The sequence below is a fragment of the Brassicibacter mesophilus genome (assembly GCF_050433385.1).
Taxonomy (GTDB): Bacteria; Bacillota; Clostridia; order Tissierellales; family Proteiniboraceae; genus Brassicibacter; species Brassicibacter mesophilus.
This window is the reverse complement of record NZ_JBNPXI010000015.1, coordinates 1-107477: the sequence shown is the minus strand read 5'-3', so window position 1 is coordinate 107477 and position 107477 is coordinate 1. Positions and strand designations below refer to the sequence as shown.

At 30.9% G+C, this 107477-nt stretch carries 97 protein-coding genes, 1 CRISPR repeat array and 3 riboswitches; of the genes, 27 read left to right on the top strand and 70 right to left on the bottom strand.

All coding sequences use genetic code 11. The features are described 5' to 3' along the window. Positions 1–608 precede the first annotated feature (608 nt). The 4 genes from HNR33_RS15265 to HNR33_RS15250 are packed head-to-tail and all read right to left on the bottom strand — an operon-like array spanning position 609 to position 4250. Positions 609–1577, bottom strand: coding sequence for a siderophore ABC transporter substrate-binding protein (locus HNR33_RS15265; protein ID WP_429084880.1), 969 nt, complete (start codon positions 1575–1577; stop codon positions 609–611). Between the two features lie 26 nt (positions 1578–1603). Beyond that, positions 1604–2359: an iron ABC transporter ATP-binding protein gene (locus tag HNR33_RS15260; protein WP_429084879.1), complete on the bottom strand. Its 756-nt coding sequence runs from the start codon at positions 2357–2359 to the stop codon at positions 1604–1606. Then, complete coding sequence (locus HNR33_RS15255) at positions 2356–3306, bottom strand: iron chelate uptake ABC transporter family permease subunit (protein ID WP_429084877.1); 951 nt, start codon at positions 3304–3306, stop codon at positions 2356–2358. The genes HNR33_RS15260 and HNR33_RS15255 overlap by 4 nt, the downstream gene beginning before the upstream one ends. After that, on the bottom strand, positions 3306–4250 hold the full coding sequence (locus HNR33_RS15250) for an ABC transporter permease (protein WP_429084875.1): 945 nt from the start codon (positions 4248–4250) through the stop codon (positions 3306–3308). Before HNR33_RS15250 ends, HNR33_RS15255 begins: the two co-directional genes overlap by 1 nt. A gap of 307 nt (positions 4251–4557) precedes the next feature. Here HNR33_RS15250 and HNR33_RS15245 point away from each other — a divergent pair, with 307 nt between their 5' ends. The 3 genes from HNR33_RS15245 to HNR33_RS15235 all read left to right on the top strand — a co-directional run bounded on the left by HNR33_RS15245 (position 4558) and on the right by HNR33_RS15235 (position 6368). Then, the gene (locus HNR33_RS15245; protein WP_429084874.1) at positions 4558–4914 is read left to right on the top strand and encodes a helix-turn-helix domain-containing protein; all 357 of its coding nucleotides are present in this window, start codon (positions 4558–4560) and stop codon (positions 4912–4914) included. 565 nt (positions 4915–5479) lie between these two features. After that, a complete protein-coding gene (locus HNR33_RS15240; RefSeq protein WP_429084873.1) occupies positions 5480–5863 on the top strand; it encodes an IS3 family transposase in 384 nt (127 codons plus the stop codon). Between the two features lie 139 nt (positions 5864–6002). Beyond that, positions 6003–6368: an ABC transporter permease gene (locus HNR33_RS15235; protein ID WP_429084888.1), complete on the top strand. Its 366-nt coding sequence runs from the start codon at positions 6003–6005 to the stop codon at positions 6366–6368. 78 nt (positions 6369–6446) lie between these two features. Here HNR33_RS15235 and HNR33_RS15230 read toward each other — a convergent pair whose 3' ends face one another. Both HNR33_RS15230 and HNR33_RS15225 read right to left on the bottom strand, forming a co-directional pair. Beyond that, positions 6447–7211 (bottom strand): acyl-CoA dehydratase activase, encoded by a 765-nt coding sequence (locus HNR33_RS15230; protein ID WP_429084872.1) that lies wholly within the window; start codon positions 7209–7211, stop codon positions 6447–6449. Next, positions 7211–8356: a double-cubane-cluster-containing anaerobic reductase gene (locus HNR33_RS15225; protein WP_429084870.1), complete on the bottom strand. Its 1146-nt coding sequence runs from the start codon at positions 8354–8356 to the stop codon at positions 7211–7213. The genes HNR33_RS15230 and HNR33_RS15225 overlap by 1 nt, the downstream gene beginning before the upstream one ends. A gap of 425 nt (positions 8357–8781) precedes the next feature. On the opposite strand from HNR33_RS15225, the gene grxC reads away from it, so the two are divergent. Beyond that, the gene (grxC, locus tag HNR33_RS15220) at positions 8782–9036 is read left to right on the top strand and encodes a glutaredoxin 3 (RefSeq protein ID WP_429084869.1); all 255 of its coding nucleotides are present in this window, start codon (positions 8782–8784) and stop codon (positions 9034–9036) included. A 62-nt stretch (positions 9037–9098) separates the two neighbouring features. On the opposite strand, the gene HNR33_RS15215 is transcribed toward grxC, so the two are convergent. Beyond that, on the bottom strand, positions 9099–9362 hold the full coding sequence (locus HNR33_RS15215; RefSeq protein WP_429084867.1) for a hypothetical protein: 264 nt from the start codon (positions 9360–9362) through the stop codon (positions 9099–9101). Between the two features lie 237 nt (positions 9363–9599). Here HNR33_RS15215 and HNR33_RS15210 point away from each other — a divergent pair, with 237 nt between their 5' ends. Next, positions 9600–10343, top strand: a complete 744-nt coding sequence (locus tag HNR33_RS15210; RefSeq protein WP_429084866.1) for a DUF881 domain-containing protein — start codon at positions 9600–9602, stop codon at positions 10341–10343. Here HNR33_RS15210 and HNR33_RS15205 read toward each other — a convergent pair. The 14 genes from HNR33_RS15205 to HNR33_RS15140 all read right to left on the bottom strand — a co-directional run bounded on the left by HNR33_RS15205 (position 10338) and on the right by HNR33_RS15140 (position 27839). Then, complete coding sequence (locus HNR33_RS15205; RefSeq protein WP_429084864.1) at positions 10338–11051, bottom strand: M48 family metallopeptidase; 714 nt, start codon at positions 11049–11051, stop codon at positions 10338–10340. The genes HNR33_RS15210 and HNR33_RS15205 overlap by 6 nt on opposite strands. Before the next feature lie 184 nt (positions 11052–11235). After that, entirely contained in the window at positions 11236–12960 is a 1725-nt protein-coding gene (lpdA, locus tag HNR33_RS15200; protein WP_429084862.1) for a dihydrolipoyl dehydrogenase, read from the bottom strand. Between the two features lie 76 nt (positions 12961–13036). Next, a complete protein-coding gene (locus HNR33_RS15195) occupies positions 13037–13390 on the bottom strand; it encodes a carboxymuconolactone decarboxylase family protein (protein WP_429084861.1) in 354 nt (117 codons plus the stop codon). 114 nt (positions 13391–13504) lie between these two features. Further along, complete coding sequence (locus tag HNR33_RS15190; protein WP_429084886.1) at positions 13505–13888, bottom strand: MarR family winged helix-turn-helix transcriptional regulator; 384 nt, start codon at positions 13886–13888, stop codon at positions 13505–13507. 192 nt (positions 13889–14080) lie between these two features. Continuing rightward, positions 14081–15130, bottom strand: coding sequence for a [FeFe] hydrogenase H-cluster radical SAM maturase HydE (hydE, locus tag HNR33_RS15185; protein ID WP_429084859.1), 1050 nt, complete (start codon positions 15128–15130; stop codon positions 14081–14083). Between the two features lie 313 nt (positions 15131–15443). After that, complete coding sequence (locus HNR33_RS15180; RefSeq protein ID WP_429084858.1) at positions 15444–15977, bottom strand: metalloprotease family protein; 534 nt, start codon at positions 15975–15977, stop codon at positions 15444–15446. Positions 15978–15996: 19 nt separating this feature from the next. Then, complete coding sequence (locus tag HNR33_RS15175) at positions 15997–17037, bottom strand: tetratricopeptide repeat protein (protein ID WP_429084857.1); 1041 nt, start codon at positions 17035–17037, stop codon at positions 15997–15999. A 93-nt stretch (positions 17038–17130) separates the two neighbouring features. Then, positions 17131–17215, bottom strand: a riboswitch (cyclic di-GMP riboswitch). 212 nt (positions 17216–17427) lie between these two features. Next, on the bottom strand, positions 17428–17574 hold the full coding sequence (locus tag HNR33_RS15170; RefSeq protein ID WP_429084884.1) for an oleate hydratase: 147 nt from the start codon (positions 17572–17574) through the stop codon (positions 17428–17430). A gap of 190 nt (positions 17575–17764) precedes the next feature. Further along, positions 17765–18277, bottom strand: a complete 513-nt coding sequence (locus HNR33_RS15165; RefSeq protein ID WP_429084856.1) for a hypothetical protein — start codon at positions 18275–18277, stop codon at positions 17765–17767. Positions 18278–18374: 97 nt separating this feature from the next. Beyond that, positions 18375–18462: riboswitch (cyclic di-GMP riboswitch) on the bottom strand. Positions 18463–18868: 406 nt separating this feature from the next. Then, complete coding sequence (locus tag HNR33_RS15160) at positions 18869–20950, bottom strand: methyl-accepting chemotaxis protein (RefSeq protein WP_429084854.1); 2082 nt, start codon at positions 20948–20950, stop codon at positions 18869–18871. Between the two features lie 371 nt (positions 20951–21321). Next, positions 21322–22038: a helix-turn-helix domain-containing protein gene (locus HNR33_RS15155; RefSeq protein ID WP_429084852.1), complete on the bottom strand. Its 717-nt coding sequence runs from the start codon at positions 22036–22038 to the stop codon at positions 21322–21324. A gap of 183 nt (positions 22039–22221) precedes the next feature. After that, positions 22222–24306, bottom strand: coding sequence for a methyl-accepting chemotaxis protein (locus tag HNR33_RS15150; RefSeq protein WP_429084850.1), 2085 nt, complete (start codon positions 24304–24306; stop codon positions 22222–22224). 344 nt (positions 24307–24650) lie between these two features. Further along, positions 24651–26783, bottom strand: a complete 2133-nt coding sequence (cooS, locus tag HNR33_RS15145; RefSeq protein ID WP_429084848.1) for an anaerobic carbon-monoxide dehydrogenase catalytic subunit — start codon at positions 26781–26783, stop codon at positions 24651–24653. A 123-nt stretch (positions 26784–26906) separates the two neighbouring features. Then, positions 26907–27839, bottom strand: coding sequence for a tetratricopeptide repeat protein (locus tag HNR33_RS15140; RefSeq protein ID WP_429084846.1), 933 nt, complete (start codon positions 27837–27839; stop codon positions 26907–26909). Positions 27840–27945: 106 nt separating this feature from the next. Between HNR33_RS15140 and HNR33_RS15135 the strand changes: the two genes are divergently transcribed. Continuing rightward, on the top strand, positions 27946–28650 hold the full coding sequence (locus tag HNR33_RS15135) for a DUF421 domain-containing protein (RefSeq protein WP_429084844.1): 705 nt from the start codon (positions 27946–27948) through the stop codon (positions 28648–28650). A 4-nt stretch (positions 28651–28654) separates the two neighbouring features. Beyond that, complete coding sequence (locus HNR33_RS15130; protein ID WP_429084842.1) at positions 28655–29362, top strand: YetF domain-containing protein; 708 nt, start codon at positions 28655–28657, stop codon at positions 29360–29362. A 28-nt stretch (positions 29363–29390) separates the two neighbouring features. On the opposite strand, the gene HNR33_RS15125 is transcribed toward HNR33_RS15130, so the two are convergent. From HNR33_RS15125 to HNR33_RS15115, 3 genes are all read right to left on the bottom strand, one after another. After that, complete coding sequence (locus HNR33_RS15125) at positions 29391–29633, bottom strand: SHOCT domain-containing protein (RefSeq protein WP_429084841.1); 243 nt, start codon at positions 29631–29633, stop codon at positions 29391–29393. A gap of 123 nt (positions 29634–29756) precedes the next feature. Continuing rightward, a complete protein-coding gene (locus tag HNR33_RS15120; RefSeq protein WP_429084839.1) occupies positions 29757–31175 on the bottom strand; it encodes a sensor histidine kinase in 1419 nt (472 codons plus the stop codon). A gap of 1 nt (position 31176) precedes the next feature. Beyond that, complete coding sequence (locus HNR33_RS15115; RefSeq protein ID WP_429084837.1) at positions 31177–31869, bottom strand: response regulator transcription factor; 693 nt, start codon at positions 31867–31869, stop codon at positions 31177–31179. Between the two features lie 217 nt (positions 31870–32086). On the opposite strand from HNR33_RS15115, the gene HNR33_RS15110 reads away from it, so the two are divergent. Both HNR33_RS15110 and HNR33_RS15105 read left to right on the top strand, forming a co-directional pair. Then, entirely contained in the window at positions 32087–32899 is an 813-nt protein-coding gene (locus HNR33_RS15110; RefSeq protein WP_429084835.1) for a DUF2935 domain-containing protein, read from the top strand. Between the two features lie 181 nt (positions 32900–33080). Next, on the top strand, positions 33081–33818 hold the full coding sequence (locus HNR33_RS15105; RefSeq protein WP_429084833.1) for a 4Fe-4S binding protein: 738 nt from the start codon (positions 33081–33083) through the stop codon (positions 33816–33818). Positions 33819–33848: 30 nt separating this feature from the next. Here the strand turns inward: HNR33_RS15105 and HNR33_RS15100 are convergent, their stop codons facing one another. The 4 genes from HNR33_RS15100 to HNR33_RS15085 form a co-directional block, all read right to left on the bottom strand. After that, a complete protein-coding gene (locus HNR33_RS15100) occupies positions 33849–34445 on the bottom strand; it encodes a helix-turn-helix domain-containing protein (RefSeq protein ID WP_429084831.1) in 597 nt (198 codons plus the stop codon). Positions 34446–34480: 35 nt separating this feature from the next. Next, positions 34481–35737 carry an MFS transporter gene (locus HNR33_RS15095; RefSeq protein WP_429084829.1) on the bottom strand — a complete coding sequence of 419 codons (1257 nt, stop codon included), beginning with the start codon at positions 35735–35737 and terminating at the stop codon, positions 34481–34483. 178 nt (positions 35738–35915) lie between these two features. Continuing rightward, positions 35916–36599, bottom strand: coding sequence for an anaerobic ribonucleoside-triphosphate reductase activating protein (locus HNR33_RS15090; protein ID WP_429084827.1), 684 nt, complete (start codon positions 36597–36599; stop codon positions 35916–35918). Between the two features lie 24 nt (positions 36600–36623). Beyond that, the gene (locus tag HNR33_RS15085) at positions 36624–38735 is read right to left on the bottom strand and encodes a ribonucleoside triphosphate reductase (protein ID WP_429084825.1); all 2112 of its coding nucleotides are present in this window, start codon (positions 38733–38735) and stop codon (positions 36624–36626) included. A 227-nt stretch (positions 38736–38962) separates the two neighbouring features. Between HNR33_RS15085 and HNR33_RS15080 the strand changes: the two genes are divergently transcribed. Next, entirely contained in the window at positions 38963–39520 is a 558-nt protein-coding gene (locus tag HNR33_RS15080) for a hemerythrin domain-containing protein (protein ID WP_429084824.1), read from the top strand. 23 nt (positions 39521–39543) lie between these two features. Here HNR33_RS15080 and HNR33_RS15075 read toward each other — a convergent pair whose 3' ends face one another. Continuing rightward, positions 39544–40752, bottom strand: a complete 1209-nt coding sequence (locus HNR33_RS15075; RefSeq protein WP_429084822.1) for an MFS transporter — start codon at positions 40750–40752, stop codon at positions 39544–39546. Between the two features lie 480 nt (positions 40753–41232). Continuing rightward, a riboswitch (TPP riboswitch) is annotated at positions 41233–41343 on the top strand. A 95-nt stretch (positions 41344–41438) separates the two neighbouring features. Here HNR33_RS15075 and thiW point away from each other — a divergent pair. From thiW to thiE, 5 genes are read left to right on the top strand one after another with little or no spacing between them, the layout of a single operon-like run. Continuing rightward, positions 41439–41924, top strand: a complete 486-nt coding sequence (thiW, locus tag HNR33_RS15070; protein WP_429084820.1) for an energy coupling factor transporter S component ThiW — start codon at positions 41439–41441, stop codon at positions 41922–41924. A gap of 15 nt (positions 41925–41939) precedes the next feature. Next, the gene (gene thiD, locus HNR33_RS15065; RefSeq protein WP_429084818.1) at positions 41940–42746 is read left to right on the top strand and encodes a bifunctional hydroxymethylpyrimidine kinase/phosphomethylpyrimidine kinase; all 807 of its coding nucleotides are present in this window, start codon (positions 41940–41942) and stop codon (positions 42744–42746) included. Further along, a complete protein-coding gene (gene cytX / locus HNR33_RS15060) occupies positions 42739–43974 on the top strand; it encodes a putative hydroxymethylpyrimidine transporter CytX (RefSeq protein WP_429084816.1) in 1236 nt (411 codons plus the stop codon). Before thiD ends, cytX begins: the two co-directional genes overlap by 8 nt. Next, positions 43935–44744 (top strand): hydroxyethylthiazole kinase, encoded by an 810-nt coding sequence (gene thiM, locus HNR33_RS15055; RefSeq protein ID WP_429084814.1) that lies wholly within the window; start codon positions 43935–43937, stop codon positions 44742–44744. Before cytX ends, thiM begins: the two co-directional genes overlap by 40 nt. After that, positions 44737–45369: a thiamine phosphate synthase gene (thiE, locus tag HNR33_RS15050; protein ID WP_429084812.1), complete on the top strand. Its 633-nt coding sequence runs from the start codon at positions 44737–44739 to the stop codon at positions 45367–45369. The genes thiM and thiE overlap by 8 nt, the downstream gene beginning before the upstream one ends. Positions 45370–45500: 131 nt before the next feature. Here the strand turns inward: thiE and HNR33_RS15045 are convergent, their stop codons facing one another. From HNR33_RS15045 to HNR33_RS15005, 9 genes are all read right to left on the bottom strand, one after another. Next, on the bottom strand, positions 45501–46934 hold the full coding sequence (locus HNR33_RS15045) for a M28 family metallopeptidase (protein ID WP_429084810.1): 1434 nt from the start codon (positions 46932–46934) through the stop codon (positions 45501–45503). A gap of 188 nt (positions 46935–47122) precedes the next feature. Then, positions 47123–47758, bottom strand: a complete 636-nt coding sequence (locus HNR33_RS15040) for a TetR/AcrR family transcriptional regulator (RefSeq protein ID WP_429084808.1) — start codon at positions 47756–47758, stop codon at positions 47123–47125. A gap of 88 nt (positions 47759–47846) precedes the next feature. Further along, the gene (locus HNR33_RS15035) at positions 47847–49079 is read right to left on the bottom strand and encodes an efflux RND transporter periplasmic adaptor subunit (protein WP_429084806.1); all 1233 of its coding nucleotides are present in this window, start codon (positions 49077–49079) and stop codon (positions 47847–47849) included. A 12-nt stretch (positions 49080–49091) separates the two neighbouring features. Continuing rightward, on the bottom strand, positions 49092–51440 hold the full coding sequence (locus HNR33_RS15030) for an ABC transporter permease (RefSeq protein ID WP_429084804.1): 2349 nt from the start codon (positions 51438–51440) through the stop codon (positions 49092–49094). Then, positions 51440–52150, bottom strand: coding sequence for an ABC transporter ATP-binding protein (locus tag HNR33_RS15025; protein ID WP_429084802.1), 711 nt, complete (start codon positions 52148–52150; stop codon positions 51440–51442). Before HNR33_RS15025 ends, HNR33_RS15030 begins: the two co-directional genes overlap by 1 nt. 412 nt (positions 52151–52562) lie before the next feature. After that, complete coding sequence (locus tag HNR33_RS15020) at positions 52563–53201, bottom strand: amino acid ABC transporter permease (protein WP_429084800.1); 639 nt, start codon at positions 53199–53201, stop codon at positions 52563–52565. 11 nt (positions 53202–53212) lie between these two features. Next, positions 53213–54016: an amino acid ABC transporter substrate-binding protein gene (locus HNR33_RS15015; RefSeq protein ID WP_429084798.1), complete on the bottom strand. Its 804-nt coding sequence runs from the start codon at positions 54014–54016 to the stop codon at positions 53213–53215. A 126-nt stretch (positions 54017–54142) separates the two neighbouring features. Beyond that, positions 54143–54682: a phosphatase PAP2 family protein gene (locus tag HNR33_RS15010; RefSeq protein ID WP_429084796.1), complete on the bottom strand. Its 540-nt coding sequence runs from the start codon at positions 54680–54682 to the stop codon at positions 54143–54145. Positions 54683–54952: 270 nt separating this feature from the next. Next, entirely contained in the window at positions 54953–57061 is a 2109-nt protein-coding gene (locus HNR33_RS15005) for a hypothetical protein (RefSeq protein ID WP_429084795.1), read from the bottom strand. Positions 57062–57580: 519 nt separating this feature from the next. On the opposite strand from HNR33_RS15005, the gene HNR33_RS15000 reads away from it, so the two are divergent. Next, on the top strand, positions 57581–57949 hold the full coding sequence (locus tag HNR33_RS15000) for a DUF2500 domain-containing protein (protein WP_429084793.1): 369 nt from the start codon (positions 57581–57583) through the stop codon (positions 57947–57949). Positions 57950–58069: 120 nt separating this feature from the next. On the opposite strand, the gene HNR33_RS14995 is transcribed toward HNR33_RS15000, so the two are convergent. From HNR33_RS14995 to HNR33_RS14975, 5 genes are all read right to left on the bottom strand, one after another. Further along, positions 58070–59728: a hypothetical protein gene (locus HNR33_RS14995; RefSeq protein ID WP_429084791.1), complete on the bottom strand. Its 1659-nt coding sequence runs from the start codon at positions 59726–59728 to the stop codon at positions 58070–58072. A 169-nt stretch (positions 59729–59897) separates the two neighbouring features. Further along, positions 59898–61064, bottom strand: coding sequence for an ABC transporter permease (locus HNR33_RS14990; protein ID WP_429084789.1), 1167 nt, complete (start codon positions 61062–61064; stop codon positions 59898–59900). Further along, positions 61021–62409 (bottom strand): ABC transporter permease, encoded by a 1389-nt coding sequence (locus HNR33_RS14985; RefSeq protein WP_429084787.1) that lies wholly within the window; start codon positions 62407–62409, stop codon positions 61021–61023. The genes HNR33_RS14990 and HNR33_RS14985 overlap by 44 nt, the downstream gene beginning before the upstream one ends. Before the next feature lie 11 nt (positions 62410–62420). After that, positions 62421–63356, bottom strand: coding sequence for an ABC transporter ATP-binding protein (locus HNR33_RS14980; RefSeq protein WP_429084785.1), 936 nt, complete (start codon positions 63354–63356; stop codon positions 62421–62423). 1 nt (position 63357) lies between these two features. Beyond that, positions 63358–64362 (bottom strand): hypothetical protein, encoded by a 1005-nt coding sequence (locus HNR33_RS14975; RefSeq protein WP_429084783.1) that lies wholly within the window; start codon positions 64360–64362, stop codon positions 63358–63360. 326 nt (positions 64363–64688) lie between these two features. Here HNR33_RS14975 and HNR33_RS14970 point away from each other — a divergent pair, with 326 nt between their 5' ends. The 3 genes from HNR33_RS14970 (at position 64689) to HNR33_RS14960 (ending at position 67498) form a co-directional block, all read left to right on the top strand. After that, positions 64689–65702: an ABC transporter ATP-binding protein gene (locus HNR33_RS14970; RefSeq protein WP_429084781.1), complete on the top strand. Its 1014-nt coding sequence runs from the start codon at positions 64689–64691 to the stop codon at positions 65700–65702. Between the two features lie 11 nt (positions 65703–65713). Next, positions 65714–66586, top strand: coding sequence for an ABC transporter permease (locus HNR33_RS14965; RefSeq protein WP_429084779.1), 873 nt, complete (start codon positions 65714–65716; stop codon positions 66584–66586). Between the two features lie 75 nt (positions 66587–66661). Continuing rightward, complete coding sequence (locus HNR33_RS14960) at positions 66662–67498, top strand: ABC transporter permease (RefSeq protein ID WP_429084777.1); 837 nt, start codon at positions 66662–66664, stop codon at positions 67496–67498. 78 nt (positions 67499–67576) lie between these two features. Here HNR33_RS14960 and HNR33_RS14955 read toward each other — a convergent pair whose 3' ends face one another. The 6 genes from HNR33_RS14955 to HNR33_RS14930 all read right to left on the bottom strand — a co-directional run bounded on the left by HNR33_RS14955 (position 67577) and on the right by HNR33_RS14930 (position 73830). Beyond that, the gene (locus HNR33_RS14955) at positions 67577–68230 is read right to left on the bottom strand and encodes a response regulator transcription factor (protein WP_429084776.1); all 654 of its coding nucleotides are present in this window, start codon (positions 68228–68230) and stop codon (positions 67577–67579) included. Further along, entirely contained in the window at positions 68208–69398 is a 1191-nt protein-coding gene (locus HNR33_RS14950; protein ID WP_429084774.1) for a sensor histidine kinase, read from the bottom strand. The genes HNR33_RS14955 and HNR33_RS14950 overlap by 23 nt, the downstream gene beginning before the upstream one ends. A gap of 116 nt (positions 69399–69514) precedes the next feature. Further along, a complete protein-coding gene (locus tag HNR33_RS14945; RefSeq protein ID WP_429084772.1) occupies positions 69515–71050 on the bottom strand; it encodes a methyl-accepting chemotaxis protein in 1536 nt (511 codons plus the stop codon). A gap of 79 nt (positions 71051–71129) precedes the next feature. Next, entirely contained in the window at positions 71130–72134 is a 1005-nt protein-coding gene (locus HNR33_RS14940) for a ketoacyl-ACP synthase III (RefSeq protein ID WP_429084770.1), read from the bottom strand. A gap of 223 nt (positions 72135–72357) precedes the next feature. Beyond that, entirely contained in the window at positions 72358–72489 is a 132-nt protein-coding gene (locus HNR33_RS14935) for a hypothetical protein (RefSeq protein ID WP_429084769.1), read from the bottom strand. A gap of 30 nt (positions 72490–72519) precedes the next feature. Further along, entirely contained in the window at positions 72520–73830 is a 1311-nt protein-coding gene (locus HNR33_RS14930; RefSeq protein WP_429084767.1) for a tetratricopeptide repeat protein, read from the bottom strand. Positions 73831–74050: 220 nt separating this feature from the next. Between HNR33_RS14930 and HNR33_RS14925 the strand changes: the two genes are divergently transcribed. Continuing rightward, entirely contained in the window at positions 74051–74329 is a 279-nt protein-coding gene (locus HNR33_RS14925; protein WP_429084765.1) for a hypothetical protein, read from the top strand. A gap of 78 nt (positions 74330–74407) precedes the next feature. Here HNR33_RS14925 and HNR33_RS14920 read toward each other — a convergent pair whose 3' ends face one another. The 6 genes from HNR33_RS14920 to HNR33_RS14895 form a co-directional block, all read right to left on the bottom strand. Next, complete coding sequence (locus HNR33_RS14920) at positions 74408–74794, bottom strand: hypothetical protein (RefSeq protein WP_429084763.1); 387 nt, start codon at positions 74792–74794, stop codon at positions 74408–74410. A gap of 92 nt (positions 74795–74886) precedes the next feature. Further along, the gene (locus HNR33_RS14915) at positions 74887–76626 is read right to left on the bottom strand and encodes an ABC transporter ATP-binding protein (RefSeq protein ID WP_429084761.1); all 1740 of its coding nucleotides are present in this window, start codon (positions 76624–76626) and stop codon (positions 74887–74889) included. Between the two features lie 13 nt (positions 76627–76639). Further along, positions 76640–77107: a MarR family winged helix-turn-helix transcriptional regulator gene (locus HNR33_RS14910; protein WP_429084760.1), complete on the bottom strand. Its 468-nt coding sequence runs from the start codon at positions 77105–77107 to the stop codon at positions 76640–76642. A gap of 60 nt (positions 77108–77167) precedes the next feature. After that, complete coding sequence (helD, locus tag HNR33_RS14905; protein ID WP_429084758.1) at positions 77168–79465, bottom strand: RNA polymerase recycling motor HelD; 2298 nt, start codon at positions 79463–79465, stop codon at positions 77168–77170. 253 nt (positions 79466–79718) lie between these two features. Next, on the bottom strand, positions 79719–81683 hold the full coding sequence (locus tag HNR33_RS14900) for a hypothetical protein (protein WP_429084756.1): 1965 nt from the start codon (positions 81681–81683) through the stop codon (positions 79719–79721). A 15-nt stretch (positions 81684–81698) separates the two neighbouring features. Next, positions 81699–81959 (bottom strand): hypothetical protein, encoded by a 261-nt coding sequence (locus tag HNR33_RS14895; protein ID WP_429084755.1) that lies wholly within the window; start codon positions 81957–81959, stop codon positions 81699–81701. A 157-nt stretch (positions 81960–82116) separates the two neighbouring features. Here HNR33_RS14895 and HNR33_RS14890 point away from each other — a divergent pair, with 157 nt between their 5' ends. Next, positions 82117–82911: a methyl-accepting chemotaxis protein gene (locus tag HNR33_RS14890; protein WP_429084753.1), complete on the top strand. Its 795-nt coding sequence runs from the start codon at positions 82117–82119 to the stop codon at positions 82909–82911. Between the two features lie 74 nt (positions 82912–82985). On the opposite strand, the gene HNR33_RS14885 is transcribed toward HNR33_RS14890, so the two are convergent. From HNR33_RS14885 to HNR33_RS14850, 8 genes are all read right to left on the bottom strand, one after another. Continuing rightward, complete coding sequence (locus HNR33_RS14885) at positions 82986–83756, bottom strand: helix-turn-helix domain-containing protein (RefSeq protein WP_429084752.1); 771 nt, start codon at positions 83754–83756, stop codon at positions 82986–82988. A 105-nt stretch (positions 83757–83861) separates the two neighbouring features. Continuing rightward, positions 83862–84704 (bottom strand): alpha/beta hydrolase, encoded by an 843-nt coding sequence (locus HNR33_RS14880; protein WP_429084751.1) that lies wholly within the window; start codon positions 84702–84704, stop codon positions 83862–83864. Positions 84705–84816: 112 nt separating this feature from the next. After that, positions 84817–86151, bottom strand: coding sequence for a PhoH family protein (locus HNR33_RS14875; RefSeq protein WP_429084748.1), 1335 nt, complete (start codon positions 86149–86151; stop codon positions 84817–84819). Positions 86152–86272: 121 nt separating this feature from the next. Beyond that, positions 86273–86677 carry a hypothetical protein gene (locus HNR33_RS14870; RefSeq protein WP_429084747.1) on the bottom strand — a complete coding sequence of 135 codons (405 nt, stop codon included), beginning with the start codon at positions 86675–86677 and terminating at the stop codon, positions 86273–86275. 34 nt (positions 86678–86711) lie between these two features. Beyond that, a complete protein-coding gene (locus HNR33_RS14865; protein WP_429084745.1) occupies positions 86712–89129 on the bottom strand; it encodes a M28 family peptidase in 2418 nt (805 codons plus the stop codon). Beyond that, positions 89126–90115, bottom strand: coding sequence for an ABC transporter ATP-binding protein (locus HNR33_RS14860; RefSeq protein WP_429084743.1), 990 nt, complete (start codon positions 90113–90115; stop codon positions 89126–89128). Before HNR33_RS14860 ends, HNR33_RS14865 begins: the two co-directional genes overlap by 4 nt. Continuing rightward, complete coding sequence (locus HNR33_RS14855) at positions 90115–91095, bottom strand: ABC transporter ATP-binding protein (RefSeq protein ID WP_429084741.1); 981 nt, start codon at positions 91093–91095, stop codon at positions 90115–90117. The genes HNR33_RS14860 and HNR33_RS14855 overlap by 1 nt, the downstream gene beginning before the upstream one ends. 14 nt (positions 91096–91109) lie before the next feature. After that, positions 91110–92015, bottom strand: a complete 906-nt coding sequence (locus HNR33_RS14850; protein ID WP_429084739.1) for an ABC transporter permease — start codon at positions 92013–92015, stop codon at positions 91110–91112. Between the two features lie 208 nt (positions 92016–92223). Here HNR33_RS14850 and HNR33_RS14845 point away from each other — a divergent pair, with 208 nt between their 5' ends. Next, entirely contained in the window at positions 92224–94323 is a 2100-nt protein-coding gene (locus HNR33_RS14845) for an ATP-dependent helicase (RefSeq protein ID WP_429084737.1), read from the top strand. 42 nt (positions 94324–94365) lie between these two features. Here the strand turns inward: HNR33_RS14845 and HNR33_RS14840 are convergent, their stop codons facing one another. The 5 genes from HNR33_RS14840 to HNR33_RS14820 all read right to left on the bottom strand — a co-directional run bounded on the left by HNR33_RS14840 (position 94366) and on the right by HNR33_RS14820 (position 100134). Next, positions 94366–95658, bottom strand: a complete 1293-nt coding sequence (locus tag HNR33_RS14840; protein ID WP_429084735.1) for a 2-hydroxycarboxylate transporter family protein — start codon at positions 95656–95658, stop codon at positions 94366–94368. A gap of 24 nt (positions 95659–95682) precedes the next feature. After that, complete coding sequence (locus HNR33_RS14835; RefSeq protein ID WP_429084733.1) at positions 95683–96855, bottom strand: NAD(P)-dependent malic enzyme; 1173 nt, start codon at positions 96853–96855, stop codon at positions 95683–95685. Between the two features lie 116 nt (positions 96856–96971). Continuing rightward, positions 96972–97667: a response regulator gene (locus tag HNR33_RS14830; RefSeq protein ID WP_429084731.1), complete on the bottom strand. Its 696-nt coding sequence runs from the start codon at positions 97665–97667 to the stop codon at positions 96972–96974. Position 97668: 1 nt separating this feature from the next. Next, a complete protein-coding gene (locus tag HNR33_RS14825) occupies positions 97669–99174 on the bottom strand; it encodes an ATP-binding protein (protein WP_429084882.1) in 1506 nt (501 codons plus the stop codon). Positions 99175–99297: 123 nt separating this feature from the next. Next, positions 99298–100134, bottom strand: a complete 837-nt coding sequence (locus HNR33_RS14820; protein WP_429084729.1) for a DegV family protein — start codon at positions 100132–100134, stop codon at positions 99298–99300. A gap of 207 nt (positions 100135–100341) precedes the next feature. On the opposite strand from HNR33_RS14820, the gene HNR33_RS14815 reads away from it, so the two are divergent. Continuing rightward, positions 100342–100929, top strand: a complete 588-nt coding sequence (locus HNR33_RS14815; RefSeq protein WP_429084727.1) for a DUF1836 domain-containing protein — start codon at positions 100342–100344, stop codon at positions 100927–100929. A gap of 268 nt (positions 100930–101197) precedes the next feature. Here the strand turns inward: HNR33_RS14815 and HNR33_RS14810 are convergent, their stop codons facing one another. After that, positions 101198–101854 carry a tocopherol cyclase family protein gene (locus tag HNR33_RS14810; protein WP_429084725.1) on the bottom strand — a complete coding sequence of 219 codons (657 nt, stop codon included), beginning with the start codon at positions 101852–101854 and terminating at the stop codon, positions 101198–101200. Between the two features lie 405 nt (positions 101855–102259). Continuing rightward, a complete protein-coding gene (locus tag HNR33_RS14805) occupies positions 102260–102403 on the bottom strand; it encodes a hypothetical protein (RefSeq protein ID WP_429084723.1) in 144 nt (47 codons plus the stop codon). 303 nt (positions 102404–102706) lie between these two features. Here HNR33_RS14805 and HNR33_RS14800 point away from each other — a divergent pair, with 303 nt between their 5' ends. The 4 genes from HNR33_RS14800 to HNR33_RS14785 all read left to right on the top strand — a co-directional run bounded on the left by HNR33_RS14800 (position 102707) and on the right by HNR33_RS14785 (position 106140). After that, entirely contained in the window at positions 102707–103693 is a 987-nt protein-coding gene (locus HNR33_RS14800) for a methionine ABC transporter ATP-binding protein (protein ID WP_429084721.1), read from the top strand. Continuing rightward, positions 103693–104364, top strand: coding sequence for a methionine ABC transporter permease (locus HNR33_RS14795; RefSeq protein ID WP_429084719.1), 672 nt, complete (start codon positions 103693–103695; stop codon positions 104362–104364). The genes HNR33_RS14800 and HNR33_RS14795 overlap by 1 nt, the downstream gene beginning before the upstream one ends. Positions 104365–104378: 14 nt before the next feature. Then, on the top strand, positions 104379–105179 hold the full coding sequence (locus tag HNR33_RS14790; protein ID WP_429084717.1) for a DUF169 domain-containing protein: 801 nt from the start codon (positions 104379–104381) through the stop codon (positions 105177–105179). A gap of 85 nt (positions 105180–105264) precedes the next feature. Further along, the gene (locus tag HNR33_RS14785; RefSeq protein ID WP_429084715.1) at positions 105265–106140 is read left to right on the top strand and encodes a MetQ/NlpA family ABC transporter substrate-binding protein; all 876 of its coding nucleotides are present in this window, start codon (positions 105265–105267) and stop codon (positions 106138–106140) included. 476 nt (positions 106141–106616) lie between these two features. Continuing rightward, positions 106617–107308: a CRISPR direct-repeat array (repeat unit 30 nt; unit sequence CTTTACATTCTACTGTAGTTCTATTAAAAG). Between the last annotated feature and the right edge of the window lie 169 nt (positions 107309–107477).

Genomic DNA, 107477 nt, shown 5'->3' with positions numbered 1-107477 from the left:
AGTTTTTCACGTGAGATTATCTGACACCTCGTATTTTAACAGGTGGTATTTCTTTTTTCAAAGTTCATTTTTATTTATTACAGGAATGCTCCTTACTTAAAATAAATATTTTTATAACATATAAAGTAAATTATATCATGAATAGGTTGTTGAACAAATGAAAAACAAAAAAAATTGGAAAATAGATGTAAAAAGTTATTACTTTATTGTAAAATATTTTCTGTGGAAAAATAACATATAACAAAAGATAGCTGACATGATTATATCTTTTAATATTACTCGCAAAACCACTATTTTCAAATTTTTAAATATCATTGTTTCTGCTTATACATTGCTGGATGAAGTCCAGAAATCCGTCAAAGGCCGTCTACCAAATACTCCGATCAGTAGAGCATACAGCTTGTTTACTTTATCAAGTGAATTACTCTACGACGAGTATAGTCCACAACCGAGTCCTATTTCTATAAGCTTTTTACCTCCTTCAATTTTAAAACTCCACTCTACCCTTTGATAATAGTATAATTTCTATAAATTATCTACAGATTTACTAAGTAGAAGGGACGGTTATTTATATTTTTAAACCGTCCCTTCTGCTTTTATTTTAAATTTTATAAACCTGATTGTATGTCTTCTATCATTGTCATAGTTCCTGTTAACCCACCAGAACCTACATACCAAATTTGTGAGCTTAAATATACAATCTTATCATTTTTATAAGCATCCGTTTTCTTAATTATATCATTATCAAAGATTTGCTCTGCTGATACAGTACCACCAGCAACTGCTGCTCTATCAATAACAAATATATAGTCTGGATTTTTCTCTAAAATATATTCAAATGTAATAGAGTTACCATGGTTTGATGCTTCTATATTTTTATCCGCTGGTACAAACCCAAACTCTTTGTGTATAATCCCAAATCTTGAACCTTCTCCATATGCACTTATGCTTCCATCATTAGCCATTACTATTAAAGCATTTTTACCGCTATCTACTACTTTTTTATTTAAGTCTTCTATAGTCTCATTAACATTTGAAAGTTCCTTTTCTACAATATCTTTTTTTCCAAACAGTTCTCCTAAAATCTGAGTATTTTTAATAACTGACTCCATATAGTTAGCCCCATCTACCTCTAAATACACAGTAGGTGCTATTTTCGCAAGCTCATCGTACACCTCTGCCTGCCTTGCTGAAACTAATATTACATCAGGCTCAAGTTCAAATATTTTCTCAAAATTAGGCTCAAATAATGTTCCTACATCTTCATACTTGTCATCATTGTATTTTTCTAAATGTTTAGGTACATTGGATTTTGGAAGTCCTAATATTTCTATACCCATTTTCTCTAATGAATCTATAGTTGCATAGTCAAATACAATTACTTTTTCTGGATTCTTATTTACTACAGTCTTGCCTAACACATGTTCAATAGTCATACTAGAATTTTCAGTTCTCTTAGTTTGCAGCTTAACATTATCTTCGCTATTTGATGTACCTTGTGTAGCACCACAAGCAGTTAGAGCTAAAATAGTAATCATTAATAGTAGCGCTGTAAATAAACTCTTTCTTTTAAACATTTTTTCACCTCATACTTATTTTTTACTTAATAATAAACACAAATTTTACTGTTTTGTATATTTTCTATACTAAACTGTATACCATATATTTTCTCTAAAATACTCTTGTTTATTATCTCATCAACCACTCCTTTCTTTGCTATTTTGCCATTGCATAAAGCTACAATATAATCTGAATAGCAAGACGCAAAATTAATATCGTGTATGACTATTACAACTGTTTTCCCTAAGTCATCTACTAATTGTCTTAATGTTTTCATGATTTCCACAGAATGTTTCATATCTAAGTTATTAAGAGGCTCGTCCAAAAGAATATATTCTGTATCTTGGGCTAAAACCATAGCTATATAAGATCTTTGTCTTTGTCCTCCACTTAGTTGATCTAAATATTTGTCTTGTATACTTTCAAGCTTCATATAGCTTATAGCTTCATCTACATACTTTATATCTTCAGTTGTAAGCCTTCCATTGCAATAGGGAAATCTTCCAAAACTCACAAGTTCTCTAACAGTTAATCTTATATTTATATAATTTGATTGTTTTAAAATAGAAATTTTTTTAGCAAGCTCTTTACTATCCCATTTGCTAATTTCAGTACCATCAATAAAAACTTCTCCTTGGTTTTTATTAATAATCCTACTAATTATTGATAATAAAGTACTTTTACCTGCTCCATTTGGTCCAATAAATGAAGTTATCTTTCCTTTTTCTATCTTTAAACTCACATTATCTACTACTTTTTTATTGCCATATTGTTTGACTATATTAATAACTTCTATCATATTGTATTCTCCTTTAACAGTAGATATATAAAATAAATTCCACCAATAAAATTAATAACTACACTTATAGGAGTGCTGAAATTCATTATTCTTTCAACGATTAGTTGTCCTCCTACAAGAGTAATAGAGCTAACAAGCATAGAGGCTATAATTAGATACTTATGCTTATATGTATCTAAAAACTCATAAGTAATATTCACTACTAGTAACCCTAAAAAGGTTATCGGTCCAACTAAAGCAGTAGATACAGATACTAATATAGAAATAGCCATAAGCATTCTCTTTACTACTCTGTCATACTCTACTCCAAGATTAACTGCATTTTCTCTTCCTAAAGATAAAACATCTAAGCTTCGTAAATATTTGTATGTAAATCCTATAGATATCAATGCTCCTATTAATGCCACCCATAGAATATCTGTATTCATACTATTAAAGCTAGAAAACATTTTATTTTGTACAAGCGTAAATTCATTTGGATCTATTAACACTTGCATAAAAGATGATACGCTTTCGAAAAATCTACCAAATATCATACCTATAAGAAGAAGAAAAAATATATTATTATCTTCTCTTTTAAAAAGTAGTTTAAACAATATAACTGAAAAAATAGCCATAACTCCCACAGACAATATAAAGTTAAAATTTTCTCCTAGCTTGGCTAAAGTACTAGCACCAAATACAAATACAATAAAAGTTTGTATAAACATATATAAAGAATCTAATCCCAATATACTAGGGGTTAATATACGGTTGTTAGTTATTGTTTGAAATATTATAGAAGAAAAAGCTATAGAACTACCTGTCAGTATAATAGCAATTATTTTATATATTCTTCGATATAAAGCATACTCCCAATTTTTACTATTCAGCCCTAAAAAAACAAATAGTGCTACTAACACTAATAATAAACCTGAAAGGAAGTATATTTTCTTTTTAGACTTCATTATGCACTCCTCCTAAAAAGTAAGTAAAGAAAAATAAAGCTTCCTAACACACCTACAGTAAGGCTAATAGGTATTTCATACGGATATATTATTAGGCGCCCTAATATATCACAGAAAAGTAGAAATACTGAACCAAATAAAGCTGTCGATAAAATATTTTTCTCTAAATTATCTCCTTGATACATAGTAACTATATTAGGGACTATTAAACCTAAAAATGGTATCTTCCCTACTGTTATAACAACTATGGAGGATATTAAGGCCACAATAGAAACTCCTATATTTACAACCTTGTTGTAGTCTAATCCTAAATTTGTTGAAAAATCTTCACCCATACCAGCTAAGGTAAACTTATTTGCATATAATAATGCAATGAATACAAGTGGAATACTAATATATAAAAGCTCATATCTTCCCTTAATTACCATAGAGAAATTTCCTTGTAGCCAGGAAGATATATTTTGTATAAGATCAAATTTGTATGCAAAAAAAGTTGTTATAGAGTCAATTATACTTCCAAGCATTATTCCTAAAAGAGGTATAATAATTGCATTTTTGTATTTAACTTTCTTTAGTATCCCCATAAACAAAAAGCTGCCTCCTACGGCAAAAATAAAGGAAACAAGCATTTTAGTAAAAGTATTTGCTGTAGAAAACAATATAAGAGAAACTAAAATGCCCAATTTAGCAGAATCTATAGTCGCCGCTGTAGTTGGAGATACAAATTTATTTTGGGTTATTTGCTGCAATATAAGTCCACTTATACTCATACCAATACCTGCTACAATAATACTAATAAGCCTGGGGATTCTGCTTAGAATTAATATTTGAACATTATCCTCACTTAAATGAAGTATATCTGAGAAAGATATTTCTTTAACTCCAATAAATATGGAAGCTATAGATAGTATTAATAGTGCTAATATTAGATATCTCTTTTTCATAATGCCTCCTATATGACTACTAACTTATTTGACACATATTATTTAAATTTGATATAATAAAAATTCGTATGATTTTGATAATCATTTTCAATTAATATCAGTCTATCATTAAAGAAGTTATTAATCTTTAACTATATTTGTTTTTTTATAACTATATTTAGGAGGTTTTAAAATTATCTAATGCTATTCTTTTACTTCTATCCTACTTAATTAAAGTACTCACAGTACTACTGACTTTATGCTTTTTTATAACTACTTAGTCACTTATGAAATCATTCTTGCTTGCATAAATGAAGGAGGGCTTATTTTGCTAACAAAAAATACTATTAATAATGAGGTTTATAACTTTCATGTAAGAAAATCTATTGAATATACTAAGAATAATTATAAAAAGCCTTTAAATTTAAATTATATAGCAAAACATTTAGGTTTAAATAAGTGTTATTTTTGTAATTTATTCAAAAAAGAAACAGGAAAGACTTATTCCCAGTTTCTTAATCAAGTTAGAATAAAAAAAAGTAAGGATTTATTAGTAAATACAAATTTATCCATATTAGAAGTAGCACTTTCTGTAGGTTATAATAATCAAAACTATTATAATATGACTTTTAAAAGAATTACTGGTACTACACCACTTAAGTATAGGAATATGGGTGTTAATTAGATATTTACATATTACCTAACGCATACTAACTATACCTCTGTCATAAAAAAGTATTTCTATTTTAGGGCAATACTATAATTCATACTTTTGAGGCTATCAAAATATTTATCAAACTTCATAAAGATACTCTATTTATATTAACCCTCCCACCATATTCATCAATGTTGAATCCTCTAATAGAAAGATTGGATCGGCTACAGTAAACTAGACAATAAAATTAAGATCATGTAAACTGATAACAATATATTAAAAGGAGATTTGTTTATATGCCTAAAAGATAAAGAAGAACTTACACTGAAGAATTCAAAGAGCAAATGGTGAGGCTATATGAAAATGGTAAACCTAAGAAAGATATTATTGCTGAATATGACTTAATACCAACAGTCTTCAATGCTTAGATTAAAAGAAGTCAAACTACCGGCTCTTTCAAAGAAAAAGATAATAACTCTCCAGAAGAAAATGAGCTAATAAAACTAAGAAAAGAGAACCAGCAATTAAAGATGGAAAATGATATTCGCCCTAAAGGATAAGTTCTACTAAGGCAATGAATTGCCAAGTAAGTCACTTGAAAGCAAGCGGCGCTGATATTAGAACAAAAGTAAATGTGATTAATAGCAATACTCACAAGTACAGTGTATCAGCAATGTGTAAAATCCTACAACTCCCTAGAAGCACATATTACTATAAATCTAAAGTCGATCTATCAGGTGACGAAATATCTCGTAAAATCATTAAAATATTCAAATCAAGTAGAAATAACTATGGAACTAGGAAAATCAAAGTAGAGCTTAAGAAATTAGGCTATGTAGCATCAAGGAGGAAGATAGGCAGAATCATGAAGTTAAATGATTTAGTATCTAATTACACAGTAGCTCAATACAAGCCTCATATTGATAAATGTAATGAATCTAAGATAGCTAATAAACTAAATAGAGCATTCACAATATAGATAAACCTTATGCAACTGTAGTGAGCGATTTAACATACGTTAGAGTTAATAAAAGATAGAGTCGATGAATTTGAAAAAATACATAAATAAAGGATAAATCATTCAGCTAAATTTTTAATTGTATCTATATACAATCGCTGTGTCGATTGTTATAACTATAATGAATGTCTTTAACAGCTTTATCGAAGTAGATGAAGATAAAATTAAGATGCTAAAAACATTTGGAGCAACCAAATTTCAAATTCTAAAAAAAGTTGTATTTCCAGCAAGTATTCCAACTATGGTAAGTACTCTCAAAGTCAACATAGGATTAGCTTGGGTTGGTGTTATTGTTGGAGAGTTCTTGGTATCTAAAGCTGGTATAGGTTACTTGATAGTATATGGAGGTCAAGTATTTAAGCTTGATCTGGTAATGATGAGTGTTATAATTCTTGCTATACTCGCTGCCCTAATGTATAAAGGTGTAGCAATAATTGAAAATATGTTTATGAAGTGGCGTCAATAGATATATTTAAGTACAAAAAGATCAACAGGCAGATAACTAATCGAAACAATTTATCTGCCTGTTATAGTATATAAAATTTTAACATCCATAACCAATTACTGCTGCTCCAATGGCTCCTAAATATTGTGAAAGATCCGATGAAAACACTTCTACTCCTAATTTTTCGCTTAAAAGCTTACCCAGTAAATAGTTTTTAGAGACTCCTCCAGAGAAAAAGGCTTTATTTGAAACTCCCACCTTGCTTGCAAGAGTGTAAGTTTTGCTACATACTGATTGAAGAAGTCCTGCTGCAATGCTTTCTTTTGATGCCCCACTGGCCATTAAGCTTATAATTTCTGATTCTGCAAATACAGTACACATACTACTTATAGTTTGAGGTTCCGCACCTTCCGCAATGTGAGAAAGGTCGCCTACATCTATTCCTAGCGCATGAGCCATCACTTGCAAAAATCGTCCAGTTCCAGCAGCGCATTTATCATTCATAAGGAAATCAATAATGTTACCTTCTTCATCCAACTTTATAACCTTGCTATCCTGACCTCCAATATCAATAACTGTTCTGATACTAGAGTCAATAAAGTGAGCTCCTTTTCCATGACAAGTAATCTCAGTTATTTTCTTGTCTATAAATGGCAACGCTACTCGTCCGTACCCAGTTCCAACTATAGTTTTAATCTCATCTCTTTCAATATTTGCTTTTGTTGTAATCTCCTTAAATAGCTTAAGACCCGATTCTTTAGGACTCCACCCTGTAGGGATCATTTCCTTTGCAACTATTTCTTGACCATCAAATATTACAGCTTTAGCAGCGACCGATCCTACATCAATTCCAACACTATACATTATTTTATTCCCTCTAAAAATGCCTCTACTCTTACCTTTATTTGACCAACATCTGAATCAGAGTAATCTGTTTCAATTTGAAGGAAAGGAATATTTAATGTATCCTTCGCAAAGCTTTTAACTGTGAAAGATTCAATATTATATGTGTGACAAGCCTGCCACGTTAAATCTACTATTCCATCAACTTGATATTCTTTTGATAGTCTCTCGATTAAATCAAGTCTACCATTGTTATTTGTCATACAAGAGCATGGGGTAGATAAATATTTTTCAGCCAAAGCAGTAATAGGGTCTTTATCTTCATCAACCAGCACATCAAGTCCTTTGTAACCTGTACAATTCTCCAATGCAACTACACTAGCACCTGATTCCTCAAGTATTTTTAGCACTTTTTCAGAACCACTTCCTATAGGACATCCAGTTAGAAGAATACGAGGCGCTTTTTCATCAAAAGCATAGATTCCTTTTTCCATTTGTCCTTCAACTTCTTCTATCAGTTTTTCTATTAGCGTAATCCCAGCTTCTTTGTCTACATTAAATCCTTTTAGCCACTGTGCAAGCATCATATCCATTCCTGTTAAAGGTGCTGGCTTGTGAGCATTTAATTGATGAAGACGCTTCATTGCTTTTCTTTCTCTATTCATTAATTTAATAGCAGCTCTTAGTTTTTCGTCTGTTATTTCTACTCCAAACTGATTCTCTAAAAATTCTTTAAAATAAACCATTTCCTTTTCCCATAACTTCAAAGAATCTTCTGCATTAGCTGTTTGTGGTAAATTCATTACATGCATAGGTTTTATTTTCGACATCAATTCATACATTTTTTTCTTACCGTCGCAAGTCGTCTCTGCTAATAATACATCTGAAAAATAGAAATATGGACACTTATCAGTAATAGCAAATCCATAGCTTGATTTGATTAGCGGGCATAAGTTTCTTGGAAGTTCTTTTTCAGCTTCTTCTATTGGCGCCTGGCTTGTACCGCAAAGTGTAACAGAAATCGCATCTGCTGCTAGTGCAATTTCTTGTGGAGAAAAAACACAATACATTCCTACTATCTTCTTTCCAGCTTCACTTGCTTCTTTAATTTTTACTGAGTTAACACCTCTTAGTGCTTCTACTTCTGCCATGATTTCTGGTCTCATTAATTAATCCCCCTTATAATTTTTCTTTGTAAATCCTATATATTGCTTTGTTAGCAAAACCTTTATGAAGAAATTATTATTTAGTCAATTATCCTTGAGATCCTTTTTACTGTATCTCTAATGCTCAATGTTAAGTTAACACACACATTAGTAGTCTATCAAATGTTCAATCTTCAAACAATTCTTATAGAGAGTTTCCATAGATACTCAATGGTATATAGATAGTTTTTATAGTTATAGTTGATGGAGTTGGAGAAATTCTTGCAATCAAAGCTTAATAAAATAGGATTATAAAGTTGTAATCATCATATATTAATACAAATTATAAAACTAAGGTTATTTATTTAGAAAAAGGGTAATTATAATTAAAGGTTATTACATATGAAAAAATACACAAGAAAAGCTATTTTAACAGGAGGTATTTTATGAGTAAAAATATTACAATTTACACTTTTAAAACTTGTCCATTCTGTATTAAGTCCAAAGAACTTTTAAGTAAAGAAAAAGTTGATTATACTGAAATAGAGATATCTAATCAAAAATATAAGCTTGATGAGTTAGAGGAAAAGACTGGAATTGGTACTGTTCCTCAGATTTTTGTAAATAAAAGGTTTATAGGTGGATGTGACGATCTTTTGGAACTACATCGTAATGGAAAATTCAATGAAATATTTAAATAGTAATGTTAGTAAAAATTTAAACTCCTTTCCAAAAAGGAGTTTTTCTACGTATATCTTATTCTCTACATTTTAATAATTTGAATTAACCAATTTATAAATATCAAATTTATAAGTATAATACCTAAAATGCTTCCAAATTTTAAACGGTCCACTGTGAATTCAGTAGGCTCAAGATCTTCTTCGTTCTTATAAGATATTCTTCTTCCCCAGTTAATACTACCTTTAGGATTTTTAAAAGTATAAATAAATAGAATATTTAAAGGAATTCCAAATCCAATAAAAACTAAAATCCATGAAAGAACTTCAACAACTTTACTGTTCCCCATAATTGCCTCTCCTTTCCATATAATAATCACACCTAACTTATATATTCTATATTAATACTTTTTTACCTTTATTCTACATGTTGAAAAATTTGCTCATAGAAACTCATTTCTAGTTGTAATCTCAGATATCTCACTGCTTATAACTTAGTATTTATTAAAATAATTTATTTGGAAATTAAACCATATTATGTGGTAAAATGGATCTAAAGAAATAAATTATTCATTGGAGGAATACCATTGAAAGGTTTAAAAGAGAAAATAACTATGTTTATAGCTTGTATCCTATTAGGTATCATACTTTCAATACAATTTAATACAACTCAAAATGTCACAGATGGGATTAATCCTACTGTAAGAATAAAAACACTGGCATTAAACCTAGAAGCATTATCGATGCAGAAAGAACAGTTAAGAAATGAGCTAGACAACATTGAGAGCACGATTAGAATAATAGAGGAAGACTTTTCTAAAAATAATAATTTTTTCAACAAGCTTTATAATGAGTTGCAAATGTACAGTATTTTTTTAGGAAATACTGATGTATCGGGTTCTGGAATTATAATTAGAATCGATGAACTTCAAGAAGATATAACCTTCGGTGATGGTACTAATACTATTGCAGAAAACTATGATCTATTCCTTCATGTTATTAGTTCATTAAATGCAGCTAATGCTGAGGCAATATCAATAAATGATATAAGATACACTTCTTATTCAACAATATATGTTAAAAATAATGCATTGGAAATAGATGAATACATGATTAATCCACCTGTCATAATTAAAGTAATAGGAGATCCTAAAGAGCTAGAGTATATCCTTACTTTAAGAGATGGTGGACTAGATGTTTTGAAAAATATGCCAAGTATCAAAGTAGATATTAATAAGGAAAGCGATATTCAGATACCTAGAACAAGCAAAGAAATAGATTTTAAGTATGTGAAGCCTTATGTAAATCCAATAGAAGATACTAACCTATAAAAACATCCTAAAACCATTCCTTTTAAGCCATTCTTTTGCTTTTCTATAGTTTGGAATAATACTTTCTACAAGTTTCCAAAAGTCTTGTGAGTGATTCATGTGAACTAAATGACTCATTTCATGGACAACTATATAATCAATAACATAGGAAGGAGCCATAGAGCAACGCCAATTAAAAAGAATATGTCTGTTAGTGCCACAGCTTCCCCACCTTTTTTTCTGTTCTTTAACCTTTATGTATTTTGGCTGTACTGTAAAATATGGCTGATAATGTTCAACCTTTTGAAACACATTTTCATATGTCTTTTGTATATACCATTCTTTTATTGTTGCTTTAATTATTTCTTTATCATTTGTATTTGTTGTCAAACACAGCATATCATGATACAACTTTATAGTAGGCTTATTTACTGATTCGTCTATAGCAATGTGTAATGAATAATTTTTCCCCAGATACATAAAAACTTCTCCTGCTGCATATTCTCTTCTTTCTCTTACATAACCAATTTCTCTAAAAAAAGAAAGTTTTTTAATTATCCATTTTGCCTTTGATTCAACAATTTTCACAATAATATCTTCCTTTGCACCAATAGGCGCAGCAACCTTAACTATATCTGGAGGATCTATACTTATTTCAAAAGTTTTTCTTTTCCTATACTCAACTATAAATTCAATAATCTGTGAATTATACTCTATTTTTAACTTCATGTAATTATCTCCTAGTAATTTATCTATATTAGATAATTTATCTTTAAAATTATTATACATTTACTTATTATATCAGTATTTTATAGTCTTTTATATAGATACACAAGATTAAAACAAAATTAAAAAGCCTTCAATTAATCTATTTCAGATTATTGAAAGCTCATTATATTTATTAAGCAAATGCTTATTCAGCAAAATGAAGTGCTCCAAAGCTTGTTGAAGCTAATACAGCTTCATGTATCGCTTCTGATGTAGTTGGATGTGCATGAACTGTTTTTATTATATCTATATCTTTCAAACCATTTCTTATTGCTAAAGCTAATTCATGAATTAAGTCAGTTGCATGAGGCCCAATGATTGCTGCACCAATTATTTTATCTGAAGTCTTATCTTTAATAACCTTAACAAATCCTCTAGTTTCACCTAATGTAAGTGCCTTTCCATTTGCTGCAAACGGAAATTTGCCAACAGATACTTCTATGTTCTGTTTTTTAGCATCTTTCTCACTTATACCTACCACAGCTATCTCTGGATCAGTAAATATTGCGCTCGGTATTACATCATAGTTCATTTTCTCATCTTTGTCCAGTATGTTTTCTACTGCAACTATTCCCTGATGTGAGGCAATATGAGCCAGCTGTATAATATTTGTAACATCACCTATAGCATAAATATTAGGAACATTAGTCTGCATTTTTTCATTTACCTTTATTCCTCTGCCTCTGTCATTTAGCTCAATACCAAGCTCCTTAACGTCTAATCCATTAATGCTAGGTTGTCTTCCAACAGCTAATAGTATTTTATCCGCAGTTACATAATGTTTCTTATCACCTTTTGAAAATGCCACTACACTTTGTCTATCTTCTGTGTCGATAATTTCTTCAACTTTCGAACTAGTATATATTTTTATACCTTTTTCTTTAGCGATTGAAGTAATTTCACATGAAATATCATCATCTAAGGTTGCTAATATACTATCAGCATATTCTACAACTGATACTTCTACACCAAAATTTCTAAATACAAAAGCAAATTCCATACCTATTACACCGCCACCAACAACTATTAATTTCTGTGGCATTGATTTTATATCTAGCATTTCTTTGCTCGTCATTACGTTTGATGAGTCAACACCTTTTATAGGAATCAACGAAGATTCAGAGCCAGTAGCTATTATGATATTTTTAGTATGGATAGTAGTTTCCTTATTGCCATGCTTCGTAAAAACTGTATTTTTATCAAGTATCTTCCCATTTCCCTTAAATAGCAGTATATTGTTTTTCTCTATTAAATACTGAATACCACCAACTAATTGCTTTACTATTTCATTCTTTCTATCTACTACCTTATTTATATCTACTGATATATTTTCTGCAAATAATCCGTAGTTTTCCGATTCTTTCAAGTGTTTAAATACTTCTGATGATCTGACGAAGGCTTTAGTTGGGATACATCCCCAGTTTAAGCAGGTACCGCCTATGTTTTCTTTTTCAACAAGCGCTACTTTTGCGCCGGATTTAGCCGCCTGTATAGCAGCTACATATCCACCTGGACCAGCTCCAATTATAGTAATATCTACATCTATATCTTCTTTTTTTGGTTTCATTAAGCTTCCCATATAGTTAAATCCAGTCATGCTTTTAGTCTCTTGATCGTTTTCTTTTTTTATTTGCTCTCCTTCGATCTTAGCTAAAATATCGCCTTTTTTAACCATATCACCAGCTTTAACTTCTATGCTCTTAATTGTTCCACTAACATCTGCACATACCGTAATATTTCCTTTATTTGATTCTATGTCAAGAAATTCCTCTCCAGCATTTATTATGTCATTCACATTTTTATATATCTTGCCAACTTTGCCGCTATTGGCGTGACCTGAAAGCTTCTCTAGCTTGAAATCAATTATCATATCTTCAACCCCTTTTCACATATAGGAAGAAAGACAGCATTTCTACTGTCTCTCTTTAACATGATTACCAGCTATATTATTGGAAATCTTTTTCGAATTCGTCTATTGCATCTTTTAACAATGTAACGCTATAAGCTATTGATGGACCCCCACCAAATGCTACAGCAACCATAGCTGCCTCAAGTATTTCTTGTCTTGTAGCACCAGCTTCAAGTGCCTTATAAGTATGAAAAACTATACAATATTCACATCTGTTATAACATCCTATTGCAACACTTATTAATTCTTTAGTTTTTAGGTCAACTGCTCCTGGCTCGTATGCTGCTCCTAATAGATTCATAAACGCACCTATATGTTGTCCATTAGTTTCTGCCATTGTCTCTAATCCACCAGTAAAATCGCTTAACATTTTTCTAACATCTTTTGCCATCGTTTTCCCCTCCTAAAAATTAATTACTTGCTATGCTAAATATTAGTATAGCAAGTTGTTTGTTAAAAGTCAATCAATATTTTGTAAAGAGTATAAAAAATACATGCTTAGCTTTTAATCTAGCATGCACCTTTTAATATTATTTACCATCTTCTCAAGTATTAAACAAAACAACTTCATTTCTTCTTCTGTTATATTTTGGGATACAATATCATTAAACCTTTCACCTTCTGGAAGTAACTTTTTTCTATATTCATATCCCTTATCTGTAAGAACTAAATTAATAACTCTTCTATCATCTTCACTTTGTCTTCTTTCAACTAATTCTTCTCTTTCCATTCTATCTATCAGTCTAGCCACAGTTGATTCTTTAATGTGCATTCTATCCGCTAATTCTTTTTGACTTATATTATTATTTAATCCTAAATAGTAAAGTGCAATCCATTGCACCCTAGTAACTCCTTTTTTACTAAGTCTTTTCTCAAATGCTCCTGCAATAAACTTAGTAGAGTTATCCGCTATGTAAGATACTCACGTATCTAGATTAAACATCAATATCACCTCATATATATATTACAGCTTTGATCAATTTAAATCAACTGTATTGAATAAATATCCATCAGCCTAGCTGTTGGTTTTCTTTATACAATGAAAGGAGATAGATAATTATTATATCTATCTCCTGATCAGTTATGAATTTCTTTTCCAGTTAACATTATCTCCTCTTGACATATCAGCACAAAAGCCTGCATTCATTATTCTTTTTTCGATACAATTTCTGCAATGCGCTGCTTCATCACCTGTGCATATCTTACCGTCATATAAAGCATATTTTTCTCTGACATACATAGGTGTGAGGTTTGGCATAACAACATTTGCTCCTGCTTTTAGTCCCTTTTCTCTTCCAGTAGAATCTAAAGAGCCCAGAGCTGTAGTTGCTGGTAGTAGTACTTCTGAAAGAAGTAATCTAACAATAGCAAGCATAGTAGTTGTGGTATCAATAGTTCCACTAGCTTCTTTTGCTAAAGGAGTATCTTTATGAGGGATAAATGGACCTATTCCTATCATATGTGGCTCAAGCTCCTTTAAAAAAAGCAAATCCTTAACATAGTCATTATTTGATTGACCCGGTAATCCAACCATAAAACCAGCACCAACCTGATATCCTATTTTCTTTAAATCTGTTAAGCATTTTTTTCTATTTTCGAAGCTCATATTTGGATGTAGTTTTCTATATAGTTCTTCAGAGGCAGTCTCATGTCTTAATAAATATCTATCTGCTCCAGCGTCAAAATATTTTTTATATGAATCATAGGATTTTTCTCCAATGGAAAGAGTAATAGCTGATAAAGGAAATCTTTTCTTTATTTCTGATATTATCTCAACTATCTTATCATCTGTAAAAAAGCTATCCTCACCACCTTGAAGCACAAAAGTCTTGTACCCTAGTCTGTCTCCTTCTGTGCACGCGGATATAATCTCATCTACAGTTAATCTATATCTATCGGCATCATTATTTGATGCTCTAATTCCGCAATAGACACAGTTATTTTTGCAATAATTAGTAAACTCAATTAATCCTCTCATGTAAACCTTATCACCGTAGGACTTTATTCTAACTTCATGAGCCTTAGATATCAAATAATCTTTATCATTCTCTTTCATATTATCTAATAAATACAGCAATTCTATTTCATTTAGGTAATTCTCTCTATACAGTTTATCTATCAAATCTTTCATGATAGACCCCCTTTAATTTTATGCATTATATTTAGAAATCACTTTGTTAACATTCTATCAATCATTTGTTTTCATGTCAATTCCCATCATAAATGCAGCATTCCCAAATGATAGAATATTTCTTATGCAACCCTATAATATGTACTATATAAAAACGAGAACTGCATCCCAGTTCTCGTATAATTATTATGATTCTTTTTGTATCATGTGACTTACTACAATTTTGTCATAAGCTATTTTCAATATCAGATTTCAAATTTATCATTTTTTATTACCTGATTATATTTCGATACATTAAATAATTATATAATTTTTATGCAATCATTTTAATGAGTAGATTAGGAATAAGTGTAGCTACTGCTATTCCATAAATAAGATCAAGCCATGCTACTGAACCCAATGCGCATAAAAATATGATTCCCACAATCGGAGTGCCGAAAATTTTAGCTAATATAGGTGTTTCTTTTTTTCTTACGGATTTCCATATACTTTTTGCATCACCAACACTTGGAAAAGAATGCATAGTTATCGATACACCAAGCCAAATTAAAACATATTCTAAAGCATTGCCGCTCTCAAACTTTATAACTGGTATAGCGGCAGGCAATGAAATTAATGCACCAATTACTGTGTTTACTAGAAACGGGCCTATACCTATTAGAATTTGCTGCTTTGTAGTCTTTGGTTCTTCATGAATAACGTAACCTGATGGGTTACCAAATCTAAAATAGCAAACATCAAATACTGCAACTCTTGATATTTTACAAAATAATTGATGGGCAATCTCATGAACTATTACCCCAGGAAAAGTTACTATTGATATTAAAAAGCCTGGTATTAAGTACATTATATTTCACCTCGCTTATTTATCTCCATTGGTTTGTTCCATTGAAAACTGACGTAAGAAATTCAACTTCGAATTCATCATTTTTCTCTCTAAGTAAATTAAGTAAATCGTCTCTCTCTTTAATCATATCGTTGTAGTGATAAGCTAGAGAAAGACTTGAAATAGCTTGATTACTATTTTTGTCAAGCTCATATGCTTTTTTTGCTATGTCCAATGCATCATTATCATTATTTCTCTTAAGCTCTATTTTAGCCATAGATATATATGCTCCTGGGCTCTCAGCATTCATGTCAAGTACTTTTTCACAATACTCTAAAGCTTCATCATATTTGCCTTGCTCTCTATATATTGAAGCAAGAAAAAGATATGAAAAATGAAACTCAGGCATAGAATTAATAACTTCTTTTATTAACTTCTCAGCATAATCATATTCTCCAAACTCATATAAAACATCTGCTAGATAATACTTTCCTGCAGTATCATTTGGATGATTATTTACATAACTCTCTAATTGTATTAATAGCTCTTCCGAATAGTAATTCTCCTGTGGACTGTTTAATATCTTAGTTAAATCTTCATTTGGATAGTAAAAGGTAGATATATTATCTGTAACGGTATCAAGCTCTTTGATTAAATCTTCATCTACCTCTTGTCCAACAATTTTATTAATTGTCTCTACTGCTTCATCAATTTTACCATTTTGATAGTATGCAATACTAAGTTTAGCCAGAGCAAGTGTTGAATTAGGATACTTGTTTAATATTTTTTCATATTCATTCATAGTAGTGATATATCTCCTCTCCTTCTCGGCCCTAACCCCTCTTTCATGAGCAACACCTGCTTTCACTGAAGATGGAAACTTTACAAGAGATAAAATAAGAATAATAATGATTATACCAAAAAAAGCTTTTATCCATAATGGTATTGGACGGTTTGATAACTTATCTCTGCACTCCTTACACAAGGGTACCTTATACTCCGGTTCTACTAATGAGCTATTGCAATTTGTACATACAATTACATCATCAGCAATATCCATCGTTTCAATATCCTCAGTCATAATTTCATCCTCCTTTCAAATAATTCGTGTCATAAAACAAAAAATCCTTACATACCGAAATGCATGAAAGGATTTTACACTTACACGTTATAATTCGGCAACCCGGCTACCATGGTCATCTGACTTTAGATCCGCAGCTTTGTGTCCTTATCTTTCGATAAGTTTACCTTTTTCGAAAATTTGTTAGTCTGTTAGTTTTGTTTTACCACCGACGTAGTATATCAAATCTCATCCGAGAAATTTGTAGAATGTTGTCGATTAAAACATTTTTCCATCAATATTATCATTTTTAGTACTTTAATACTATAAAAAATCCACTATCTTATAACCTGCTTTAGTAGGTTAAAGATAGCCGATTCTCTCATTATCTAAATCAAGTATTCAATGCTCTTAGTAAAGTGCGATAGAGTATTCCTCAGTAAATACCATGTCCTCAGTAATTTCGACGAACTGGTTGATCATTGCAAAATTAATAGAGCCTTCAGGTACTACCTTTGGACGATCACTCATAGCACGTGGCTGGAATTGTGAATCAATGAATATATCTTTAATCTTGGTAAAAGAAAATGATCCTAATGTACCGCATTTGACTCATTTTCTAGATATTCATTGCATTCTTTTGTTGAAAATCTCAGTTAGAATGTATTTGACATTTACTTAGATATGACAACCAAAGTGTCTCTTCAGCTCCAGTTAGTGATCATTTTATTATTCTGTGACGCTAACATCATCTAGCATATCTTTGTTCGAAAAATTTCTTTGGTTCATCTCTTTTCAATTTGATAAGTACTACATATTCGATTTGACTTTTCAATAATTTTGATATTTCTTTGTTTATGCAAATATCAAATGTTCCTCCTTTTTCTTCATCTTCTTTTAAATCATACTCATCAATTATATATATTCTTAGATACCACCTGTAACATTCATCAAATAACCCTAATTTAGCATATGTTTCTCCTGAGCGACTCTTATAAAATGTTTCATTATCTTTTGTAAGTTCTAGTATGAAATCTTTTGAAATGACTTCTTTTGTAGTTAAGTATCCATCATGTTCAAACCAATCCCTTACTTTGCATATTTTCTCATTCAATAAATTGTTTTTATCTAAAACCTTCATGATTAAGTTAATACTTATTCTTAGTTCATCTAAAGATACAACTGATTCTGTATATAATATTTCTTCATTAAAACATTTGAAAGAAGAAATATACATAGCATTCCTAAGCAAAAAACTCATCTTTTTTCTTTGCTTTACTATAGTTGTCCCTCCTTGTTTTTTAAAAATAAAAAACTCTCATGCCGAAAAAGAGCATGAAAGTTTTCATACTAAGTTGTCCGGCAGCCTGGCTGTCATAGTAATCTCTTGCCTTAGATCCAATAGCTTTGCGTTCCCACATTTCTATGAGTTTGCCTTTGTCAATTTTAATTATATCTAAGAAATTTCTAGAAATTATTAAACAACCTTTTACATCAATCCCATATTCTTTATTAATTTACAATTTCTTTTTTATTTCTTTATAATATTACACATTTTGCATTTTGGGGACTTTAGTACCAATAGTTTATATTCCACATAGTACACCTCTCCCAATTTCTAACTTTCTCTATATTCTTTTTATAAAATTAGCATTACTTTGCTTTATATTTTAGTTGTATATTATATGTAATATTTTTATGAATCCTATTATTTTATATAGCCTTTAAATTGAAAATCTATCAGTATCTTAAAAGCTTGTTAGAATCAGTTTTGGGAACAATAAAAACTGTAAGCATAATAATTATAATGCCTACAGTTAAATATCTATAAAATACCATTCTATTTTTAATTTTACATCTTTATTTTAGATACTATATTGACAAGCTTAGTTGCACTTTCTAAGTTACCATTTGTTGTATTTCTGATATTGACAAGCTTTTCTACTATATTTGTCGTTCTAACTGCTATATCTTCGACTCCACTTGCCCCTTCATTCATTGTTATAGACACTTCATTCACAGCTGTTGAAATGTCTTGTATTGCAGCTCTCAGCTGTTGAAACGTAGCACTGAAATCCATAATTAGGCTATTAAATGTATCTGCGTCTTTACTGTATTGTTCTCCTACTCCAACAAGGGTTTTGTAATCTTTATTTACTTCTGTTTCTACAAACTCAAGTATTTCCCTTGAGCTTTTTACTAGATTATCTACTGATGGATTTACTATTTCCACTACTTCCTGTATATCTGTTATTGCTTGTGATGATTGTTCTGCTAATTTTCTTATCTCATCTGCTACTACTGCAAACCCTCTTCCAGCTTCTCCTGCTCTAGCTGCCTCTATAGCAGCATTTAATGCTAAAAGGTTGGTTTGACTTGTTATCTGAAGTATTGTATCTGCTAGTATATTTATTTTTTTAACTGCATCTATCTGTTCTATTGCAATATCTAGGTCTTTCTTTACATTTTCATATATCTTTTCAGATTTCTCAACTGACTCTACTGCAGTATTTTTCAGCTCTCCTGCTCTTTTGTATACATCTTGTGCTTCTAAAGCTCCTGCCTCTGCTTTCTGTGATATTGATTCAATAGCCTTTTCTATTTCTTGTACCGACGCATTTATTTCTTCTGATGATGCTGCGGTTTCTTCCATTCCTGCAGATAGTTCTTCTGTGGTAGCAGATGTTTCTGTTGCATCATCATTTAATTCTGTGGATGCTAATTCAACTATGTGTGCGTTCTCTTTTAAGATATCAGATGATTCATTTAGTTCTTTTGTAAGGTCTCTTAAGGAATTCCTTAGAACAAGCATAGATTTTGCCATAGTTCCAGTTTCATCCTTATTTTTTAACAGCTTTTCTGCCTCTGAATCATATGTCAAATCAAAATTTGCTGTTTTATTTATTAGCTCTGTCACTTTTATGACTGGCTTTGAAATCGATTTGCCTATAAATAAACTTATTAGTATGAATAGAATTATTCCAAAAACTTCAATTACAAAAATCGAATTTCTTAAGTTATTGACAGGAGCAAAAACTTCGTCTAATGGTGGTGCTATTGCTAGTATCCAACCATTATTCAACTTCGCATAGCTTAATACCTTATCGTCGCCTTTAAGCTTATACTCCACGATTCCAGTATCATTTTCATTTATTATGTCTGTTATGTATTTAAGCTTACCATCTTCTATAGTATTTAAATTATCTTCATGAGTTAGTGTTTGATGAATTAGAAAATCATATTTATCGTTTAGTAAAAATGCGTATCCATTATCATAAATCTTCATATTTTCAATTGTTTTCTTTATGTCTTCTATTTTAATATCTATACCTACTACTCCAAGTAGAATACCATCTTTATATAATGGCTGAGTGTAAGAAACCATATTTATGTTTAATGCGCTGTCTATATAAGGATCGCTCCAAACAGGTCTATTGCTTCTTATTGGCTCATAGTAATATGCCATATCTTCATTATCTATATTATAATCACTTAATTCCGTAACTTGCTGGCTAGTGTAGCTCCCGTTCCCCACCATATCAGCATACCAAACTTCATGTGCTTCATTTGTTAAAGCAGGATCAAATAATATGTAAACTCCTTGTGCTCCATCTAATGTTTCTGCGGTTTTTTTAACTACTGGTGATATCATATTCTTGTATTGATTAATATAATTACTAGGATCAGCATTAAACTGCTGCATATCAAACGAAGCCACAACATTGTTTGCTACACTATCAATAGATGACTCAATACTTGATAGATTTTCGCTAAATTTATTAGCATAGTTTCCAGCCATATATATCAGCTTATCATTAGCTTCGTTCTTTATTGCCTTAGTTCCTTGTAAAACACCTAAAATCCCCACTATTAAAGACAAACTTAATGAACATACAAGAATTCCTACAATAATCTTAAAGCTAATTTTTTTCAATTAAACTCCCCCTTATGATTAGAAAATATAGATTAGTAATTTAGTAAATATGAAAAACAGCCTCCCTTCTTTAGAAAGTCATTTTTTGTAGTTTCATGTCACTTATTGGCGAATATTTATTAACATTATAGCTGATGTTGAATTATTACTCAACATTTTTTTGTTAATTTTCAGTTAATTTAGTGGTGTAAATATTAAGTCAACAAAAAAATAGATTGAAGCAATCTGATATTTCAATCCATTTTTTATATAGTTATAGTAAACATAATTTGTTTGCGTATATCACTTTACTATCTTTATCCAAAATAGCTATACATTCTGAACTACTCTTAAGTATATGTTGAAAATATATTTTATGCATTATAAGTTCTTCACCTAACTTTTTTATCAGTAATATCTCTCGCTATTGTGATCACGACCTCTTTATCAAAAAGATCAAAACGCTGTGAGTTGATATCAAAGATAATCGCTGATCCAGCTTTAGAAATACAAATAATCTCGAAAGCAAACTCTTGGCAATTTGATATTTTACGGATAATTTCAGGGTTGTTTATGAGGAAATCTTTATCAAATAAATTCTTTAAATCTATATTTATCAATTCCTCTTTTGTGTAGCCAAGTTTTTTACAGGCTGTTTTATTTGCGTCTATTATATTGGAAATTATTCCATTATTATCTACTTCATTAAGGAAAATAGCATCATTAACATTATTAAAAAGCAGTTCATACTTCTTTTCATTTTCCATTAATGTCTTTCTTATTATTTCAGTATCTTGAATTTCGTTCAAGATAAGTTTGTTTATTCTATCTATTACGTGCCTGCTTATGTCTTTATCTTTAATTATACTTAAAAAATTTGATACCTCTGGGGTCTGCGTGATTAAGCTTTCAAATGTACTTGGTACTTTTTTAGCTTCTAATATTAGTTTTTCTGCATCAATGTCTAATTCCCTTGCAATATTTATTAATGTTTCTTCACTGGGAGGAGGTTCAACATTGTTCTCTATTTTACTTATGTAAGAATGGTTTACACCTATTCTTCTAGCTAACTCCCTCTGAGACATTTTTTTTATTCTTATATTTTTCAAATATTTCGCAAATGTCATAGTACCCTCCATTTAATCTTGTATTACTTTTTTTATGTTTTTGCAATATTTAATATTTCTAATTGTAAATTTTAAAATTGCAAAAATATTCGACAAAAAAACTGTAAGTATTATAATTATAATACTTACAGTTAAATATTACCATGTTTTTCTGTTTTGTTTTTATTACAGCTTAACTTTAGATACTATCTTAACAAGTATGTTAGCGCTTTTTAGATTACTATTAGTTGTGCTTCTAATATTTGTAAGCTTTTCTACCATGTCTGTTGTTTTAACTGCTATATCTTCGACTCCGCTCGCCCCTTCATTTATTGTTATAGACACTTCATTTACTGCTGTTGAAATGTCTTGTATTGCAGCTCTCAGCTGTTGAAACGTAGCACTGAAATCTATAATTAGATTGTTAAATGCCTCTGCATCTTTACTATATTGTTCTCCTACTCCAACAAGGGTTTTGTAGTCCTTATTTACTTCTGTTTCTATGAACTCGAGTATTCTTCTTGAGCTTTTTACTAGATTATCTACCGATGGATTTACTATTTCAACTACTTCCTGTATGTCTGTTATTGCTTGCGATGATTGTTCTGCTAGCTTTCTTATCTCATCTGCTACTACTGCAAAGCCTTTCCCAGCTTCTCCTGCTCTAGCTGCCTCTATAGCAGCATTTAATGCTAAAAGGTTGGTTTGACTTGTTATTTGAAGTATTGTATCTGCTAATATATTTATTTTTTTAACTGCATCAATTTGTTCTATTGCTAAATCTAAGTCCTTCTTTACAGCATTGTATATAGAATCAGATTTTTCTACTGCCTCTACTGCACCTGCTTTTAACTCTTCTGCTCTATTATGTACTTCCTGTGAAGTTAATGTTCCTATTTCAGCTTTTTGCGATACTGACTCTATAGCTTTTTCTATTTCTTGCACTGATGCATTTATTTCTTCTGATGATGCTGCTGTTTCTTCCATTCCTGCGGATAATTCTTCTGTTGTTGCAGATGTTTCTGTTGCATCATCATTCAATTCTGTGGATGCTATTTCAACTATGTGTGCACTCTCTTTGATACTATTAGAAGCATTCTTTAACTCTGTTGCTAGATCTCTTAAAGACTGCCTTAATGAAACCATTGCTCTAGCCATAACACCTGTTTCATCCTTACTTTTATTAACTATGTTTTCCATAGCTTTATCATAAGTCAAGTCAAAGTTAGCGGTTTTATTTATAAACTCAGTAACCATAACTATTGGCTTGGAAATCGATTTTCCTATGATCAAGCTTAAAAATATGCATAAAGCTAGTCCGAATACCTCAACTACAAAAATTGAAGTTTTAATTTTGTTTACTGGCGCAAACACCTCATCTAGTGGAGGTGCTATTGCTAATATCCAACCATTATTCAACTTCGCATAGCTTAATACCTTATCATCGCCTTTAAGCTTATACTCCACGATTCCAGTATCATTTTCATTTATTATGTCTGTTATGTATTTAAGCTTACCATCTTCTATAGTATTTAAATTATCTTCATGAGTTAGTGTTTGATGAATTAGAAAATCATATTTATCGTTTAGTAAAAATGCGTATCCATTATCATAAATCTTCATATTTTCAATTGTTTTCTTTATGTCTTCTATTTTAATATCTACACCTACAACACCTATTAGCACATTATCTTTAAACACTGGTCTTGTATATGAAACCATATTAATATTTAGCATGTTATCAATATATGGATCACTCCATACAGGTTTCTTCTCTTGTATTGGCTGATAGTAGTAAGACATATCTTCATTTTCGGGAGAATAAGCTTCTATGGAATTAGCTTCTTGTTTCATAAAAGTACCATTTCCTTTGCTGTCTGCATACCAGACTTCGTTTGTCTTACCTGTAAGCTCTGGATTAAATATCATATATGTACCTTGAACTAGTTCAAGAGATTCGGCACTTTCTTTTATAATAGGATCAATAGAGCTGGCATACTGGCTAAGATAGTTTTCAGAATCAAGGTTAAATTCCTGTAGATCAAAGGAATTTTGTATGTAGCTAGAGGCTCTATCTATAGAGGTTTGTGCTTTTATTAGACTTTCACTAAATTTACTAGCGTAGCTTTCTGACATATACAAAAGTTTGTCATTAGCTTCTTTTTTAATAGCATTTGTACTTTGTTTTATACTTAGTACTCCTATTATTAGTGAAAGACTCAATGAGCACACAAGAATAGCTGTAATTATTTTCACGTTAATTTTTTTCAATTATACTCCCCCTTCTAAATTACAATTTATATTCTATTCAACATGTACTCTATACTTTAAGTAAATTCTAGTTTGCATAAGATGACCTTATATTTAGTTATACTTATGTTCAATTCAGTTCACCCCCTTAATATAATCTAATATTTTTACATTTGTGTATCATTTATTAATCGCAAACAAAATAGCAAGTATAAAAATATATTTAAATGAATTTTTTGTCATTTTTTAAAATATTGTGTCAATTTACAGTTTATTATACACCCTGGTGAGTAAAAGCTCAACGCTTCGATAGAACTATTTAAATTAAAAAGCTGTAGGCATCATGATCCCTACAGCTTTTTATCCTAGCTCAGTCCAAGCTCTTTTCTCTTCTTTTCTATATGGTCTACATATATTTGTATTGTTTTTTCTGCATCCATTTCTACAACTACTTTCCCAAGTCCTAAGGTCTCTGTTGTTTCTGTAAGTGTTTTAACTACAACATCACTACCTGTGATTGATGGAACAGGAGCAACATGAACTAACCATCCCAAAGCTACTGCAGTACAAGCATCTGCTACTGCCTTTTGCTCTAAGTATTCGGGGGCTCCAATAACTAAAGGAAGCTTATTTGTATCAACATTTAGTGCATCTGCCAATTCTTTTGCAGTATGTGTCATTTTACCAATGTCAACACATGCTCCATAAGTCAATACAGGAGGTATACCTAGTTGTTTACATACTGCCTTTAATCCTTCTCCCGCTTCATCTGCTGCTTTTGGATTAGTAAGACCGGTGTATTCCATAACTGCTGACGTACATCCACCTGAAAGCACTAAAATATTGTTTTCAATTAAGCCTTTTGCAATTTTGAATACATTACTTCCACCTTGGCCATATCTAGCAGTAGTGCAACCAACTATTGTAGCTATCCCACGAATATTTCCATTAGCAATTTGTTCAATCAATGGGTCAAAGCTACCTCCAAGCGCCTCTCTAACAGATTCTGTACTAAATCCTACCATACAATCAGATACATGCGGTGGTATATATGTTTTTCTATCTGAAGCTTTACGCTCTTTAAATGCTTCAATTGCTTTATTTAGAGCCTTTTCAGCTTGTTCTTTCATTTTCTCAGGTACAAAATCTAAAGTTTCAGTACCCTGAAGCTTGATAACTGGATGTGTACTAAGCAGTTTAGTTCCAAAGCGCTTTGCAAATAGCGGCATAGTTGGAACTGTACAGTTATAGTCAAACATGAACAAATCTACTACACCTGTAGCAAGCAGGTATTCTTGAGAAAGCCACTCTCCCTCTTGACCACCATAACCCTTTTGATCATGTGTCCCGCTGTAATTCATCAATTGCTGTCCTTCACATACATGCCCTAGTATTTGCATACCATTTGCACCAGCATCTTTAGCTTTTTGCTGCCATTCATCTGTAGAAGCTAAATCAATAGCTACATGAGCAAGTAAAGGCATATGTCCATTTGTAACTATATTTATCATATTCTCTTTTAGTAGTCCCATATTTTGCTTTTTCATGGCAATTTTTTGAGTTCCCATTAATATTTCTTGGATTATATCCAATAAGAACAATCCTTGGTACTCATTAGCAATACCTAATCGTACGCTATTTAACAAGAATTCAACAGGGTCAGATCTAAAGTTTGTCATGCAGCTAGTTTGTGCATACGCTACCTCGCTATAACCGCCACCAGGGAATAACCCGAGCTTTTTCCACAGTTCTTTTCTTCTTGTAGGTGCAAAAGCCTCAACAGACTTTGATGGAATATGATATTCACTATGTATGTCATCAATAACCCACTGTGCAAACTCAACTGCAACCTTATTTATATCTTTATTTGCATCCAATCCTGCCATATCTGCATACTTTTTAAGCTTTTCTGGGTCTCTTATCTTAAGTCCACTTTCTGGATGCTCTCCTGCAGCCCTTAGTGTCCTTGCAGCTTGGTGGGCATGGAATATGTTAGCTGATGTACCTATTGTAACGTGCCTATACATAAAGTTTCTTGCCACCATAGTATGAGCATCAACTCCACACACTCCACGTGGAACCTTTGAGTTTATACGACACGGGCCATTGGCACATAGCTGACAAGATAACCCTTCTATGCAGAATTTGCATTGAATAGGCTGTTGCTGGCTAAAACGATCAAATACATTTGTCATATCCGCACTATGTACAACTTGATACATCTCTCTCATTGCAGGGTCAATAATAACATTTAGAGGATAACCTTCCTTAGATTGATCATTCTTTTTAATATGCTCTCTCTGCCATTTATGAATCTCTTCCATTGAAGGCATTTTATCAATAGCTTCATAGTCAACCTTTACTCTTTTATGAATATCTTCATGCAGTATCGGGTCATTATAATCTTCACTTGTAAGTTGAGAACCAAAAGTTTTGGAATCGCCTCTCATCCTTTCAGCACTTTTCTCAAATGATTTCTGTATATCTTTATCTGACATCATATACCCTCCTTAGGTTTAATATGTTCAATCATTAGTTTCTCTATAATTTAGGAGGATATACAATATAGAAATAAAAAAGATACAAATCATTTGATTTGTATCTTTTAAGATATAATTCTATTAATTTTTCATTAGTGTAACAAATTCTTCGGTATCTCTTATGCTGTTAAAGTCTTTATCAGTCTTAATCATTTCCTTGAATTCTGGATAAAGTTTAATCGACATCTTTAAATCAGCAGTACATCTGTTTATTTCTTCTTTCCTTGCATAACAGCATGCTCTATTATAATATAGAAATCCTGTTTCTGGGTTGTTTTTTATTCCTTCAGTCAATATCTCTATAGCTTCATCTAATCTGCCTTGTTCAATAAATATTACAGACTTATTAAGATATGAATATGGGTATCTAATATTTAGCGATATTGACATATCATAGTATTTAATTGCTTCATCTAAAACTCCAAGGTGCTTTTGTACTACGCCCATATTAAAAAGTGACTTAAAATACTCATCTTCTATTTCTATACTTTTTTTTATCATTTCATAAGCATTTTCATAGTCTCCTATTTCTTCATATAGTGATCCTAAATTATTAAAGGCCATGTAATCATCGGATGTTAAACTGATGACTTTTTTATAATATTCTATTGCCTTTTCCTTATCACCAGTTTCGTCATAAATATTAGCCACATAAAAATATGCTCTATCATATTCTGGATCAATATCTATAGCTTTAAAGTAGTATTTTAGAGCTTCTTTTTTTTCGCCCTTTTCATCAAATATTATTGCTATCCCATATAAGGCTCCTGCTTCACCTGGGTTTATTTCTAATATTTGTTTATATGTTTCTAAAGATCTATCCTTAATACCTAATTCATCATATAAAATAGCTATATTATACATTATTTCTATAGTGTCTATATTCTCTCCATTAAATTCAAGTGCTTTGTTATAAAATTTTAAAGCTTTTTCTTTTTTATCTTCATCATAGAAGTTTTCTGCCAATATTAGGTAATTATTTCTTCTATCAGTTTTATTTAGTTTCTGTTTCATTAAGCTTACACCTCTTATTTTTGATGTCAATTTATTATAATACAATTTTTGTATTTAATCTAGGATATTTGTAAAACTAATAATAATAAGTTTAGGAGGACATAAAATGGATTTACATGCTATTTTCTTTAAAAGTAAAGAATTAAATATTTTAGAGTTATTCATTAGAGCTTCTGTTTTATATTTTATTCTTTTTGCTTCTGCTAAGACACTAGGCTTTAGACAGCCTGGAATAATAACCCCTTATAACTTTTTAATGGCAGCAGGCGTTAGTCACATTGCTGCAGCAAGAATGGTTAATCCTGAATCAAGATTAATTGATGCTATTAGTATTATTATTATTTATACAATGATACATATTCTCTTTTCATATTTATATCTAAAATCTCCAAGAATTATAGGTCAAGACAGTAAGATATTAATAAGCAAAGGAAAGATAATAAGGAAAAACTTAGATAAATCTAAACTTACAATAGACAATGTTTTTTCAATACTAAGACAAAAAGATGCTTTTAATCTAGAAGATGTTGAGTACCTAATAGCTGAAAGTATAGGTGATTTTAGCGTAGCAATAAATTCAAACTCTTCACCTGTACTAAAATCTGACCTAGGAATTATACCATCTCAACAAGAATTATCTCATATACTGATATATGAAGGTAGAATTGATGAAAAAATACTAAAAAATCATAATATTAGCTATGATTGGATCTATGAACAGCTAGCTGCTAATCAGGTAGTTAATCTTAATGAAGTATATTTAGGTATAATAACACCTAATAAAAAGCTATATATAAACAAGTGGGAGTGATAATATGCCTCATGTTTTTGGTGTAATCAAAGATATATCACTAATAGGATATGTTATTAGAACTTTTATAGTTGGAATTATCGTCTATTTTGTTGGAAGATTTATATTTAAAAGGGCTATAAACCAGCTAACAATATATGATTTTGTTCTTGTATGGATACTAGGAGCTCTTACCGTTGCACCTTTACTTGATGGTAAAATCTCTTTTACATATATTATTATACCATTACTAACCTTGTTCTTTTGGCACTACATTATATCAATCATTTCTATGAAATATAGAAACATAGCAGAATTTTTTAATGGTAAACCTGTCATATTGATAGAAAATGGTAAAATAATTAAAAAGAATATGAAGAAACATTTTGTAAACATAGATATATTAATATCTGAACTCAGACTAAAAAATATTTTTAATCTATCAGAAGTAAAGTATGTAATATTAGAGCCTAACGGTCATTTAAGCGTTATGAAGTCAGAATCACATCAACCCGTCACTCCAAGGGATATGGATTTAACAGCAAAGCCAATTGACCTCCCTGTAGTTATAATAAATGATGGTAATTTAATAAAAGAAAATTTACATGCACAAGGAGTAGATATTAATTGGCTCTTTGATAATCTTGCTATGTACGGTATAAGCACTATCAATGAAGTCTTTCTTGCAACACTAGATAAAAATAAAAGGCTTTATGTTTCAAAAAATGATTAAAGGTCTAATAAGAATTAGACCTTTAATACTATCCTCTTAGTACTTTCTTCTTTCTGTTATATTCTTCTTCACTTATTTCACCATTTGCAAGTTTTTCATCTAGAATGTTTAATGCAACGCTATTTGAAGAAAATCTAGCATTACTATGCGAATTGACTCCCTTAAGTATAACATATATTAAAAGAACACCTAATAATATTGGAATGATCATCATAAAACCACCTCCAAACATTCCGCATCCTGCTCCAATTCCGTAACCAAATCTCATCATAAAAAATCCTCCTTTCTTCTCAGCATCAAATATGAATAAAAAAAATGTTTGCTCATATCCAAATTTTCATATGAGTCATGTATAATATTTATAATTTTATATTAAAGTTTATATGTGAAGGAATTATGAAGATTTTTGTTTTTGAGGAATTGATAATGAAAATTTTGTTCCTTTCCCTATTTCACTATCAACAGATATACTTCCACCATGTGCTTCTATTAAAGACTTAGCTATGGTTAGTCCAATACCAGCTCCACCAGTCTTTCTGTTTCTTGATTTTTCTCCTCTGTACAATCTTTCAAAAACATAAGGTAAATCCGTACTTGATATACCCATCCCTGTATCTATTATATCTATTGTAATTTGGCCATAGTTTTCTTTAAGGACAATTTTAACTGTTCCATGTTCATAAGTAAACTTTAAAGCATTTGAAATAATATTTATCATAATTTGACTTATCTTGTCTTTATCAGCTTCAACAGTAACACTTTCTTTTATATTTTTTCTTAAATTAATTCCTTTAATATCAAATTGATATCTAAAACTTTCTACTAACTGATCAATGTTTTTTGATAAGTCATACTCTTCTAACTCAAGTGTTATTTTATGGTTTTCAATGTCAGTAAGATATTTCAGCTGCTCTACAAGCTTAATCAATCTGACGACTTCATTCTTGCAGATATCTAATTTTTCATCAGTCGGCTCCCATATGCCATCATTGAAGGCATCAAAATGACTCTGCAATATTGTAAGCGGCGTTCTGAGCTCATGCGATATATCTGTAGTTAATCTTTTCCTAAGATTTTGTTGTTCATTCAATGATTTAGCTAGATGGTTAATAGAATTTGACAGTTCCTGAAGCTCTTCAGTCTTATTCTTTATATTTACAGAAGTATCTAGTCTTCCTTCTCTAATTCCATTGGCTGCCTTCGTAATTTTAAGAATAGGCTCTGACATGATATTAGCAGTGTGAATTCCTATAAAAATGGCCACAATAATTGCAATTGCAGAAGCATAAAATATAGAAGTATTTATGCCTTTTGTAAAATCTATTTCTCTTTGAGATATAATAAATGGACCTTCATATCCAATCTCTAGCGTTCCTATTCTCTTTCCATTCATCTCTAAGTCATAATTCTCTACTGTAGTATTTTCATTTCTACTAATATTATTACTCATTCCTCCCATCATACTGTGTCCCATACTTCTCATCATTTGATTATGCATTTCTATCATATCTGACTGTTGATAGTGGGTATAAATAATATTTTCATCTTCATCTTTTATAACAATGTCAAAGGCATCTATCAAAGGAGAGGCATTTATATTATTTAAAGCTTTATTGGTCCATCCACTTTCAACAGAATATGATTTATTAATCATTTCAACTATATCTTTTACTCTTTCTGCTTGCTCATCCTTCATATATAAATTAAATTTTCTAAAGATTGTAATATTCGTCACAATGCTTACTAAAGCAATCGATATAATTATTGCTCCTAAAATCATCATAATTATTCTAGTTTTCAACTTCTTAGGCATATTAATCCCCCATAAATTTATATCCGACTCCATAGACTGTTCCTATATATTTATAATTATCGTCATTTATCTTGTGCCTTATATTTTTAATATGTGTGTCAATAGTTCTATCATAACCGTCATAGTCATATCCAAGAACTTTTATAACCAGCTCGTCTCTACTAAATACTTTTCCTGGATTTTGAGCTAGAATTGATAGCAGCTTAAACTCAGTTGGTGTCAAATCTATTACTTTATTATTTTTTTCTGCTTCCATACTATTTATATCAATCAATAAATCTCCGTTATTGTATTGAATAATATCTGCCTTTATTATTGCTTCACTTACTCGTCTAAGAATAGTTTTAACTCTAGCAACTAGCTCTTTGGGACTAAAGGGTTTAATTAAATAATCATCTGCTCCAAGATAAAGTCCAGTTACCCTGTACTCTTCCTCGGTTTTCGCAGTCAACATTAATATTGGTACCTGAGATTTAGCTCTAACTCTCTTACAAATATCTTCTCCAGAAATATCTGGAAGCATCAAATCAAGTATTATAAAATCTATAGTTTCATCACTAAATAGCTTTAGCGCTTCATTCCCGCTATATGCTTTATGGACTTTATATCCTTCTTTTTGTAAATATGCACTCACTACTTCAACAATTTGTTCCTCATCATCTACTACTAGTATACTCTTAGCTATTTCATCCATGACATCACCTCAATTTAATAATACATTATTTTCTATTAATAAAATACAACTATAATATACCCTAAAAGTTTGAAGTAATTATGAAGTTAATAACAAAAAATCAATTAATTAAGTATACCTATGATTTTGAACAATATTAACTTAAATAGCATAGTATAAAGTGAAAAAATATGAATGTATTTTATTTTCTATAAACTATTAAATCGAGGTGAAGGTAGTGAATAATTATATATCAAAATCAACAGAGTTAAATCTCTTTTGGCTGAGAATCATGAAAGAACACGCAATATTTATAGCAATGGGACTACCATGCTTAAAACCCGAATTGATACAGAAAGCTAAATATTTTGAAATGCAATATGACACTTTACTAAAAAAATGGTATCAGAGAAGACTACTTACTGAAGAAGAAGTAAGAAATCTAAACAATCAAGCTATATATCTAAATAAAAACTATATTAATTATAAAACAGAAATCCTTCAATATAATCTAACATGCCAAACTCCTCTTCAAAATCTATATGCTTTATTAATAGATCATATTAGAAGAGAAGCGATTCACTTTACTAGAGAACTCGAAAAACTACAAACAGGAGTAGTTGATATTCCTGGTTATAAGATTATGTCAGAGCAAGCATTCTGGACGAGAATTATGGCAGACCACTCTAAATTTATAGTTCATCTACTTGACCCTTCTGAGCGCTTATTTGAAAAACAGTCAAGAGAATTTAGCGATCTATTCGATGATTTAAGGTGTCAGGCTGTAGATCTCAAAGGAATGATAGCACCGTCTTATATGATAATACCAACTATTGAGAGATTTACTGGACAGGTTATAGACGCTACACAAAAACTAAGAGATTTCAAAAAAACTGCAAAAGACTTAACTAGCGAATGTAAATTGCTTGGTGAAATACCAGAACTTCTTGCAGATCATGTTTTAAGGGAAGCAGAGCAATTTTTACATGAATTAGAAGAACAACAAGACTTAATAAAAGGAATTAGTAAAAAACCAAATGAGAGAAAATAAACGATATAAATAATATCTAAGCATGTCAAAATCATGACATGCTTTTTTTATAGAAATTTATAAAAAACTTTTGACAAAAAACAATCCTCTTTAGTATAATGTAATATACCCCCTCAGGGTATGTTTGCTGATAATCCATTCAGTCAATTTAATAGTATTCACAATAAGGAGGTATTTTAACATGGAATTGATTTTCACAAAAACTGATAAGACAAAGATTATTAAAAAGTACGGATGGATTTTTACACTAATAGTAGCAGTAGGAGGGCTGTGGTATCCAAAGTTGGGATTATTAGCAATACCTATTATGGCAACACTTTTTATTCTCCCAATTTTTAAGGGTAAATACTGGTGCGGTAACTTCTGTCCACACAGTAGTTTATTTGAGTCACTCTTAGGTTCTATTAGTAAAAATAAAAAAATACCAGCATTTTTTAAGTCAAATTTTCTTTCTATAGCATTTTTATTATGGTTTGGGTTTAATTTGACTAGGAAGTTAACAAAAGTATTTTCATTATACGGTACTATGCAGTTTTGGGATAAACTTGGCTTAGTATTTTCAGTAAACTTTCTGATGGTGGCTGTAGTAGGTGGTATACTTAGCATATTCATATCTCCTCGTACTTGGTGCAGCTTCTGCCCTATGGGAACCATACAGAAACTTCCTTATAAACTTGGTAAAGCAATAGGAATTGCCAAGCTAACAGACAAGAAGGTCACGATATCAGATCATGATAAATGTTTAAAATGTGGTAAATGTTCTAGAGCATGTCCAGTACAACTAAGTCCACATTCAAATTTTTCTACAAGCAAACAATTCAATCATGAAGATTGCATAAAATGTTCAGGATGCATTGAAAACTGTCCTATCAAAATACTTTCACTCGAGGCTGAACATAGCTTAAATACTACCAAATAAAAAATCTAAATCCACACGGATTTAGATTTTTTATTCATCGATAACAGGCATAATCACAGTAAATAAGTGATATTTTATAGCCTCTTCATTATCATTTTTCTTTCTATTTCCATATTTTTTATTAACTGTTTTTAATAGCTCTGACACTTCCTGTGCTTCCTCATGTGTTAAATAAATTTCGTCACTCATAAATCCACCAGTATATAAATCCTTTTTGGTGTCTTTTTCTTTATCTAATTCAGCCATACGACCTAACTGTTTTATTACCACATTTTTACTTTCATCATATATTACAGAAATAGCTCTTTCAGCCTCGCTTAAGGCTACTTTATCAATACAATTCCCATGTTTTTTATGTTTGATGATAAACTCTTCAGCAGTAGGTTCATAGTATTTCGCAACTATACCATTGATTTCTTCTGTATGTACTATGTGTAACAAACCATACTTCTCCATCTTTTTTACATGATAGTGGACTTTAGACGGTATTTCCTTCATAAGGTCTGCAATCTGCTTAACTGTAGCAGGTCTGCCAATATTCTCAAAATGAGTTAATATTTGAAGCCTGTATGGATCTGAAAAAGCTCTTATTTCCTCAAGAGTAGATAGAATCTTTTGTTCCTCCATTATTTATCACCTCTACTCTCTATTATACTAGATTTCTATGCATTTCGGAAATCCTTGTTTATAAGAGGTAAAACAGATACTATTACTATAAAGATACCCATTACAGCAAATATACTTGTTATGCTGAAAGTTTCAGAAACCAATCCTGTTAATGCACCGCCAATTGGCATAGCGCTTAAAGTCATCATTCCTGCTAATGATATAACTCTACCTAATATTTCTTTAGGTGTATTTGAGAGCATATGTGAACTCAATGGAGCAGATACTGCTGGGAAAAAGAAACCAATTATAAAAAATAATACTGCAGCTATAATAATTGATAAAGGATACTCTATAGTTAATAACCCAGGTAAACTAAATAAAGCATAGCTCAATCCAACCCCTCCTAATCCTACTGAAACAAGAGTAGAATTTCTAAATCTTGAGCCAAATTGTGCAACTGCTAACCCTCCTAAAATCATACCAATAGGAAAGCCCATAGCAATAATTCCATATCCATCAGGTCCTAAACTTAAAACATCCTTTACATATGCAGGAAGTAATACATTGATTGGTGAAAGACAGAAGTTAATAAATGCAAATAGCACCAATGAAATCATCACTATGTTTTGACTTTTAACAAATATAAATCCTTCTTTTAATTCACTAAAATAATTATTCATATTCAACGGCTCTTTATGAACTTCAGGCTCTTCAACTTTCAAAAAATATATTAATACAGCAGATAATAGAAATGTCAATCCATCAATAAATATTGCTCCTGAGTATCCCAATACCCCAATAATTAATCCTGCAGCTCCAAGCCCTAATATTTCTGCGAATGAAGTAGTTGATGTAGTAAAAGAATTAGCACTTAAAAAAAGCTCTTTAGGAAGTACTAAAGGCAATAATGATGTTTTGGCTGGTTTAGCAAATATTTCAAAAGTAGAGTTAGTAAATGTAAAAATAAACAAATGCCATGGCTCTAATTTTCCTATTAGATACAAATATGCAGTTAAAGAAACAACAAGGGCTCTCCCAATATCGCCAAACACTGCAGCTTTTCTCTTAGAAAAGCGATCAACTAATACTCCTGAGAATGGACTTAGAACAATACCTGGTATGGCATTTACAGCAAAAATTGTTCCTAATAACAATGTAGAACCTGTTAATTCATAAATCATAAGAGAATAAGCTATAGAATCAATAGAATCACCAAATCTTGAAATAACGCTTGCCAATAAAAGCTGTATAAAACTCTTATATGCAGTTAAATCCTTTAAGTCAATTTTTTTGCTAGCAGCACGATCCATAAAGAACCCCCATTAAAATTTATTTATCGTTAAAATAATTTTAACGATAAATAAATTTTAATGCCTAAGTAACTTATTTGTCAATACTAATTTTTTAAATATTTTTATTATTTTCCCACAAAAAAATACAGGATTATTCAATCCTGTATTTTTTGATCTAATTTTATATTTTAAAGTACTATCTTATTTTTAAAACATCAAAATAGTCTTTAAGATGGCTTTCTATTTCACTTAATTCATGTGCTTTAAATGCTGTAAAATTACCTTTCCCATCTAGCACAGTATCGGAATCTCTAAAGTTTTGTATTGTATATCTTTTAGCTCCTCTAATATATTCACCTATACTTAATATATCCCCAGTACTTAAAAGCTCTTTACACACTGTGGTTCTAAATTCATTGTCTATATCGGAACTTTTAATAATATCTATACTTTCTTTTATTTTATCTATGTCAACAGATATATTTGCTACTTTACTATACTTTTCTAACGGCGCCTTTATATCCATAGCAATATAATCTAACAAATTCTGTTCCAATAGCATTGTGAGAATCTTAGGATTAGTACCATTTGTATCTAGCTTAACTAAATAGTCCATAGATTTTACCTTCTTGATAAATTCTACAAGTTCATTATGAATTGTAGGTTCTCCACCAGAGATACAAACTGCATCAATCAACTTATGTCTTCTAGAAAGGTATTCAAATATATATTCTTCTGATATGTCTTCTCCATTATTATACACAATCCCAGAATTATGACAGAATGGACATCTAAAATTACACCCTCCAGTGAATAATACAGTGCATATCTTATCAGGATAATCTATAAAAGATGATTTTTGATGCCCTTTAAACTTCATACTTACACCTCTTAATATTATATATTAAACCGCTTGCTTAGCTTTTTTATTTAAGCTATCATCTACATCAAATTCTAATCTGTCTTTAAATTCTTCTTTTTTGCCCTTATTCCAAGCCTGCACAGGTCTATGGAACCCTACAACTCTAGTCCAAACCTCTGTGTCTTTTCCACATTCAGGACAAGCAAATTTCTCTCCTTTTATATATCCATGATCTGGACAAATACTATATGTTGGTGTAACAGTAAAGTATGGTATTCTACTGTTTTCAAAAGCTCTTTTTACAAGCAGCTTTGTCGTTTCAACACTATCTATTTCTTCTCCTAAGAAACCATGTAATACAGTGCCTCCAGTATACAGGGTTTGTAATCTTTCTTGTAGTTCTATTGCCTCAAAAACATCTGCAGTGTGCCCTACAGGTAATTGAGTAGAGTTTGTATAATAAGGTTCTTCAGTACCTTGAGTAACTATTTTAGGGAACATTCTCTTATCCATTCTGGCAAATCTATATGCGGCACCTTCTGCAGGAGACGCTTCAAGATTCCATAGACTTCCTGTCTCTTCTTGGAATATCTGAATAACTTTGTTCATAAACTCCATTACTTCAACAGCAAATTCATTTCCTTCTTCAGTAGTTATGTCCTCACCTAACAGATTGATACAGGCTTCATTCATTCCGTTAAGTCCTATGGTGCTGAAGTGGTTTTTGAAATATTCTCCCTCAGCATCCTTTATAGCTTGTAAATAATACTTAGAATAGGGATAAAGACCAACATCCATGTATCTCTCAAGAACTATTCTTTTTGCCTCACATATTTCTTTAGCTATCTCCATTAAATCTCTTACTCTCTTTTTAAACTCTTCTTTAGATTTTGAAATATAGCCTATACGAGCCATATTTAACGTAACAACATTGATTGACCCAGTAAGTGGATTTGCACCAAATAAGCCTCCGCCTCTTCTTCTAAGCTCTCTATTGTCCAATCTTAGCCTACAGCACATACTTCTTACATCCTCTGGGTCCAAGTCACTATTAACAAAGTTTGCAAAATATGGCGTACCAAACTTCCTTGTCATCTCCATAATATTATTAGCTACATCTGAGTCCCATGGGAAGTCTCTAGTTATATTTATAGTAGGTATAGGGAAACTAAAGCTTCTGCCTGCACCATCACCTTCCATCATAACTTCGCAGTATGCTCTATTGAACATATCCATTTCTTTTTGGAATTCACCATACTGTTTATCCATTCTTTTTCCACCAATTATTACATCCATCTTCTTAAGCATAGGATGTGGAGTAATATCTAATGTCACATTTGTAAATGGTGTTTGAAATCCAACTCTTGTTGGGATATTAAGATTAAATACAAAGCTTTGAACTATTTTCTTTACATCATCATATTCTAGTTCATCATAATATATAAATGGTGCAGCATATGTATCTAATGAGCTTACTGCTTGAGCACCTGCTGCTTCTCCTTGTAGTGTATACAACCAGTTAACTATTTGCCCCAAGAAAGACTGTAAATGTTTAGCTGGGGATGATTCAATTTTACCACTTGCACCCTTAAAACCTTTTATCAATAATGCCTCTAAATCCCATCCACAACAGTATGGAGCTAGCAGGCCTAAGTCATGTATATGTAAATCTCCTTTAATGTGAGCATCTCGCAATTCTTTTCGATATATTTTATTAAGCCAGTATTTTTTTGTAATTGATTCAACAATATGATTATTAAGTCCCTGAAGACTGAAGCCCATATTTGCATTTTCATTAATACGCCAATCATCTAAGGAAACATATTCGTCTATTAAGCTTTCAGCATCCATAAATAAGTTCTTTACATCTCTCAGTTCTTCCTGCTTTCTTCTATACAATATGTATGCTTTTGCTGTCTTTGCATGTCCTTCTTCTATTAGAACCTTTTCAACTATATCCTGTATATCTTCAACAGTAGGAATACTAGCTCCAAAAGCCTCATTTACTATGCCTTCAACCATCTCTGCCAGCTTATTAGCCTCTTCTCTGTTATCTCCTCCAACTGACTTAGCTGCTGCAAATATTGCATTTTCTATTTTTAAAATATCAAAGTCTACAATATCTCCGTTTCTCTTCTGAATCCTTGTAATCAAGCCATCAACCCCTTTATATTGTGGTAGTAATGGGCCACATACAGTATATATAGTATATGGCCCACTTTTATTATAAAATAATTATCCAATACATACAACTTATGTTCTCATATTTCTACCGCCATTTTTTTAATTTAGGACAGAAGAACTAGCGTTTATTTGAGTATGATTAATTTATCAAAATAGGGATATAAATATAATATACAAATTTTACAGAGGTGAATACTTTGAATTCAATAGACATATTGGTAAATGAGCATAAAAATATCAAAAAAATACTTAAGATTGTAAGAAAAATATGCCTAAGTATAGTTGAAGGAATAGAAATTCCTTATGATGATCTTTATTCCATAATTGATTTCATAAGAAACTATGCTGATAAATATCATCATGGTAAGGAAGAAGATATGCTGTTTAAAGACATGGATGCTGAGTTATCTGAAAAGATAGGAAAAGGACCTATTCAGGGAATGTTCATTGAGCATGACTATGGTAGGAGCTTTGTTAGAGAGCTTGAAGCTGCACTTAAAGCTCATCAAGCTGGTAATAATGAAGCAACAATTGACATAATAGCAAATGCAGTTGGATACGCAAATCTTCTTAATAAGCATATAGACAAAGAAGATAATATGATATACAAATTTGCAAGCAATAACCTTAAAAAAGAGACTCTTAAAAAGCTTGATAGGCAGTTTGAAACCTTTGAAGAAACTAAACAGCATATTGAAGTAAAGAAAAAGTATATTGAACTAGTAAATAAGCTAGAAGAAAAATATATAAAATAAGTGGTCCATATGGACCACTTATTTTATATATCTACTGGCTGCTTTCTATTTTCTAGTTTTAGCACTAATAAAAAATTTGATACAGCTAATATTGAGCCAATTACTGCTAGAAATCTAAATGCAATATTTAATGAGTATATATCACCAATTTTACCTATCATGGGAAAAATAAATATCATGAAGAAACTAAAAACCATACTAGAAAGAGATAATATAGTCGCTCTGTTTTTACTAGGAATAAGCTTATTTATATAATCACTCATTGCAACATAAATTAACCCTTCTACCGCCATCATAAGTATAAAGAATACTGAAGGATACCCACTCAAAGCAATTCCCCAAACACAACCCATACACAATATAGGCATAAAAAGCAGTATCCCTTTTTCTTTTATAAATCCTTCAATTCTGAAAGCTTGTGAAGCAATAAATGCTTCAATCAATGAAGATGCTGCAAACATTATTCCTATGTTTAACTCAGTGTATCCACTGTCTTTTAAATAATTCTGAAGGTAGAAAAATAAACTTGTTCCAAAAGCTAATATAATCTCTGTAAAGATTATAAAAAAACCTACTTTTTTATTTTCCTTTATTGCTTTAAGACTATCTGTAACTTGTTTTTTTAGTATTGTAGCAATAGTATCCTCATGCTTATGCCCAAGCTCAATATCAGGCTCAGTAAATGAAAAAGCTTGAATAATTGTTACTATAATAAAAAATGCAGTCACTGAAAATGCGAAATAGTAGCTTTTAGTAGCTAAATAACCACCTACAATATAAGCAACCACCTTTCCAAACTGAAAAAATACCTCCTGCTTACCAGCCACTTTCATATATTTTTCTTCTTCATCTACTTCTTTTAGTGAATCATATATCAGCGCATCTCCAGCACCTGACTCAAGATTATATGAAAGTGCAGAAAAAACAAATGATAATGCAAACAAATAGAACCCATCTGAAAATATCATTAGTGCTATGCTAATTAGAGAAAATAGTCTTCCACAAATACGACTAGTTTTCCTCCCATAAATATCTGCTACAAGCCCAGTTGGAACCTCCATCAAGAATGAAGTAACATGAAAAATACCTTCAAGCATCCCTAGTTGTACTAATGACATTCCTTTTGTCGCTAAATATATCATCCAAATACCCTGAGTTAAATCCAAATTTTTTAATAAAACAAATACATAGTTCTTATTAATATTGCTTTTTAATCTATTTATATAATCCATACTTTATCTCTCCTAATTCATAAATCATAGTTTTTTATTCTTAATCTCTAATTATATTTACTCCCTCCCACCAAGAATGCATACAAAAACCCCTAAGTAAAATTTACTTAGGGCCATATATCAAAAATAATATTATGCAATAACGATATATATTAGTATATATGTTTACTGAACAACAAGCCTATGTAAAGATTTCACTAGTACGTGGTTGACATAATATTTGTTTTTGGACACACTCCTCCCTTGTATACCTAACAACATGTGTTATAGACTTAACTGTATACAAATAGTCCAAAATACCAACCATACACTTAAAGTTCAATCTTTACACCTCCTTATAACCTAATACTATAATTATATAACATTTCTATTATTCGAACAATACTATTAATGTACATTATATATCAGTCAATAAAAGAATTTTTATTATTGAACAATACTGATATATGTGTTAATATTGTTATGAAAATTGAAAACGCGATTATGTACTAGGGGGGCTGGAAAGGCCAGCTGAGATAAAGACCCTATAAAGTCTTTGACCCTCAACCTGATCTGGATAATGCCAGCGTAGGAAAGTTATATATTTATGTTTAAGTTTAAGCATAAATCCTTATTCTGGGGTTTATGCTTTTTTATTTATCCCAACATCCTCTAGTACAAATATTTTTTTGAAGGGAGGGATGTTTATGAAGACAAAAAAGCTTACCTTATCTGCTCTTCTCATAGCACTCGGTACATTAACGGGTCATATATTTTATATTCCTGTTGGTGTGGCAAAATGTTTCCCTATACAACACACTATCAATATACTATCTGCAGTAATTCTAGGACCTTGGTATGCAGTTGCCAATGCATTTTTAACTTCATTACTTAGAAATATTCTTGGTACGGGCTCTTTGCTAGCTTTTCCGGGTAGTATGATTGGTGCACTTTTAGCTGGTTTCTTATACAAAAAAACTGGCAAACAATCAATAGCTTCATTAGGTGAAGTATTGGGAACTGGTTTTTTAGGTGCATTAGCTGCATATCCAGTAGCAAAGCTATTCATGGGTAAAGATGTAGCAATATTATTCTTCGTATTGCCTTTCATGGTAAGTACAATTGGAGGTACAATAATTGGTTACGGCCTATTAAAAGCTTTAGATTCAAGTAAAATACTTAAAAATATATAAAAAGAGGTGCTCATAATGAGAAATGTATTAACTATAGCTGGTTCAGATAGTAGTGGCGGAGCTGGAATACAAGCAGATTTAAAAACCTTCTCTGCTCACGGTGTTTTTGGAATGAGTGTAATAACTGCTATTACAGCTCAAAATACTCAAGGAGTTTTTGGGGTACAAGATATTTCCGTAGATATGATTGAAAGACAGATTGATGCAATATTTGATGATATCGAAGTACATGCTTTAAAAATTGGAATGGTTTCACAGATAGATACTATAAAGGCTATAGCAAGAAAGCTAAAGAAATACAATCCTCAAAATATTGTACTAGACCCTGTTATGATTTCAAAAAGTGGATATGATTTGCTTGTACCGGAAGCAAAAGAAACTCTGATAAGTGAACTTTTACCTTTAGCTACAATAGCTACGCCAAATATTCCAGAAGCTGAAGTTATATCTGGGATGAGTATAAGCAATTTAGAGCAAATGCAAGAAGCTGCCATAAAAATACATGCATTAGGGGCAAAAAATGTACTTATAAAGGGCGGCCACATGGAAAATGATGCTACTGATGTTCTATATAAGGGCACTGAATTCAAATATTTTAAAACAGAAAGAATAAATACAAAAAATACTCATGGTACTGGATGCACTTTATCATCAGCCATTGCTTCAAATCTTGCTAAAGACTATTCAATAGAAATATCAGTTGCTAATGCTAAAGATTATATAACTACAGCAATAAAGCATTCATTATCTCTAGGCAAAGGCGTTGGCCCTACAAATCATTTTTATACTTTATACAAAAGGGCTGGTGTAATAAATGAATAATACAGAAAACAGTAACCTCTCATTAATAAGTTTTTTTATGCTTTGGTTTGGTGCATCTATATCAATAGCTGAAATTCTTACTGGTGGACTATTAGCCCCAATAGGATTCAAAAATGGTTTGATTGCAATTCTTATTGGCCATTTAATTGGTACAACTATTCTGATATTAGGTGGAGTCATTGGGATAAAAGAGAAGCTGCCATCTATAATGTCTACTAGAATATCATTTGGTTTATATGGCTCATATTTATTCTCTATTTTGAATGTGATGCAGCTAATCGGTTGGACTGCAGTAATGATAATATCAGGAGCAAGATCAGTAAATCAAATAACTAAAATTCTGTGGTCATTTGACAATATAACTGTATGGAGTTTACTAATAGGTGCTCTAATATGCTTTTGGATAGTAATAGGTAAAAAAGGCTGGAAAAAGCTTAATCTTATAGCTGTTTCCCTTCTATTTATACTAACCATTGTACTAAGTACTGTTGTATTTAGAAATAGTGAATTATTTACTAAAATACCTGCTGGAAATATGACTTTTGGAACTGCTATTGAGCTTAATGTAATAATGCCTCTTTCATGGCTGCCATTAATTGCTGACTATACTAGATATGCTAAGAAAAAAAGAGATGGTATCATAGGAAGCTTTGCTGGATATTTCATTGGTAGTTGCTGGATGTACGTTATAGGACTTGGAGCAGCCATAGTAGCTGAAAACCCAGATCCAAGCGCTATGATGCTTGCTGCTAATTTAGGTGTAGTTGCTCTTGGTATTATAGTTCTATCTACAGTAACTACAACATTTTTAGATGCCTATTCTGCAGGCGTTACATTCCTAAATATTCTACCAAAGCTTGATGAAAGAAAAATAGCAATAATAATGGGTGGTATTGGGACTATAATTGCAGTATTATTACCTATTGAGCAGTATGAAAATTTCTTATATGCTATAGGTTCAGTATTTGCTCCACTGTTTGCAGTTCTTCTAACTGATTACTTTATAATCAAAAAGAATAGAAAGCTACAAGATAATCTTCTTATTAACTGGGGTGCAACAATAGTATGGATAATTGGGATCATACTATACTATCAATTTGTTAAGTTTGATTTTATAATCGGTTCTACAGTTCCTGTTATGATTATAACCTCAATAATATACTGTCTAAGTTGGAGGGTGATGTCAGGATGGAAATACTGCAAGAAGTCTCAAGACTGCTGCCAATAATAAAAGAAAGAAAGCCGCTAGTTCATCATATTACAAACTTTGTGACTATAAATGATTGTGCAAATATAACTCTAGCCATAGGTGGTTCACCAATTATGGCATATGATGAATCTGAGGTAGAAGAAGTTGTAGCTATGTCATCTTCCTTAGTTCTAAATATTGGCACTTTAAGTAAGGACTCAGTTAATTCTATGATATTAGCAGGAAAAAAGGCTAATGAATTAAAAGTACCTGTTATTCTTGACCCTGTAGGTGTTGGAGCAACTACATTAAGAAGTCAAGCAGTAAACCATATTTTAGATAACGTAAAAATATCTGTACTAAAGGGAAATATGTCCGAAATAAAATTTTTATCTGGGCTTGAAGTCAGTACTAGAGGAGTAGACTCAATAGCAAGCGACGAAGGCTGTACAGAAGTTGCAGAAAAACTGGCATCAAAGTTAGACTGTGTAGTTGCAATAACTGGCAAAAAAGATATTTTATCAGATGGAAATAAGACTTTTTATATAAATAATGGACATGAAATATTATCAAAGGTAACAGGAACAGGTTGTATGACATCTTCTTTAATTGCTTCATATTGTGGTGTAACTAGTGATTATCTCATAGGAGCTATAGGAGGGGTAGTATCGATGGGTATAGCAGGTGAAATAGCTTTCAAATCATTAAAGTGTAGTGAAGGATTAGGGAGCTTCAAAGTGAATTTGTTTGATACTATTTATAATATGACTTCAGATACTATAATGAAAGCAGGTGAAATAAGTGATTAATAAATCAGATATTGATTATGCATTGTATTTAGTTACAGATAGGAATATTCTAGGAAATAAGGATTTGTATATAAGTATTGAGCAAGCTATACAAGGTGGCGTAAGTTTAATACAGTTGAGAGAAAAAAACACAACAACTCGAGAATTTTACGATTTAGCATTAAAAGTTAAGAAAATAACTGATAAGTACAATACACCTCTTATAATCAACGACAGACTAGACATAGCTTTAGCTATAGATGCAGATGGGCTTCACATAGGTCCTGATGACATTCCAATAAATGTTGCCAGAAAACTATTAGGTCCTGATAAAATCTTAGGAGCATCTACATCAAGTCTTAATGAAGCACTCGAAGCACAAAGTCAAGGTGCTGATTACTTAGGAGTAGGGGCCATGTTCCCAACAAAAACAAAAAAAGATACTGAAAGTGTAAATTTAAATGAGTTGGAACAAATAAAATCATCCGTACGAATACCTGTAGTTGGTATAGGTGGAATCAATGAAACAAACGCAAAAAAAATAATAAATACAGGAGCTGACGGTATTGCTGTTGTTTCAGCTATTCTAGGGAAAAATGATATCTGCCTTGCGGCCAAGAACCTTCACAGCTTAATTTCAAAGTAAGCAAAAGTAAGCTCTACAAAATTTTAGAGGAGATGACTTAATAGGTCATCTCCTATTTATATAGCAACTCTTATTTGTATTTATCTAAGATTAATTATTTATAATTTATATTTGAATTTTTAACATCTATTTTAGTATGCATTCTTATCTAAGTAGAATAGTACAAGCTTAACAACTTCTTCAGCTCTTTTTTCGTCAACAGTTTCAATAGTATCTTTTGGTGTATGGTATCCATTCTTCAAATCCATGTGTATTAAACAAACTGCATCTACACCTTTTGCTGCAAATGGCGCATGATCACTTCCTTGACCTACATCTGCAATGCTCTCGACATTTAATCCCTTAGCATATTTATATAATTTATCTCTCAGTTTAGTATTAGTGCTGTCAAAGCTTTCTATACTCAAAGGTATAGGTGTTTTTGAACCGACCATATCAAGATTTATCATAACAGTCTTGTCATTTAGTGGGTATACAGGGTGGTCTGCATAATGGTGTGATCCATACAATCCCTCTTCTTCTCCATTAAAAGCTATAAAAAGTATAGACTTCTTTGGCTTAATCTTGTTTTCTTTTAACACTCTAGCTATTTCCATTATTGCTGCAGTACCAGAACCGTTATCAAATGCACCAGGATTATAGGTTTCATTTTTATTATCACCTACATGGTCAAAGTGAGCACCTATGATAATGAATTCATTTTTTAACTCCTTATCATTACCTTCCATTAACCCAATTATATTAGAAGCTGTTACATTTTCTACTGAATAGTCTGCTTTCATATATAAGTCAGAACCTTTTTTAGCAGCTGTTTTCATTTCTTTGAATGAATCTGCATCACTCATGAACATCATCGGTGCACTATTATTGAATATAGCTACGGGTTGAGCATTGGGCCCCACTACAAATGCATTATATCTATGATTAGGACTTGATATATCTACTTCACACAAAATACCCTTTACATTCATTCTAGACTCTAATATACGAGTGATTAGAGTCCTAGTGCCAATTTTATTATTTACAGCTTCAGGTATAAGCAAAATTTTGTCTTTTAGTTTTTCTGTATCCTCTGACAACTGCTCGACAGTTTCGATTACAACAGCTTTTCCTTTTATTTCTCCCTTTATACTCAAAGCAGTTATGAATGTTTGCACAGAAAAGTCCTCTAAATAACTATATTCTTTAATTAAATTCCCCTCGTTATCTAGAATACCTAACTTAGGTGCACTATTTGTAAACCTGACATTCTGTGTATAGCTCTGTCTAAAATTTTCTAGCCCTTTAGGCGATTCTAATTTAACTTTTTTAAAGTAACCTGCTATATATTCTGCTGCTAATTCGTTTCCTTTCGTACCTGCTAGTCTTCCGTTATATCTCTCTGAAGACAGCTCTTTTATTGTATTCATTATATTTTTTGAATTTAAAAGAGATACATTAATGCTGCTGAAATTTACTTCACTTTCCTTATTATTATCAGTATAACTATCATTTGTACATCCACCTAAAATAGATACTAGCATGATTAAAGACATCACTATAGCTATCCCTTTATTTTTCCTCAATAATAATCCCCCCTAATAATTAAATCATATTTACTGTTTTTTTCGTTTATTCAAACTTATGGTATTTTTGTTATACTTATATTATATAAATGTTTTTTCAGAATTTTGTTAATCTTTAATTAATTACTTATTAAGATTTATTAATAACTGTATTTTCAAATAAAAACCAGCTTATTTCAGCTGGTCATCTAGGCTTTATCGTAAAATCCCCATTTCAATATATACATATACTGATCGAATTCTTTTATAATTTTATCTGCTTCCTCAATTATATCTTTTTCTCTTCCTTTATATTCCTTAATGTATTTATTAGCAATTGCATCTAATGCAATGAATAATAGTTCAATAGCTTTTTTTTCGTTTATGTCTTTTTTTAGATTAGTAGTATCAAGCTTTTGAATCAATATTCTAAAGCTCTCATTATAAATTTGAAAATATCTATTTTTTATATCTTCTTCTATTTCTTCAGGTGGAGACAAAAAAGCATTTACCATAAACTCATAAACTATAGGGGATTGAGAAAATACTTTCATCTTCATTAATGTAACATTTTTTATTACATTGAATATATCATCGCTATCCATATTTTCGATTTGATTAAATAAAGTTTTACTAAAATTATTCATTACATGATCAACAATATATAGGTATAAATTTTTTTTATTTTTAAAGTAGTGAAACAGTATACCCTTAGATATTCCTGCTTTTTTTGTAATTTCATTAGTAGAGCCTTTTTTATATCCATGCTCTGCAAATTCCTCAATACATACATCAATTATCCTATTTCTTTTTTCTTCTGATAAATTCTCAAAGCTTTCAAACAAATCAATACACCTTCCATAATATTCTTTTCTAACATTCTATTTTTCATATTCAAATTCTGGAAATAATTATCTGCAAATTACTTCTCATCTAATATTTGACTTCTACACCTTCTTTTATCTTCTCATCTGGACTTAATATAACACGTTCTCCTGTTTTTACTCCAGATATTATTTCAATCATATCTTCACCTTCAATACCAGTCTCGACTTTTCTTAATCCTGCTGTATTTTCGTTTAATATATATACATAATCTCCATCCTCATAATCAAATACTGCACTATCAGGAACTATGATTGAATTTTTCTTTTCATTTGTTACTATCTTTGCATTTACATCATAGCCTACCTTTAGCCTATCTGTATCATTATTCAAGTCGATCTCTATTTTAACTCTTTTTTGCTCTATCCCTAGGTCTGAGATTTTGCTAAAAGCTTTTGGATATATCTTTGTAACTACTCCAGTGATGTTTTCAATATCCAAATCATCATTATACACTATAACTGGTGCATTTTCTTTTATTTCGCCTATTTCGCTTACTAAAATGTCTACCTCAAGGTATAAGTCATTTCCATTACCGATTTCTAAAACAGGCACCCCAGGCTGTAGGTATGCTCCTTCCTTTACATATGTTTCAAGAACTATTCCATCAATAGGCGCTTCAATTAAAGAATTTCCCTTATTTTTATTTAAAATATCAATCTGATAATCTATCTCAGATATCTGAGCTTCATATTGCTTCTTTATGTTTTCAGAAGGCCCTTTTTTAATACTTGCAAGTTCATTTTTTGCTACTTCTAATGCTTCCTGCTGAATCTTAAGATTGTTTAATGCATTTTGATAATTATCTTCACTTATTGCTCCCTCTTCAAATAACTTTTTACTTTTCTCTGCATCATTTTTTGCATTTTCTACTAATATTTCAATACTTCTAACATTAGCTTCTGCTTTATTAATTATCTCTTTATCAGGAAGCTTTGTAGCTTCACTGTATGAAGCTAGTAATGCGTTTTTCTTAGCCTTCAGACTTTTAATCTGTAGCTCCGCTTCCTCAGTATTTAAAACTGCAATAATGTCTCCTTTTTTTATCTCTTCTCCTGCACTAACATCTAGCTTAAGCACTTCTCCAACACTTTTCGAATATACTATTCTCTGGTTATTTGCTTTAACTGTTGCAGTTTCATCTATGAAACTTTTTATATCGTCACGCTTCGCAGTAAAAGTTTCAACCTTTACTGCACTATTACCTTTTGCAAAGTATACACCTACACCCACCATAGCTAATAATACTGTAGCAATAATGACATATTTCATTTTTTTCATTCGAAGACCCCCTTAAGAGATTCTATTTTTCAATGCTTCAATAAAATCAAGCTTATTTATTTTCTTATAGGTTGCTAATTGTGCTAATACAACAAAAACTATAGTAAGAGCCGCTGTAATTATATAACTATATAGTGATGGATTCATCTCAATGGTATATATTTCAGTACTAAATACCGTTTCTAGTGAAGTCAACATGGATTGACCTAGTGGAATACCAAATATGATTCCAGCAACAGTCATTATTGCATTTTCCTTAGACACGATTTTGAAAATCTCATTCTTTGAAAACCCCATAACCCTTAGTGATGAAAATTCTAATCTTCTCTCTGCTATATTCATGATAGTTGAATTATAAACTATTACAAATCCTAGTATTCCTGCAAATAATACCATCATACTTATAGAAACCATCATTAATCCCATAAACTGTTCAAATATTGATTTCATATCATACAGTGACTGTATAGATGATATATTTTTTATATCTTCAAGTTTTCCTTTCACATCATCAGCAGAATCTATATAAACTCCTGTAATAAGATTTTTATCTAAAAGCTCACTACTCATAGCATCAATATTCATGTATCCATTTGTCCCTAGTGATTGCTTAATGATATCCTTTACTTCAACATAAACGTCATCCTTATTAGGAATAAATGTCTTTATCTTTACTTTGTCACCTTTATGAACGCCTATAAATCTTGCTAAGCCTTCTGAAAGTACAATTCCTTCACTAGGTAGATCTATACTCTGCCCATTTATATTTTTAAATCCGTAGAACTCTGTATTACTATACACCCCTATAATATTAGCTACAATCTTACTATTTCCATATACAATTTCAAAAGGGAATTCTATTTTGGGCTCAATTTTTTCTACATCTACAATGTGTTTAATATCATTTACTGTATTAATACTTAATGGTTTACTAAAGTTAATATTATAATCCATCTTCTGGAAATCAGAGTAATGATTAATAAATATATCATCTATGGCAGCATTCATTATAGCAGGCATAAGTGTTATTGCATATGTCATTGCTATTCCTAAAGTGATAAATAGAAATCTCTTTTTATTTCTTAGTATATTTCTTAATACCATTTTCCAGCTAAAAGATAAATTACTCCATAGTATGTCTATTTTATCTAAGAAAACTCTCCCACCCTGCTTTGGAGGTTCAGGTCTCATAGACTCAGCAGGCAATATTTTAAGTACCCTTCTTGCTCCCCAAATACCTGCTATAGTACAGAAAATAATAGAAAGAGAAATAGCAGAAAATATATATCCATAATAAAATTTGAATTTAAGCATCGGAATATTAAAAAATTGAGTATATAGTTTAGCCATATTACCTGATAAAATAGTCCCCAAAACAATTCCAAATACTGAGCCAATAAGCCCTATCATAATACTATACTTGATATAATGCATAAATACACTCATGTTGCTGTATCCAAGTGCTTTAAGTACTCCTATGGACATCCTATCATTTCGTATCATCCTTGATAGCATAGCTGCAATTATAATAGCTGCAACTCCTAGAAATATCAAAGGCACTGTGCTTGATGTTTGCTTAACTCCTTTAATTTCCTCTGATACCATACGGTGACTTAATTGTTCATCACGAGTATATATTCTTTTAACACCATACTGCTTTAATACCTTTTCAACTTGGTCTTTTATCCTATCTACATGTTCTCTATCTTTTACAGTAATTAGAATCTCATTATAGCTGTCTTTGAAGCCGAAGTTTTGTCTTGCAAATTCCTGCGAGACAAAAATAATCCCAAATTTATCTGGCATAGGTAAAAAGCTCTGTTCATTCTCCATTAAATATACGTATTCAGGACTTGCCGATATTCCATTAACGTTTAGATTAAATGTTCTTCCTTCAATATACGGTTTTATAGTATCGTTAATACGTATATTTCTTGCTTTAGCAAACTGTTCAATTACTATAGCATCCTTACTTTTAGTCTCTATATTGTTTCCATCTGTGATGTATAATTTGTTTATAATACTGTTATCAGCTATTGAAACAATCCTAGTTTTAACTTTTTCATCGCTATCATCGGTTTTCATTTGTATATCAAAAACTATTCTTCCCTCTACTTCTTTGACTCCATTGACGCTCCTTACCTTATCTAAAGCAGACTCAGGAACCTTTGAAAATTGAACAAATATATCAGCAAAGTTTGTTTCGTCATAATAGTAGTTTAAAGTGTCCTCAAGATTTACTATAGCAGTACTTAATGCAGTGTAAATAGTAAGCCCGACTATTACAAGCACTGTTATAGCTATAAACTGTCCTTTAGAATTTTTAATAAGTCTTAAGAGTCTTAAATCTAACCTCTTCATTACCATGCAATCCTTTCAGGCTCTATTGGATTTGGATTTATGATATTTTCAATAATCTTTCCACTTCTCATCTTAATTACTCTATCTCCCATATTAGCAATAGGAGAGTTGTGTGTAATAATAATTACCGTTTTGTTATACTGTTTATTTATTCTATTTAATAATGACAATATAGATATTCCAGTTTTAAAGTCTAGTGCTCCTGTAGGTTCGTCACATAATAATAATAGTGGATTTTTGGCAACAGCTCTTGCTATAGCAACCCTTTGCTGCTCCCCACCACTCATCTGAGAAGGAAAATGGTCTTTTCTGTCTTGTAACCCAACATTTTCTAGTATCTCATCAATATCTAGCGGAGCTTTGCATATTTCTGTAGCTAACTCTACATTTTCTTTAGCTGTTAAATTAGCCATAAGATTATAGAACTGAAAAACAAAACCCACTTTATCTCGCCTATAGCTGGTTAATTCCTTATCATTGTAGCCGGTAATGCTTTGCTCTTGTAAAAAGACTTCTCCAGTTGTTGGTTTATCCATGCCACCAAGTATATTTAATAAAGTACTCTTACCTGAACCACTAGGACCTAATATTACAACAAATTCTCCTTCATTAATTTCAAATGAAACCTCCTGTAGTGCCCTTACTGTTACTTCTCCCATTTGATATTCTTTTGATAAGTTTTCTACTTTCATTAAAACACTTTTATCCATTATTTCACCTCAGATATAAGCTTGTTTGACCACATGGTCATCTTAGCAATATTTTATCATCTATTGACCATGTAGTCAATCCAAGACATAAAAAGTAACACTATATTTTTTTATTAATATAATGTATTAAGTAAGGAAATAAGTTATTAAATAAAGGAGGTTGTATTATGGCTGAAAATAAAGGATTATTTGGTGGCTTTGGAGATAATGGCACTGAGTTACTATTCTTTTTCTTGTTGTTAGTAGTTTTATTTATGCCTTATGGCTATGGTAGATGCTAAAAATTGCTTGTTTTTTGTTACACAGAAAATGATTATTAATTAAATATATACATTTTATCTTTATCACGAGAAAATCTCCTTTAATTGATGTTTTCATCTTTTAAAGGAGATTTTTTATTGTTGGATGTTCTCTATTCATAGGAATATCTTGCTTCTAGTTTTCTAAAGACTAAAATTATTAAAGTTGTCATCATAAGATACAATAGTGCTGCAATTATGAAAGGAGTAATGGTAAAGTCTCTTGTTACAACCTCTTTAGCAGCTCTTAACAGATCACCCATACCTATAGCAGCTACTAATGCAGTATCCTTTATTAGCGTGATGCCTTCGTTACAAGTTGGAGGTAATACTCTTCTAACAGTTTGAGGAAGTATTATATATCCCATAGTTTGTCTGTAATTGAACCCTAACGCCTTTGCTGCTTCATATTGCCCTTTATCTATAGATTCAATTCCTGCTCTAAATATTTCAGTCAAATAAGCACCATAATTAAGTATAAAAGTTAGTGTTGCGGCCATGAAAGGACTCAATGTAATTCCTAAAACAGGAAGCCCATAATAAGCAAAAAATATTTGCAATAGCAATGGAGTTCCTCTAAAAAGCCATGTATATATACTTAACAAGCTTTTTAATATTTTAGAAGATGATATTTTTCCTAGTGCCGACGCTATTCCTAAAGGAACAGAAAATAGGGCAGTAACTAGATATAATTTTATTGTAATGATACAACCTTGTAGTATATACCCTGTAACATCTATAAAATAATTCACCTTAAATCCTCCTACTTAGAAATTATATTCTCTCCAAACCATTTATTAGATATTTGTTCACCGGTTCCATCTTTTTTTATTTCATCTAAAACTCTATTCAGCTCTTCTAAAAAGCTTTTATCTTCTTTTCTTAGTCCTACACCATATGACTCTTTCCCAAAATCATCCTCTAGAACTTTATATACACCTGCTCTTTTCTCAATATAGTATCTTCCAACTACCTCATCTACTATTACTGCATCTACTCTTCCAGCAGCTAAATCCATTAATGCCTCAGTGTTATTAGAATATTTTTTTACTTCTTTTAATGAGTTTTGCGTATCTTTATCAGACGATAGTGCTGCTTCACTACTACTTCCTAGCTGTAAACCAACAGTTGTTCCAGATAAATCTGACTTAGATTTTATATCTGATTCATTTTGCACTACTATTATTTGTCTATTTTCTAAATAAACATTTGAAAAATTAATTTGCTTTTGTCTTTCTTCAGTAATAGTTAGACCATTCCATATTACATCAATATCCTTGTTTTTTAGACTTAGAACAACACCATCCCAATCAACAGGCTTAAAAACCACATTTACACCTATTCTCTTCGCAGCTTCCTTTGCTAGATCTATATCAAAACCAACTATTTCACCTTTTTTATCTCTAAATCCCATAGGTGGGAAACTATCATCTAATCCTACAACAAATTCACCTTTTTCTTTAATCTGATTTAGAGAATCATCAATTGAATGTTTTTCTCCACATCCACTAAATATCAATGACATTGATATAATCAGTACAAAAAAAATTATAATTTTGTTTTTCATAATATATTGCCTCCTCTATTTTAATAAATAATATAGATGTTATTATACTTTATTGCGCTAAAGTTGTAAAGTATTAAATTTAATATTTATTAAAAAAGAAGTATCAATCCGATACTCCCATGAATTCTAAGCCATATAATTTAAAAAATATGAATGTGTAACAAACGATGAAGCAGTTCCTAAAATAATCCCAACAAAAACATCTGAAGGATAGTGTACCGCTAGATAAATCCTTGATATACCTACTACAAACGCGGCAATAACAAAAAGCATCATCATCTGAGGCATATAAAGTGATAAAATGGTTGCCATGGAAAAACTTGCAGTTGTATGTCCAGATGGAAATGAATAGTCCTTAAGTTTAATACCAAATGTGTTTATATTCTGTAAAATATTATAAGGCCTTTCTCTTGTTAACATCCTTTTTAACAGCTGAACAAATACTTGACTTACTGACAATGAGGCTAATATTTCAATCCCTAGTATTCTTGACTTCCCTGCGTTTATGATTATCAAGAGCAGAGGAAGTATACTAGAAAATATAGCCCCTCCTAGTTCTGTAATAAAAGGCATAATTCTATTTAGAAAGCTACAGCTTATATTTTTATTAATGAAATAAAATAGTTTCTTGTCTCCAAATACAAAGCATTTTCCTAAAAATCTCATATTTGCTCATCCTTTTTATTTATTTAATATGATTATAATATAAAAATATTAAATTAATATAAAAATTAAGTTAATTTTTTCTTAATGAAATTTCCGATGACTTGTGGAATAAATTATATATCTATATATTAATGTGATACTGTGATTTAATATACATTATAAAGTAAATATTATAGTTTTGTAAAATAGTTTTTATAAAAAAACCGCTATGCCTATGACATAACGGTTTTATATAAGAACAATTTAGCTATTTCTTGTTTTGTTTTTTAACTACTTCTTACCATTTTTATTTTTTTTATGATTTTCTTTAGTTATTATTTCATAAGTAAATTCTGCTGAGCCTTTTTCTCCTGAAGGTGCAGCATACCATACGATCATGTAGTTTTCACCATCTTTAAATAATTGTCTTAATTCAAGTGCATCTTCTTCAGTAATATTAAAAGGCTTAACATTTACAACTCTGTAAACAGGATCTTTTCCACTTTTACCTAAAGTTCTTTTATTTATAAATGTTACTGCATACTCAACATAGCTCTCATTTATTTCATTCATGTTAAGAAACTCTTCTATTGAATCGCATGTGTTTTCATAACCGATTTCTGGTATTTCTATATTGTCTATAAACCAGCCTGCCTCATTTGAACCCCAATCAGTTAAATATCGGAAGCTTATATAAATCTTTTCACCAGCATATTCAGATAAATCAAATATCTCTTCAGTCCAAGCAGGTTCTTCTTCATAATTAACACCTGTAAATCCTGGAAGGTTTTCTTTAATCTTTGGATACCCTTCTTCTACAACATCACTTCTAGTATTTTCATTAGCTAAACTTACCCAAGTTTCGCCATTATCTGTAGATACCTGAACCATTCCAAAATCCCATTGCTCTTCTATCTCGTAATAATTGTCAAACTTTAGAGTTGCTGACTCAACTGATGATAAATCTGCTTCTAAAATAATCTTATTGTCAGCTTCGTCACCAGAACTACCCCAAATAACTTGATCTTGTATTCCTAATGGATCTTCAACGATTTCCCAAGGTATTGGCATGAAATCAGTTCCATCAAATATTATAGTTCTAATCTTGTCAGTTACATCTATAACCTTATAATCTCCACCCCAAGCAGGCACACCGTCTTTATCATATTCTAATGCTGATTCGTAGTTTACAGTTACATCTATACTGTCAAATTCATATATACCGTTACCTGGCTTGTTACTATCTATTGCAATTGCTATAGTAAATCTTCTAAATAACTCTTCAAAGTCTATTCCTGCTCCAAAGTCATCTAAAACTTTGTTAACACTTTCAATTCCTTGATCTTCACCATCAGTTGCTAAGGCTTTAACAAAATCTTTGCCATACTTGTCATTTAAATATAATTGTAGTAAGTATGCTTGCCCATAGTCAGCTAATGTTTCTGGACCTGAAGGAGCACTGTAATGCTCATCCCACTCAACTAGTGAATTTTCTGGGTGATCTAAAAAGAAGTTTACGTGTCCCATAGGATGCCCATATCCACATAGATATTCTGCAAAGTCAGACATTCCTTCATTTAACCAAGTTTCTTCAGCACTATCATTGTCATCATGAATTAAATGTTGAAATTCGTGTGCAGTAGTACCAAAGAATGTAGTTTCTAGTCTTTCTTCCCAATTATTAGTATCTATATTGATTATATTCCTATCAAAATATGCCTCATAAGATGATGAGTAAAATCCTGCTATAAAGAATGGATATTCAGAATCATAAAAATTTTCATCTCTTATGTTGTCAACAAGCATAATCACTCTTTCAATTCCATCGTCAGGAGTATAGTAATTTTCAGGTACATTCCCCCATGCAGATAATAAAGCGTCTTCACCTGTATGAGAATCAGGTGTACCGAAAAATTCAGTATCCTTTTGATATATATTATTGTCAAATTCATCTCTTAGCTTATCAACTTGTTCTTGAGTAACTACATGAGCAGGTCTATCGTCTTCGAATGATAAGTCATCAGCAACCCAAACTTCAACATTACTTCCTATACTTCTTAGTGTATAAGTTTTAAAATAATAGCCATTTATTGAATCATAACCTAAATAATACTTAGTTCCACCATCAAAAGTAAAATTGTTGTCAGTGCTATTTTCTTCTGTATTACTTTCTTCATCAAAGTTAAGGTTCTCTGCCATTTCTTTTATTTCATTATCTAGTCTATCTCTATAATCCTCGTCACTCTCTAAATGTCTTAAGTAAGTACCTACGTCTAATACATCTCCGTATCGCTCAGTATCCCACTCGTCCTTAGCTGCTTGAACATTGGACATACCCATTGTTGGAAGCATACCAAATACTAACGCTAAGCTCAAAACAATCGATAAAGCTTTTTTCATAAATATCCTCCTTTATATTAGTTTTTTCTATAAAACCTTTGTTTCTTTAAAATTCTTATATATCCCCCCCTTTTTAGGTCAATTTATAACAAAATTGTGTTTTTATGTCAAAATAGAACAATTATCGAGATTTTTTGTCGCTTATTGTAATATATGTATTTATTTACCTTTTACTAATATTCCATATTGCTTTGAATTTTTCCTTCATAAATTCATAAATTTTTTTAAAATTTTTAAAAAATTTATGAATAAGCCTACCATAATGAACCTAAGCATTTTATATGTTCATCTATTGAATTACATATTATTAAATATATAAGGGACTTGTCTAAAATATTACTAATATATACTACAAAATAAACTTGTACAATTTGATAATACTTTTTTAGTAACATTTCCTATAAGACGATAAATATCTTATACTTATAAAATAAAAGCATGTTAAATTTTACTAAACAAAGGAATTAAGGCTTACCTATAGAATATAGTTATGATAAAAACAATATTAGGGGGAATTACATGTTTGATACTTCATTTAATTTCATGTTTTCTATTTTCCCAATCTTTTTTCTTCTTATTTTTGGGCTTATCTTGTTTACTATTATTCGAGGAATAAAAGAATGGAACTATAACAACCATCAACCAGTTTTATCTGTGCCTGCTAAGGTTGTATCAAAAAGAACACATGTATCTCGACATACTCATGCACATGATAACCATCACCACCATAGTTCTTCAACCACATATTATGTCACATTTGAAGTTGAAAGCGGAGACCGAATGGAGCTTCATGTTCCATCTCGTGAATACGGCATGATAGTTGAAGGCGATGAAGGAAAGTTAACTTTTCAGGGAACACGGTTTCATTCATTTAATAGAAATATATAAAAAGGATAGCTACAAAAGAGGAAATAATTTTAAGAATGAACAGATCTATACAATCTAAAGGAAAAGGAGCGCTCATAAGTGATTAAATAAATACACTTTTGAGACAGCTCCTTTTATTCTTTAAACCAATATTGAGCTCATCATAGTAAAAGGGATGTATAGTAAGTTCGCGAGATACAAATCAAGTATTATAAAAAAAGCTAATAAGCCTACATAGTGTACATTTTTCTTTTCCCTATAGAAGATATATATAATAATTCCAGAAATAAAGTTCACCAGTAGTGGAACAAAGAATGCAAATATACCTGTTTTTAATAGGTCAGGAACATACGCTCTCCCAGTTCCTGAGTAATAGGTGCCCTTGAATGTTATAAGATTTAGTATAACATATGCTAATATAAATAAAGCAAACTTGATTCTATCATCTTCAATACGTAGTTTTCTAACAATAAGTCCCAATGGAAGAAATACTGCTGTGATAAAAACAACGGCCCAAAAGATTTTTAGCACAGTTCCAGCTACAGCATATAGTGGCGATGATAATGCTTTTAATATTGCACTCTTATAGTCACTTTCAGTAAATTTGAAATTCTTAAGCTTAAAGTCCTCGTTAGTACTATTCAACATGAGCTTGTATCCATCATTATTATTATCAAGCCAAGCTATATACTGATCAGATTGGATATTAAACACTGTTGCAACCTTTGAAGTGTTCTCAGTATTTGTCAGAAAAATAGGTTTAGAAATACTACCGTTTGTGCCTATATCTAGAATAAAAATATTTCTATAATCTGAGTACATGTTATCTACGTTTTCTGCAGCAGCTATGAGCTTTAAAGTATTCCCATATTTAAATATGAACTTTTCTCTCCCTAGATTATTTATTCCCTCAATACCATCTTCACCTATTCTTTTTCTAGTATTAACCTCCATACTACTAATATCTGCAATCTGTATATCAACATATTCATTTCTAAATCCACCTGTTTCAATTTTAGTAGTAGGATAAATCAAGAAAATTTTATCTTCTACATTCTCCACATATATTTTGTGAATATATGTATTAGACATGTATGAAATGCTATCAAGCACCTTTAAGCTTCCATTATCAAGCTCATTAATAGTTCCTCCAAGGATTTGGTCATTCAGCTTATCCACCTCGTTTAGAACAAATATGTACTCTTTTCCATCAATTAATCTGTAATAAATACTTTTAATATTCCATTTATTATCATAGGATTTTTGAAGTACTAACTGTTCATCCTGATAAGTATATAGATTAATGCTGTCTTCGTTAAATACTTGCATAAACGTTTTATCTTCTATTTCAATTAAGTTAAACCCAGTTATACCTGTAAGCAACTCCTTAGGCTCATTAAATATATCTTTATTATATGAAGTCATAAATAATGTAGAATCCTTAACGAAGAAAACATTATTTTTAACAAGATAAACACTATCAATACTATTCTTATTAAATACATCAATATCTGCAATGCCTTGGTTTATAATACTTCCATCTTTCTCTACTAGATAGTAGTTAATTTTCCCACCATCAGAAAAATCTAAAAATGTAAGCATAAATAATTTATTATCAAAAGTACTCATCAACGGTTGTCTATTAAATTCTCCAGTACCTATCTCTATTCCTCTACTCCAATTGTCTGTATAGGTCATAGCCTGTATTTTAAGATGACTATAGGTATGATACCCTGTAAAGCATAAAATAACTATTATAATTGCCAAAACCGTTTTAAAATAAAACCTTCTGTTATTCATAGAATCCCCCCCAAATCATAAAAAGTATATTTATTATGAATCAATCGTTAGTATATTTTATCATTTTTCAGAATATTTTTTTAATAAATTTCGAATTAATTTTATTAAAATTTCTTAATAAATTATGTAAATCAAGAATACCCTAGACTAATACACCTAGGGTACTCTCTCACTCAAATTTTACTATTCTAACTCCAAGTATAAAAAAAACTAGACCCATACCAACTAAAATAAGCGTAGGTACTATTGCTGAACTAACACCTGCCCCATACATGACTATTTTCTCCATACCTTGAATTGCCCACTTCTGTGGCGTCAAATTAGCTAGCGCTAGTAATAGCTTTGAATTTACAATATCTAATGGCCACATGCATCCACCTAACATTGAGGTGCTTGTTAGTACAACAGGGGTCACTGCGGAAAGCTGAGAATGAGTTTTTACAATTCCAGATAAAAATAATCCTAAACATGTTACTGCAAAAACAAAGGCTAAAGCAATAATTAATATCCCGCTAATACTAGACCCCATATCTAGACCAAATAGGTATTTACCTGAGAAAATCAAGATGCCTACTTGAAACACACCAATTAAAAATGTCATCACTAGGTTTCCTCCTAGTATAGACCTTCTAGATACAGGTGATATCAGCAGTCTCTGCCATGTGTTATTTTCTCTGTCATTCAATATTTCACCTATTGCAAATACGATTGTGTACATGGAAAAAAACAGTGTAAATCCTATCATCAAATGTTTATAATCATCATATTTACTCTCGCTATTAAAAACCTCTGTTTTAACAGATATAGGCTTTCTGTATTTCCAGCTTTCAATTGTATTACTATATGCTTTACTTACAATTGATTCCTTGCTAGAGTCAGAATACTGTTCTACATAATCAGCAGTAATATGTGATATATTTATATTTCCTATCATTTTGCTAGTAATACTTGATACAATACTTTCTAATGTAAATATATCTCTATCAAATTTCACCTTCATGATTCCTACCGTTGGTACTTTACCATTCTCTATGTTTTGCTTAAAATTAGACTCTATAACAATAGCTGCTAAAACTTTGTTTTTTTCTACTCTACCTACAGCATCATCATATGAAGTATTCTGATAACTAAATGCATTATTAGCATTTAACTCATTTATAAGCATTTCTGAGTATTCACTTTTATCTTTATCCACTATTAAAACAGTAGGAGTGAAATCACCACTCTGAACCATCCCCATCAAGAAGGTAAAGCCAAGAGCCATTACAGTCATAATCAGAAATACAAAAAACTCATGCTTCAATCTTATAAATCTTATTCTTATTATGCTTAACATGATTTCCCCCCTTTCCATCCCATAAAATGTATACAGATATTAGAGTAAGCACTATTCCTATAGCTATTAATCCTAAAAGCCATGATGATATCGTTCCAATACTTCCTCCCTGCATAACACTTAAGTATGACTTTAAAGCAAGTCCGTTCAGTGTAAAATTACTTAATGCTTGAAAAAATTTAGGTAGTATGTCTATGGGTATGAAGCTTCCACCTAATATAGACATCCCATTAATAATTACTGCTTGATAAACGTCAGAAGCCTTATAGTTATTATTTTTAAATGTTATTGCTGCAAGCAGCATACCTAATCCTGCTACTGAAAAAGCAGTACAAACAGTAATCAACGTAACATAAATTGGAGTTCCCCACTTAACCTTATAAATCAAGCTAGTAAATACTATTATTAAACCTGTTTGAATTATCGAAAGTAAAAAAACAGTAAAAAATTTTCCAAAAACTATTTTGCCTTTTTGTATTCCACCTATAGTCATTCTTTGATAGGTGATATTTTTCTTTTCGTCTAATAAGAGCTTTCCTCCATTACCTGCTGCAAATAGAATGAACATTGTAGCCATACCAACTGCATAGTATTGAAAACCTGTAATAGGTTCTTTACCCTCTACTTCTACATATGCAACATCAGCTAATAATTCTTCCAAGTTATCTGATATATCATCAATTACGCTTTCCATGTTGTTATAAGCTTCATCAACTCCAATGCCTTCCTCTAAAGCAGTTTCCAAAAAAACATTTTTTCCAATGATTATTGATGATATACGATCAGAGAATCCCGTCATAATACCTTCTACTATTTGACTGCTTATATATCTATCAGGATGCCCTATGACTTTAATCTCAATCTTATTCCTAAATGGTGTAAAGAAGTTAACGCTCATATTAAATATGAAATCCTGTGGTAGTATTAATACAGCAGAAACTTCGCCACTGTTTAATTGCCTTAATGCAGTCTCCTCATCAGTAACTTCGTATTCTAAAATCTTTTTAATTTCTTCATTTTGAAGAAAGTCTTTCGTAAAAACTTCGTCTACATTTAAGTCCTTTATTCCAGTTTTTATATTGTTTATATCATTCTTATCTACATTTTTGAAAATAGAGCTATTTCCAAGGAAATCTATAAACCTATTAGTCTCTTCACTAACATCATATTTTTTTACTACAGATATCTTTATAGTATTTTCATTTCCTTCTTGAATAAAAGAGCCCTTTAAAGCTGTGCCGAGTATTGCTATTAGTATCAGAGGCATAGCTATTAAAATCATTGTGGCCTTTCTGTCGGATAGGATTATCTTTAAGTCTTTAATGACTATATCTACTATTCTCATTAATACCCCTCCTAATCCCTTAGTGCTCTTCCAGTTAGATGTAGAAATACTGATTCAAGATTTGGTTTATTAATATCTATCGACAATATATTTCTCTCTGTTTCACTTACCTTTGATATTATATCTTTAAATATTTCCTTACCATTTTCAGTAGTTAAAATAATCTCTCCTTTAGTAACCTTAACTTTAGTTATATAATCTATTTCTTTCAATTTGTTAATTAATTGGTCTGTTATATCATCAAATTTGAGCTTGATTTTTTTATGACCTTTTATGATACCTATGAGCTCATCTTGTGTTCCAGACGCTATTATTTTTCCTTTGTCCATTATACTAACTCTTGTACACAAGTATTCAACTTCCTCCATATAGTGGCTTGTGTATATAATAGTCATACCTTCCTTATTAAGCTTAAGTACTGTATCTAATATATGATTTCTCGATTGAGGATCAATACCTACTGTTGGTTCATCCATTATCAAAAACTCTGGTTTGTGAAGAAGAGCAGCTCCAATATTTATTCTTCTTTTCATTCCTCCAGAGTACTTTTCTATCCTATCTTTTAATCTATCCTTCAAACCAACTATCTCAGCTACTTCATCTACTCTATTTTTAAGTTCTTTTCCTCTTAACCCATATACATGTCCCCAAAACTTTAGATTATCATATCCAGTTAAGGTAGGATATAAAGCTATTTCTTGAGGTACTATTCCAAGTTTTTGCTGTATCTTTTTAGGTTTCTTTATTATATCTTCACCTTCATATAATATATCTCCACCATTTGGCTTAATAAGAGTTGATATCATTGATATAGTAGTTGATTTGCCAGCACCATTTGGCCCTAGCAAACCAAAAACCTCCCCTTTATTTACTTCAAAGCTTATTCCATCAACAGCGTTAATATCTTTATAACTTTTGCTCAGATTTCTTACCTCTAATAAAGGCATATTAACTTTCACCTCCATCATTCTTATTGATAAGATCATCAAACATAAATGGCATTCCTTGATCAAAACTTTCTTGATCTAAAGTATTGTCTTTTGTAAGCTCTGGAAATTCAAACTTCTGCTCTTTCTCTATATTCCAGTGCTTCATTTGCATCTTTAGGTCTGTTGATAGTACTTCACCTGATTCTGCATTATCAAAATCTGCTATTAGTTCAATGTCCTCTTGTATTATATATCCGTCAATATCTATATACCCCGTATATTTGAAATCTCTTATAGTAATATCATTCATCTTATCCTTTAGGTCATTTATAAACTTTTCAACCTCTAATTTGTTTCCTTCTTCATCCGTTACTTCATTAGCTATTTCATTAACACCTTTATTGTTGACAATAATATCTAACGATTCATTTATAAGCTGCTTTATCTGCTCACCTGTAAGATTTATTGAGAACTGTGTTACCTTTATTTCTCCATCCTCAGTTGTTAATAATGTTTTATTCCCAGAAACTACATCCTTTCTATTAAGAATTTTAATCCATTTATTTTTTATCTCATCTATTGCATTTTCCATCATATCATCGTTCTGATTTTCTTTACTATTAAATTCTCGATTAAAGCCATCTAATACGACATATTTGCCTAGTATTGGCATCTTTATAAATGCAGTGTCTTCATTTTTATAAAAGGCTGAATCAAATCCCATACCTCCAAAATTAAAATAATTTCTTGACATTATTTTTGTATCTTTACTCTCTTCCTTAAACACCACACTTGTCTTAGACTCTATTTCCTTAAAATAGTTTAACTGTCTTATTGCATCAACTGATAAACCTTCTGTATTATATTCATTTTCAATAGCCAATTCAAAAGACATCTGCCCTTGCTTTATTTCATTTGTATTTTTTACTGCATCCTTATATGTCTGCAGCGCTTCTGTACCACAAGCTGATAATACGAATACCAGCAATACTAGTGTCGATATTATTAACACATTTTTTCTCATTATAAACCTCCTTTTCTCTCTCTCTTTATTTTCATTATAGTTAATTTTTTTTAAAATTTACTGTATCGTTTTTCACTATTTTCATTAACCTTATATTACTTTTTGCACTTTTTTATTTGCAATAAGTATACAATTTTAATTTTTTTGATTTCGTTATAAATTGTTATTTTTATCGTTAAATTAACTTATTTTATTTTTTAATTAATTAATTTAATATTATTATTAATTATTTTTATAAATATTATTGACTTTTTCAATATATTTATTTATCATTAAATTATACCCAATATGTGGAATAATTATTTTTATTAAGGAGGAAATTAAATATGTTAAGTTGCTCTATTGAAGTAAATAATCTCAAGAAAGAATTTGTTATAAAAAAGAAAAACAGTCCTTTTTGGAAAAAAGTAAATAAGGGAAAAGAAACCTTTATAGCAGTAGATAATGTTTCATTTAAGGTGCATAAAGGTGAAATATTCGGATTTCTTGGTCCAAACGGTGCAGGTAAAACTACTACAATTAAAATGATTTCAACTCTTCTTAGTCCTACTTCTGGTAATGTTATAGTAAATGGAATAGACGTAAGTAAGAAACCAACAAGCGTTCTAAGAAACCTGGGAACCGTTTTAACAGGAGAAAGAAGTGTGTATTGGAAACTTACAGGAAGAGAAAATCTAGAATATTTTGCTGCAATGAACGGTATGACAGGTAAATATGCTAAAGATAAAATAAACTACCTTCTTGAAAGATTTAACCTTGAAAAAAGAGCAGACGAAACTGTAGAAAAGTATTCAACAGGAATGAAGCAAAGAATAGCATTAGCAAAAGCTTTAGTTACTGATCCATCTATCGTAATTCTTGATGAACCAACCTCAGGATTGGATCCTCAGTCTGCCAGAAATTTAAGAGAGATAATATTAGAAATTAAAGAAGAAGGAAGAACTGTATTATTAACTACTCATTATATGGAAGAGGCAGATCAATTAAGTGATAGAATTGCAATTATTGATCATGGTAAAATAATCGCCCTCGACACTCCTAATAACCTAAAAAAAAGTCTTAATAAAACTAATATTATAGTTCTTGAATTAAATGACTGGAATGAAGATATTTCGAATAAAATTAAAGAAATAAAATCAATAGAGAACATAAGTTCAAGATTTAATGAGGATACTCAAAAATGGGAAATAAAAATCCATATTAGCAATGGAAGTGATACTCTAAACAGTTTAGTATCGAATGTCATTTCTTATGGAATAAATATTAGCAATTTTAGTGTTGAAGAACCAACTCTTGAAGATGTCTTTATAAGCTTAACAGGTAAATCACTAAGGGAATAGGAGGTATAAAAATGGATTGTACCGCTAAAAAAACTAATTTTGAAATAAAAAATCTAGAACCAACAATTTTTAAAGCCATAGTAATAGTCTTTAAAAAGGAATTAACTATATTCTTCAGGTATCCGTCGTGGTTTATATCATCAATAATATGGCCTATTCTCTTTCCACTTGGTTATATATTTACAGCAAAAGCTTTAGCTGGTTTAGGCAATGATTCACTAAGCTCATTTGCAGAACTTTCAGGAACGTCTGATTACACTTCTTATATGATAATTGGTACTACAATGTGGATGTGGATTAATGCAATGTTATGGTCCTTTGGAACCAGTCTAAGAACAGAACAAATAAGAGGTACTCTCGAATCAAATTGGCTGTGTCCTGTACCTAAAATAAGTCTACTTCTTGGCTATTCTCTCTTTCAGCTATTTAACAGCGTAATATTTATGCTTATTTCAGTGGTCGAATTTAAACTAGTATATAATTTCAAATTTACTGGCAGTCCTCTACTTGCAGCCGCTGTAGTATTAATATCAGTTCCGTCAATATATGGCATAGGGTTCATATTTGCAAGCCTAGTAATGTGGGCAAAAGAAACAGATGCTATGGTATTTCTAGTAAGAGGGATTATGACAGTATTCTGTGGTATCACTTATCCTCTTGCTGTACTGCCAGAATGGATGGAAAGTGTCTCCAAATTTATACCTCTAACATATAGTATCCGTTCCTTAAGATTAGTAATATCATCAGGAGCTAGCATCAATGAAATTAAGAATGATATTCTAATTCTTTTAGCGTCAGGAGCTATCTTAATGGCATGCGGTATATTAAGTTTTTATCATACTCAGAAAAAAGTAAAAGAAACTGGTTCTTTAGGTCATTATTAGGTTAATTAGAAAATTCGCAGAACATAATATAATCATAAATTCAGTGGATTATGCTAACTCGAAAGGAGAATTGATATGATTCTTGAAAGATTTAAAATGTATTTTATTGCAATATGGGCAATTACAAAAAAAGATATTAAAATTTTCTTAAGATATCCTATAAATGCTTTATTCAGAATAGTTGAGCCTATTATGTGGATAACTCCAGTATATTTTTTAGCTAAGTCATTTCAGATTGGAGGACGCAATGTAGGTTTTAGTGAATATTCTGGAACCTCTGACTATATAGCATTCTTAATTATAGGCAGTGTCCTTGGTAGTTTTGTAAGTGCTGTGTTATGGGGAATGGGCTTCTCTCTGAAAAAAGAAATGGATTCAGGTGTACTAGAGTCTAATTGGATAACTCCAATTCCTCTGTGGGTACAATTAATAGGAAGGTCTGTATTTTTATTATTTATTACCACTATTAACTCATTATTTGTTGCATTTCTTGTTTGGCTTATGTTTGGGTTTAGTATAGGTAGCGGAGTACTGCCAGCTCTTTTAACAGTAATTCCTTTATTAATAGCTTTATATGGTCTAGGTTTTGGTATTGCTTCCTTAGTTCTAATCACTAATAATGCTAATAATATAATAGATATATCAAATTTTTTGATAAATACTATATGTGGAAATGACTTCCCAGTTATTGTTCTTCCAAGGTTTGTATTAGCCATATCAGTCAGTTTGCCTTTGACTTACGGACTTGACGCAGTAAGAGGCATATTATTAGGTACTAAAACACTTCTCCCCATTTATGTTGAACAGTTTATCTTAATTGGCTTTATGATTATTGGGACACTTATAGGATATTTAATATTAAGAAAGGTTGAACGCCACTGCAAAACTATAGGGAATATTGGATATCATTAAATGAATTCCATTTTTTAATTCAGCAGGGGATATCCTCCCTTGCTCCCCCTACTATTTACATATAATTATACTAAAAAATCATAGATACAATCCATTTTTTACAGCAAAAATCGCTAATTGTGTTCTGTCTCTTAATTCTAATTTATTTAATATATTAGTTATATGGTTCTTAACAGTACCTTCACTCAAGAAAAGCTCTTCGGATATTTCCTTATTGTTCTTTCCTTCCCCAACTGCTCTACATATATCAAGCTCTCTTTCAGTCAATTCCTTTACTCTAGTGTCAATCTCATTATTATTTCCCTGACAAGCCATTTGAGAGAATTTATTTATAACTTTAGCAGCAATATCAGGTTGGATTAACGCTCCTCCATCATGCACTGTTCTTATGGCTTCAGCTATCTTTTCTGGAGTAGCATCTTTTAATATGTAGCCTGATGCTCCAAACTTTAGGGCATCAAATATAAAATCATCATCATTGAATGTCGTTAAAACAATTATTTTTACGTGAGAAAAATCACGTTTTATTAGTCTAGTAGCTTCTACTCCATTTACCTTAGGCATCTTAATATCCATTAATATAACATCTGGGAAACACTTTTTGCATATCTCGTAAGCCTCCTTGCCATCGGATGCTACGCCACACACGTTTATATCTTCTTCCATGTTAAGTATCATTTTAAGGCCTTCTCTTAAAATATTCTGATCATCAGCTATTGCTACTTTTATCATTTTTATCCACCTCCAATGGAATAAAGCCTTTAATTGTAAACACTTCATCCACAACAAACTGTATTTCTCCATTCAAGCTATATATTCTTTCTTTCATACCCTTTATTCCAAGACCTTCACTAGCTATTGGATGGCATTTTCCATTATTAGCAATCCTAAAGTCGATACTGCCAGCCTTATATTCAATATCAATATCAATTATATTTGCCGCACCATGCCTTATGGCATTTGTCAATGCTTCTTGCACGACTCGATACAAAGAAATATTGATTATAGGACTAGTCTTCACAATATCACCCTTAGTCTTAAATTGTATTTTTACTCCTGTCCTATTAGAAAACTCATCTGCTAATTCTTTGATGGATTGAACACCTAATACTAGCTTTTCATTAGGCTCTAAAGCTTCTAAAATCTCTCTAATTTGTACTAACCCTTCTCTTGCAGACTGCTTTATCTTCTTCATCATTTCCTTAGCATTTTTAGCATCAGTATCAATCAGTCTGCTTATAATTTCAAGTTCCATTATAAAAGCCGTCATATTGTGTCCTAAAGTATCGTGTATGTCTCTAGCTATTCTATTTCTTTCTTCAACTATCATAAGTTTTTTATTCTTCTCAGAATATTCTTTTAAACTCTTATGTGTACTTAAAAGCTCCGTATAAAGTTCTTCTTTCTTTTCCTTTTCCTCTTTGTGATATTGAGCAAAATTAATGGTGACTAGCACAAACACATTTATCAATGTAAAGAATGCCATTTGTGATATGTTTGAAAAATTGCTTTTATAATATATTAAAATTAAATACTTTACTAAAGAAGCAGCAACTGTTATTATTCCTATAATTATTCCTTTTTTTCTATTAAGCATAAGTGCAGCTTCCAACAATATTAAAAGGTATAATGAATGTAAAAAATAATTTATCATATATTTTGAATTATACTCAAGTAAAAAGACTATCGTTACATCAAATAAAAATAATAAAGGATATACGGAAGATCTCTTTATAAAATAACTTCTTATAATACCTACAACAATGTATAATAAAGAAGTCCCAATAAGTATAATAAGTCTCATATTGTTGGCATTCTCAAATTTTAATGCTGCCCATAAGATTATGGCTACTAATAATATTTTAAGAACATTAAATAAGTTCTTCTTTTTATTATTCATACATAACAACCTCTTATTTTTTATTATTCTTATTAAATTCTATTGATGATATATTAATACCTTTTATTCTTACATAAAAAAATCCAAACCATTAATTCGGTTTAGATTTTTTTATACTATGATAGAAGTTTATTCATATCAACAGCCATGTTATGTAAGCTTTCTGCACTAGCTGCCACTTCTTCACTCGCAGCAGCACTTTGCTGTAAACAACTTATAAGATTTGCAAAACTATTAACATTATTTTCTGTTGTTTGTATAGTATTTTCATTAGCATCAACTATATGCTTAGTTTTATCAACTTGTTCCTTGATAGAATCACTAATATCTTTTATATCTTTTCCTGCCTTCTTTAATTCATCTATCATGTATTCTATAGAGTGTACTGTTTGTTTTAGAATTTCATCACCTGCGATAATTTTGTCATTATTGTTAGTCATTAAGATTTTAACTTGATCCGTGCCAACCTTAAACTCACTTGTCAAACTTGTAACATCATCAAGAGATTTTTTAGTACTTTCAGCAAGTTTTCTTATTTCATCAGCTACGACTGCAAAGCCTTTTCCAAGCTCACCAGCCCTTGCCGCTTCAATGGATGCATTTAAAGCTAATAAGTTTGTTTGATCTGATATCTCACCTATTAGTAATAATATCTCGTCCATATGCTTAGTTTTATTCTCTAAGCTTTCCGTCGACTCTAGAGATGTTTTTATACTTTGCTTTATCTCAGCTATTATATGTAATGTTTCATTAAGTTTTTCTTCATTTTCATTAGACGAATCAATTAATTTATTAGAAATCTTTTCAGTATTAATTACTCTATCAAATATATCCTCATTTGATTCAAAAAGGACATTCAAGTTATTTCTATTATTATATGCTTCAGATAAAACTTCACTTGCAGCATCTGATACTTTCTGACTTGTATATGAAATATCCTGCATAGAATTACTTTCTTCTTCAGCAATCACACTTAAAGACTGGCTTGAATCAAGGAGCTTGCTACTAAATCCAGTAATACCTTCAAAAATCTCTGTTATTTTTTGATTTTTCTTAAAAAGCTCTTGTTCACGAGTACCAATCATGACTAGTACTCTTGAAGAAAAGAATGTCAAGATAAATATTCCGAAATACGTTATGCCCAATACAACTATTTTCATTCCCATAACCTGTACAAAATCTCCTTTATTAGAGACATATAAAGGATTAAGCATAAACGTAATTACTTGACATATAATACTTGCGCCTATAGATATTAGTAACATTTTTATATCTAAAAATAAGGCTATTAAAATTACAAAGAAGAATATACTTGCCCATACGTCTTCAGAAGGTATCTTAATTGCCATAGAAGAGTAGTTTAAACAGGATATAATAAGTATCAATGCTTTAAGCTGTGCAAATCTTTTCTCATTAAATTCATTATTTTTTATTGTGCTTTTATACATATACCATAGTGTTGCTAATTCAACTACGGCCATTGAGCAAAGTACTGCTACATCTACCCATTTCATCCCTTGTAAAGAATTGGTTGCCTTCATTGTAATAAATGTTATACTCCCTAATATTCCACTTAAAATGTAGAAAAGTATTACAAATTTTAATGTTTTCTTCTGATATTCAATGATTGAATTAGTATATTTATGTCCCATGATTTCCCCCTGTAACAATTTATTGTTAACTCTTAACATATACCGTATTTCATTTTCCTCCATAATTATACATAATTTGCTACCATTTGTAAAGTAATGCACCAGCTGTATATCCAGCACCTGCAGAGCAAAACACAATTAAATCATCTTCACAAAATTTATCGTTTTTCAGTCTATAATCTAATGCCATTATTGGACTTGCACAGCCAGTGTATCCGTATTTATCTGCTATAAAAGTAGCTTTATCTACACTATCTCCTAATAAGCGTAACGTATCTTCTATATCAGTATAAGAGAATTGAGACATGATATAATGTGATACATCGTTTGGAGAATACTGACAATCATTTAACACATCAGTTATAAGATTAGCCCATTTCTCAGATATAAAGGTGAAGTCAAAAGGAACAGATCTCATCTTCTTATCTGCTATTTGTATATTCTCATCGTAAATATTTGACATCCCACATACGGGAAATCTTACAGTATGTATAAATGAAGTATCTGCAATCATTTTAGATGATATAAATCCTCTTGATTTATTTTCTTCTACAGCCTCTAAGATAACAGCTGAAGCACCATCAGACACTGCTGAGTATACAAGAATATCATCTTCCATTGCAAAAGGACTTAAAGCTACTGAGCTTACTATAAGAACTCTTCTGTACTTTTTATTTACTTTTAAGTAATTAACTGCTATATCAATTGCATTTAACATTGCTAAACAGTCATTGTTCATATCAAAAAGACACATCACATTATCTGCTTTTAACTCATTCTTTATCATCATCGCACAGCTTGGAGATAAATACTCAGGCGTATCTGACGCTGATATTATCATATCAATATCATTAGGAGATATTTCAGCATCTATAAAGGCTCTCCTTGCAGCCTCTACAGACATTGTCAAATTATTTTCATCTTTATCAACCAATGGCATTCTATCTCTACCCAAAACATTTAATATAGCTTCAGCCTGTTTTCCTTTTTCAAACTTTTCAAAATGCTTAATAAAATGCTCTTTGCTTAAATGGTTTTTGGGACTATAACTTCCTGTCCCAATGATACAAACATTTCTTTCCATTGTAATCCCCCTAGTGTCATTTTTTCTTTAGATGTGACAGTATATATATTTTTTTGACATTCTATTACATTATACTCCTTGATTTTTTTGATGTAAATATATAGCACATTTGGATAAAAAAAATAATCTAAAGGTCCTATAAAATGTCTTTCATACTATAAAATAGAAGTTGCCCTGTTCTAGGACAACTTCTATTTCATACTTATATGTAGCTCTAACTTTTCTACATCTGTTCTTCTACTGGTTTAACAACCCAAGGTTCTGGATAATCTGGTTCTATACATAGACCCACTGTAGTACCTATGTTCAACGAAACAATAATAGCTAAAACAAAGAATAATTTTCTAAAACTCATTGTCTCACCCCCATTTTTCGTTTTTTTTGCTTATAAAGCAATTTCTAAAATGTTTTTAACTCTTTCAATATCATGTTTAATATAATATCTACACAGCTTAATGATTAGCTCCTGGGTTTCCTGTTCTTTTTTATTTTGTTTGATTAAATCAATAATATCATCATACATAATTTGCTCTAGCTCAGTACAGTTTGTATTCATAAATATATCAAGAAGGCTAGTGTATATTTTGTATTTATTTGGTATATCGTTTTTCGATTTAATTATTTGCAAAGCTCTTATTAAGTATTTTTGACCGTATTCTTTTTCTCTATTGATAAAGTAAGTTTCTGCTAGAGAAACTAAGGTAGATAACATGAATTTACTGTTAATTTTTTCCCTTATATGTAAACTTTCTGCATAGTAATAAATACTCTTATCATAATTATTTAAAATTCTATATATGTACCCTAAATTATTATTTGCCATTGCTTCTGATTCTCTATTTCCTGTATTCTTTGATATGGTAAGAATCTGTTCAAATGTATTGAGAGCCTCATAATTTTCACATTTCTCTATATGTATATTTGCCTGCAGTATTAATACCTCTGTATATTGTGGCCATTCATCATCCTTAAGCTTTGTTTTTAATTTCTCTAGCATTTCCATACCAGTCTCAAATCTTTTTAGCTTAACATTTGCCAATGCGTTATTAAATAATACTCTTTTTTCAAGTATAGGATTATCAATATTATTACTCTCTATCATATAGAGTACATGCATATTTATATAAGAAGCTTCCTCATAATTATTTTTTTTAAGGGCACATCTTGCTATTTTAGAATTAATATCTGCCATGTTATTATAATCTGATAGTCTTGAATAGTTCTCTAGCGATTTTAAGTAGTAAATCTTACTTTCTTCATTTAATGACTTTTCATAATAGTAATCTCCAGCTATTTCAAAAACCTTAGCTTTTTTTGAAGATATGTCCCATTCATTGAGTATATCTTCAATTTTCCCCAGTTCAATTTTAAAGCTTTCATCATTTGAATTCTTAAATTTAATTAATTTATCTATATATGAATCAAGTAGAAATCCTACTTGATGAGATTCATCAGCAAAAATGTATTCTCCACTAACATTGAAATCTAGTTTCTTTTGTCTTAATATCTTACCCAAGTTTAAAGCAATAATATTTGCTGTGTCTCTTGTAAGTTTTGTTTTTCCATTTTCTATATAACTTATTAAACTTCTATCAATTCTATCTCCTGCTAAGTCTTGCTGATTTATTTTTAAATATTTTCTTATAGCTTTAATTTTTTGACTTTTAGGCAAAATTAAATCTTCTAAAATATACATCAGCATTACTCCCTGTTAAAAATTTAAAAATAATAGAGTGAAATCTCTATTTCTAACTTTCACATCTTCATTTTAATTTTATCATTTTTTACCATAAATGTAAATAAGGAATTGTTTACTATCTCATGAAAGTATTGTTGTAATATATTTATTATTTTTTACAGATAATATTGATGTAAGTTAGATAATATACTTACAAATAAAATTTTGGAGGGTTACTATGAATAATTATTCAAACATGTCTGGACTTAGCTTTAAGAATTCTATAGAATCCCTAAAATTAGAAGAAGCAAAAAGAAAAATGGGAACATCTAATATGAATGCTTATAACATGGGAATGACTAGTAATACTGGAACAAGTACAATGGGTATGACAAGCACTACTATGAGTGGAACTAATATGACTTCTTATAGTAACGTACCTAGTTTAACTAACTCTACGTCTACTGGTTATTCTGAGATACAAAAAGCTAAACAGAAAATGAATCAATTTTCATAACAGACTTCTCTAAGATAAAGTAAAAGGGAGTATCGCGAAACTACTTTTTAGTAGCTAGCGATACTTCCTTTTTACATATTAATAATATCCAGGACCATAACCATGTCCCGGGTACCCATATCCCGGATAACCATAATATGGACGTCTTCTTCTTCTTAATAATTCTCTTAATAGAATTATTCCAATGATATCTCTCAACAATCTTCTTCTACCATAGAATGGCCTTTGTTGAGTATCTGCTTCATGTAAATATAGGCTTCTTCTTTCTTCTGAATCTTGATCTATTTCAGGGCACTCTTCAATCATTCTTTCATATATTTCATCGATCATCTCTTGCATTTCTTCATCGGTCATATTGGGATCAACCCGGTAATCTCCCATATATCTATCCACACAATCTTCTACCTTTGGATACAGCCTATAATACAACTCTGGATACTGTGGACCGTCATACGTATACTCCATCAAAATACCTCCTTTTTACATGTCCTCTTTCACTATCATTCTATGATAAATAATGAATTATGCTACATGTCTAAAAGGTACTAATTTCATTTTTATGCAACTTCATCAGGCATAAAACCTCTAAATTGTGACTTATAAAGCCTAGCATATAGACCATTTTGTTTTAATAGTTGATCATGCTTTCCTTTTTCTTGTATACCTTTATCTGATAAAACAACTATTTCATCTGCATTTCTTATAGTAGATAGTCTGTGAGCTATAACTAAAGTTGTACGTCCTTCAGAGAGTTTTTCTAGTGACTCTTGTATGATGATTTCAGTTTCATTATCAAGTGCAGAAGTTGCTTCATCAAGTATTAAAATAGGAGGATTCTTTAGAAATACTCTTGATATAGATATCCTCTGTTTTTGACCACCAGATAGCTTTATTCCTTTTTCACCCACATATGTTTCATATCCTTCAGGTAAAGACATTATAAAATCATGTATATTAGCATTTTTAGCTGCTTCATAAACTTGTTCATCTGAAGCAGTTATATCTCCATAGAGAATATTCTCCTTAATAGTACCCGTAAACAGAAAAACATCTTGCTGTACTAATCCCACATTCTTCCTTAAAGATTTAAGCGTAATATCTTTTATGTTTATGCCATCAATGAGTATTTCACCGTCATCTAGCTCATAAAACCTAGGAATTAAATGACATAGTGTAGTCTTCCCACCTCCTGAAGGTCCCACTAATGCTAATGTTTCACCTGGCTCAACGATATGGTTTATATTAGAAAGTACGGTCTTATTATTATCATTATATCTAAATGTAACATTTTTTAAATCTATTCTGCCTTTTACATCTTTTAGGTCTATAGCGTCTTCTTTGTCTTCTATGTCAGGTTTAATGTTCATTATCTCTACGAATCTTTCAAATCCAGTCATACCTTCCTGATACTGTTGAATAAATTGAGCCAGTCGCTTAATAGGCTGCAAGAAGAAATTAACATATAGTAGATATGCTACCAAATCTCCTATACTGATGATTTCTTTATAAGCAAAGAATCCACCTGCACTTATTGCAATTAAATTTAATATATTAGAAAAAAAGTTGATTCCAGCAGTAAATTCAGCCATTACTCTAAAAGCTGACTCTCTTGATTGTCTAAACTCATAGTTTCCGACATTGAATTTTTCTACTTCATACTCTTCATTAGTAAATGATTTAGATACTCTTACTCCTGAGATACTGTTTTCAAGCTGGGCATTAACTGATGCTATCTTTTTTCTCTGTTCTCTAAATGCATTTTCCAGTTTTTTTCTTTTAGCTATTGCAAACCATACCATGATAGGTACAAATGCGAATATTATTAAAGTTAATCTCCATTCGACGCTTAATAATATTACGAATGAACCTATTAGCATCACAAAAGAAATAAATAAATCTTCAGGACCATGATGTGCCAATTCAGATATTTCTCTAAGGTCATTCACTATTCTAGACATAATGTGACCTGTCTTAGTATTATCAAAATAGCTAAATGATAGGGTCTGGATATGTGAAAATATTTCTTTACGCATATCAAATTCCATTCTTGTTCCTACTATATGACCCCAGCAGTCAACTATAAAATTGCATATGTACCTTACTATATATAGTAGAACTAACACACCTGTAATAATAAATAACGTTCTAATCTGTCCTTTAGGTATTATTTCATCTATAACCTTACTAGACACAATTGGAAAAACCAAATCTAAAGCAGAAATCATAAATGCACATACCATATCTAATAAAAACAACTTCCAATGTGGCTTGTAATATGAAATAAACTTTCTTACCATAATGTCCCCTCCTCTAATGATCTAAATGCTCTGATAACTCTTTTAACCCTCTTATTAACCCTTCAACGGTGTTACTTTCCATTTTTATTAATGCATTAAAAATAAACTCGTTTCTTGCTTGATATCTTATAGAATCGATCATATTCTGTCCTTTTTCAGTTAACCTTACCCTGCTAATCCTTCTATCATTTTCATCTTTGATCCTTTCAACTAATCCCTTTTCTTCAAGTCTAGAAATACGTTCAGATATAGTGTTTTGAGCTTTATTAGCTTTTTCAGCTAATTGGCCAACAGTAGGCAATTTTCCATTACTTTTTAAGTGAATAAGTAAATGAAATTGATCTAATGTTAAATTATTCTGCTGCGCTATTTCATGATGCTTTAAATGTATTAAGTCACTTATTTTTCTAATTTGTCCAGTTATTTTTTCAGTTTTATCTTTAATATCAAATTTCCCTCCTTTGCATTTATATCGTATCACGATATTTTAGACACTCTAAATTATAAAACATAATTCGTCCATTGTCAATATTTAGGACTCTTAAACAGAGGTAAAGTATTCACTATCAATATCTAATAATACAGACGGCTTATCTTTGTAATAAATAAAAAGCTTATGCAAAGGTCTTGTAATCGTAACATATAAAAGTTTGATATGAAGCTCATCAGCGATGTAGTTATCTCGAGAACAGTTAAATACTATAACAGCATCAAACTCTAGTCCCTTTGATAGGTATGTTGGGATTACTACTATTCCACCTTTATAAGAGGTATCTTTATCAGTAATTAAATGTATATCCTCATGGACTATATTCTTTAGTAGTTTGTACACAGCCTTACTCTCTTGAGTTGTCTTACAAATTATAGCAAGTGATTTATGACCTTGGTTTTTAAGTTCTTTTATTCTTATAGTTATATCATTTATAATTTCATCTTCACTATTTTTTTGTATAATAAATGGTTTGTCTCCTGACCTTAATACAGGTTCTGCTAGAGTTATATCTTCTTTTCTCCATTTTTTAATAACCTCATTAGCAAAATTCATTATTTCCATAGTTGATCGATAACATTTTCTTAAATTCAGCAGTTCTTTGTCACATTCTGAGAATACGTCTTCCATTAAATCTTTCCAGTTCCCTATACCTTTATATGAGTGTATTCCTTGCGATAAGTCTCCTACTATGGTAAAAGAATCATTGCTGCTAAGCTGCCTCAATATATACATTTGAAGTTCACTATAATCTTGTGCTTCATCTACTACTATGTGATTGTATTTTCCCTTTAAGGACAGTCCTTCAAGTTTCATGTAAAGATATAACAAGGCGGCTAAGTCTTCTCTTTCTATCATTCCTCTATCAAATATACTCTTAGAATAGCTACTTATAAAAGCAATCACATCATCATCAATTTTTCCATCACTATATGTTTTAAGAACTTTATCATCTGATATTAGTTTTTTATACAATGTAATAACATCAAGGTTAGACCATTGACTAAAAAACTGTTTTACAGCTCCAGTCACTGAGCCCTCTAATTCTTTTATTAGGCTATCTCTTTCATCATATAAGCATAATAGTTCTTTTCTAATAGATGATTCATCTTCTACTGGGGCTTTTAGCAGCATTATTTTTTTATCGTATTTCTTAATAATTTTATCTTGAAATTGTTTAACTCTGTCTGATACATTTGATTGAATATATTTTCTTATTCTCTTTGATCGTGGAACAATAGGAAGGTAGCTGTAATCTTCTTTATACATATTGAATATTTCATCATATGAGTATAATGTAAAGTCTTTTATCTTAAAGTCTTTCTTAGGGATGAAGTTTAAAGATAGGTTGTCAACATATCTGTCCATTATCTGCTTAAATATCATGGAGCCTTTAAATAATGAACTTAATTGCAGTTTCTTTCTATATCCTTCAGATAAGTTATTATAGTCTAATAGCTTATAAAATTTTTCCTCAACATCAGCTAATCTATACTCTGTATTTAAGAGAGTCATTGCTAAGTCCTCAAAAGTAGATTGTTTTATTTCTTCAACTCCTAAGTCAGGTAGGACATCAGATATATAGTTTAAGAAAAGATTATTAGGTACTATGATAAGCAGCTTTTCTGCATCGAAAATCTCCTGATATGTGTACATAAGGTATGCAATTCTATGCAAAACAATTGTTGTTTTTCCACTTCCTGCTACTCCTTGTACTATTAATGCCTTACCTTTATCTGCCCGTATAATATCATTCTGTTCACTCTGTATGGTATTTACAATATCCTTAAGTCTATTGTCTTTCTTTTCCCATAGTGCCGTCTGAAGATATTCATCCATGGGAGTAAGTCCCTTGTCAAAAATATTAATTAATTCCTTTTTCTCTATCTCATATTGTCTTTTTAAATTTAAATCTCCTATTATCAGGCCGCCAGGAGCTTTATACATTACTTCCCCTATTTCTCCACTATAGTATAAACTCGCCATAGGAGTTCTCCAATCAATAACAAGTCGCTTGTCATCACTCCTTCTAGTTAAGCTTGTTTTCCCAACATAAAAAGTTTCAAACTCGAATTTCCCAAGCTCCTTAAAATCAATTCTTCCAAAATAAGGCTTCCCTTCAGCTCTTCTCAGCTGATTTAGCTTTCTCTTGTTTGCTTCGTGTATAGTAGTTTTTACTATCATGTCATCACTATAGTTACCGCCTACAGTTCTCTTCAGTTTTACTATCTCTTCATCCATTTTCTCCACTTCATTTGTAAGATAAACTATCTCACCATCCATGCATTCACAAGTATCCTTTAAGTATCTATCCTCTTCACCAAATGCTGGGTGCTTTTTAGCCTGCATAATTTACACCTCCAAAATTCAATTTCTTTTATTGATTATTTATAGTATTTATAAACAGTATATTAATTCTATATAAAACACTAAAAAAAATAAAGCCCATGTTATTCTTAAATAAATAGGACTACTACATAGGAAAAATATTATATCAAATAATCTTTATGATTCTTAATATTATAAAGATTATCTTGCACGTTTGATATTTTTATGCTATAATACACTGAGAAAAGAAGAGAAGGTAATTGTCATGGGACAATTACCTTCTCTTTATGTTATGTAAACCAACTAAGTGTGCTATTAAGTAAGTATTCATATATACAAAAGCTACGACTCCCGTATCGTTTATTATGAATGCTACAAATGAGATAACAAACATAATGTATAGTTTTTTAACCATATAGCTATCTTCATACCTTCCTTTTCGCAGTAATTCTTCTCCATGAGCAAATACTCTTCTAATATAATAAATCTGGCTAATGAAGATTATGCTCCAAGGTGGAGCTATAGACATCAATAATAGCTGTTTAACTTTCTTTATGAACATATCTATGAGCTCATAGTATCCCAATATCTTTATTCTAGCAACTAAGCTTCCAGCATGGCTACTAGATACACTATTAAAATCAAAATAAAGGTTGAATGCAAAAATACCAAACCCTATTCCAATCAATACAAGTAGGTTTTTCTTACTTATTTTTTTATTAAATAGCATTGTATAGATTAGCATTAAAAATAATGCTATAGAAGTAAGATAACCCCCAACATTAGCTCCATATCTTCCAGATAAAGCAAATATCACAATGGGATAATACACTATCAATATTAATAATGAAATAATTTTATTATCAATTCTTCTTTTTAATGCAAAAAACGTAATTATTGAGGTTATCAATAAAACACCCATAGCTTCATTATTAAGTCCATAAAACCTTCCTCCAGCAACTATATTGTTATATCCTATAAATGAATCATATAGAATATCTTTTTTAAAATAGACACCAAGAATAATAACAATATTAGTACATATCGAAAACATCTCAATAGATTTTATTCCCTTTTTACTGAATACCACAGCTAAAGCTGAGGATGAAATAATAAGCACTAAACAGTACAAAATGATATTTCTATGAATATTAAATATTCCAAGTATTATCGATAAAAATATGGTAATTATTATTCCATTCATCAAAATATTATATCTAAAATAGTCATTACGCTTTCTAATTAAAATATCAAATAAAACAAAAAACTGAATAATTATTATAAGTCCATGGAATACATACTTTATTATATTTAAATTTAAGTACTCTAATAAATTATTTCTGTTTTTTTCAATTACTCTTGAACTGCTAATGCTGTTTATTTCATGCCCAATATTTGTATTTAGCTGTATATCATAGATAGCAGCTAATTCTGAAAAAATATCCATATTAGTGACAAGTCCTTCTCTTCTAGTTGAATCACTAGTCAGCATTCCTTCTGCATTATTAGGTGTATAATATATCATAGGCACAAGTGTAGTATTCCATCTATAATTAACATCTCCACTTATATTTTTAGAAAATATAATGATATTGAGCATATCATATTTATTTATATAGTCACTTAGAACTTGAATTCTTTCATTATTTTCATCAATATCATATGAAACTACTAAGACATCTGCGTCGTTTAATATGTCATCCGTTCTGTCAATCAACCAATTGCTTTCATATTCAATTTTATTATCACCGTGATTTATAATACCATTCTTGTCAGCAGCAATAAGTGCAGAAGCGTCATTTCCTATATACCCTACATCTACTTTATTTCTTTTAAGTGTATCTGCTAAAATATCAATCTCCTCAGAGAATCCAGGATATTTATCATCTAGCTCTAATATTATATCTTTATAGCCTTCTATTACTAGCTTACCATTATCATTTCTCTTAACACCCTTAAAAAGCTCTCCTTTTACCTTGACTCTTCTACCAGATGCTATAGTCATATAATAGCTTTCATCACTATTCAGTCCATAAATGCTGCCAGTTTTTGCATTCATAAGGCCTGCTGCTATTTCATTGCCTGTATTCAACTTCTCAATAGTGCCAAAGTCAAAGTTATCTGCTACTATAACAATAGTCTTTCTTACATCATCAGCCACTGCTGGATTATATAAGTTTAAAGTTATGGCTAAGCCTAATATAAATAATAGAATAAGTTTTGTATTTTTAATTCTCATAGCTACACCCTTCAATTAGGAAAAATAGTTTATTAATGATAATATACCTATCACAATACCAAAACAACCTACAACAAATCTTAGCTTAAAATAAGAATCTACCTTGAATTTTTCTCTTCTTATTACTTTTTTATCTTTTAGTAAAGTTTTTATATCATAAATGTCATCTAATATAAGATACATACCTAAAGCAATAAAAAAAATTCCTATGTACAACAAAAAAATCACCTCATTCTCTATTTTATAGTCTAATCTACTTACTAATCTGTTATTCACTAACTATTATAATATGTGTCTCATGTATTATATCATAGAGGATATTATACTATATTTACAATACATTAATTTAATTTTCTAAATTTATTTTTTTAAAGGTTTTTTCATTTCTTTGTCGAACCTTTTAGTCGAGCACAACAATAAGGGGGCTGGAAAAATGAATTTAGCTGTAGTCGGGGCTGGCAAAGGTGGTACAAATATTATTAACTCTTTATCTTCTTTAGAAGATATAAACATAAATATAGTAGTTGATACAAACCTAAATGCTCCTGGCATAGTATTAGCAAAGCAATTAGGAATTAAGTATTCAAAATCATTAGATGACATATCAAATGAAAACGTTCACATGATAATTGAAGCAACAGGCTTAGAAAAAGTAACTAGTATTTTGACTAATAAGTATAGTGATAAGTGTAAAATAATAGATTCTCATGGTGCATTACTGATTATGAGTCTAGTAGAAAAGGACATGATAACTCTAGAAAAAATGAATAAACAAATATCAGCAATTAATGATACATCTAACCTTGTACAACATCATCTGAAAGATATATGCAGTTCAATTGAAAGCATACATATAGTTACTGAAAAGCTATTAACTTCAACAGAAGCATCAAATACATATATATCTGAAAGTGACAAGGTTGTAAAGTATGTGAACAAAATTGCAAATCAAATAAAAATACTAGGTCTTAATGCAAATATCGAAGCTGCCAGGGCTGGTGAGTATGGTAAAGGATTTGCAGTAGTAGCAAAAGAAGTTCAGAACCTTGCTGGGAATAGTGAGAAATTTGCTTCAGAAATTAATGATATATTAGGTAAGCTTTCAGTTGAAATTAGTAATATTAGTAAGGTAATAGAGAATCTTGATACTCTTTCCCAAATTCAAATAGAATCATCTCAACTAGTTAGTACTGCCATAGACACACTAAAAAAAGAAACCGTTTTATAGTACAAAAAAGCTGAAGCATATGTCTAAATTAGACATATGCTTCCTTTTATTACTCCCCATTTCCCCCTATATAGCTAAACTGCTAATACCCTATTTATTTGACTTGCTAAATCTAATAATTTCATATTTTTTGTAGTAACCTTTCCTAGCATGTTTTGTGCTGTATTATATTGTCCCATTTCGCAATAGCACAAAGCTTTATGATATTTAAGGTCTTCGATTATTTTATCTTCTACGTCTTCATAATTTTTTAAAATGCTATGTGAAAGATTAAAATAAATAAGTGCTTGTTTTAAATTTCTTTGATTGTATAATATCATTCCAAGTTTTGCATAAATATCTCCCACATATATGAAATCGTTTTCCTGAGCGTAATAAATAAGTGCATCTAGTAGTTGTGTCATCGCACAGTCATAAAGTTGACATTGTAGAGAGCTTATTCCTTTTAAGTATAGAGCTTTGGCCTTGTATCCCAAAAGTTCATATTTTGATGATACGTATATGGCTTTGTACAAATTCATATAAACCTGATTTAAGCTGAGGTCAAGATTATTTTCAACTTCATTTAGCCATCCTTCACATTTTTCTTTTGCCATATCTTCATCACTTTTAAGTAAGTATGAAGCTTTTATATTTATATCTTTCCCTCTTTGTTTTGCGAGCTCATTTATTTGCTCTGCAAGATACGTAGCATTAATTGCATTGATGGATCTTTTATTGTTTTCAAACATGGATATGTAATTCTTAGAAAACTTTCCTCCAGCTAATTCATCTTGTCTTAGCCTAAGACTCTTTCTTATTTCTTTTAGTCGCTGTCCTGGACTTAAAATGTTTACATCATCCAATTATCTCACCCCTGATTTAATTTTCCCCTATTAATTCTATCACATTTTCTATAAAACGTATAATGTTTTTTGTTAATTTACGACATTATTTATCAGAACAAAGACTTAGCTAATCCTTTCTTCCATCCAAATATGTATATCTTCAACAATATCGTCTTTTTTATCCTCGTTTATAATTTCATGATATAATGATTCATATATTATAATTTTCTTATCATCTGACTTGATAACATTATAGAAATTTTCGGAAGCTTGCTTTGATACAATTTTGTCATTGGCTCCATGAAGAATTAAGCAAGGATAATTATACTCACTCATGTTTTTGTTTAGCCACTCTATCCCTTTAACTAAGAATTCAACATAAAACTTTAGTGTTGCATATTTTAGGTTTAGTGGGTCTTCCTTATATGCCTTGACAACATCTTGGTTATGACAAATCATATTATCAAGTGAATTTTTCACTTTTATTCTTGGTACTATTTTATTTAGCACCCTAAATAAATTACTTTTCACGCCTGCAACTTGAGGTGGTTTCATCGTAGCGGCACCTGATAATATCTGTCCTCTTAGCTTTTCTTTATATCTAATACCATACGCTGATGTAATGAATCCACCCATGCTATGCCCAAACATAAAAATGGGAACTGATGGATTTTCATTTTTAGCCATTTCAACAATAGCGTCTGCATCAGTTATAAAATAATTAAAGTCCTGAAGATGTCCCTTTTTACCTCCAGATCTTCCATGCCCCCTATTATCGAATCTATACACGCCATATCCAAGATCATTTAACTTGTCTTTAAAATATTCATACCTACCAAGATGTTCTGCGAAGCCATGGACTATTATTACAATTGCCTTTGCTTGTTCAGGTATATCTTTCTCATAATATATAGCAGTACCATCATAAGCCATTATTTCACCTTTTATAGCTTCAACACTTAGCATCATCCCCCCCCTTTCATCATAAAATATAACTAAATTGCTATATAATACAATTATATAGCAATTTAGTTATAAAAATAAAGAATTTTATTAATTTCAACATTATTCTCATTCTTTATAAAATATCTGCTGCTAATTGTGCAAGTCTTGATCGTTCTCCCTTCACTAGGTTTACATGACCTGCTTCTTTGTAACTTTTAAACTTTTCAACAAGATACGTTAATCCATTGCTAGTAGAATCTAAATAAGGATGGTCAATCTGCTCAGGGTCGCCAACTAATACTATCTTACTTCCTTCTCCAACTCTAGATACAATAGTTTTTACTTCATGTTTAGTTAAGTTTTGAGCCTCATCGATAATAATAAATTGGTTTGGTATACTTCTCCCTCTAATAAATGTCAATGCTTCAACCTCTACTTTTTTTAGTCCTATCAATATATCCTGAACGTTTCCCTTCTTATATGTGCCAAAAATATAGTCTAGATTATCATAAATTGGTTGAATCCAAGGTCTAAGCTTATCATCCTTGTCTCCTGGTAAAAATCCTATTTCTTTACCCATTGGAACTACTGGTCTTGCCACTAACAGCTTTTTATACAAACCAAGCTCCTCGGTTTTAAGAAGTCCTGAAGCAAGAGCCAAGAGTGTCTTCCCAGTGCCTGCTCTTCCAGTAAGAGTAACTAGTGGTACCTCATCGTTTAACAATAACTCCAAAGCCATCTTTTGTTGGGCATTCCTTGCTCTTATTCCCCATGCATCTCTTTCACTGAATTTAAGCAACTCTAATTCATTTTTATCATTATTATATATAACAATGGCAGACTTAGATGACCCATATTCGTCCTTCAAAATAAAAAATTGATTAGGATAAAAATATATATTTGGTATTTTGTTGTTAATTGAATCTAGGTATCCATTTGCATATATTTCATCAATAACTTCTGGTCTAGTAGCTACCATCTGATAGCCTAGGTACATATCATCTAGCTGAACTATCTTTCCTTTAAGATAATCCTGAGCTAAAATTCCTAATGCATCAGCTTTTACTCTTACTAGTACATCTCTACTAACTAATATAACCTGGGCTCCAGAATTATTCTCATATTCTTCTTTCTGAAGATTAAGTGCAACTGCTAGTATCCTATTATCATTTGTTATTTCACTAAAGAATTCTTTTACACTCTCTATATGCTTATGATTGAGCTCAATTCTCAGACTCCCTCCACTTTCAAGCTTGACACCTTCTTGCAGTTTACCTGTTTCTCTTAATTTATCTAGAATTCTTGAAACACGTCTAGCATTTCTTCCTAACTCATCTCCTAATCTCTTTTTACCGTCGATTTCCTCTAATACTACTGTTGGAATTATTACATCATTATTTTCAAATGAAAATATTGAACTAGGATCCTCTAACAAAACACTTGTATCCAATACAAATATTTTTTTCAAAGTTACGCCTCCCAATAATTGATGTTAATAAATAATATTCTAAAACCAAAAAAAAATTGCTAGTATTATACTAGCATTTAAAAGTTATTAAAATATTATCATTATGTAAATTTTTAAAATTCTATTTCCCAGCCATTTTTGATAAAATTCTTTTAAGCTCTTCCGGAATATTTCTTTCTCTTATATAATAACTCTTTTTTATATTCTTTTCTGTTTGATATCTTAGAATATAAATTCCTTTTTGATGATCTGTGACAATTTTATCCTTAGGTATGGTTTTTTTCTTTTTACTATAGAACATAACTAATGAGATGTTTTGTTTATCAGCATAGACTATTTTAGGATAAATAGCTATATTAACAGTACAAATAAAAATAAATAGGATTCCTAATACTAATAACAAAAGCCACATAGAAACGTTTCCTTTTGATAGATTGAAAACTGAACCTGCAGTAAAAAAAAGCCATGCGAAAATATAAAAGACTAAAGCATAAGATATGTTTTTGTTTACCTTGAATTCCTTCATTTTTAGCCACCTTTCATATCTGGTTTAATCAATACTAATATGCAATATACACTATTGTATCTATAATAAGCTGAGCCTGTTTCTTTAGTTTTTGCTTATCTATCTGTACAATCTGATCCTGCCTCATACCTGAATATTGATACGTTTGTTCTAATCTAATTCCATCAATTAATATTCCTGAAGCTCCATCTATCTTAAATTTACTTACATCATCATTATTAACAGTTAGTTGATCATTGAAAATATTCATACCTAATTCATCACTTCTATCCTTAACATATTTCACATAACTATATGCTTCTTTAGTACTAGAAGTTATAAGTGATGTATCTATATATATATTATCATCTTTAGTACTTAAACCAAAGTAGTTTAGATAAAAATAAAATGTATTTCTATCCATTAATTTATTTAATGAAAATATACTTGCACCTTTAGATTTTAATTTTGACGAGTCTATAAACGCAAAAACAATTGTTTTTTCAGGTTTTTCCCCATGTTCAGAAAGTTTTTTTGCTATTTCTAATATAGACGCAATAGAACTCCCATTTTCATATATTCCTTTGTATTTCCCACCTTTATCAAATCCCAAATAGTCATAGTTGGTTACTAGTACTATTGGATTTTCACTGTCATTACCTTCAATAATAGCACCTATATTTTTACCTGTTATATCTCCAACAATTTCTGCATCTATTTTAAGAGTAATATTTTTACCCACACTTTCTATCATTCTATCAGTTACATCCTTTGTTGCATTAATAATATAAGGCTTTGCACCCCATCGTTTCTTGACATCATTATTTAGTTCCACATTCAACAGCTCTGGTAAAACCTTATACTCAAAGCTTTGATTATCAGTAACTGAGATTATAATTCCTTGTATAAAGTATTGATTACCTAGTTCATATACTTTTTTATTAAACTCCTGGCTGTCTTCAATATTAAGCACTGCAAAATATTTTTTATTAGTATCAAATTCTTTACTTTCATATTGAGCTAATGTCAATATTTCACCTGATATTTCATTAAGTACATTGTAATTTTTATAATTAGTTAAAACACCTGTTGGTTCAAAAAGTATCTGATTACTATTAAAATCCTCTTTATATTCAAATCTAAATAACTCTTCTTCTGATTTATCTGTCACTATAATATTTTGATCATTAATAGTTCCTAAAGGTGATCCTATATCATATTCATCTATATAGCCCTCATTATATAGAGGTTTTAAATTATATTCCTTTAATTTACTTTCGATATAATTTGCAGCTTCATCTCTACCTTGTGTTGAAACTAGTCTTCCAGAATATTTATCTGATGAAAACTCATCAACGTGGGCAAATATTGATTCTGCTTCTAGCTCATATGGACTCTTAGGTGGTGGAATAAGTGGAACAACTATAATTAATAAAATAACAAGTGTTTTTATAATAGCAGAATTCTTACGTTTTTTGAAATTCTTCATTTCATAAATATATGTTTTTGGTGATAAATGGAATGCACATCTCTTAATCCAAGTAATAACCATTGAATCTCTTTTACTAATCTCATATTGCAGTCCTTCACCTAAAAGGTTAAATCCAGTAATACTTATAAGAAAAGCTGCAGCAGGAAATAGTGCAACCCATGGTTTCATAGCAGTTATTGCATACCTAGCTGAAGCAAGCATGCCTCCCCATTCTGGATTATAGCTAGGTAATATGGCTAGTTTTAATAATCTAATGGTCTCCATATCGTGCTTATTCTTCCCCACATAAACTTCAAAAACCCCTAGTTCTGCCAACATAAGAAGTGCCTTACTCATCTCTAAAAACGCATATACAATAATAGATGCGGTAAGGTGCGGCATTACATTTTGTACCGCTATAAGAAATTTGCTCTTTCCTATTGCTATTTCACCCTGTATAAAATCCTGACTTAAAATATCTTTAATCCTGTCTTTTAAAATACTTGCAAGTCTACCCCATCCTACAAATGTAAGTACTATAGCAAAAGCTATAATGGATTCCGACAATTCAAGCATTCTTAATTGCCTAAAATTAAGAATTATTATACTTATTATCAAAGCAGGTATTGTACTGAATACAGTTGAAAAAAACCGTATGATGACATTGCTAATTTTCCCTCCAAAACCAGCAAAAAAGGCTAAAGGCAAGGCTACTAAAAATCTGAAAGCTGTAATCAAAAGTGCTATCTTCAGAGTTATACTAGCACCAGCAACAATCTGACTAAATATATCTCTTCCAAGTATATCAGTCCCAAATAAGTGCGATTCACTTGGAGGTTGAGGAGGAGTCTTAATTGTCATGACACCATCTTTATAGGTTGGCTTTCCTAAATCAACTCCATAGGGATCAAGTTTAATAATCTGTTCTTCAAATATAACTAATGAAAGAACAAATATTACAATTATCGTGCCAAATATCAATGGATAATTAAGGCGTTTCATTGGAGCTCCTCCTTTCTACATAAAAGGCAAGATACATAGTGTCCAGGAGAAACTTCGACCAACTCTGGTTCGTTAATTTTACACACGTCCTTACAATTTGGACACCTTGGATGGAATGCACAACCAGAAGGTCTATTTATTGGACTAGGAACTTCTCCTTTTAGAATAATTCTTTCTCTATTCGCATCTGGATTTGGATCTGGAAACGCTGAAATCAAAGCTCTTGAATATGGGTGTTCAGGGCGGTTGTATATACTATCAACATCACCTATTTCAACTATTTTTCCTAAATACATTACGCCAACTCTATCTGACACATGCTTAACAACATTAAGACCATGTGCTATAAACAAATATGTTAGATTAAACTCCTTCTGTAGATCTTCCATTAAATTTAATATCTGTGATTGAATCGAAACATCAAGAGCTGATACAGGCTCATCACATAATATAAATTTAGGTCTGGTAGCAATTGCTTTAGCGATACCTATCCTTTGTTTCTGTCCTCCACTAAACTCATGTGGAAACTTTCTAGCTGCGAATTTTGATAACCCAACAAGCTCAAGCAACCTGTTTACCTCTTTAGATACCTCAAATCTAGACACAATTTTATGTATAATAAGGGACTCGGCTAAAATATCTTGTATAGTCATTTTAGGATCTAGTGCGCAAGAAGAATCTTGAAATATTATCTGTAAATCCTTTCTTAGTTTCCTAAATTCCTTATCGCTATATTTCTGAATATTAACGCCATCTAAGAGAACTTCTCCATTTGTAGCAGATAATAGCCTTAATATTAATTTGCCAGTAGTACTTTTGCCACATCCACTTTCACCAACAAGTCCAAATGTCTCTCCCTCAAAGATACTGAAAGAAACTCCATCTACTGCTTTTATAATATTGCTCTTATTAAAAAAAACACCTTTTTCTATTGAAAAATATTTGGTCAGATTTTTCACTTCTATAAGTGGTATTCTTTTTTCCATCATTTCACCACCTCGCTATGTCTCCAACATCTTACAGAATGGTTATCACTTATTTTAATTAATTCAGGTCTATTTTTTTCACATATACCAAGCCTCTTATCACATCGTGGATAAAATTCACATCCATCTGCTTCAGATGATAGGTCAGGCACACTTCCTTCAATAGTATATAGCTTGCTTTTTACTTCATTCATTCTTGGAATGCACTTCATAAGTCCAACTGTATAAGGATGCTGTGGGTTAAAGTATAACTCTCTTGCTGAAGCTATCTCTCTGATTTTTCCAGCATACATTACAACTATTCTATCTGCCATTTCAGTTACTACCCCTAAGTCATGAGTTATCAGAAGGACAGATGTTTCATATTCGTCCTTTAACCTCTTTATCAAATCTAAAACTTCTGCTTGAATAGTAACATCGAGTGCAGTAGTCGGCTCATCTGCTATTAGCAGCTTAGGATTACACATAAGTGCCATCGCAATCATAACTCTTTGCCTCATTCCTCCACTTAGTTCATGAGGATAAGCATTGTATCTCTGTTCAGGTTCAGGAATTTCAACCTTCTTTAATAGCTCTATTGCTCTGTCCCTTGCTTCTTTTCCTGAAACAATTTTATGAATGGTCAAGCATTCTTTAAGCTGATATCCTATGGTAAGTCTAGGGTTAAGCGAGTTCATTGGTTCTTGATATACCATAGAGATCTGATTTCCTCTGATATGTCTTAACTCTTTTTCTGTCATTTTTAATAAGTCTTTTCCTTCAAACATTATTTTACCAGACTTTATTTTCCCTGGCGGTTGAGGAATAAGTCCCATTACTGATAACGCAGTAACGCTCTTTCCACTTCCAGATTCACCTATTAGAGCCACTACCTCTTTTTTCCTTATATCGAAGCTCACTCCATTAACTGCATATATAGTTTTATCTTCAATTGTAAAATATGTATTAAGATCAATAATATCTAATAGTTTTTCACTCACTCCAATACCTCCTGCTATCTTCTTTCTGCTTTAGGATTTAATGAATATCTCAGTCCTTTAAAGAGTAAATCAAGAATTAAGTAAATAATTCCAATTACTAGAGCTACACCGATTACTACATCTGTCTCACCTGCTAAATAGCTATTGTACATAGTCAATGTCAATCCGGGATAATAAAAGAAATATTCAACTATAACTAAGCTAGATATCAACATTGAAGCAACAGATGAAAAAGAACCCATTATTTCTACTATTGCATTCCTCAATACGTGGATCCATATCACTCTAGCTCTAGATGCACCTTTCCCAACAACAGTCCTTATATATTCGCTATTATAAATACTATCTATTGAAAAAGAAGTGATTCTAGCAATATACATTGTAGGAATAATAGATAAAGAAATCATAGGCAAAATTGCATGTCTGGCAGTTTCATATCCTGCTACAGGGAAGAATTTTATACCGTGTTTATATAACCATACTACAAAAGCCTGAATTAATATGATCACAAAAACATCAGGCATAGATAGACCTATAATAGTTGTTACTAATCTGAATGTTGAGCTAGATTGGTTATCTTTTCTACTGTCAAATATACCTTTTATGATTCCAAAAGTTATAGAAATAACAATTGCACCTAATAACAATATAAGCGATCTAAAAAAGCCTTCGCTAATGTACTTTGAGACAGGAATCCCACCTTCTCCATATCCTAAACTACCACTGAGAAGTGATTTATAATACTCTACTATCTGATCTTTCATGTAAATAAGTGAAACATTTGAGTTAATACTCATATTCTCTTTATCAAATCGAACTATTAAATCATTTGGCAGCTTTATAAGAAAAATAATAAAAGTAACTAATAAAAATACAAATATAATTGCTAAAATAACTTTATTGATTAATCTTTTATTCATATACAGCTTATACACTCCTTTCAATATACTGCTGGTTTTTTTCAGATTGTTCTGAATTATATATCACTCTTTATTTCTTGAAAATAATGAATATTCCCTTTTTTTATTACGTTTTTTTCGCAAATTTATTAATATTTCGTAATATTACAACTTGTCTACCAAATATGATAAAATAGCTTTAAGCATGTATTAGTTAGGAGGTTCCATTTTGAGTAACAATTTTTTTGACATACTAAAGAAGAAATATAATATAAACCTAAACGAACAGCAGCAATCAGCTGTATTGCATAAAGATGGTCCAGCAGTCATATTAGCTGTCCCTGGCGCAGGTAAAACAACTGTTCTAATCTCTAGAACAGCAAATCTTATAATGAATTCCAGGGTAAACCCTGAAAATATACTTTCAATAACATTTAGTAAAGCATCGGCTAAAGATATGAAGGAAAGATTTAACTCAATTTTTGCTGGAATGTCAGAGCAAAATGCTTCTTTTTCTACAATACACAGCTTTGCATACTTTTTATTAAGAGATTATGCTGCAAATACTAGAACTAGATATACATTAATTGAAGGTGATAATTCAGCTGTAAATAAAATTCAGGTGTTAAAGGAAATATACTATAAAGTTAATAAATCATACATAAATGATGATAAACTTGAGGAACTGATAAATACTATCGGTTATGTAAAAAACATGATGCTAGATGTTAACGACTCCGAGTCATACGATAGCTTCCAAGTCAAAAGATTTGATGATATATTCACTATGTATGAAGCATATAAAAGAAATAATAATTACATAGATTTCGACGATATGCTCACTCTATCTCTAGAAATATTAAGAAATAATCCCATGATACTTAACAAATATCGTAATAGATATAAATATATTCAAGTTGATGAGGGACAGGATACCTCTAATATTCAAAACGAAATCATAAGGCTTCTCGCACATCCTAACAATAATCTTTTTGTTGTAGCTGATGATGACCAAAGCATCTATGGATTTAGAGGAGCTTCGCCCGAATCATTACTAAACTTTAAGGATACATATAAAAACGCTAAAATATTTTTTATGGAAGAAAACTTTCGATCAACTAATAACATAGTAACTGTCAGTAATCAATTCATTATGCAAAATATATCCAGATACAAAAAGCAGCTTTTTACAAATAGTCCAAATAAAAGACCCGTTACTATTGTTAAAGTAAAAGATGAAGATAGTCAGTACGACTATATAATAAAAGAACTCAAGCAAAAAACAGTTTTTTCAGACACTGCCATACTGTATAGAAACAACATATCATCTATAGGTCTGATTGAAAACCTGACTAAAAACAACATTCCGTTTTACATGAGAGATACAAAACTTCATTTCTTTAAACATTGGGTAGTTCAGGATATACTATGTTTCTTTAATCTTGCTTTGGATAACTGTAATATATCATCATTTGAAAAGATATATTTTAAGATGAAAGGATATATTTCAAAAGCTTCAATAAAGTACATAATGACAGAAAGCGATTCGAAATCAGTTTTTGATAGGCTAATTAGTTTTCCTGACTTTCGTAGTTTTCAGATTGAAAATATTAAGCGACTTAAGCATGACTTTAAAGTTCTTGCAAAAAAGAAACCTTATGAGGCAATAACATTTATTGAGTATGAGTTAGAATATACAAAATACTTACAAGATAATTCTAAAAACTTTGGATACTCTTACGAAAATATTAAGTCTATATTATCATGTCTTAAAATTATGGCTAGAAACACTAACTCTATAATAGGATTTATAGCCAAACTTGACGGCATTCAAAATGAAATTGAGAAAGCCAAGTTTAACAAGAATAAAAATGCAGTTGTCTTATCTACTATACACTCTGCAAAAGGATTAGAGTTTAATAATGTGTATATGGTAGATCTTGTAGATGGAGAATTTCCTTCTACAGGTAGTATAGAACTATTTGAGTGTGGTAACAAGAAAGCTATGGAAGAAGAGAGAAGACTTTTCTATGTGGGCATGACTAGGGCTAAAGAGGTGCTTGATATAATAACGCTAAACAATAAAAATGGTGAGAAAGTTTTTAACTCTAGATTTGTTAGCGAACTTGAAAGAATTATTGCCCCTACTAATGAAGCTGCTGCAAAACAAAAATATAAAGCCGGGGCAGAGGTAATACATAAAAAGTTTGGAAAAGGTAAAATCAGAGCTATCGAAGACAACTCTATTTTAATTGCTTTTGATAATGCTGGAATAAAGCAACTATCTTTAAATCTATGCTATGAAAAAAACCTCCTTCAAGTCATATAAAAGCTACTGCCATGGCAGTAGCTTTTATTATATAATCTATCGTTAGGAAAAAATCTGTAATAATGCAGTTGCAAGTATTAACATGAATGCTCCACCAATACGAGATGAAATCTGAGCAAATGGCATGAGATTCATTCTATTTGCTGATGATAGTACTGCAACATCTCCTGTTCCTCCCATGTTTGCCATACATAGTCCACCTGTTATTGCTGCCTCAATAGGATAGAACCCTAGAAGCTTTCCTACAAAACCAGAACCTATTATAGCTCCTATAACCGTAACCCCAACCAATATCAAATAAGTGATAGATAAAGATGCAATTACTTGCTTAAGGTCAGTATAAGCTACACCTATTCCTACAAGCAATGCTGGAGTTAAGTTAGTCATTACAAATCTAAACCATTGGAAAGCACCAACTTCATACTTTTTAGGAAGAAGTCCTAATGCTTTAACCACAGCTACAGATATTATCATAAGTGCATAAGAATGAAGAGGTATATAATTCCCTAATAAACTACCAAATACGAAAAACGTTGTAGAAATTAGCAAGCCCATTCCCATTATTTTATAATCAATAGACACATTCTTTTCTTTTCCATCTGGTTCATTCATTTGACTTTTCATTAATTTTCCATTACCTGATAAATTGGACTTATTTTTACCGTATCTATCTAATAATCCAGCAAATACAATCGAAATAGCATTACCTAGTGCAAGTGCTGGAACCATTTTTGATAGAACACTAGCAGGATCAACATTTAAAGCTGAACCGAACATTTGTGACAATGGCACAGCTCCTGCACCCATTCCTCCTCCCATAATTGGTAAGGCTATATAAAGCACTGCTTCCTTTGCTCCATAGCCCATAGCTAGTCCAACTAATGCAGTCAGACCAAATGAAACTGTAACTCCTCCTATTATTACAGGTAAATATCTTACAGCAGCTTTAATTAAAAGATTTCTGTCCATGCCAAGTATACTACCAGTTATCAATGCTGCTATATAGAAATCTAGGAAGCCCTCACCTTTCATGAAGCTCTTCATAATTTCTGCTGAAGACTCTGGAAGAACTCCATATGCAATAAGCGCAGCTGATCCAAAAATTACAATAATAGGTCCACCACCTAAATAATCCTTAACTATCGGAAGCTTGTTTCCTATCTCATTAAGAACTGCACCTAAAACTATCATTAAAGGAAAAGCACCTATCATTCCTTTCGGCAATACTCCTAGAAACGTTGCTGCAAATACCACTATAGCTATCAATGCAAACATACCAATAGAAATTCCCATGATTTGATACTTATTGCTTGATTTTAAAGTTTGATCATTCATAAGTTACCTCCTCATTTTTTTACTCTATATTCTTGCAACTCCTGAGTCCTTTGCTGCTTTTGCGACTGCATTCGCAACCTCAACTGATACTCTTTCGTCGAATGCATTAGGAATAATATATTCTTCACTAAGCTCTGACTCATCAACAATATTTGCAATAGCGTAAGCTGCAGCAACCTTCATTTCTTCATTTATATCCCTTGCTCTTACATCAAGTGCTCCTCTAAATATTCCAGGAAAAGCTAAAACATTATTAATTTGATTTGAGAAATCAGATCTACCTGTGCCAACAACTCTTGCTCCAGCGTTTAAAGCTAAGTCAGGCATAATTTCTGGAGTTGGATTAGCCATAGCAAATATAATAGCGTCCTTGTTCATACTCCGAACCATATCCTCATCTACAACGTTTCCAGCAGAAACGCCTATAAACACATCTGAATGTTCCATGGCTTCTCTTAATGTTCCTTTTTTCATTTCTTTATTTGTTATTTCAGCCAATTCTGCTTTTGCTTGATTACTATGAGGCATATCTTTTGATAAAATTCCTTCGCGATCACATATTAGGATATCTTTTGCCCCCATGTTAAACAGCATTTTCACAATTGCACTGCCAGCTGCACCTGCTCCATTAACTACAATACGAATATTTCCCATTTTTTTATCAGTTATCTTTAGTGCGTTTATAAGTCCAGCACATACAACTATAGCAGTTCCGTGCTGATCGTCATGGAACACAGGTATGTCTAGCTCTTTCTTTAAACGGTTCTCTATTTCAATACATCTTGGAGCAGAAATATCTTCAAGATTGATTCCACCGAATGTAGGTGCTAGTCTTTTAACTGTTTCAACAATTTCATTGACATCCTTAGTATCTAAGCATATCGGAAAAGCATCAACGTCACCAAATTCTTTGAAGAGAATTGCTTTTCCTTCCATTACAGGCATAGCAGCCTCTGGTCCAATATCCCCTAATCCTAATACCGCTGTTCCATCACTAACTACAGCAACTAAGTTTCCTTTAGATGTATATTTGTAAACGTTTTCTTTGTTTTTGTGTATTTCTCTACAAGGTTCAGCAACACCTGGAGTATATGCTGTGCTCAAATCATCCTTTGTTTTTACTTCAACCTTTGATACTACTTCTATCTTTCCTTTTTTCTGTTCATGCAATCTTAAGCTTAATTCTGAATAGTTCATATTTATCTCCCTTCTGCGTTTATTTATCATAATTATACTTGCACAAAGACAATAAAAAAATGTTTAGAAAGTAATCTAAACATTTAATAATTAAAAAATATTTTGCTATTTTTTTATCATTCATTATTGTTTTTTCTACAACTTAAATATTGATAACGATGGGATGGTCTCCCTATCGCACCGTACTCAATTATAAGCTTTACAGTTCCTATTCTCTCAAGATAATCTAAATACCTCCTGATTGTAACCTTAGTGACTCCTAACTTATCAGAGATTTCATCACTGGTTAGCAATCTATCGTCGCTATTTTCAAGATATCTGATAATTCTCTCCAAAGTGTTTTTATTCAGTCCTTTAGGAAGTCTATCATCAAGGCTAAAAGTGCACCTCATCATGATCTGATCAATATCCTTCTGATCAATTAAGCTCCCATATTTCAGAACCCTAGTTCTCAACAGGTAATCCTCCAGTGATTTTTTAAGTCTTTCATATTCAAATGGTTTGACTAAATAATCTACAGCTCCTAGCTTTAATGCATCATCAATTTTGTCAGCATCTTTCGCTGCAGTTACTAATATAACATCACTCATAATATGCTTTTGTCTCATTTTTTTTAAAACAGTTATACCGTCAAGCTTATAAATATATATGTCTAATATTACCAAGTCAACCTTAGTTCTTTCTAAAAATTTCAAAGCTTCATCACCATTTGGTATAACATTGATTACCTCAAATCCCTCAATGCTCTCAATATATTTTTTATTTATTTGGGCTACCATTGGATCATCTTCTACAATCAAAACTTTGACCATATTATTCCTCCTTCGGAATAATTGCTAGAATCGTTGTTCCTTTCCCAACTACAGAGGAAACCTTAATCTTTCCACCTAAATTATCTATTTTATCCTTAATTAATGATAAGCCTATGCCACCTTCTTTAGATTTTGTACTAAACCCTCTAATAAATATTTTATTTAGATTTTCCTCCTCTATTCCAATACCACTATCACTAACTTCTATCTCGAGTCTATCATCATAATCCTGTATCCTGATAATGACCTTTTTTTCTATTTTATCATCTTGAACAACCGCTTCCATGGCATTCTCGATGAAATTACCTACAATTGTAACTATAGTATTACTATCAATTTTAAGTGATTTTTCAAGATAAGTATCTTCATCGATCTCCAGCTTGATGCCTAATTCTTTTGCCCTACTGAACTTGCCAAGCAACAACCCTGCAACCATTGAATCTTTTATTTTATTCATAACTATACTAGTTATAAGCTGCTGCTGTTCTCTGACATTAATTATATATTTTTTAGCTTGCTCTAATTCACCAATCTGTATCAAGCCTAATATAACATGAAGCTTATTCATAAATTCATGAGTATTAGCTCTAAGTGCATCTACTATCTGATTAACTCCAGTGATCTCTTCAGCAAGTCTTGTAACTTTAGTTTTATCACTAAAGGTAGCCATAGCCCCTATAATTTTCCCTTCATGTATGATTGGAACCCTGTTAGTAAGGATAACTGTATCATTAATAATTTGCTCTCTATTAAATTCACTTTTCCCTGCTTCCATCACCTCAGGAAGCCTACTTGTTGGAAAAACCTCTAGTACCTTTCGTCCAATCACGTTTTTATACTTAATTTTAAGAATTTTGATTGCAGAATCATTGACCATAGTAACATTTTGCTCAGTATCAATAGCTATTATACCCTCGTGAACTGCTTGAAGCATACCTTCCTTTTCCGTATAAAGCTGAGCAATCTGGTAGGGCTCCAAACCAAATAGACTTCTCTTTACGTTTTGTGCTAATATCAATGCTCCAATAATTCCTAGTAGCAATCCCGTCAAAGCATAATACATAACCTTCATTACTGCCCTTTTTTCTTCTGCAATTACTCCTTTTACTAAAGAGCCCGCCATAACAAAACCAATTTGAGTACCATTTTCATGAATTGGAACAAAAGCCCTTATTGATGTTCCAAGGGTCCCCTTCGCTTCAGAAATATAAGTTTCACCTTTATCTATGACCCTTTTATCATCTCCACCAACAAAACGTTCTCCAATACGATTTTCATTAGGATGTGCATAGCGAATCCCGTTCATATCTGCAACTACAACAATATCTATATCTTTTATTGAATTTAGTGCTGTTTTTACATATGGTTGAATGATTTTTTCAGGATCTCCCTGGCTAAGTGCATTAGCAATACTAGGTGAATTTGCAACTATATGAGCAATATTCATTACATTTGTTTCAGCCTTTTGTCTTGTATTATAAATAGACCATTTCGATATGAATATCATTATAGTGAAAACAGACAAAAACAGTATAATAATAAACAACAGCATAATTTTGCTTTGTAATTTTAAACGCGCTCTCTTCATAATTTCACCTTATCTAACGTCTTTATGAATCATTCATTTATTCTAAAATGCTATAATCAGCCCTCCATCATTTGCGTAAACTGTACTAATTCCAGCTGTTTCAACAATTATTATATCTTTAAAATTATATCTTTTAAGCGCTTCTTCTTTGAATTTAAGTGCCTTATCTAGACAATTACAATGAGCTATTCCTAGTATCTTATCCTCAAGCATTTCTCCATGTTCACCAATTACTTCAACCAATCGGCTAAACGCCTTTTTTGATCCTCTTACTCGCTCAACTAAACCAATTTCACCTTTTTCGGTACCTTTCATAATAGGTTTTATGGATAATAAAGAAGCTATTTTACCCTTTAATGTACTTATTCTGCCTGCTTTAATAAGATTATCAAGTGACTCTAGCACGAAAAAGGTTTTCATATCTTTAATATATTCATTAACTTTAGTGACAACTTGAGTATTATCATGACCGTTTTTGGCAAGTTCAAAAACCTTCATGCTAACAAGTGTTTCTCCAACAGAAGCACTTAAAGAATCAAACACATGTATAAATTTATTACCTACTTCCTCAAATAATATATTTTTTGCTAATACGGCACTATTATATGTACCACTTAATGCTGAAGATAGAGTAACAGCAAAGATATTTTCAACACCCTTGTATGCATTAATAAAGTCATTAGGAGAAGGACATGCTGTCTTAGGTGCGTCTTCGCTACTTTTCATAGCCTTTAATAACTCTTTAATATCTAGGCTTTCATCGTCCTTGTATGCTTTATTTCCTGCCTGTATGGTCAAAGGAACTAAATCAACATTCATCCGTTTCTTTAATTCATCGCTTAAATCACAGCAACTATCAGCAACAATCTTAAAATTCATATTTATACTCCTCTCAGGTGATTATTTAAAACAATTTCAAAATACCACTATTTTCTAATAATGCATTTTTTTACAATATGTATATTATAATATGTAGTTTTAATAACTACATATTATAATATTATTATTTTAATGTCAACAATAATGTGATATAATTCATATGCATAGCAATTTTCTTTATGATAAAATACATATGAGGTGATTTTGATGCAAATAGATGAAAAAATACTGAATCAATTAATAGAAGACGTGTCTTTATTCGACGAAATAGGTATCTCTGACATACCATGTATTGATCTATATATGGATCAAGTCACTACTTTTTTTGATGATAAACTAGGTCATCTAAAAAGAGATGAAAAAGATACCATACTTACTAAAACAATGATAAACAATTATACAAAAGATAAAATCCTCATGCCCCCTAAAAGCAAGAAATACAATAAACAGCATATGATTTTGCTTGTACTTATTTATTATCTAAAACAGATTATTTCTATTAATGATATAAAATCGCTGTTTACTCCACTTCTTAAAGATATATCCTCTAATAATGATAAAAATATTTCTGTTGAAGATATTTATAATGTTTTTCTTGAAATTAAAAAATCAGAGCTTGATACTTTTAATAAAAGCTTTGAAGAACGACTAAGTATAATAAAAGAAAAGCTTCCACAAGTCAAAGGAAATAATCGTGATATGACTGAACTTCTATTATTAGTATTAGCATTAATAAGCCAGGCTAATGCACAAAAAAGATTAGCAGAAAAGATAATAGATAATTTTTTTAAATAAAAAAGAAAAACCACACATAAGTGTGGTTTAATTGCATAACTCTAATGGCTGTGCCAAATAACTATTTTCTTGGAACTAGGAGTTAATTAAAATTCTTTGTTATTGTTTTTGTTGTTTTTATTGTTGTTATTATTGTTATTTAGTTTGTTGTTATTTTTGTTCTTATTGTTGTTTTTATTGTTATTATTTTTATCCATACATAATCTCCTTTCTCTTGTTATTGATAATATTTTTGCCATAGTTTTGAAAATTATGTATTAAATAAAAATTATTGAATCGTTTTATTCATAATAAGCATCTGGTCTCCACCATACTCTACTCCACTGCTAGGGCTAGTTCCAGAAAAGATAACCTTGCCTGTCATTTTTTCCTTCAAAATTATACTAACTTGTGCTTTAAGATTTTCTTCAACTAATGGAATCATCTCATTATCTCTAGGTCCCATACATAACATGAATTTATCTTTTTCAGTAATTATATCTATATCTAATATGTACTCTGAATTATTTACATTTATATAAACATCTAGCTCTTTTCGAACTATATCTATTTTACTTTTATTGATTGTAGTAAAAGTATAGAATTTTTGCTCTACCATTAAACCTATTAAAAATCCTCTAAAGCTTCCTGTTATAAATGGAATATGACCTATGGAAACACTTAATGAAGCAGTTGTATTACCAAAGCAGTTAGCCTGTGTCCATATCCAAGAAAATGGAAAAGCTTTACCCCAATTTTTTTCTATGTATCCTTTACCATTATTAAATATAATTTCACGATCATTTAATACTATTTTCCCATTAACTATCATATCCAAAGCGCATACCTGACTATAACATTGCATGAATAATAGATAATTATAGAAACCCATACTGCCTGGATTTACATATGTATCTGGCCATTTGAATATGTTATCGAATCTCACTTCGCCTTTTATGAAGATGCCCTCTCTTTCGATATCTATGCATATACCGTCTAAGCTAAAATTGCTTTTATCTACTGAAATATGAAATTTGGTTGGATTTGCAGTAAAAGCATTTTTATCAAACTTTATATATCTATAGCTTGCGTTTTTTCCGTCGAGTATTTGAACAAAGCTATGAGAACATTCTTTTGTACTTCCTTTGAATATGCCTGGAATAATTGATAATACTTCATCATTTTTCTCGTCGACTAGCTTGAAATACCAGCCTTCAAAAAAATTTTTCTTCTTTCCATTTCCATGATATAAGTCTGGATTTCTTATTTGGCTTAGCAGAACAATTCTCTCCCTTGTCTTTTACTAGTTATACATAGTATTCTTGACAAAAAGAGTTATAACAATTCATATTTAATGGTTTTCGCAGCTTTCACATGTCCATTCACATTCATTGTTTTTACAATGACATTGGCCATCTAAATAGTATAAATCTGCTCCACACCATGGACAAAATGCCGTACAATTTTTAACACCAATATTATTTACCTTTTTCATTAATTATACCCCCTCGGTTTGTTAAAAATTTATCTATATCTTCATTATACATTATAATGTCCATATGTAAATATGTGAAATTTATAACAATATTGTAATAAGTTTAGCTATAATCTTAAAATTCATATTAAGCTTCAGCCTACCAAACATGATATGGAGCTTCTTTGCTAAGCTATTTAATTTCTTCATAAAAAAAATTAATGGATCGCAGAAATTTAATAGATTCTTTCTATTTGATTTCTTTAATCTTCCATGATAACCTATATAAAGTTTTTAAAAAAGCAGGGATTCGTGGAGGCATATATGATCTTAATTGAAGAATTAAAGAAATCTTATAATAACCTTGAAGTACTTAAAAATATAAATATGCATATCAAAAAAGGAACGATTTTTGGTATCGCAGGACGGAGTGGAACTGGAAAATCCACATTATTACGTTGCATAAATGGTTTAGAAAAGTATAACGGTGGTTCCTTAAAAGTAGGTGGAACAGAAGTCAATTCACTTTCGGAAGAGCAGTTGAGATTATTTCGAAAAGATATAGGCATGATATTTCAAAACTTTTCACTACTCAATAGAGTATCAGTATATGAAAATATTGCCCTACCAATGAAATGTTGGCACTATGATAAAAAAATAATTGATAATAAAGTTAAAGAACTTTTAGAAATAATCGGGATTCCAGAAAAAATTCACAGCAAAGCAAGGGAACTTTCAGGTGGGCAGAAACAGCGTGTTGCTATTGCTCGTGCATTAACACTGGAGCCTAAGATTTTATTATGTGATGAAGCTACATCTGCTTTAGACCCAAAAAGTACACAAGCTATACTGACTCTGCTATTAGAAATAAATAAGAAGTTAGGAATAACAGTAGTTGTAGTAACTCATGAAATGTCTGTATTAAGAAACGTTTGTGAAGAAATTGCTATTATTGAAGATGGCTCAGTTAATGCAATTGGAACAGTTGAAAACATTTTTATGAATCGCCCTGAAGCACTAATAAACCTTCTTGGTGATAACGAAATTGCTACTCCTAAAACAGGTAAAGCTATAGAAATATTATTTTCAAGAAAAAATAGTAATAACCCGATTATTACACGTTTAGCAAGAGAACTAAATATAGATTTTTCTATTATAGGTGGAGATATGGAAAGCTTTAAAGGAAATTCAGTAAGCTCGATTATAATAAATATTTCCGAAAAAGACACTAAAAAAGTAATAGATTTCCTAGAAAAAAATCATGTTTTATGGCGTGAAATAGTCGGTATACCTTTAAAGGAGGAAATTTGATGAATGGTACTTTTCTCGATCAATGCATTTTTTATGGTAAAAAATTAGTTTTTCCTTCGATCTTTGTTACTCTTCGAATGGTTGCAGGTACAATGATTATTGGATCTATATGCGGCTTTATTCTGGCAATTTTACTTACAATGTATGGCCCGAATGGATTGAAACATAAAAAAAGTCTTTACCAAGTTATGAGTTTCTTGATTAATACTATTCGCTCGTTTCCAATATTAATTCTTATAGTCGCAATTTCACCGCTTACACGTTTGATTATTGGCACTACAATAGGCGAAAAAGCAGTAATCTTACCATTATCAATTGCTGCGACAGCTTTTATTGCTCGTTTACTCGAAAGTAATTTTATAAAAGTTGACAAACAATTAATAGAAGCTGCTCGTTCATTTGGCGCAACTAATATGCAAATCATGTTTAGGGTTATTATAAAAGAATCTATACCATCAATAATTTCTGTAATAACAATTGCAACTGTTACATATATAGCAGCCACCACTATCGCTGGAGCAGTAGGTGGTGGAGGATTAGGAGCTGTTTCACTTACATATGGTTATCAAAGCTTTAATAATATAGTACTATACATGGCAGTACTAGTATTGTTTATTATGGTTAACTTAGTTCAGTTTATTGGTGACTGGCTGTATAAAAAATTTCAGTAAGGAAGGTTATGCTAATGGATTTAAAACAGACTTCGCAATGGTTAGATGTGTTGCTTGATCTTAAAAGAAAAGCAGTAGGAATAAAATTTTTACTTACCAAAGAGGAATATGTAGCTTTCCCAGCACATGAGAATACAAATCGTATGTCTTACTGTACAATGGTTAGAAGAGCAGGAGATGGTATTTGCCAAAAAGCTCATGCTGGACATCAAGCCTGTCCTGGAGCTAGTATGGCACTTGGTTTTCAAGATGTGTCTCAAGAAGTTGTATCAGGTAAAAGGAGACTAGGACAAGCAACTTATAGAGACCTGTGCATCGCGCATAAAGTATCTAAAAATATGATTTATTGTGAACATAGAACATTTGGAATTGCCATTATGCCACTAGAAGCTTTTGAAGAAAACCCAGATGTAGTAATTATTGTCTCTAACCCATTTAATGCTATGAGAGTAGCTCAAGGATATGCATATAACAATGGCCATGTTACGACAATTAAATTAGCAGGCATGCAGGCGATTTGTCAAGAATGTACTTCTTTTCCTTATGAGACCGATCAGCTTAATTTTTCATTAATGTGCTCAGGTACTAGAATGCTTGCTGGATGGAAAAAAGACGAAATGGCAATAGGTATGCCATTCCATCTGTTACCACAAGTGGTTGATGGAATTAAAAATACAGTAAATCCACTCGAAAGAAATCCAGAAAAAAAACTTATTGAACAAAAGTTGAATGAAGCGGGTATATCGAATGAACTGAACATACTTTTTAATCATAACTATGATGATAATGTCTACAAAGGCGGTCTGGTAAAATAAACTAGCTAGGTATCAGAATAAAGGAAGATACTATTTGTACCATAGTGTATAGATTTTATCAATATAAATTAGGAGGTTTAATCAAATGAAAAATATTAAAAAAACTATTTCACTGATGTTAGTAGCAGTACTTCTATCCACATTGCTGTTTGGATGTGCTTCAAAGCCAACTGAGCAAAAACCATCAGACGAACAAGCACAGAAAACAAATTCTGCTAATACAGAGAATACAAAAAAGGAATTTACAATTGGCTGTATGCCACTGAATGAAGGTGCAGTTCAAACTATTGCAGATATGCTTAAACCAGAAGGATACGATGTAAAAGTGATGGTTTTTGATGGAAATAATCTTCCTGCCATTGCATTAAAAGATGGTAACATTGATAGCTTAATTCTGAATCATTTACCATGGATAAATACATTTAACGAGCAGAATAATAGTGAAATTGTTCTTGTAGAACCTTTTAAATATGCTTCTTTGTTTGGACTTTATTCATCAAAATATAGTTCTGTTGAAGAAATACCAGATGGGGCTACTATAACTATATCTGACGACCCAAGCAACATGGAACGTTCATTAAAATTACTTGAAAAAGTTGGATTTATTAAATTAGGAGAAAAAAGCGGAAACTTCTACAGCGTGCTTGATATTGAAGAGAACCTTAAAAATATTAAAATTTTAGAAGTTGAAACTACAGCAACTGCTGCATCTTATAAAGATGCTGATGCAACAATTTCATTTTCTAGCGTTATGAAAAATGCAGGAATCGATGCTTTTTCTTACCTAGTACAAGATGATAGATATGTTGATTTTCCAACTGGTCTATGTGTACTTAAGGGTAACGAGAATTCTGAATGGGCACAGGCAGTTATGAAGGTAACAGCTACTGAAGAATATGCTAAACGCTTTAATGATATTTTCCAAGGTGCTTATATGTTATTTTCCGAAATGGAAAATTAGGACAAGTAAATTCTATATTCTCATACCTTGATTAGAAGGCTTACTATTGCGTATAAAAAATAGTATTAATAAGTCAGTATTTCAATATAAGAAATACTGACTTTTCTATTTATTATGCTTTCATATAGTATTGTATCTCATACTCTAAAAACCACCCGAAATTAGATCTTAGTTTCCATTTTTCCATAAAAGTATTGTTATCATCTTCAATGTACTGTTTATTTCACTTTCTTTTACTTGTTTCACTAATTCAATATTTCTTGTTACTTTACTAGCTTTTTACCATTTTCAGTTATAAGTTTAGTTATTCTTTTTTTATATTCAGTCGTAAAGCTCGTCTTGCTGATACTGGATGTATCTTTTCTAGGTTTATTGTCTAATATTTCTATTGTCCGTTAAACTAGATATAGCTCATCTATTCTACTGTAGTTCTATTAAAGCTCCATCTCTACGTTAACTTGCCCCTTAGCATTGGGATTTACATTCTACTGTAGTTCTATTAAAGCATGTCAAAAAAAAGAAGAAGCAGTCGAAAATTACCGTATTTACATTCTACTGTAGTTCTATTAAAGCTTTCCTCCTTATTGTGGGGGATGACACCTACTGCAATTTACATTCTACTGTAGTTCTATTAAAAGTTGCTGCTGAGTACACTGTTGGTAATGAATATCAAGACTTTACATTCTACTGTAGTTCTATTAAAAGTCTTTACATTTACATTTATTTCTATTCTATCGCCAACTTTACATTCTACTGTAGTTCTATTAAAAGCTGTAGTATCTATATAAACCGTTTCCACTATAACCTCCTTTACATTCTACTGTAGTTCTATTAAAAGTTATAATTTCGTTTATGGGAATATTGACTGTTATAGTCTTTACATTCTACTGTAGTTCTATTAAAAGCAAATACTTATCTTTATCTATAGCAAGAAATAAAGTCTTTACATTCTACTGTAGTTCTATTAAAAGTAGGCATTTTTATATTTTAAGGTACAATCATATTACTTTACATTCTACTGTAGTTCTATTAAAAGTATAATCATAAACTAAATTATCTTAAAAATTATTATCTTTACATTCTACTGTAGTTCTATTAAAAGTTCATTTATTAATCGCATTTCATATTTAAATGCATTCTTTACATTCTACTGTAGTTCTATTGTAAGCGATCAATAATTGATGTATTGGATCAATTACTAATGGGTTGTATAATTTAAGGGAGATGATAGTTCCATCTCCCTTAGCTTGATTTTAGTCTGCTTTGCATGTTTTTTGAATTAATGAATCCCATGGTAGCATAAGATCCAGTACTTTCGGATTAGTCTTAAAATTGGA

Coding starts and splice junctions, on each gene's coding strand:
- HNR33_RS15265 (WP_429084880.1), bottom strand. CDS start 1,577: ATGTTTAAAAGAAAGAGTTTATTTACAGCGCTACTATTAATGATTACT.
- HNR33_RS15260 (WP_429084879.1), bottom strand. CDS start 2,359: ATGATAGAAGTTATTAATATAGTCAAACAATATGGCAATAAAAAAGTA.
- HNR33_RS15255 (WP_429084877.1), bottom strand. CDS start 3,306: ATGAAGTCTAAAAAGAAAATATACTTCCTTTCAGGTTTATTATTAGTG.
- HNR33_RS15250 (WP_429084875.1), bottom strand. CDS start 4,250: ATGAAAAAGAGATATCTAATATTAGCACTATTAATACTATCTATAGCT.
- HNR33_RS15230 (WP_429084872.1), bottom strand. CDS start 7,211: ATGTATAGTGTTGGAATTGATGTAGGATCGGTCGCTGCTAAAGCTGTA.
- HNR33_RS15225 (WP_429084870.1), bottom strand. CDS start 8,356: ATGAGACCAGAAATCATGGCAGAAGTAGAAGCACTAAGAGGTGTTAAC.
- grxC (WP_429084869.1), top strand. CDS start 8,782: ATGAGTAAAAATATTACAATTTACACTTTTAAAACTTGTCCATTCTGT.
- HNR33_RS15215 (WP_429084867.1), bottom strand. CDS start 9,362: ATGGGGAACAGTAAAGTTGTTGAAGTTCTTTCATGGATTTTAGTTTTT.
- HNR33_RS15205 (WP_429084864.1), bottom strand. CDS start 11,051: ATGAAGTTAAAAATAGAGTATAATTCACAGATTATTGAATTTATAGTT.
- lpdA (WP_429084862.1), bottom strand. CDS start 12,960: ATGATAATTGATTTCAAGCTAGAGAAGCTTTCAGGTCACGCCAATAGC.
- HNR33_RS15195 (WP_429084861.1), bottom strand. CDS start 13,390: ATGGCAAAAGATGTTAGAAAAATGTTAAGCGATTTTACTGGTGGATTA.
- hydE (WP_429084859.1), bottom strand. CDS start 15,130: ATGAAAGATTTGATAGATAAACTGTATAGAGAGAATTACCTAAATGAA.
- HNR33_RS15180 (WP_429084858.1), bottom strand. CDS start 15,977: ATGTACTTAATACCAGGCTTTTTAATATCAATAGTAACTTTTCCTGGG.
- HNR33_RS15175 (WP_429084857.1), bottom strand. CDS start 17,037: ATGACTGAGGATATTGAAACGATGGATATTGCTGATGATGTAATTGTA.
- HNR33_RS15165 (WP_429084856.1), bottom strand. CDS start 18,277: ATGAGTTTTTTGCTTAGGAATGCTATGTATATTTCTTCTTTCAAATGT.
- cooS (WP_429084848.1), bottom strand. CDS start 26,783: ATGTCAGATAAAGATATACAGAAATCATTTGAGAAAAGTGCTGAAAGG.
- HNR33_RS15140 (WP_429084846.1), bottom strand. CDS start 27,839: ATGAAACAGAAACTAAATAAAACTGATAGAAGAAATAATTACCTAATA.
- HNR33_RS15135 (WP_429084844.1), top strand. CDS start 27,946: ATGGATTTACATGCTATTTTCTTTAAAAGTAAAGAATTAAATATTTTA.
- HNR33_RS15130 (WP_429084842.1), top strand. CDS start 28,655: ATGCCTCATGTTTTTGGTGTAATCAAAGATATATCACTAATAGGATAT.
- HNR33_RS15125 (WP_429084841.1), bottom strand. CDS start 29,633: ATGATGAGATTTGGTTACGGAATTGGAGCAGGATGCGGAATGTTTGGA.
- HNR33_RS15120 (WP_429084839.1), bottom strand. CDS start 31,175: ATGCCTAAGAAGTTGAAAACTAGAATAATTATGATGATTTTAGGAGCA.
- HNR33_RS15115 (WP_429084837.1), bottom strand. CDS start 31,869: ATGGATGAAATAGCTAAGAGTATACTAGTAGTAGATGATGAGGAACAA.
- HNR33_RS15105 (WP_429084833.1), top strand. CDS start 33,081: ATGGAATTGATTTTCACAAAAACTGATAAGACAAAGATTATTAAAAAG.
- HNR33_RS15100 (WP_429084831.1), bottom strand. CDS start 34,445: ATGGAGGAACAAAAGATTCTATCTACTCTTGAGGAAATAAGAGCTTTT.
- HNR33_RS15095 (WP_429084829.1), bottom strand. CDS start 35,737: ATGGATCGTGCTGCTAGCAAAAAAATTGACTTAAAGGATTTAACTGCA.
- HNR33_RS15090 (WP_429084827.1), bottom strand. CDS start 36,599: ATGAAGTTTAAAGGGCATCAAAAATCATCTTTTATAGATTATCCTGAT.
- HNR33_RS15075 (WP_429084822.1), bottom strand. CDS start 40,752: ATGGATTATATAAATAGATTAAAAAGCAATATTAATAAGAACTATGTA.
- thiW (WP_429084820.1), top strand. CDS start 41,439: ATGAAGACAAAAAAGCTTACCTTATCTGCTCTTCTCATAGCACTCGGT.
- thiD (WP_429084818.1), top strand. CDS start 41,940: ATGAGAAATGTATTAACTATAGCTGGTTCAGATAGTAGTGGCGGAGCT.
- cytX (WP_429084816.1), top strand. CDS start 42,739: ATGAATAATACAGAAAACAGTAACCTCTCATTAATAAGTTTTTTTATG.
- thiM (WP_429084814.1), top strand. CDS start 43,935: ATGGAAATACTGCAAGAAGTCTCAAGACTGCTGCCAATAATAAAAGAA.
- HNR33_RS15035 (WP_429084806.1), bottom strand. CDS start 49,079: ATGAAAAAAATGAAATATGTCATTATTGCTACAGTATTATTAGCTATG.
- HNR33_RS15030 (WP_429084804.1), bottom strand. CDS start 51,440: ATGAAGAGGTTAGATTTAAGACTCTTAAGACTTATTAAAAATTCTAAA.
- HNR33_RS15025 (WP_429084802.1), bottom strand. CDS start 52,150: ATGGATAAAAGTGTTTTAATGAAAGTAGAAAACTTATCAAAAGAATAT.
- HNR33_RS15015 (WP_429084798.1), bottom strand. CDS start 54,016: ATGAAAAACAAAATTATAATTTTTTTTGTACTGATTATATCAATGTCA.
- HNR33_RS15010 (WP_429084796.1), bottom strand. CDS start 54,682: ATGAGATTTTTAGGAAAATGCTTTGTATTTGGAGACAAGAAACTATTT.
- HNR33_RS15005 (WP_429084795.1), bottom strand. CDS start 57,061: ATGAAAAAAGCTTTATCGATTGTTTTGAGCTTAGCGTTAGTATTTGGT.
- HNR33_RS15000 (WP_429084793.1), top strand. CDS start 57,581: ATGTTTGATACTTCATTTAATTTCATGTTTTCTATTTTCCCAATCTTT.
- HNR33_RS14995 (WP_429084791.1), bottom strand. CDS start 59,728: ATGAATAACAGAAGGTTTTATTTTAAAACGGTTTTGGCAATTATAATA.
- HNR33_RS14990 (WP_429084789.1), bottom strand. CDS start 61,064: ATGTTAAGCATAATAAGAATAAGATTTATAAGATTGAAGCATGAGTTT.
- HNR33_RS14985 (WP_429084787.1), bottom strand. CDS start 62,409: ATGAGAATAGTAGATATAGTCATTAAAGACTTAAAGATAATCCTATCC.
- HNR33_RS14980 (WP_429084785.1), bottom strand. CDS start 63,356: ATGCCTTTATTAGAGGTAAGAAATCTGAGCAAAAGTTATAAAGATATT.
- HNR33_RS14975 (WP_429084783.1), bottom strand. CDS start 64,362: ATGAGAAAAAATGTGTTAATAATATCGACACTAGTATTGCTGGTATTC.
- HNR33_RS14970 (WP_429084781.1), top strand. CDS start 64,689: ATGTTAAGTTGCTCTATTGAAGTAAATAATCTCAAGAAAGAATTTGTT.
- HNR33_RS14965 (WP_429084779.1), top strand. CDS start 65,714: ATGGATTGTACCGCTAAAAAAACTAATTTTGAAATAAAAAATCTAGAA.
- HNR33_RS14960 (WP_429084777.1), top strand. CDS start 66,662: ATGATTCTTGAAAGATTTAAAATGTATTTTATTGCAATATGGGCAATT.
- HNR33_RS14955 (WP_429084776.1), bottom strand. CDS start 68,230: ATGATAAAAGTAGCAATAGCTGATGATCAGAATATTTTAAGAGAAGGC.
- HNR33_RS14950 (WP_429084774.1), bottom strand. CDS start 69,398: ATGAATAATAAAAAGAAGAACTTATTTAATGTTCTTAAAATATTATTA.
- HNR33_RS14945 (WP_429084772.1), bottom strand. CDS start 71,050: ATGGGACATAAATATACTAATTCAATCATTGAATATCAGAAGAAAACA.
- HNR33_RS14940 (WP_429084770.1), bottom strand. CDS start 72,134: ATGGAAAGAAATGTTTGTATCATTGGGACAGGAAGTTATAGTCCCAAA.
- HNR33_RS14935 (WP_429084769.1), bottom strand. CDS start 72,489: ATGAGTTTTAGAAAATTATTCTTTGTTTTAGCTATTATTGTTTCGTTG.
- HNR33_RS14930 (WP_429084767.1), bottom strand. CDS start 73,830: ATGTATATTTTAGAAGATTTAATTTTGCCTAAAAGTCAAAAAATTAAA.
- HNR33_RS14925 (WP_429084765.1), top strand. CDS start 74,051: ATGAATAATTATTCAAACATGTCTGGACTTAGCTTTAAGAATTCTATA.
- HNR33_RS14920 (WP_429084763.1), bottom strand. CDS start 74,794: ATGGAGTATACGTATGACGGTCCACAGTATCCAGAGTTGTATTATAGG.
- HNR33_RS14915 (WP_429084761.1), bottom strand. CDS start 76,626: ATGGTAAGAAAGTTTATTTCATATTACAAGCCACATTGGAAGTTGTTT.
- helD (WP_429084758.1), bottom strand. CDS start 79,465: ATGCAGGCTAAAAAGCACCCAGCATTTGGTGAAGAGGATAGATACTTA.
- HNR33_RS14900 (WP_429084756.1), bottom strand. CDS start 81,683: ATGAGAATTAAAAATACAAAACTTATTCTATTATTTATATTAGGCTTA.
- HNR33_RS14890 (WP_429084753.1), top strand. CDS start 82,117: ATGAATTTAGCTGTAGTCGGGGCTGGCAAAGGTGGTACAAATATTATT.
- HNR33_RS14880 (WP_429084751.1), bottom strand. CDS start 84,704: ATGCTAAGTGTTGAAGCTATAAAAGGTGAAATAATGGCTTATGATGGT.
- HNR33_RS14870 (WP_429084747.1), bottom strand. CDS start 86,677: ATGAAGGAATTCAAGGTAAACAAAAACATATCTTATGCTTTAGTCTTT.
- HNR33_RS14865 (WP_429084745.1), bottom strand. CDS start 89,129: ATGAAACGCCTTAATTATCCATTGATATTTGGCACGATAATTGTAATA.
- HNR33_RS14860 (WP_429084743.1), bottom strand. CDS start 90,115: ATGGAAAAAAGAATACCACTTATAGAAGTGAAAAATCTGACCAAATAT.
- HNR33_RS14850 (WP_429084739.1), bottom strand. CDS start 92,015: ATGAATAAAAGATTAATCAATAAAGTTATTTTAGCAATTATATTTGTA.
- HNR33_RS14840 (WP_429084735.1), bottom strand. CDS start 95,658: ATGAATGATCAAACTTTAAAATCAAGCAATAAGTATCAAATCATGGGA.
- HNR33_RS14835 (WP_429084733.1), bottom strand. CDS start 96,855: ATGAACTATTCAGAATTAAGCTTAAGATTGCATGAACAGAAAAAAGGA.
- HNR33_RS14830 (WP_429084731.1), bottom strand. CDS start 97,667: ATGGTCAAAGTTTTGATTGTAGAAGATGATCCAATGGTAGCCCAAATA.
- HNR33_RS14825 (WP_429084882.1), bottom strand. CDS start 99,174: ATGATATTCATATCGAAATGGTCTATTTATAATACAAGACAAAAGGCT.
- HNR33_RS14820 (WP_429084729.1), bottom strand. CDS start 100,134: ATGAATTTTAAGATTGTTGCTGATAGTTGCTGTGATTTAAGCGATGAA.
- HNR33_RS14815 (WP_429084727.1), top strand. CDS start 100,342: ATGCAAATAGATGAAAAAATACTGAATCAATTAATAGAAGACGTGTCT.
- HNR33_RS14805 (WP_429084723.1), bottom strand. CDS start 102,403: ATGAAAAAGGTAAATAATATTGGTGTTAAAAATTGTACGGCATTTTGT.
- HNR33_RS14800 (WP_429084721.1), top strand. CDS start 102,707: ATGATCTTAATTGAAGAATTAAAGAAATCTTATAATAACCTTGAAGTA.
- HNR33_RS14795 (WP_429084719.1), top strand. CDS start 103,693: ATGAATGGTACTTTTCTCGATCAATGCATTTTTTATGGTAAAAAATTA.
- HNR33_RS14790 (WP_429084717.1), top strand. CDS start 104,379: ATGGATTTAAAACAGACTTCGCAATGGTTAGATGTGTTGCTTGATCTT.
- HNR33_RS14785 (WP_429084715.1), top strand. CDS start 105,265: ATGAAAAATATTAAAAAAACTATTTCACTGATGTTAGTAGCAGTACTT.